We start from the raw sequence: 113,481 nt of genomic DNA, 5'->3' as shown, positions 1-113,481 counted from the left end.
CGGGACCAGGAGGGCGAACCAGCCCGCTATCACCACTCCGACCAGCGTCAGCGCCACCGTGCCGAGCCACAGGCCGGGCAAGGGTGGGGGTGGTTGCACCTCGTCGGAACTCGGTTCGTGTCGGCGCCAGATCACCAGGGCCAGGAGGGCGGCCAGGGCGACTCCGCTGCCTATGAGGCCGGCCTCGTAGGCTGTCGCCGGTTCGTAGGTGAGCTTGATCGTGCCGCCCGCTCCTGCCGGGACGCGCCAGCCCTGTTGCCAGCCGTCCAGGCGGAGTGGGGTCAACTCCTTGCCGTTCAGGGTGGCTTTCCAACCCGTGTTGTAGTTCTCGTACGTGCTGAGGTACGAGGCCGTGCCCGAGCCGACCGTCACCTCTCGGCGGTCGCCCAGCCAGTCCTTGATCGTCAACTCGCGTGTCTGGGCGGTGGGTTCGGTGACCGTTCCCCGGGTCAGCGTCACGTCCGTGAGGGTCAGCGGGCCTGCGTCGCCTGCCTCCACCCGGTGTGTGCCCGACGTCAGCTCCAACCCGGCGTCAGTCCGCCCCTGCTGACAGAGCGTCACCTCCACCTCTCGCCGTGCCGTCAGGTCGCCTACCGTTCCCTTCACGCTGGTCGGGTACAGCTCGCCGTCCACCGCCACCACCGGGCCCTTTCCACAGGGCAGGGTGAAGGGGAGGGACGGGTCCGGCTGGGGGGTGCGGTACTGGTCAAGGGCCGGGATGTAGGCCTCGGTCAGGCCCACCGGTAGTTGGAGGTTGTCGTCGGCTATCGGGTTGTGGAGGGTCAGAGGGGCCGTTTTCGTGATCGTGATGGTCAGGCTGTCCGTGGTGATCGGGTCGAAGCGGGTTACGCCGTTCTCGTCCACGCCCGCGATCGTCGAACCGTCCGGTGACGTGATGTCCACCTCGGTCGGGCGCGTCGACAGGCCGCCCGCGGGGGCCAACACCACTTCGCCGACTGCCTGTTTGCCGGTCCAGCTGAGGTGGATCGTCGGGCGGTCGCCCGCTATCCAGCCCGTCGTCAGGTCGCCGTCCGTGAGGTTGCGGGCGGAGAGGCCCGTGCCAAGTGCGGCTGTGGAGTCCGCTGTTGCCGTGATGCGGTGCTGTTGGGCGGGGGCCACTTCGTAGAGGAGCTTGTCCAACTCCTCGCCGGGCGTTGCCACCGCGGTCGCCTTCATCTCGTACGTTCCCGCCGTGGACGTCGAGAACGTGCGGTGCAGGCCCGCCTCCGTGCCTGTCGGGGAGAGGCCCGTCGGGTCGGCCGTGCGGTGCAGGGAGACGATCTCGGCGGAGGCGTCGGTCGTGTTCGCGTCGGTGGGGAGCTTGAGGAGCCGGGTGACCTGGACGTGAGGCAGGGCGATCTCGGAGAAGCCCGCGCCGGTCAGGCCGGTGTGGCGGGCGACCGAGTCGACGATCGTCAGCTTCATCCAACTCGTCGTGCCTGCGGGTGCCTTGATGGTCTGCGTCATGCCGTTCGGCTGGAGGTAGCTGGTCGCCGAACCCTGCGCCGTCTCCACCCTCACCTCCGTCGCCGCCGCCCGCACGCTCTCCTGCGGGAGCGGGGTGACCTTGAACGAACCCGGCATGTCGTACGACCCGCCCGCGAAGCCGATGCGCAGCCACTGCCCGTTCGCCGAGCCCGCAGAGCCCTCCGCCCACGCGGTGTCCGGGTTGCCGTCGAAGGCGTTCACCGGGTCGAACTGGGGCAGGGAGAACAGCCAGTTGCCGCTGGAGGACGCCGTCACCGAGCGGGCGCCGCGCAGCTGCGCCACCGTCTGGTGGGCGATTCCCTTCGTCGGCAGGATCTGTTTCGGTTTCTTGCCGGCGTCCTGGACCGCGTCGGGCGCGTTGCGTTCGTCGGGGGTGTATGTGTACGACGTGTTGGCGTCGACCAGGCCGAACCGGGTGTCGGCGCGGCGCAGTCCGTCGCCCACCACCTGGAGCGTGGGTGAGCCAAGGCCCGGGTGGTTGTCGCCCGTCAACACCGTTGCCCTGCCCCGGAGTTCGGTGGCGAGGGGGAGGAGGGACTCCGGGCCGCCGGAGACCACCGCCGTGTCGGACACCGGCGTCAGGCCTGCCTGGCCGGGGCGGATCACGTCCTTGCTCGTCGGTTCGTAGATCTCCACCGCCCGTTGGCGCGGGTAGAGGCCCTCGACTTGGAGCGGGGTGTCATTGGCGATGCGGCCGCCGGTCATGACCGGGCCGAGGCCCGTCACCCGTTGGTAGCCGGACTGCTCAAGGGTGCGTTTGACCGTGGTGGTCGGGACGTAGCCGATCTGGTCGGGGTCCAGGTCGTTGCGTACGACGACGTAGTAGATGCCCGCTCGGCTCAAGTAGTCGGCCAGGCCCGGGACTTCGCCGCCGCTGGCCAGCGCCTGTTCCACCGCGTCCATCGCCCGGCGGTTGCCGGGGGTGCCCATCGGGACGTAATCGCGTTCCGCCCAGCGGGAGTCGGCGAGGACGTCCAGGGGCTCGTCGATGGGGGAGCCCCAGGTGTAGATGCCGTGCGCGGTCGCCGGGACGACCAGGGCGCGGGAGTCGGGGGAGTACTTGTGCAGCCAGTCCGCCGTGGACTGCCAGTACTTGGGGAGCTGCTGGAACGAACCCGGGTTCAGGATCGACCCGTTGAGATACGGCCACGCCAGCCCGGGGAGCACGAGGATCGCCGCGATCAGCGGAGCGAGTCGGCGGCCCGGCACCGGGCGGGCCCCGCGTGTCTCGGCGGCCACGCCCACCAGGTGGGCCAGGCCCAGGACGAGCGCGAGGGCCAGGCCCGCCTGGAACTTGTAGATGTTGCGGAAGGGGACGAGCGGGCCGTTCAGCCAGTCCTGCACCAGCCCGTGGAACGGCGCGCCGAACGAGCCGCCGTACCCGGCGAACAGGATCAGCGCGACCGACACCGCGATCAGCACCAGCCAGCGCCGCTCCGGCATGTCCCGTCTGGCCAGCCCGGCGAGACCCAGCCCTGCCGCGAGGGCCGAACAGACGATGACGATCACCGAGGACGCGACCGTCCAGCCGGCCGGTATCCAGGCCTCCCCGAGGTGCAGATAGGCGACCCAGTCACCGGCTCCGCGCAGGCCCTCCGTCGCCGACATGGTGTCGGTCGTGGTCTGCGAAGTCTCCACGTAGGGAAGGAAGTTCTCCCCGTAGACCCCGAGCATGAGCAGCGGAATCCACCACCACGCCGTCGCCAGGATCACCCCCGGCACCCACCAGGCGAGCAGCTTGCGCTGCCGTGGTCCGGGTGGCCGGGAGAGCAGATACAGGCCGACGGGGAGGAGCGAGGCGAGCGTCGCGGCCGCGTTGACGCCGCCCATGAACGGGACGATCAACGCCGAGCGCAGGGCCGCGATGCGGGCCGTGTAGCGCTCGTTGGTCAGCGGCAGCAGGACCCAGGGGAGAAAGGCCCCGGGGAGGGCGGCGGCCGAGGTGGACCCCACGACGATCGTGAACACCGGCCACAGCGCGTACGTCACGGCGGCGAGCAGCCGGGACGCGGGACTGCCCACGCGCAGCCGTTCGGCCAGGCGCAGCGCGCCCCAGAAGGCGACCGACACGACGAGCGACAGCCACAGCCGTTCCGCGAGCCACACCGGCAACCGCACGGCGTGGGCGAGCCAGTAGAACGGGAGCATCGGCCAGAGATAGCCCGCGTACTGGTCCTGGATACCGCCGAACGAACCCCGGTCGTGCCACAACTGCCCCAGGTCGGACAGGAATTGACCCGGGTCCACGGTGACGCCGAGCTTGGTGTCGAAGGTCTGCCGCCCCGGATGCACGGCGAGGAACAGCACGAACACCACGGCCCAGAACCCCAGCAGCCAGCGCCATGACCTCGGCCCCTCCGGGGGACCCGCGACGGTCGTGATGGTGGGGTCGGCCGCCGGGGGCGGAGCCTGGACCGTGGTCGCCGTCATGGTGGACACCGCCGGAGGATGAGGAGGAGGTTCCAGGTGGCCAACTCCCTTATCCCGGGCGCTTTTACGATGGCTCGGTCGAGGAAGGGCCAGTAGCGGGAACGCGCCGCGACGACCATGACGTCGTCACGCGCACGGACCTGCCGCAGGGTGGCGCCGATGTGCACGGCGAACAGGTTCTCGCCGAGAGTGTGCTTGGCCGGCTTTCCGGTACGGCGCCGGTAGCGGGCGCGGGCTCGTTCGGCACCGAGGTAGTGCCAGGGCGCCCACTCGTGACCGCCCCACGGGGACAGCCAGTTGGTGAACGACACATAGATCAGCCCACCGGGCCGGGTCACCCGAGCCAACTCACTGAGAAACGTCTCCGGATCGGCCACGTGCTCAAGGACGTTGGAGGAGAAGGTGACATCTGCGATCCCGCCGGACAGGGGCAGCAGATACCCGTCCGCGATGACTGTCCCGTCGGGCGGCTTCTGTCCCAACTCCCGTACGTCAGGCTCGAAAAGGTAGGCGTGAGCCCCGCGCCGCCGAAACTCCTCGGTGAAATACCCGCTGCCCCCGCCGACATCCACGACGGTACGACCGACGACGGGCCCGTAGTAGGCCTCGACTTGATCGGCAGCATCACGGGCAAGGAGGGAGTAGCAGAATTCCGGGTCGTCTTGTTCATGCAGAAAGGCGCGAAACAGGGCAAGGGAGCGCTGGAGAGAGGGATCTTTCCAATCCCGGCGAGTTTTGAAGGGGCGCGGGGCTGTATCGATATGCGGCTCCGCCGCGGGGCGCGACCAGCCCCCACGCACCCGCAGCCAACTCACGACCCCCAGCCCTTCACCGCCTCAGCGGCCACCAAACGAAACTGTCTGACCGTCCGATCCCAGCGATAACGCCCCGCCAGATCACGCGCAGCCCGGCCCATCACCTCACGCCGCTCCCCGGACAAGGCCAACGCACACCACGCCGCCGCGAACGAGGACTCCCCGCGAGCCAGCACACCCGTCTCCCCGTCCACGACCGAGTCCCGCAGCCCAGGCACGTCGAACGCGATCGCCGGAGTCTCCCGAGCCGCAGCCTCAGTCACCACCAAGCCCCACCCCTCCAGTGCGGAAGGGTGCAGCAACAGCCAGGCCGCACACAGCAGTTCGTGTTTCCGGGCCTCGGAGACATGCCCGGTGAACTCCACCCCAGGCCCGGCGAGTTGCTCAAGCCGCTCCCGCTCAGGCCCGTCCCCGACGATCAGAAGCCGCCCGCCGACAACGGGACGTACCCGCTCCCACAACCGCAGCAACAGATCGATCCGCTTGTACTCGACCAACCGCCCCACAGCCACGAAAAGCGGCTCGACGGAACGCTCGGCCCGGGGCCCCGGTTCCTCGACTCCGTTATGGACAACCCGGATCCGCTCCCGCGCGACCCCGATCCCGCGCAGCGCGTCCGCGGTCGAGGGAGACACCGCGACCAGCAGCCCACGATGCTGCGCCCCGGTCAGCGCCCAGTGCTCAAGTCTTCGCCCGATCCGTGCGGCCGGCGCCATCGGCCCGCCGAACCGCATCTTCCACAGATCCGTGTGGACATGGTTGACCAGGCACAGGGTCGGTCCGCGATGCCACACGGGCGCGAAGTACGGCATCCCGTTGCACACCTCGACCAACAGGTCGCAGTCACCGATCTGCTGGGTGAAAGCGCTGCGGGCGCGCAGGAAGTGGCCGTAGGCGCCACCCGCCGAGACGACCCGGTAGTCGCGGTAGGCAGCAGGCCCACCGCACAACAGGGTGACCTGGTGGCCGAGTCGGGTCAGGCCGTCGGCGAGTCTGTCCACGAGGAGTTCGGAGCCGCCGGCCTGGACATTGCCGAGGTCCCGGTGGGCGAGGAAGACGATCCGGCGCGGTTGCGGCACCGGCGCCTGGGCGTGCTGCACGCCCGGGGAAAACGGGGCGCGGTGGGGGTCCCCCCGCCCGAGCACATCCGAGGGCGGGGGAGTGTAGGGCACGTGCTGGGGCATGGGTGCTCCAACTCGTCTCAGGGTGCGGAACGTTGGTGGATCAGGGTGTGGAAATCGGGCAGATCGGGCGCGGAACTCTGGTGGAACTCCCCGGGGTCGGTGCGGGTCGGGGCGGGGCGCGGTGCGGAGTTCTGTGGGTGGGCTGTGCCGGGGTGGGGTGGACAGTTTTCGCCCCGGCGTTCCTGACGGCTACTCACCCGCATGACAATTTCCGGGGTTATTAGAACTGACGTCACGTCACATCGTGGGTGGATACTCGGGTGAAGCGGGGGATTCCGGGCGCCTGCGGCCGCGTAGCACCAAAACGCCGCCCGCCATGGCGAGGACGAATCCGGCCACAGCGGCACCGATCGGCAACGACTGCCCCACCAGGCGCAGTTGGCCGCTCTCCCGCTTCGCCAGTTTCACCTGTTCCTTCTGGGTGGCCGTGGTGAACGCGAGCTTGTCGGCGTCCAGGAGGAGGACCGCGTCGTAGGCGTGACCGGGAGCGCGCAGGGTGCGGCGGGGGCCGGTCCGGGCGTAGATCACCCGGCCGGTGCGCTGGTCGACGATCAGCTCGATGCCGTGGTTGGAGTACCACTCCTCGGCCAGGATCTGGGGGGAGGCGGGCTGGTCGACGAGGCTGCCGGGGACCAGCCGGGTGCCGATCTTCGTGGGCGGGACCGTGCCCTTGAAGACGTAACCCGAGTAGCCCTGCACCTTCTTGGTCCCCGCGTAACGCAGAGTCACCGTCGCGCCGAGGGAGTTGTCCCACCACTGGTACGGCTGTTTCCGCACGTCGAAGGGGAACTTCAGGTAGGCGTCGCCCTCGAAGTACGGGTTCTCGTGGCAGCAGTGCACGGGCTTGTTGGTCTTACGGTCCGTGACCCAGCGGTTGGGGAAGAACTCCAGGGCGTCGTGCGGATCGGCGGCCGGCAGGGACTTGTCGGTGTCGACGGTCGTGGTGACGTCCCAGACCGCGTCCCCGCTCTTCTCGCTGTCCGCGACATCGCCGCGCACCTGCTGGGTGACGGTGATCCGCTGGTCGTCCACGGTCCGCAGCTCGCCGGTGTCGAAGTAGCTTCCGGTGCCCCGGTAGACGGCGGTCGTGTCGATGTCGATCGGGGTCACGGCGGCCCGCGGTTCGACGTACCACGCCAGCAGCGGCGCCAGGACCAGCAGAAACGTGCCAAGTCCCAGCAGGATCAAGGAAAATGGAGAGGTCGTACGGCGCATCCGGACACTCCAGTGAAAGTTGGTGACGGAGTTCGGGCCGCTCTTGGGCCGGGAACCGTAGAGGGCCCTTGACGGAGTGTCAATGTCTGCCGACACTGGGCCGACGGGCAGGGGCAGGGCGCACGGACCTCAGGACAGAGAGGCTGATCCCGCGATGCCCAGACTGCTCGCCGCCGCACTCACCATGGTCCTGGCCGCCGCCCTCGCCGTGGGCGCCGCGCTCGGTGTCGTCGCGCTGCTGGACGCGAGACCGGCTCAGCCGAACACGCCCTTGGTCACGTACGAGCAAGCGGGCCAGGGGAGTTGACCCCGTGTCGGCACGTCCGGCGACCGTGACGGCGCGTTCGGCGTGGCACGACGTACCGCGGCTCCAGGTACGGGAGTTCGCGGCGATCGCCATGGCCGAGGCGCCCGCGCTCGCCGAGGAGATCCTGCGGGAGATCCGCCGCGAGCATCCCCAACTTCCCCTGGTTCTAGACGACTCGGGTGAGCCGATGGCTCTGGTCGGCATCCGTCGCGCCATCGAGGTGTTCGTCCAGCACCTGGAGACCGCCGAGGGCCGCCCGACCGTACCGCCGGGCGTCTTCCAGGAGTTCGGGCGCGGCGAGGGCCTGCACGGCCGCAGTCTCGACTCGCTCCAGGCGATCTACCGGATGGGCGTGCGGCTCGCCTGGCGGCGGCTGGCCGAGATCGGGCAGCGGGTCGAGATTCCGCCGCCCGCGATGTACGCGCTCGTCGACGCGGGCTACGAGTATCTGGACGGGCTGGTCGACCAGTCCGTGCGCGGGTATGCCGAGGCCGCCGCGCGGCAGGCGGGGGAGCGGCTGCGGCTCCAGCGGCGGCTCATGGAACTCCTCCTCGCCGAGCATCACCGGGGCGACCCGACCGAGGCCCTCGCCGAACGCGCCGCCCGCATCGGCTGGCCGCTCCCCGACAAGGTCGCCGTGGGCGTCCTGCTGCGCCCGGCCCGCGAGGCCGTCGCCCCCGCCGTAGGGCAGGAGGTCCTGCTCGACATGGAGTACGACCAGCCGCGCATGGTCGTGCCCGAGCCGGATGCCGCCGGGCGGCCCGAACTGCTGCACCGGGCGCTGACCGGCTGGGCCGGGGCGATCGGGCCGCCGGTGCCGCTGGCCGACGCGGTGAAGTCGGCGCGCTGGGCCCAGGCGGCCGTAGGGCTGATGGAGCGGGGGCTGTTGCCGGGCGGGGGTGTTCTGTACTGCACCGAGCACACCGAGGCGTTGGTGCTGCTGCAGCCGGAGGAGCTGATCGACGATCTCGCGCTGCGGTGTCTCGCGCCGCTCGCGCACTCCGGGCCGACGCATCGGCGGCGGCTCGCCGAGACCCTGCTGGCGTGGCTGGAGACGCGGGGCGGGGCGCCGGAGGTGGCCGCGCGGCTCGGCGTGCATCCGCAGACCGTGCGGTACCGCCTGCGGCAGATCCGCGAACTGTGGGGTGACGAGATCGACCACCCGGACCGCCGGTTCGAGCTCGAACTCGTGCTGCGCGCCCAGCGGTTGCGTGGTGAACTGGGCGATCCCAGGGCCGCTCGGTAGTCACATGGTCACGCGACCATTGCCCGTGCAACCCTCTATGGCTAGCCTGTGTTCGTCATGCCGATCGTCAGTTGAAATTTCGAACACGACGGTCGGTGCGACACCCCATACAGCCACTCGCAGACACCTAGAAGGGGGCCGGTTGTGGGACGACTCGTACCTGCCGTGACCCGGGCTCTCGATATTCTTGAGCTCTTCCTCGACGGGGACGGGACGCTCTCCGCCCCCGACATCGTGCGCAAGCTGCAACTGCCGCGCACGACCGTGCACGAACTGGTCACCACCCTCGCGGCCCGGTCGTACATCGTGCCCGTGCCCGGACAGCCGGGACGTTACCGGCTGGGAGTCCGTCCGTACCAGCTCGGGAGCCGATACGCCGAGCAGCTCGACCTCGCCGCCGAGGGGCAGCAGGTCGCCCGGTCCGTCGCCGAGACCTGCGACGAGACCGTGCACGTCGCGATCCTCGAAGGCACCGACGTCATCTACATCGCCAAGGTCGACTCCACGCACGCGGTGCGGATGGTGTCGGCGGCGGGGCGTCGGCTGCCCGCGCACTGCACGTCCGTGGGCAAGATGCTGCTCGCCTCGCTGCCCGAGCCGGAGCTGACCGCGCGCATCCCCGGGGATGTGTCGTTGGTCGCGATGACGCCGAACAGCATTGTCGAGCCGGCCGCTCTGCGGGAGGCTCTCGCCGAGATCCGGTCGCGCGGGGTCGCTGTCGAGAGCCGTGAGTCGAATCCGGATGTGTCGTGTGTCGCGGCGCCGGTCCGGGACCGTACGGGGCAGGTCGTCGCCGCTCTTTCCATTTCCGTTCCCATGATCCGGTGGAGCGACGAGCGGCGGGTCGAGTTGGAGCAGCTTGCCGCGAAGGGTGCGGCTGAACTGTCGGAGCGGCTCGGGCATCGGAGCGTGGGATGACGTACGAGGTGGCTGTACGGGCCGAGGCGACGCTGGGGGAAGGGCCTACGTGGGATGCGGAGGCCGGGCGGTTGATCTGGATCGACATCCTTGGGTCCCGGGTGCATACGTACGACCCTGTGTCCGGCGTGCGTACGGTTCGGGTGACCGAGCAGCATGTGGGGGCCGCGAAGCCCCGTGTCGGTGGGGGGCTCGTTCTCAATCTGCGGGACGGGGTCGGGCTTGTCGATCCCGACGGGGAGTTCCGGTGGTTGCATCGGGAGCCCGTTGCCGGGCGGCGGGCCAATGACGCGGCCGTGGCGCCTGACGGGGCGTTGTGGGTGGGCACGATGCGGTACGACGAGGCGGCTTGTGGGGGCACGTTGTCGCGGGTTGCCGGGGACGGTTCTGTGCGGCTGATCCTCGATGACGTGGCCGTGAGCAACGGGACGGGGTGGAGTCCTGATGGACGGTTGATGTACTACATCGACTCGCCTACTCGTCGGATCGACGTGTTCGAGTACGCGGACGGGCGGGTGTCGAAGCGGCGGCGGTTCGCGGAAGTTGAGGTCGGCGCGGGGTTTCCTGATGGGCTCACCGTTGATGCGGACGGGTGTGTGTGGGTGGCGTTGTGGGGTGGGGGTGCGGTGCGGAGGTATACGCCGGACGGGGAGTTGGAGCGGGTTGTTTCTTTGCCGGCCTCGCTGGTCACTGCGTGTGCGTTCGGGGGTGCGGATTTGAGTGACTTGTACGTTACGACCGCTCGGGTGGGGCTTGCGTCGCCGCATCCGGTGGCTGGGTCGCTGTTGGTTGTGCCGGGGGCCGGGAAGGGAGTGGCGCAGCCTGCTTTTGCCGGGTGATGAGGGTTCTATTTTGGCTGCGGGGCGGTGGGGGCTGGTCGCGCAGTTCCCCGCGCCCCTAAAAGCAAAAGAACCTTCAGTCCCCTGAACTTTCCAAGGCCTCCAGCGTTTTGCTTTCCGCCGGTGTTGCCGTCAGGCGGGAGCGGGCGAGTGCCCTTGCCAGTTCTACCAAGCCGCCCGTGTCGGAGACTTCCGTGGCGTAAAGGCGGTACGTGCTCGGGGTGTTGAAGGGTTGTTCTTGGGCGGCGGCTCGGCGGGCGGCGTCGGCGACCATGGCCGCTTCGGCGGTCACTCGGGCCTCGTGGGCGGAGTGGCCGTCGTGGAGGGCGGCGTGGCGGGTGCGTTCGCGGAGGTGGTCGTCGAAGTAGGGGGTGAGGGCCAACAGGCCGTCGTGGATGGAGACTTCGCGCCAGTGGAGGCGCATGCGGGGGAGCTGGCGCAGGGCGCTGGGGGGCTTCGGGGCGATGGACGCGAAGCGGACCTCCGACCACAACGGGCCCAGTCCGCGCAGGTCGTTGAGGTCGCGCCAGTGGGCTCGGGCCATGGGCAGGAGCCGCGGAAGGGCGAAGCCGGCCGAACAGGTCAGGGCGGCCAAGGAAGCCATCGGCGGGGCGACGCCGGTGGAGAGGAAGTCGAGGTCGTGGCCGGTCCAACGGGCCACCAGCGCCGTGTACTTGACGAGCTGGAAGCCGACCACGTCCAGCAGGGTGCCGAGGAGGATCAGCTGCAGGCCGGTCCTGAGCAGGCCGGTCACCTCGCGGGCCCAGGTGACGCACACGGTGCACAGCGCGAGGGTGGCCGCGCTGTGTCCGAGCAGGTAGAGCACGATCATCTCGCGCATGTACGGCGTGTCGGCGTAGTACGTGTCGAGGTCGGTGAGCCGCTCGGCGCTCGGGTCGGCCAGCGTGAACAGCACGGCGATGGTCACGATCAGCGCGCCGTAGGCGGCCATGCTGCGCAGGACCATGCGGCGGATCCGGGCGGGGGAACCGCCCCGCCAGTGGATCAGCAGGACGAGCAGGGAGCAGCTGTACGCGGAGAGCATGCCGTAGGTCAGCGGGGCGCCGAAGTTGGGGACGCCGGTGAGGCGGTTGACCGCGCGCAGGGTCAGCGGTGCCGAGCAGACCAGGGCCAGCGAGCCGAGGACGATCGCCGCGCAGGTGGACACGGTCAGCGGGTCGCGCGGGATCCGCCAGGGGCGGCGCAGCAGCACGGTGCAGGACAGCCCGAAGACGGCGGCGGCGAGGTACACCATGAGGCTCATGCCCGGGTGCTCCCTTCCGTCGTGCCGGTGCGGACCCGGGCGACGAGCGGGGAGCGGGTCAGCGCGTCCGCGATGGGCACGAGGAGGGCGGTGCCGGGGGCGCGGTCGGGGAGCCGGCCCGGTTCGTCGGCGGCCGTGACGTGCGGGCTGTCGTCGTGTTCCTCGACGTCGTGCCTCCGCTCCTCGGCCACGGCCGCCGCCACGACCGCCGCCCACGCCGTCGCCTCGGCCTGCTCCGGGTCGCCGGTGGTGCGTGCCGCTGCCTCCAACGTCCTTTCGTACAGGGCCCGGTCGAAGAACGCGTCCAGGTGGCCGAGCGCGTTGTGGATGCTCGTCTGCCGCCACACCAGCCGGGTCGCGGGGGAGGACCAGCGCGGCCGGGGCAGCCGTAGCGCGCGGCGGGTGAGGAGTTCGGCCAGCTCGTGCTCCAGCGGTTCGAGACCGGCGTACGTCCGCCGGGCCTGCCGCCACTGGGTCAGCCGGGGGCCGGTCAGCGGGATCAGGACGCCTACGACGGTCAGCACCGCGCCCAGTCCGGCGGCGACCGGCGAGACCGTCGTGCCGAGCCGCGTCCAGTCCCGGCCGCACCAACGGGCGATGACCGCCGCGAACTTGGTCAGGCTGTACCCGGCGCCGCACAGCGAGCCGACGCCCAGCGTGATCAGGCCCGCGCGGAGCCAGCCGTGCACCTGGCGCGCCCAGCGCAGCGCCGACACCGCGGTGACACTGACGGCGGCGAGGTGCCCTGCCAGGTACAGCACGATCATCTCGGCGATGAACGGCGTGGTCGCGTAGTAGGTGTCCAGGTCGGTGCGGCGCTCCACGGGGGTGCGGCCCAGCGCGAACGTCACGGCGATGCCGATGAGGATGAAGGCGTACGCCACGATCCAGCGGCGGGCGGTGCGGTGGACGTGCGGTCCGCCCCGCCAGTAGACGATCAGGACCTGCGAGGAGGCGCCGTACGCGGTGACCGACGCGTAGGTCAGCGGCGCGGCGAGGTTCGGGATGCCGCTGAGGTGGTTGACCGCGCCGACGGTGGGCGGCGCGCCGAGGAGGAAGCAGGCCCCGGCCAGGCCGAGGAACACGCAGATGACCCGGAGGTAGGGGTCGTGCCAGTGGCGTATCAGGTCCGGGGTCTTCACCAGCACGCCCAGCCACAGCAGGCCGCAGCTGAGGTAGTCGATCAGGCTGCTCATTTTCTGGTCCCGCGGTAGTTGAGGGCGGCGCCGATCCGCCCGGCGACACCCTGCTGTGAGCTGTCGTCCGCCACGGCGGGGTCGTGCGCGGGGTTCGCCGTGGCCGCCGCCTCCAGCCAGGGCCGCAGCCTGCCGCTCATCAACATGCCGAACCTGTCCGCCTCTTGCTCGTCGGCGAGGCTGAAGTCGGTTCGGGCGGCGACGGGCCGGGGGCTGCCGTCTGCGGTCGGCGCGGGGGCGGGCCGCTCGGTCCGCTGGTGCATGTGCCACACCTCGTGGCAGAAGATCACGATCTGGTGCCAGGCGGCGGCCCGCTTGTCGATGACGATGACGTCGTAGGTGTCGCCCTCCAGCCACAGTCCGCTGGCGGTGTGCGGCGGGAACACCTCGCGGCGGACGACGACCTCACGTCCCCGCCAGCGCGTGACGGAGTCGACCAGCGCGTCGAACAGGGCCTCGGGGTCGGCCGGGACCGGGACGCGCATGGGGTCGATGAGGGCACCGGCGAACCGGCGCATCTCCTTCTTCGTGCGCACCGCTGCAATATGCCAGGACATACGCCGACTCAGCCACCTCACCGTCGCCGCGGCAGCAGGAAGCGGGGCGCCTCCGCGGGATGGACGGGGGGAGTACGGCGGCCGGGGTCCGTCGAACTCGCCGGTTCCGTCCCGGAGTTGGCCCGAGCCGCGGAATTGGCCTGAACGGCACCAGCCGGCTCTGGCGCGCCGCCCCCGGTTTTTCCGCCGCGCACCGCCGCCCGCACCGCGTCGATCGCGTCGCGGTGGCGCAGGGCGCGGGAGACGGGCCCGATCTCCTGGAGGAGGTCGGCGGTGTCGGGATGGCCGCTGGGGTTGTCGTGGCCGGAGTCGACGGCGTCCAGGATCGCCACCGCCGCCGCGAGGGCCTTCGCGCGGGCCGGGGTGCAGCCGAGGCGGAGGGCGGCGCGGTGGGCGCGGGTGCGGAGGTCCTCGTCGAGGTGGCGGGCGAGGGTCAGGAGGACGTCGCGGATGTACGTCTCCCGCCGGATCAGGCGCAGTTCGGGCGCCGCGCACAGCAGGAAGGGGACGCCGTCGCCGTCGACGGAGCGCATCAGGACGTAGAGCGGCCGGAGTTGGTGGTGGGCGAGGCGTACGCGCAGGCGGCCGTGCAGGAATTGGCCGGTGTGCGGCAGGATGAAACCGACGGCGATCAGGACGGCGGCGAGGCAGGCCGCGCACGGAGCGACGTCGGTGCTGAGCGCGTCGAGGTCGTGTCCCGTCCAACGGGCCGTCACCGCCGTGAGTTTGGCGAGATCGAAGACGAGGCTCAGCGCGTAACCGGCGCCCAGGAACGTCAGTCCCCAGCGCAGCCAGCCGTGCAGGGCGTCCGCGCGGACCCAGTTCCAGATGAGCCGCACGGTGATCAGCGCGGCCACGGTGTGCGCGAGCAGGTAGAGCAGGATCTCCTCGCGCATGAAGGGCGTGCCGGCGTAGTACGTGTCCAGGTCCCGGACCCGCTCCACGGGCACGTCGGCGAGGGCGAACAGCATCCACAGCGCCACGATCACGCCCGAGTAGACGGAGATGATCCACCGTCTGGCACGCCGGGTCGCGTTCGAGCGGTCGGACAGCCCGTTGCGCCAGGCCACGATGAGCAGTAAGCCGGCTCCGCTGAACGCGGTGAGCAGCGAATACACCCACGGCGCCGCGACGTTGGGCACTCCGGTGACCCGGTTGGTCCAGCCGATGACCGACGGCGTCACGGACACGAACAGCGCGCAGGCGAATAGCAGCAGCCCGCCGACCGCCCGCAGCAGCGGGTCCCGCCACATCCGGATGATCGCCGGCAGCTTCAGCGCGAGGGCGGCGCCGAGGACCACCGTGGGGACCCACACGAAGGACGTGTACAGCTCGCCGAGGAAGGTCGTCGCCACGTCGTACGCTCCCCCTTCCCGCCGTCCGCTGCACAAGCCGGTCCGAGGTTACGCGCCCACAACTGCCAACGTCATGTCATCCGGTGGCCGTTGTGGGACCGGGAACGACCGCTGTGTCCGGAAATCGCCCCCGCGAATGAACTGTGCACTGTGTCCAACCCATTGACGCGCAAGCGCTTCGATTTTACGGTCCCGTTCGAAGTTGCGAGCAGCATTCGATATTTCGGACACGATAGGACCTCTACAGCAAGGGCAGGCAATGGGACGACCTGACCTGAATCGCAGGCACCTACTGGCCACGGCGGGCGGCCTCGCGGTCGCGGGCAGCCTCGCCTTCGCCGCTCTCGGCACCGGCGCCGACGCGCTCGCCTCCGGCGCGGACACCCGGGTGCGCTACTGGAACCTCTTCAGCGGCGGCGACGGCGCCAACATGATCGCGATGCTGGACGCGTTCCGGAAGGAACACCCCGGCATCGACGTGAAGGACTCCACCCTCCAGTGGGGCAACCCCTTCTACACCAAGCTCGCCATGGCCGCGGCTGGCCATCACGCACCGGAACTCGGCGTCATGCACATGGGCCGCGTCGCGGGCTTCTCACCGGGCCGGCTCCTCGACCCGTGGGACGAGGACCTCCTCGCCAAGTACGGCGTACGGAAGGCCGATTACAACCCGGCGCTGTGGAACCGCGGTGTCATCGACGGCAAGTTGTACGCCCTGCCGCTCGACATCCACGTGCAGCTCTGCTTCTACCGCAAGGACGTCCTGAAGAAGGCGGACCTCCTCGGCGACGATGGCCGGATGGTCCACGTCACCTCCACCGACGAGTGGTTCGACGTCCTGAAGAAGGCCAAGCAGGTCCAGAAGAAGGGCCTGCAGACCATCGGCCTGTGGACCAACGACCAGAATTTCCAGTGGTGGTTCTTCGTCGCCTTCTACACCCAGCTCGGCGGCACATGGTTCGACGACGGCGACACCCAGGTCCTCTTCGACGTCGACAAGGCCACCCAGGTTCTGGAGTTCTTCCGCCGGCACGTCACCGACGGGTACGTCATCCCGGGCGCGCCGACCGGCGAACAGTTCATCAACGGCGCCCCCTTCACCTGGGAGGGCAACTGGTCGGTGCCGGTCTTCTCCGGCGCGAAGCTGGACTACGGCGCGACCCCGCTGCCGCCCGTCTTCGGCAGGCAGGCAACCCACGCCGAGTCGCACTCCTTCGTCCTGCCCCACCAGGCGGGCCGCGGCGGCGCCACCAACGAGGCCGCGCACGAACTGGCCGCGTACGTCGTCACCCACGCCCTGCAGTGGGCGGCCGGCGGCCACATCCCCGCGTACACGCCGACGCTCTCCACGGCCGCGTACAGGAAGCTCACCCCGCAGAACGAGTACGTCTCCGCGATGAACCACCAGGCCACCGAGCCGAAGGTGTGGTTCGCGGGCTCCACCGGCGTCCTCGCCCAGGACCTCGGCCCCCTGGTCGTCTCCTCGACGATGGGCTCCGCAAAGCCGGCCGCCGTAGCCCGGACCATGAAGAACCACCTCACCAAGCTCCTCGCCTCGAAGAACCCGATGGACGGCAGGACCGCCGCACAGGGAGGTGCAGCCGTATGACCACCAGTGCCGGGACCGTCATCGCACCGGCGCGGACGAGGACCGCCACCGCCACCGCGACCGTCCGCCGCAACCAGGGCTTCCAGCACGGGGGTTGGTTCGTCGCCCCGTTCCTGGCACTCTTCGCCCTGTTCGTCGTCTGGCCGCTGCTGCGCGGCGTCTACCTCAGCCTCACGGACGCCAACATCTCCGGCGACGGCGCGAACTTCATCGGCCTAGACAACTACCGCGAGGCCCTGCACGACCGCGCGATGTGGGACGCGCTCGGCCACAGCGCGTACTTCACCCTGCTCGTCGTGCCGTGCATCACCGTCCTCGCCTTCCTTCTCGCGATGCTCGCGCACCACATCGAGCGCGGGAAGTGGCTGTGGCGGCTGTGCTTCTTCGCGCCGTTCCTGCTGCCGTCGACGGTCGCGGGCAACATGTGGCAGTGGCTGTTCACCCAGGGGATCGGCCTGTTCAACGAGACCTTCGGGCTCACCACACCCTGGCTCACCGACAAGTCCTACGCGATGCTCGCCATCGTCATCGAGACCCTCTGGTGGACGGTCGGCTTCAGCTTCCTCCTCTACCTCGCCGCGCTCCAGGGCATCCCCGACCACCTCTACGAGGCCGCCAAGCTCGACGGCGCGAACGCCTGGCACCGCACGATCCACATCACCCTGCCGATGCTGCGCCACATCACCGGCCTGGTGATCGCGCTCCAGGCCCTCGCCTCGCTCCAGCTCTTCGACCAGGCCGTCGTGATGATGGACTTCGGTCCCGGACCCGAGCTGAGCACCCGCTCCTTCGTCCAGTACACCCTCGAACAGGGCTTCACCAGCTACCGCGTGGGCTACGCCTCCGCGATGTCCGTCATCTTCTTCGTGATCATCGCGGCCGTGGCCCTCGCCCGGATGGCACTGCTCCGCAACCGTGAGGAGGGCACCCGATGACCGCGGCCACAACCACCCCCGTACGCAAGCCCCGCAAGCCCCGCAAGCCCTCGACACCCAGCCAGATCGTCCTCACCCTCCTCGGCGCCGCCGTCTCCGCGCTCTTCGTTGCACCGATCGCCGCCGCCCTCTTCACCTCGCTCAAGTCGGAGACCGAGGCCGCCGAGATCCCGCCGCACTGGCTGCCCAAGGTCTGGACGACCCAGGCCTGGAAGGCCCTCTGGAAGACCGGCAACATCACGAACTGGTTCGTCAACTCCCTCGTCGTGTCGATCCTCGTGACGGCCATCGTGGTCACCGTCGCCGCACTCGCCGGATACGGCTTCGCCCGCACCGAGTTCAAGGGCAAGTCCGTCCTGATGGGCGTGGTGATGGCGGGCCTGATGATCTCCCCGGCCGTCCTCGGCGTCCCCCTCTTCACCACCGTCCAGCAGATGGGGATGGTCGACACCTACTGGGGCATGATCCTGCCCCAGTGCGCGCCCGCCGCGATGGTCTACATCCTCTACAAGTTCTTCCAGGGCATCCCCCGCGAACTGGAGGAGGCCGCCTTCATCGACGGCGCGGGCCGCTGGCGGATCTTCTTCACCATCGTCGTCCCGCTCTCCCGCCCCTCCCTCGCGGCGGTCGGCATCTTCACCTTCATCGCCTCGTGGAACAACTTCCTGTGGCCGTACATGGTGACCAACAACCCCGACCTGATGACCATGCCGAACGGCATCGCGACCGTCATGAACTCCTACGGCATCCAGTGGGCCCAGCTCATGGCCGGCGGCCTCATGGCAGGCCTGCCGCTGATCATCGTCTTCGTCTTCTTCCAGCGCCAGATCGTCGCGGGCGTGGCCCACACCGGATTGGCGGGACAGTGACCATACGAAGAGGTCTTGCCGCAGCGGTGCTGGCGGCCGCTCTGGCCCTGCTGCCCAACACGGCCCAGGCAGCGCAGAGTTACCCCGACCCACAGCCCATCACCGGCCAGCAGATCATCCACGACCCCACGGTCATCCGCCTCAAGTCCGGCTCCTACGTCGCCTATTCGACCGGCGGCGTCATCGGCGCCCGCACCTCCAAGGACCGCGTCCAGTGGGACGACGCGGGCAACGCCTTCGCCACGCCCCCGAGTTGGTGGTACGACTACAACTCCACCGGCGACCCCTGGGCCCCCGACCTCTCCTACCGCGACGGCCGCTACTGGCTCTACTACGCCGTCTCCTCCTGGGGCACCAACCACTCCGCGATCGGCGTGGCCACCTCCCCGACCGGCCTCCCCGGCACCTGGACCGACCAGGGCAAGGCCTTCACCTCGGAGACGACGGACGCCTGGAACGCCATAGACCCCGCGCTCATCCAGGCCGACGGCAAACTCTGGATGGCGTTCGGCTCGTACTGGACGGGCATCCGCCTGGTCGAAGTCAACCCCGCCACAGGCAAGGCGATCCCAGGCGCAACGGTCGCCCAACTGGCGACCCGCCCGGACGCGCCGTACGCGGTGGAGGGCGCGTACATCGTCCACCACGGCAGCTACTACTACCTCTTCGCTTCTTACGACGCGTGCTGCGCAGGTGTGAACTCCACCTACAAGATCCGGGTGGGTCGGGCGACTTCAATCACGGGCCCGTACGCGGACAGCACAGGCAAGCCAATGCTGGCGGGCGGCGGAGACCTACTACTGGCCGGCCACGGCCGCTACATAGGCCCAGGCGGACAATCCATCTTCCAAGACAAAGGTAAGGATGTCTTGGCATACCACTATTACGACGGAGACGATAACGGCACACCGAAGCTGGGGCTGAACACCCTGAGCTGGACAACAACCGGCTGGCCAGTCGCCCTCTAGGGGCGCGGGGAACTGCGCGACCAGCCCCCACAAAGCCGCAGACAAAACTCAACCCAGAAAGGCCCGCATGCGTACCGCCCGCTTCACCCTCGACCCCGCCTTCACCATCGGCGAAGTCAACCCCCGCCTCTTCGGCTCCTTCGTGGAACACCTCGGCCGCTGCGTCTACACCGGCATCTTCGAACCAGACCACCCCACCGCAGACGAGCAGGGCATCCGCCAGGACGTCCTAGATCTGGTGCGAGAACTGGGCGTCACCACCATCCGCTACCCCGGCGGCAACTTCGTCTCCGGCTACAAGTGGGAAGACTCGGTAGGCCCCGCAGGGAACCGCCCCCGCCGCCTCGACCTGGCCTGGCGCTCGACGGAGTCCAACCGCTTCGGACTCTCCGAATACATCGCGTTCCTGAAGAAGCTCGGCCCCCAAGCAGAACCGATGATGGCGATCAACTTGGGCACCCGGGGCGTAGCGGAGGCCCTGGAACTCCAGGAGTACGCCAACCACCCCTCCGGCACGACCCTCTCCGACCAGCGCATCACCCACGGCGACAAAAACCCCTACGGCATCCAACTCTGGTGCCTCGGCAACGAGATGGACGGCCCCTGGCAGACGGGCCACAAGACCGCCGAGGAGTACGGCAGGATCGCCGCCGAGACGGCCCGCGCGATGCGCCAGATCGACGCCGGTGTCGAACTCGTCGCCTGCGGCTCCTCCTCCCAGGCCATGCCGACCTTCGCCGAGTGGGAGTCGACGGTCCTCCAGGAGACGTACGACCTGGTCGACTACATCTCGCTGCACGCCTACTACCAGCCGACCGACGGCGACCTCGACTCCTTCATCGCCTCGGCCGTCGACATGGAGTCCTTCATCGAGAACGTGGTCGCGACCGCCGACCACGTGGGCGCCCGCCTCAAGTCGAAGAAGAAGATCAACCTCTCCTTCGACGAGTGGAACGTCTGGTACACGTCGGACTGGGAGGAGCAGGCGAAGAACGCCGATCCCGCCGACTGGCCGGAAGCGCCGCGCCTGCTGGAGGACAACTACAGCGTCATGGACGCGGTGGTCTTCGGCTCGCTCATGATCGCCCTGCTCCGGCACGCCGACCGCGTCACCGTCGCGTGCCTCGCCCAGCTCGTCAACGTCATCGCGCCGATCATGACCGAACCGGGCGGCCCGGCCTGGCGGCAGACGACGTTCTTCCCCTTCGCGCAGGCCTCGAAGTACGGCCGAGGCCAGGTCCTCGACGTCCGCGTCGACTCCCCGAGGCACGAGACGCAGAAGTACGGCGAGGCCGACCTGCTGCACGCCACCGCCGTGCGCGGCGAGGACGGCTCGGTCACGGTGTTCGCCGTCAACCGCAGCCGCACCGAGTCGCTCCCGCTCGAAGTCGGCCTGAACGGCCTCGACTTGACGTCGGTCGTCGAGCACAGCGCCCTCGCCGACGCCGACCCGGACGCCCGCAACACCCTGGCCGACCCGGAGCGCGTGGCCCCGCACGAGGTCGAGGGCACCACCCTCCAGGACGGCATCCTGACCGCCGTACTGGAGCCGCTGTCCTGGAACATGATCAGGATCAGCTGAACCCCATGGGTGTCACCGGCCGGGGGAGGCCACCGGCGAAACCGGTACTCCTCCGGCCGCACTCCCCAGCAGCGTCAGCCGTACGTCCTTCGGGCCCGCCGGTGTGGTGCCGTCGGACAGGACGGCCAGGGCGAGTGTGTTGGTGCCCCGTGTGCGGAGGATCCCGTTCGGCAGGGCGAAGGTGTGCTGCGGGCCCACGTCGTTGATGTACTGGCCCATGTTCCAGCCGTTGAGGAAGATCTGGACGCGGTAGGCGCGCGTCGGGTCGTCGTCGAGGGCGAGGCCGATCGAGGCGTCGATGCCGCTGTCCACGGCGAGCTCGAAGCTGGTCCGGTACCAGGCCACGCCCTGCCGCTTGTCGGCGCGGGGAAGGGTGACGGCCTCCCAGCCGGCGTCCGCGTACCCCGGCAGGTGCCAGCCCTCCCGCTCGCCGTACAGCCCGCCGTTGTTCTGCGGCCCGCGTACGGGATCGGGTGTCGTCTCGCCCTGGAGCCGCCAACTCACCTTCGGGGAGGCGCCCTTGAAGGTCGCCGCGGTCAGCCCGCGCGCGACCTTGTGGGTGTCGAGGGCCTTGCCGTCCTGGTCGTGCTGCATCCGCCGCACCAGCACGGACAGGACATGGGAACCGGCCGCACGCTGCTTCTCGGGGACCGCGAAGGTCGCCTTCGCGGCCCAACTGCCCTGCCGCACACTGCTGGTGGTCGGCACCGGCATCCGGTGGGTGCCGAGCGGCTCGCCGTCGAGCCAGGCCATCAGCAGGCCCTGGGTGCCGGTGCTGTAGGCGAGGGTCACCGACTCCAGGGCGTCGGTCGCGGCCGTGGTGAAGCGGCCGCGGTACCAGACGTCCCCGTAGTGGAAGCCGTAGTCGTCCGCGAAGAGCAGCGGCTGCCCGGAGGGAATGGCCGTCGTGCTGAACGTCGAAGTCCTGTCCGCCGCGGTCCACTTGGAGTCGTCGAAGGCGACCGCGGCCTCCGGGTTCTCCACCTTCCGCCGCCAGCCGTCGAGCGCGGGGAGCGGCACCGCGGGCACCCCCGGCAGCAGCGCGTCCGGGTTCGAGCGCAGGCTGCCCGCGGTGGTGACGGTCGAGGGCACGGCCCGCCCGTTCCAGGTGACGTCGGTGATGCCGCGCGGGCCCCACACCTCCAGGCCGGTGTCGCCGATGGTGTCGCCGGTGAGGTGGGCGGTCGTCCCGCTGACCGTGGCCTCGCGGAGCAGCTCCGGGCCGTAGACCAGGGCGGTGCCCGAACCGGTCTCGTACGGCCACAGGCGTACCGAGCCGGCCTCGTCGGCGAAGACCAGCAGGAGGGAGTTGTCGACGCCGCCGCCCTGGACGAGGACCCGGGTCAGGCCGCCGATGCCGAGCGGGACGGTGACATGCAGGAGACCGCGGTCCCAGACCCAGGCGGCCTGCGCGTCGAGCCGGGTCACCACCGGCTCCTCCGGGCACTCGACGACGACGTGGGCCATCTCGCCGCGCGTCCCGGCGAACACGGCGATGTCCTGCCGGCCGGCGGTGAGGGACATCATCGGCGTGATCGTCGAGTATCTCAACTTGCGCCCGCCGAGGGCGAGTTGGGTGACGAGGAGACGGGCGTCCTGGGCCGGGACGGTGACCTCGATGTCGTCGGTCGAGGTCGGCAGGGTCGAAGTGACGTCCTTCGTACCGTCGTTGCGCAGGACGTAGACGTGCGCGCCGGTGTCGGCGTTGGTGAGGTGGTAGACCTTCAGGCCGTCCGCCTTGACGTCCGCCGCGCGGTCCAGCTTGGCGAAGTCGGGCACGGTCCGCAGCAGATGGCCGAGCTGGTGCATCGGCACGAGCTTCGCGGTCGCGTTGCGGCCCTCGTCGAAGGCGGCGCCGTAGTCGTACGACGTGTAGACGACCGGCGCGGGCAGCCAGCCCCACGAGGTGCCGCCGAAGGTCATGTAGACGCTGTGCAGGGTGAGTCCGTTGGCGAGGTTGGTGAGGTAGAAGCGCCGCTCGTACGCCGCGTCACGCGTCCGGCGCGACTCCGCGTACCCCTTCCCGTCGAACCAGGACCCGCCCCACGGATCGAACCAGCCGCCGCCGAACTCCGGCACGAAACCAGGGGTCTTGGGGCTGGCAGTGGCCCCGCCCTTCGCCCCGCCGATCCCGAAGTGCCCCCAGTCCGCCGGCAGTTGGGAGGGCGATGGATACCCGTCGAAGCCGTACAGCCAACCGCCCTTGTCGCCACCGGTGTCGAAGGACCCGGGGGTCCAATAGCCGTTGCGGCCCTTGTCGTTGTGGAACAGGGGGACGTCGATGCCGTCGGCGCGCACCTTCTTGTACAGGTGGGACATGTACTCGCCCCCGGACGCGTGGGTGAGCTGGCCGTCGTACTCGTTCTCGATCTGGTAGAGCAGGACCGTGCCCGTGCCCTGGGTGAACAGGTGCTTGGAGACGATGGAGTTGACCTGGGTGAGCCACTCGTCGACGTGCGAGAGGTACGTCGGGTCGGCGGTGCGGGCCGTGCCCTTCGTGGCGATGAGCCAGCCGGGGAAGCCGCCCGCGTCGATCTCCGCGTTGATGTACGGGCCCGGGCGCAGGATGACGTACAGGCCGGTCTCGGCGGCCATGCGCAGGAACAGGTCGAGGTCCCGGACGCCCGTGAAGTCGTAGCTGCCCTGGGCGGGGGAGTGGTAGTTCCACGAGACGTAGATGCTGACGGCGTTGTAGCCGAAGGCGCGCATCTTCTGCAGGACGTCACGCCACAGGGACGGGCTCGGCAGCCGGAAGGGGTGCATCTCGCCCGACCACAGGACCAGGCGCTTCCCGTCGACGATCAGGGAGTAGCGGTCGTACCCGATCGTGTGGGACTGCCCGTCCGCGGCCGGTGGTGCGGGCGCCGGGCCGGTCGGCACGACATGCGCGGCGTACGCGTCACCGCTGCCGCCGCTGCCACCCCCCAGCGCGAATCCGAGCGCGGCCGTGCCCGCGAGGGTGCTGAAGGTACGCCTGCTCAGCTCCACTGGAAGCTCCTCCCGGGTCCGGTCCGTCGGCGGCACGTGCGAAGCCATTTTCCGTGGTCGTCCCAGGAGGCCGTCGTGCGGGGCCATTCTCTACGCCAGAACGGACCACAATGGACGCATGAGGATCTCGGCACGGGCGGATTACGCGGTACGGGCGGTACTGGAGCTCGCCGTACGGGGTGACGACGGCCCTGTGCCGGACGGTCCGGTGAAGGCCGAGACCATCGCCACCGCGCAGGACATCCCGCACAAATTCCTGGAGGGAATTCTCGGCGACCTCCGGCGTGCCGGAATCGTCGACAGCCGGCGCGGCGGGGGCGGCGGCTACCGGCTGGCCCGCGCGGCCGGCGCGATCACCGTCGCCGACGTCATACGCGCGGTGGACGGCCCGATCGTCTCGGTCCGCGGTGAACGCCCCACCGGCCTCGCCTACACCGGCACCGCCCAACCCCTCCTCCCCCTGTGGATCGCCCTGCGCGCCAACGTCCGCAAGATCCTGGAGGGCGTCACCCTCGCGGACATCGCGGCGGACGCCCTGCCGGAACCGGTACGGACGCTGGCGGCGGAGCCGGCGGCCTGGGAGAACCCGTAGGACCGGTTGCCGGGCAGGCACAGCACCGGTGGCTGTGAGTGTCCTCAGTCGCGTCTCAGGCTCTCTTCAGATTGGCCGCCTAGCGTCGCCTCCCATGCGCACGCTGATACTGCTCGCCCTCGCGGGCCTCGGGGCCCAGCTCGTGGACGGCAGCCTCGGCATGGCCTACGGGGTCACGTCCACGACGCTGCTGCTGGCCATGGGGACGAACCCGGCCGCCGCGTCCGCCACCGTCCATCTGTCCGAGATCGGTACGACGCTGATGTCCGGCGCCTCGCACTGGCGGTTCGGGAACGTGGACTGGAGGGTTGTCGTGCGGATCGGCGTCCCGGGCGCGATCGGGTCGTTCCTCGGCGCCACCGTCCTGTCGAAGCTCTCCACCGAGGTCGCCGAACCGGTGATGTCGCTGATCCTCTTCGGGCTCGGCGTGTACGTCATGTCCCGGTTCACCTTCAAGGGGCTGCCGAAGGGGCAGCTCGGCAAGCCGTTGCGGAAACGGTTCCTGGCGCCGCTCGGGCTGGTCGCCGGGTTCCTGGACGCGACCGGCGGGGGCGGCTGGGGGCCCGTCGGTACGCCCGCGCTGCTGGCGAGCGGGCGGATGGAGCCGCGCAAGGTCATCGGGTCGATCGACACCAGCGAGTTCCTGGTGGCGCTGGCCGCGAGCCTGGGTTTCCTCGTCTCGCTCGGGTCCCAGGGGCTCAAGTGGACCTGGGTCGTTGCCTTTCTGCTCGGGGGAGTCGTCGCCGCGCCGGTCGCCGCCTGGCTGGTGCGGCTGGTTCCGCCGCGGGTGCTGGGCTCCGCCGTCGGCGGGATCATCGTCGTGACCAACGTCCGTACGCTGCTGAGGAGCGACTGGATCGGTGCGTCGGGTGCGCTGAGCACTCCGGTGTACGTCGTGCTGTACGGGATGTGGGCTGCCGCCCTGGCGTACTCGGTCCGTGCCCATCGCCGGGAGAGGGCGCTGGAGACGCGGACCGAGTCCGAGTCCGCCGAAGGACGGCAGCCGCTGGGGGTGTGATCGGCGATCCCCGATCAGTGCTTCCTGGCCATCCGCCTCCTGGTCAACTCGTGCTCACGCCCACGGTCAGGGTCGCCGTGTAGCCGTCGGACACGTCGGAGCCGAGCGCGGTCAGCGTGAGCAGACCGGACGCGGCGCCTCCGTCGTCGTAGACCGTGTCGTCGCCGAGGGATGTCTCGGCGGTGGTGTTGTCCGAGTACGGGGAGGTGGCCTGCACTTCCTCGTTGAGGTCGGCGTCGAAGAAGAGCTGGCCGGTGTGGACGAGCGTGCCGCCGGTGTACGTGCCGTCGGCGATCGTCACGTCCGTGTGCACCCGCATATGGACGTGGACGGCGCGGGAGACGTAGTGCCCCGGCCAGATGGATATGAGCTTCGCCTCGCCGTCGGAGTCGGTGAGGACACCGCCGCGCAGGAACGTGCCGTCGTCGTCCTCGGTGTGGCCGTTCTTGCCGACGAACCCGGAGTACTCGCCGAGCGCGTCGCAGTGCCAGAGCTCCACGAGGGCGTCGGCGAGCGGCGCGCAGTCGTTGTCCTGGTCGACGACGGTGAAGGTGTACTGGACCTCGACGCCCTCCTTCTCCTCTCTGATGTCCTCGCGGATCAGGGCGCCGTCGAGCGAGTACGGACCCTCGGTGACCTCGGCGGTGAGGGTGCAGACACTGCTCGTGGCTGACGCGGACGCGTCGGTGGTCACGGTGGTCGTGGAGGTGTCGGCCGAGGCGAATCCGGCGGCCGCGAGACCGCCCGCCAGGGCCACGGTGCCGCCGCCGATCAGCACCCGGCGACGCTGGACGCCCTTGTCCCGGCGGTGCCGGGCGGGCTGTTGGTCGAGTTGCCGGTCGTTCTCGTTGTTTCCCGTCATGGCAAGGAAGCTAGGGCGTTACCTGAAGGATTCCTTAATGTGCGGCTGTGAAGGACCTGGGGACGGAACGGTCAACGGCCGCTTATTTCAACAGAGTTCACACACTATGGAGAAGATGTGAAAGACGCGTCTGTGAATGGCCTGAGTTCGCCCTGACCGCTTCCTGTGCGGCTCCCTACGATGCGAGCGCGCCGTCTGTCTTCACAGGAACTTCATTGTTTCTTCAAAGACTTGGGGCGCAGCCACCCCCCGACCCCAAGGAGAAACCATGCCTGGTGGGCTCCTCCTGAGCGGCGCCGTCGCCGCTCTTCTCACCACCGTGCTGCCCGCGCAGCACTCGTCCTCGCCGGTGTTCGACGACCCGCCCCCGGACAAGATCGTCATCAACGTCGCCACGGTGAACGGCTCGGGCTGCCCGCAGGGCACGACGGCGGTCGCCGTCTCCGAGGACAACACCGCCTTCACGGTGACCTACAGCGCCTACCTCGCCCAGGTCGGCGGCAACTCCGACCCCACGGCGTTCCGCAAGAACTGCCAGCTCAACCTGGTCGTCCACGTCCCGCAGGGCTTCACGTACGCCATCGCGAGCGCCGACTACCGGGGCTTCGCCTCCCTCCAGCGCGGCGCGAGCGGTGCGCAGAAGGCCTCGTACTACTTCCAGGGCTCGTCGAACACCACGAGCAAGAACCACCCGTTCAACGGCCCCTACGACGACAACTGGCAGGCGAACGACAGCACGGACGTGGCCCAACTGGTCTGGGCACCCTGCGGAGTTCAGCGCAACTTCAACATCAACACGGAGCTGCGGGTGAGTGCCGGCACCTCGGCGCCCGGCGCGGTCAGCTTCATGACGATGGACTCGACGGACGGCGACATCAGCACCATCTACCACATGGCGTGGGAGCACTGCCCGAGCTCCTGACGTGCGGTGCTGTGAGATGACATGAGGAAGGGGTGGCCCGTGTCGCACCGCGGGCCACCCCTTTTTCGTGGGGGGAGTTCAGGGCCGCGTCAGCTCCGGCTGACGCCCAGCGTCAAGGTGCCCGTGTAGCCGGACGACGTCGAACTGCCCAGCGCGGTAAGGGTCATGAGGCCCGACGCGGCGCCTCCGTCGTCGTAGATCGAGTCCTGGGCGAGGGTCGTGCGGGTGACCGTGTTGGTCGAGTACGGGGAGATCTTGGCGACGGCCGTGGTGATGGTCTCGTCGATGAAGAGCTGGCCCGTGTGGAGTTCGCTGCCGCCGGTGAACGAGCCGTCCGAGGTGAGCGTGACGCCGGTGTGCACCTTCACATGGATGTGCACGCAGCGCCCGCGGTACCAACCCGGGTAGATCGTGGTGATGTTGGCGAGTCCGGCGGAGTTCGTCAGGACACCGCCGCGCAGGAAGGTGCCGTCGTCCGGTTCGCTGTGGCCGTTGTTGCCGACGTAGCCGGAGTACTCGCCGAGCGCGTCGCAGTGCCAGATCTCGACGAGCGCGCTGGGGATGACGGCGCAGGTGCTGTCGTCCACGACCGTGAGGGCGAGTTTGAGCGGAATGCCGGCCTTGCCTTCGGTGACGTCGGCGCGGACCAGGGCGCCGTCGAGGTAGTAGGGGCCTTCGGTCATCTCCTTGGTGAGAGTGCAGACCGCCGCCGCGGCTACGGGAGTCGAGTCGGCGGTGGCTGTGGTGGGGGTGTGGGGAGCGGCGGCGCCCACGGCCAGTACGGCGGCCGTGGTGCCGGTGGCGATCAGGACGGTACGGCGTCCGACCGGGGTGGGGGTGGCTCCGTTGTTGTCTGTCATGGACACGGCACTGTAGGAGCGGAAGCTGTAGCCCGGCTGTGCGAACGGCAAAGTGACGATCCGTCAAGTTTATTGCGGGACATGTGTGTTACGGCGGATGGTCGGTGGGCTACGGGGGCTGGAGCTGGTGGGGATACGAGGGTTGGAGCCGGTGGGGTTATGGGGGCTGGAGCCGGTCGGGATGCGAGGGCGGGGGTCGGTGGGGATACGAGGGCGGGGGTCGGTGGGGTAATGGGGGGGCTGGAGTCGGTGGGGGTACGAGGGTTGGAGTCGGTGGGTTGCCGGGGCTGGAGCCGGTTGGACTACGGCGACTGCCGGCGGCGACCGCCCTCCGTGAGTTCGGCGAGTTCGGCCAGGGTCGCCGCGATGGCCGGCAGGAGGTCGGCCGGGATGTGGTCGAGGACCCGGCGCCGGGCGCTGGCGAGGTGGCCGGGCTGCGCCGCGTGCATGGCGCGCAGCCCGGCGTCGGTGAGGACGGCCTCGCCGTGCACGGCGCGGAGGTGGACGGCATGATGCAACTCGCCGCCTACCAGGTCGAGTTGGTCACCAGCGCCAAGGTCCACTGCCTGCTGGGCTGGACCCCGCGCCACACCTCGTTCGCGGAGGCGCCCACCCGGCACTACCTCGCCTGGAAGGCGGCTCGGGCCGCCAGCGCTCGGTAATTCGGACTGCGGTTTCCGGCCGGTGAGGGAAGATCGGCCGATGAAGCCCTTCGACCCCCAACCCGCGGAACCCGGCCGGTACCCGCGACTTGAGGCCGCTCTCGTCACCGTCAACCGTGACCTCGCGGCAAGCCTGTCCGACCAGCCGCCCCTCGCGCTGATGGTCTGGGAGGAACAGGTCTACGTCGCCGTGTCCGACGGCACCTGGCACCACAACGGTCTCCAGGAACCGGACGGCGACGCCCTCGACGCCCTCGGCCCCGTCGTGGACGCGGCGCAGGAGACGGTGGCCGACCGGCTCTGGCTGGTGTGGCCGGTCTGTCCAGTCCACAGGCTCGGTATGCATCCTCGCCCCGAGGGGACGCCGGCCGACTGGGACTGGGACGACGAGGGCTGGAGCGGGCGTCTGGTGTGGTGGTGCCGGGGTGGTCCCGCGGGCGACTGCCACGACCTCGCGCCCGTGGGGGAACTCGCCGGAGCGCTGCCGGGGAAGTGAGGACGCTCGGCGGGAGGGAGGTGGGGCGCGGAAGTGTGACAGTTTTCGCTGAAGTGTCCAACTTTGCGGGGAGGGCCCTTCGGGGCACGGGGAAAGGGGCGTACCGCTCAAGGCCGAGTCAGGTAACGAGCCGGCGTTCCGCCGAGACGGAGTACGCGTGGCGGCGGAACGCCAGCATCCTGTCGTCGGAGGCTTCGACGCCGGCGGCAAGGCGGGTGGGGTCGAAGACCTGTTGCTGCCAGTGGTCCTCGCGGGGCGAGCGGGCCGTCACGTGCAGGTGGCCGGCCGGGATCAGCGGGCGGTGTTCCGGCCACGCCTGGGAGGGGTCATGGGTCGGGTCGTTCGGCTCGGCGAGCTGGTACACCACGGTGAAGGTGACGGGCCCGGTTTCGAGGCGGGAGTCGAGGTCGCCGATGAGGAAGTCGGGGGCGAGTGTCCCGGCGTACGCGGGATCGATCTCGACCTCGCCCAGTTGGGGCACGAGACGGTAGCGGAAGGGCCGGCGCACGCCCGACTCGTCGACCAGGACGAAGGCGTGCAGCCCGTCGTAGCGGGTGGTGGCGAAACTGGCGGGCGCCTGTTGTCCGGCGAACGACTTCAACGCGCCCCGGCTTTCCGGGTGTTGAGCGAGTACGGTCGCGAACTTCCCGGCCGCGGCGAGCTTCCCCTTGGCCCGGTCGGCGAACCCGCCCTCCGTGCCCGCCATGCCCAGCGCCTCGACGAGGTCGATGAACCCCTCGGGATTGTGACTGGGGAAGACCCGGAAGTTCGCGGCGACGAGATCCATGACGGCCTTGGCGTTGTCGCTGCTGCCGTCGCCGTCAAGGAACTTGACCGCCATCCCGCGTACGCCCCGTGCCCGGTCGTCGGCGGCGAAGTTGCCGGAGCCGTTCGAGAACCGGATGACCGCGTCGGACTCGGCGGTGAGGCAGGGGGCGGTCGTCCACTTCGCGATCCGCCCGGTGGGCACGAACCGCGCGTCGTACACGGCCCCGCGGGCGTGCAGTCGGCGATCGTGCGGACGCGGATGCGCGGCGGCCTCGATCCGGTCGACGGCCTGGACCGCGGTCATTCCGCCCTCGGTGACCGAGGAGTCCTGGGGGTCCTGGGGGTCCTGGGGGTCCTGCGGTGACTGTGCCATGGCGGCATCATCGCATCGGCGGGTGCCGGGTTCGCGGTGGAGTTCCCGGCGGCGGGCGGCCTTCGACCCCAAGGTCGAGACGGTGACCGACCCCGAGTCGCCCTGGACCAAGACGGTCACCCTGCGCGGCGTCATGTCCGCCTGCCCGAGGCGGTCGGCACTGGTCAGGCGGCTGGGCGGAGCTTCAGGTTCGGCTCAGGTCGGTGCGGGAGGTTGGCCCGTATGCACGGACACCGCCCCCGCACCCCCGAAGCCGACCGCAGCCGCCGCTGGTTCATGAACAAGGCGCTGCTCGCCGGCGGAGTCGCCGCCGTCGCGACCATGACCGGCTGCTCGTCGGACGCCTCCGACACCGCCGCCGCGTCCTCGTCCTCCGGCGCCCCGAACGGCGCGCCTTCGGGCGGCCCCGGCGGTGGCATGCCCACCGGCGCGATGCCTTCCGGCGGGCCCGGGGGAGGGGGCAGCGGGATGGGGCCCGGGCAGAGCGAGGTCAAGTACGCCGATTTCAAAGGCGTTTCGACCGACGGCAAGATCACCGACGGGCTCTACTCGATCCACTCCACCGACGTCTCGACGGACGGGATCGTCAAGGCCGCGCAGGCCTTCCTCGACGGGCTCAGCGCCAAGGAACGCAAGTCCTGCACGTTCGACGTCGACAACGACGAGTGGCTGGCCTGGAGCAACGTCGACGGGTACCAGCGCAAGGGCGTCCGCATGGGCGACATCACCGCCACGAAGCGCGACCTCGGTTACGCGCTGCTCGGCGCCGCCCTCTCCGCCGACGGGCTCACCCAGACCCGCAACATCATGAAGCTCAACGCCTTCCTCGGCGACTACAGCGGCGGCAACCGGGAGACCCTCACCGAGGGCGCGTACTTCTTCACCTTCATGGGCACGCCGTCCACCACCAAGCCGTGGGGCTTCCAGTACGAGGGCCACCACGTGGCCATCAACTACTTCGTGCTCGGCGACCAGGTCGTCATGACCCCGACCTTCATGGGGTCCGAGCCGACCTCCGCCACCTACAAGGGCGAGAAGATCACCCTGTTCAAGACGGAGACCAAGGCGGGCCTCACCCTCCTGCGCTCGCTCACCGCCGCGCAGCGCGCCAAGGTGATCTCCAGCACCAAGAAGTCCGGCGACGACATGAAGGCCGGGGCCGGGCAGGACAACGCGAAGCTCGCCTACCAGGGCCTGGTCGCCAAGGACTTCACCAGCGCCCAGCGCCGGCACCTCCTCGACCTCGTGCGCGTCTACGTCGGCAACATGAACGACGGTCACGCCGAGGTGAAGATGTCGGAGGTCGAGGACCACCTCGACTCGACCTACTTCTACTGGATGGGCGAGACCAAGGACTCCTCCGCCTTCTACTACCGCGTGCACAGCCCGGTCGTCCTCATCGAGTACGACGCCCAGTCCCCGCTGGCGTACGGAACCAAGGGAGGGATGGGCGGGCCCAACGGCACCCCCACCCAGCAGCACATCCACACCATCATCCGCACCCCCAACGGCGGCGACTACGGCGTGGACCTGCTGAAGCTGCACCTGGAGAACGACCACTGACGCCTGAGTCAACGGCCAGTGACATATGCCCAGTTGGCCCTTATGGGCTAAGAAGCCGCTTTCGATTCCTCATCACCATGATCTGGCTGATATGAAACCCCTTGGCCGAAAAAGCAAGATCAGGGGTGGACGTGGGGAAACGATTCGACTCCGGGGCACGGACCGGGGTGGTGATCGTCGGGGCGGGCCCGGCGGGGCTCGTCCTGGGGAACCTGCTGCTGGACCGCGGCATCGACTGCGTGATCCTGGAACGGCGCGGACGCGAGGCGGTGGAGGGGCGGGCCAGAGCGGGTTTCCTGGCCGCCCACTCCGTCCGCCTCCTCACCCAACACGGGCTGGCAGACGGGCTGTTGGCCAAGGGTCACACCCACCGCACCTGCCTCTTCCGCAGCGAGCAGGGTGAATTCACCCTCGACTACGGCGAGTTGGGGCGCGGCGAGGTCCACATGGTCTATCCCCAGCAGGAGTTGGTACGGGACCTCCTCGCCGAGTACCTCCGACGCGACGGCGAGATCCGCTTCGACACGGAGGTCGAGGAGATCTCCGAGGGCGGCCGGGTACGGATGTCCGACGGCACGGACGTCACCGGGCGCTACGTCGCCGGGTGCGACGGACACCGGGGAGTCGCCCGCGCGACCATGACCGCCCACGGGACACGCACCGCCCGCTGGGACCACGGCGTGAGCTGGCTCGCGGTCCTCGTCGAGGCCCCGCCGAGCATGGAAGCCGTCGGATACGCCCTGCACGAACGGGGATTCGCCGGTCACATGGCCCGTACGGCGACCGTCACGCGCTACTACCTCCAGTGCCCGCGCGGAACCGACCCCGCCGACTGGAACGAGGACCGCGTCTGGACCGAGCTGGCAACTCGGCTCCGTGTCGACGAGTTCGGCCGGCTCAAGGACGGCCCGGTCCTGGAGAAGGCGGTCGTCGACCTGCGCTCCGACGTCCTCGACACCCTCGGCGAGGGCCGCCTCTGGCTGGCGGGCGACGCCGCCGGCCTCATCAGCCCCTCCGCCGCCAAGGGCGCCAACCTCGCCGTACTCCAGGCCGAACGCCTCGCCCAGGCACTGGCGTCGGCGCTCAAGCACACCGACGAGAGCGGCCTCGCCCGCTACACGGCCGACTGCCTGCCCCGCGTCTGGCGGGCCCACGAGTTCTCGCACTGGATGAGCGGCCTGCTGCACGGCCCGTCCGCCGAGGACACCGTCGACGCCCACGCCCGCTACGGCCGCGCGCTCCAGTACGCCCGCCTGGACAGCCTGCGCACGTCCCGCGCGCACCAGGACTTCTTCGCGGAGAACTACACGGGCATCTGATCCCGTCTCCCGCTCGCTCGTCTCCCGCTCGCTCGTCTCCCGTCCCCACGATCCACCGGGAACCCCTTCATGAACCTCCCCGTCGTACAGGCACGCCTCGCCGCAGCCGACGCAGCACGCATCCAGCGCGCGGCGGCCTACGTCGAGACCCACGACACGGACCAGGTCCTCGCCGAACTCCTCCCGGCCCTCACGCCGGCCGAACGGGCTGACGTAGCACGCCACTTGGTCTTCGACCACACAGCCGTCCTGGTCTTCCCGGACTCCTTGGACGGCCTCTGCGAGGAACTCCGCCGCCTGGGCCACGAACCGGGCCCGGTCACCCCGAGCGTCGTGGTCCGCGACCGCCTGACCCGCCGCTACGGCCCGGAACTCGCCGACATCCCGGTGAGCATCGTGCACGTGACGGCCGGCACCCGCAGCGTGGAGATCTTCGCGCTCCCCGTACCCCCCGACTCGGTACTGGAGGCGGTGGCGGCCGACGAACGCGAGGCGGAACACGAGTCCCACCACGCCTTCGCGGTCACGACCCCCGGCCCGGTGGTCCCCGCGGGCCTGCGACTCCTCCTCCAGGAGCGGGGCGGCGCGGTTCCCGACGGCGGCGGCTACAACGGCCACGAGAACGTCACCGTCCTCTACCACCGCACCACCACCCACCGCCGCTTCGAACTCCGCCTCCCCGGCCGCCACGACCCACTCCCCGACCCGACAACAACCCTGCTCACCGTGATGACCGGAGCCTGGGCCACCCAAGCGGTCGCAACGATGGCCGAGTTGAACATCGCGGACCACTTGGCGGACCACCCCGGCATGCCGGCAGAACGCCTGGCAACCCTCACCTCGACGCACCCGGACGCGCTGCGCCGCCTGCTCCGCTACCTGACGACGCTGGGCCTGCTGACGGCATCGAACGACACCTATCACCTCACGGCGGCAGGCCAACCCCTGCGCACGGCAACGGAGTTCTCCCTGAACCCCCTGGCCCGGCTCTACGCGGGCCCGTTCTACGACTCCTTCGCGGGCCTGACCCACTCCGTACGCACCGGCGAGGAAGCCTTCGCCCACCGCAACGGCCAACACCACTTCCCGTACTTCGCCCAACACCCCCAACTGGGAAGCCTGTTCCACCGTGCGATGGCGGCCAGCGCGGAAATGTTCACCCCGGTTCCCACGCTGATCGACTTCTCGAAGGCACGGCGAGTGGTGGACGTGGGCGGCGGGAACGGCGCGCTGCTGGGCCGGTTGCTCCGGGCCCACCCCCACCTGGAGGGCGTCCTGTACGAACGCCCCGGCGCCCTGGTAGCCGCCCGCACCCAACTCACCGAACGCTGTTCCTTCGTAGCCGGCGACTTCACCCGCTCCGTACCGGAGGGCGCAGACGTCTACCTCCTCTCCCGAGTCCTCCACGACTGGGACGACGAGCGCTGCCTCACGATCCTCGGCCGCTGCGCGGAGGCAATGCGCCCGGGTACTCAACTCCTGGTGGTGGAACGCCTGTTGCCCACCCCGACGGCGGTCGCATGGGACGTCCACATGCTGTGCAACGTAGGCGGCCAAGAACGCGACGAGGACCATTACCGACGCCTACTGGAGAAGGCAGGCTTCGAGGTACAGGCGAGTCACCTTCTACCGCTGGGCGCGTCACTCATCAGCGCTGTGAGGGCAACTCCCTAAACACGCGTTCCGTCTGCTTCGCGGACGCGGAACGGCAACCAACCGGAGGGCTGAAGGAGATGAGCCGGTATCAGTTCGAAGAGGTCGACGACCTCGGACGGATCCTGTGCGGCATGAGGCGCCTACCGCCCGAGGTCTTCAGTGAACTGCCCTGGATCCCCGGATGGGAGCTGCACGAGATACCCGATGAACAGCCAAAACTGGCGCAGTGCTACGGAGACACCTACTCCCGGCTGGAACTGCGGACGCCCGACGGTGAGATCTACTCCCGGACCTGGGTCCCGCACGACCCCGAGTGGGAGGCCGCCGCCCTGCGTCACGGCTACGTCGTGTGCGATGACCGACGCCCAGCACACCCCGGGCATGCGCTACGAGGCCTTCCGCCGCGGATGCGCGCTGGGCCTGACCGTCGGCGGACTCGTCGCCTACGTCGACCACCGCTGACTCGAAACACCGAGCAGGCACCCGGCGATGAACCCCTAACCCGCCTGCCCCATCCCCGCGGCATTGGGCCAGCTCTGCGCATTGGGCCACCCGGTAGCAGGCGCCGGCGCGAGGTTCTGCATCCCGTTGGGACTGGTAGCGCCCCGAACCTGCGCCGCGGTGAGCCCATTACGCGCGGGCACACCGGTCGGGGTCGGCCCCTGCGGCATCGGTGCCGGCGCGGGGGCGGGCGCGGGTACGCCGTAGGGCTGTTGGGGCATTTGCTGGGGTGCCTGTTGTGGCATCTGCATCGGCATGCCAACCCCGTTCGACTGCTGGTCCGCCATAGCGGTCATCGGCATCTGCTGAACCTGCGCCGCGGCCACCATCGGCTGGAACTGCGGCTGGGGCTGCGGCTGTTGGGGCTGAGGAACAGGCTGCGGCTGAGGCACCTGCATGGGCACCGGCTGCGGCTGCATCTGCGCCACCGCCGGCATCGGCATCCGCATGCCCGACGTACCCGTACCGAGGGCCTGCGCGGCGAGATTCTGCATCCCGGCCCCGTTCGTCGCGCCGACCAGGCGGTCCACGGCCGCCGTACCCGAGCTGTAGTTGGTCCCTGTACCCAGCTCGGGTACGGCGGCTCCCCTCCTGGTCCCGTAGAGCACCTGTTCCATGCCGGACACCAGGCGACGCACGTCCGTCTGGGGGCGCACCACGAGCCGCAGGAAGCGGCTGGACGAACCGATCTTGTTGCCGCACTCACGGACCAGGATGCGGTGCTCGGTGAGCATCCGGTCCCGGACCACCGTGCCTTCGGCGCCGACGGGGAGGCGTACGAAGAGGAAGTTTCCCTGCGACGGGTACACCGTCAGGCCGGGCAGTGCGGAGAGATGGCTCGCCATGTCGAGCCGGTCGCGGCGCACCTGCTGGAGGCTCTGCGCGTACTCCGCGCCGTGCTCCTTGAGGATGAACACCACATGCTCGGCAAAGGCGTTGAGGTTCCACTTGGGGAGCATCGAGCGTATGCGGCCGGCCAGGGCGGGGTTCGCGACGAGGTAGCCGAACCGTATGCCGTGCAGGCCGAAGTTCTTGCCGAGGCTGCGCAGGACGACCACGTTGGGGCGGAGCATGGCCTCTTGTACGACGCTCGGTTCGACCTCGGCGTCCGCGAACTCCAGGAAGGACTCGTCGATGATGATGAGGTCGAGGTCGGCCATCGCGTCCATGAACTGGACGAGGGCCTGCTTGTGGATGAAGCCGCCGTCGGGGTTGTTCGGGTTGCAGATGACCGCGACCTTGGTGTTGCGCTTGCGGATGAACTCGGCGTACTGCGTGAGGTCGAGGGCGAAGCCGCTGGACTCCTGGAGCGGGAACATGTCGACCCGCTTGCCGGTCTCCATGGGCTGGTCGGTCCAGCGGCCGAACGTGGGGACGGGGATGGCGAGGGACTCGCGGACCATCAAGTGGTCGATCCAGGTGATCAGTTCGGTGGAACCGTTGCCCATCGCCACGCAGCTCGGCGGGAGTTGGAGCAGGGTGCAGAGCTCGGCCGTGATCGTGTCGGCGCTGCTCGGGTAGTACGTGATGATCTCGCGCAACCGGGCCGCCATCTCGTCGAACATGGCGGGGGTGGGGAAGTACGGGTTGCACGGAATACAGAAGTCCACGGGGCCGGTGCCGTCGCTCTCACGCGCCAGCGCTGCCATCGACGGGCTGTGCGCCGCCGTACTGCGGAACAGCGAGGTGACGTTGGAGTCGGCCAATGGAACCTCCGTATGAAGGCGGGCCCGGCGGGGACGACCGGGCCCGTCGTCTTGGGTGGCCCGCGCGGGGGAGCACGGGCCACCCATGAATACGGAGACGGGTGTGGCGCTGTTCAACGGATGTGAAAATGGTGTGTGTTCGGGAACCCCGGGTCCGAACTACGCGTCAGCTGTGAGCCTTCAGGAGCTGAACGTGTGGATCGTCGACGTCCTGTACGTCTGACCAGGCCGCAGCACCGTCGACGGGAAGCTCGCGTGGTTCGGCGAGTCCGGGAAGTGCTGGGTCTCCAGGCACAGCGCGTCGCCCTGGCGGTAGGTGTGGCCGCCGGTGCCGGTCAGGGTGCCGTCGAGGAAGTTGCCGGTGTAGAACTGCAGCCCCGGCTGGTCGGTGGCGATCTTCAGGGTGCGGCCGGAGTGCGGGTCGTGCAGGGTCGCGACGTGCTCGGGCTTCGCGGTGATGCCCTTGTCGAGGACCCAGTTGTGGTCGAAGCCCTTGGCCTGCACCTGCTGGACGTGGCCGGCCCGGATGTCGCGGCCGATCGGCTTGGCCTTGCGGAAGTCGAAGGGGGTGCCGGAGACCTTGGCCAGTTCGCCCGTGGGGATCAGCCCCGAGTCGGTCGGCGTGTAGCGGGAGGCGGGGATCGTGAGCTCGTGGTGCTCGATCGTGCCACTGCCCTCGCCGGCGAGGTTCCAGTACGTGTGGTTCGTCAGGTTGACCACGGTCGGCTTGTCGGTGGTGGCCTCGTAGTCGATGCGCCAGTCGCCGTGCTTGTTGAGCGTGTACGTCACCTTCACCTTGAGGGTGCCGGGGTAGCCCATCTCGCCGTCGACGCTGGTGTAGTAGAGGTGCAGGCCGACGTCGGAGCCGGAGGTGAAGCCCTCGACGTCCCAGATGTGCTTGTCGAAGCCCTGGGTGCCGCCGTGCAGGCTGTTGACCCCGTCGTTGACGGAGAGCTGGTAGCTCTTGCCGTCCAGGGTGAACTGGCCCTTGGCGATGCGGTTGCCGTAGCGGCCGATGAGCGCGCCGAAGTACGGGGTCTTCGCCACGTAGTCGGCGATGTTGTCGAAGCCCAGGGACACGTTGGCGTACTTGCCGTGCCGGTCCGGGAGTTCCAGGGACTGGACGACTCCGCCCCACGACAGGACCTTGAGCCGGGTGCCGCCGTTCTCCAGCGACCAGCGGTAGACCTTGCTCCCGTCGGCGAGGGTGCCGAAGAGTTCCTTCACGGGCTTTCTGCCTCCCGAGGCCGCCTGCGCCGTACCTGTGCCGAGTGTGCTCGCGGCGATGCCTGCGGCTGCCGCGCCTGCAATGACCGTGCGTCTGTTCAGTTCCATTGAGCGGCTCCCTTGTGCGTTGAAGGGGGCTCCACTGGTCCCCGCGCCCAAGGGGCGCGGGGAACTGCGCGACCAGCCACAACGGACCCGCAGCCAATCCCGATCGACCAGCGGAGCTACCCTTACGAACCGGACTTGCGCTTGTTCCACACATCGAAGCCGACCGCGGTCAGCAGGGCGAGGCCCTTGATGACCTGTTGCCAGTCGGTGCCGACGCTGAGGAGGTTCATGCCGTTGTTCAGCACGCCGAGGACGAGACCGCCGATGATGGCGCCGAGGATGGTGCCGACACCGCCGCTCATGGACGCGCCACCGATGAACGAGGAGGCGATGGCCTCCAGTTCGAAGCCGTCGCCCGCCTTCGGCGAGGCCGCGTTGAGGCGGGAGGTGACCACCAGACCCGCCAGGGCCGCGAGCACGCCCATGTTCAGGAACACCTGGAAGGTGACGCGCTTGTCCTTGACGCCGGACAGCTTCGCGGCCGGCAGATTGCCGCCGATCGCGTAGATGTGGCGGCCGAAGACGGTGTTGCGCATCACGTAGCCGTAACCGGCCACCAGGACACCGAGGATGATCAGGATGATCGGCGCACCGTCGTAGCTGGCGAGCAGCAGGGTGAGCCAGAGGATCGCGGCGACGATCGCGACGAGCTTGAGCAGGAACAGCTTCGTGGGCGGCACGTCGAGCGAGAACTCCTGCTGCCGGCGCCGGTCGCGCACCTCCTGCCACACCACCGCGGCGATCATCACGAAGCCCAACAGCAGGGTGATGTTGTGGTAGTTGGTGTTCGGGCCGACCGCGGGCAGGAAGCCGTTGCCGATCTTCTGCAGGCCGTTGGGGAAGGGGCCGAGGGTCTGGCCCTGGAGGAGGATCTCGGTGAGGCCGCGGAAGAGCAGCATCCCGGCGAGGGTGACGATGAAGGACGGTATGCCCGCGTAGGCGATCAACAGCCCTTGTACGGACCCCGCGACCGCGCCCATCAGCAGGCACAGCACCAACGCGACGGGCCACGGCACCTGGTGATTGACCATCAGGACGGCCGCGAAGGCGCCCACGAACGCCGTCAGTGAACCGACCGACAGGTCGATGTGCCCGGCGATGATGACCATCATCATGCCGATCGCGAGGATCAGGATGTAGCTGTTCTGCAGCACCAGGTTGGAGACGTTGCGCGGCAGCAGCAGGTCCCCGCCGGTCCAGACCTCGAAGAGGATCACGATCAGACCGAGGGCGATCAGCATGCCGTACTGCCGCATGTTGCGGCGCAGGCCGCCGAGTATCAGCTGCAACAGGCCGCCGCCCGCGGCCGATCCGCTTCCGCCCGGCGGCGCGGGGGCCGGGCTCTTGGCGGTCACGTCCGTGCTCATCGCGTTACCTCTTTGTCCTTCGTCATCTGGCGCATCAGCACTTCCTGCGTGGCCTCGGCCCGGGGCACCTCTCCGGTCAGCCGGCCCGCCGCCATCGTGTAGATGCGGTCGCACATGCCGAGCAGCTCCGGCAGTTCGGAGGAGATGAAGACCACCGCCTTGCCCTCGGCGGCGAGTTGGTCGATGACCGTGTAGATCTCGTACTTGGCGCCCACGTCGATGCCTCGCGTGGGCTCGTCAAGGATCAGCACCTCGGGACCCGCGAAGATCCACTTGCTGAGGACGACCTTCTGCTGGTTGCCGCCGGACAGCTTGCCGACCGGCTCGAAGACCGTCGGGGCCTTGATGTTCATCGACTTGCGGAACCGCTCGGCGACCTGCCGCTCCTCCTGCTCGTCGACGACTCCGCGCTGGGAGACCTTGTTCAGGGCGGCCAGCGAGATGTTCCGGTTGATCGTGTCGATGAGGTTGAGGCCGTAGTGCTTGCGGTCCTCGGTGACATAGGCGATGCCGTGTCCGACCGCCTCCGCGACGGACTTGGTGCGGATCTCCTGGCCGTCCTTGAGGATTGTGCCGCCGGCGTAGCGGCCGTAGGAGCGCCCGAAGACGCTCATCGCGAGTTCGGTGCGGCCGGCGCCCATGAGTCCGGCGATGCCGACGATCTCGCCCCTGCGCACATTTATTGACACATCGTCAACTACCTTGCGCTGCTGGTCGATCGGGTGGAACACCGTCCAGCCGCGGATCTCCAGAGCGGGCGCCGCCTCCGCCTTCCCCTCGTGCGGGGTGCGTTCGGGGAAGCGGTGGTCGAGGTCGCGGCCGACCATGCCGGAGATGATCCGCTCCTCGGTCGTCTCCGGCGCCTTCACGTCGAGGGTCTCGATGGAGCGGCCGTCGCGCAGGATCGTCACCGAGTCGGCGACCTTGCGGATCTCGTTCAGCTTGTGCGAAATGATGATGCAGGTGATGCCCTGCTTCTTCAACTCCAGGATGAGATCGAGGAGTTTGCCGCTGTCCTCGTCGTTCAGGGCCGCCGTCGGCTCATCCAGGATGAGCAGTTTCACCTTCTTCGACAGCGCCTTCGCGATCTCCACGAGCTGCTGCTTTCCCACGCCGATGTCGGCGACGCGGGTCTCCGGGTGGTCGCTGAGACCCACCCGGCGCAGCAGTTCGGTGCCGTGCCGCAGTGTCTCGTTCCAGTTGATGAGCCCGCGCGAGGCGTGCTCGTTGCCGAGGAAGATGTTCTCCGCGATGGACAGGAACGGCACCAGCGCCAGCTCCTGGTGGATGATCACGATGCCGCGCTGCTCGCTCGCCCGGATGTCGCGGAAGCGGCACTCCTCTCCTTCGAAGAGGATGTCGCCCTCGTAACTGCCGTGCGGATGGACGCCGGAGAGCACCTTCATCAAGGTGGACTTCCCGGCGCCGTTCTCACCGCAGATGGCGTGGACCTCGCCCTGACGGACCGTCAGCGTGACGTCCGACAGCGCTTTGACACCGGGAAAGGTCTTGACGATCGAGCGCATTTCCAGGACGGGTCCCGCCATGGTCGTGCCTACCAATCAAGTGTGGGGTCGGGTAACTGGCAGCGGACTTACTTGAGTTGAGCGTCCGTGTAGTACCCGCCCTTGACCAGCACGTCCTCGTAGTTCGTCTTGTCGACGCTCACCGGCTGCAGCAGGTAGGCGGGGACGACCTTGGTGCCGTTGTCGTAGGTCTTGGTGTCGTTGGTCTGCGGCGTCTTCTTGTTGAGGACGTCGTCGATCATGGTGTCCGCGACCTTCGCGAGCTCACGGGTGTCCTTGTAGACGGTCTGCGTCTGCTCGCCGGCGATGATCGACTTCACCGAGGCCAGCTCGGCGTCCTGGCCGGTGATGACCGGGAGCGGCTTGCTGGACGAGCCGTAGCCGTCCGACTTCAGCGCGGACAGGATGCCGATGGAGATGCCGTCGTAGGGCGACAGCACCGCGTCGACCCGGCCGCTCTTGTAGGAGCCGGTGAGGATGTCCTCCATGCGGTTCTGCGCCTTGGTGCCGTCCCAGCGCAGGGTCGTGACCTTGTTCAGCGCGGTCTGCCCGGACTTGACGACCAGTACCTTCTGGTCGATGTACGGCTGGAGCACGCTCATCGCGCCGTTGAAGAAGTACTTGGTGTTGTTGTCGTCGTTCGAGCCGGCGAACAGCTCGATGTTGAACGGGCCCTTCTTGCCGGCGTCCAGACCGAGCTTCTTGACGATGTAAGTGGCCTGGAGGACACCGACCTTGGTGTTGTCGAACGAGGCGTAGTAGTCGACGTTCTTGGTGCCGAGGATGAGGCGGTCGTAGGCGATGACCGGGATCTTCGCGGCCGCGGCTTCCTGGAGCACGTTGTTCAGGGACTTGTTGTCGATGGCCGCGATGATCAGGCCCTTGACGCCCTGGGTGATCATGTTCTCGATCTGCGAGACCTGGGTGTCCGGGTCGTCCTCGCCGTAGACCAGCTTGGTCTTGTAGCCCTTGGTCTTGAGGTCCTTGACCATGTTGTTGCCGTCGGAGATCCAGCGCGCGGAGGACTTCGTCGGCATCGCGATGCCGATCGTGCCGCCCTTGGCGCTGCTCTCCTTCTCCTTGCTGCCGCCCGAACCGCTCTGCCCGCATGCGGACAGGGTCAGCGCGAGGGTGGCGGCGCCGGCTATCAGGGGGAGGGCGCGGCTTCTGCGGATGCGCATGTGAACTGGCCTCATTCTTCTCGTCGTTGAGAGTGCAGCGAGTGCGTGGGGTGATTCGGGATGTGGGATGGTGCGGTTGTGTTGTGTGGTGCGGGCCCGGTGGGGGGGGGGGGGGGGGGGGGGGGGGGGGGGGGGGGGGGGGGGGGGGGGGGGGGGGGGGGGGGGGGGGGCGGGGCGGGGGGGGGGGGGGGGGCGGCCCCCCCCCCCCCCCCCCGCCACAGCGGCCTGCAGCCCCCGTCGGTCAGTCAGTGGCACTCTCGGTCGGGAAACGGTTGAGGGAACCCGGCAACCTGGAGCCCAGCGGAGCCATGTCCCCGTCCGCGTCGTGCCTCGCGAGGAGGTCGAGGGCGAGGCGGCCCCGACGGACCCGCTCGCGCGCGGTGTCGAGGGTGACGTCGCGCAGGTGGGTGCCCCACGGGTAGATGCCGGGGGCCTTGGAGAGGCCGAACTTGAGGTAGAGCGGAGCGCCCCGGCGGATCAGTTCGGCGACCTCGTACATCCGGATGTAGCCACCGAGGTCGTCCGGCGCCTCGATGTACATGTCCATCGGAGCCGCCGACACCCGCCGGATCTCGGTCAGGTGATCCAGCGTCAGATCGCTGGGCACGTTGAGCGAGTCCGCGCCCAGGCGTTCGTACACCGCGTACGCCGCCGGGTTGACCGGACCGATCAGCGCCGAGACCTTGAGCGTCGTGTCGGCCGGGATGATCCCGGCCACCCGCGCCCGGTGCAACGTCCACAGCACACCCTCGTCGGCGACGAGCAGGCACTTGACGCCCAACTCCGTCGCGCGGACGGCGTCTTCGATGCACCCGGCGACCGCGTCGTGGCCCCGGGCACGCAGACCCCCGCCGCGCGAGTCGGAACGGACCGAGCCGCCGATGTCCCACGTCCCGCGCGGGCCGGTGAACAGGCAGAGCTCGATGTCGCGTTCGGCGGTGGCCTCGACCATCTCGGTGATCTCGGAGTCGGTCAGCATCCAGACACCGCTGCCCTGGCTGATCCGGTGGATCGGCACGTCCAGGCGCGAGGACTCCTTGAGGACGACCGCCAGTGCCTCGGGCCCCTCGCACGAGGGGATCTCGGTGCGCCAGCGACCGCCGTCCGGGAAGGTGTGGATGGAAGCGTCGGCGGGGTCCAGGGCGGGCGCGCCCAGGCCGAGCGCGGAGAGGGCCTGCTCCCCGGGCCTGCGGGCTGCCGTGGCGGTGTCGGTCACTTGCTGTCCTTCGCGTTCGGTATTTCGGACGAGGTTCGCGGCTCGGGGTACGGAAAGGCTCTGGTGGTACGCCGGCACGGGGTGGTCAGGTCACCCCGTGCCGACGTACGGCTGGGGTTCCCTACGGCCGCAGCAGCACCTTGCCGACCTTGGGATCACCGGACCCCACCAGCTCGATGGCCTGCGGGAACTCGGCGAGCGGCAGCTCATGGGTGACCAGGGGGAGTGGATCGAGCAAGCCCGCCCCGAAGACCCGGACCGTGTGCGCCCAGGCGTCCGGCGGTGCCCCGAAGACGGTGTGCACCTCCAGCTGCCGTACGACGAGATCGGTCGGGTCGAGACCCTCGGCGCCCGGCGCGGGGATACCGGTGAGGACCAGGCGTCCGCCGCGCCGGAGCAGGGAGGCGGCGGTGCGGGCCGCGTCCGCGGAGCCGGCGGTCTCGATCACCACGTCGAAGTCGTCCGGGAGGGGCTCGTTCTTCGTACGGAAGTCCGTGGCGCCGAACTGCTCGGAGAGGGCCGCCCGGTCCGGGCGTGAACCCACCACGAGCAACTCGGTCGGCGAGCCCGCCTTCAGGAACTGCACCGCGAACATCCCGAGCGTGCCGGTGCCGACCACCGCGACCCGCTCACCCGGCCGCGCGTTGGCCTTGAGCGCGGCGGCCGCGATGCAGGCCGCCGGTTCCAGCAGCGCCGCCGCCGTCAAGTCGGCCTCGTCCGGGAGGACATGGAGGAGCCGGGCGGGCAGCGTGAGGGTGGTGGCCATCGCGCCGGGCTGGGTGAAGCCGGTCTCCTCGTAGCCCGCCGTGCACAGGGTCGTCTCGCCCGCGTGACAGCGGTCGCAGACCTGGCAGTTGCGGAAGCCCTCGCCAACCACCTTGCGGCCCACGAGAGTCGCGGGCACACCCGCGCCGACCGCCTCCACCGTGCCGGACCACTCGTGGCCCGGGGTGAGGGGGTAACGGACGTATCCCTCGGGCCTGTTGCCCTGGTACACCTCGCGGTCGCTGCCGCAGATGCCGACCGCGTGGACGCGCACCAGCGCCTCGCCCGCGTCCGGCTGCCGCGGCTCGTGCGAGGCCAGCCGGTGCTCGCCCGGTGCCTCGATGACGACCGCGGTGCTCACTTCGAACCCTTCGGCTTGCGCTGCTCCCAGCCGTCCGCCCACAGGTCGAACCGCGCCTGCTGCTGCGGGAATTCGGCCGCCGCGTCGGTGTCCAGCTCGACGCCGAGACCGGGCGCGTCCGAGAGGTGGAAGTAGCCGTCGATGACCTGCGGGGCGCCCTTGACGACCTTCTTGATGTCGGCGTCCGCGAAGTCGTTGAAGTGCTCCAGGATCTTGAAGTTCGGCGAGGAGAAGCCGACTTGGAGCGAGGCGGCGGTCAGGACCGGGCCGCCCACGTTGTGCGGGGCGACGAGGACGTAGTGCGCCTCGGCGGTCGCGGCGAGCTTGCGCGTCTCCCAGATGCCGCCGATGTGACCGACGTCGGGCTGGATGATGTCGACGGCCTGGCTCTCGAACAGCTCGCGGAACTCGATCCGGTCGTGGATGCGCTCACCCGTCGCGATCGGCATGTCCACCTTCGCGGCGACCTTCTCCAGCGCCTTCAGGTTCTCCGGCGGGACCGGCTCCTCCAGCCACGCGGGCTTGAACGGCGCGAGTTCGTGCGCGAGCCGTACGGCGGTGGAGGGCGAGAACCGGCCGTGCATCTCCAGCATCAGCTCGGCGTCCGGACCGATCGCGTCCCGCACGGCCTCGATGAGGGAGACCGCGTACAGGGTCTGCTCGTGGTCGAGTTCGAAGTGCCCGGTGCCGAAGGGGTCGATCTTCAGGGCCTTGTAGCCGCGCTCCATGACCCCCTGGGCGGCCTTGTGATAGGCCTCCGGGGTCCGCTCGGTGGTGTACCAGCCGTTCGCGTACGCCTTCACCTTGTCGGTGACCTTGCCGCCGAGCAGCTGCCACACAGGCACGCCGAGGGCCTTGCCCTTGATGTCCCAGCACGCCATCTCGATCACGGCGATGCCGGACATGACGATTTCACCCGCGCGCCCGTAGTCGCCGTACTTCATCCGGCGTACGAGGTCTTCCACGGCGAAGGGGTCGGAACCGAGAATGTGGTTTGCCTCGGCCTCGCGCAGGTAACCGATCAGCGCGTCGGTGTGGCCCAGCATCCGGGTCTCGCCGACGCCGGTGACGCCCTCGTCGGTGTGCACTTGGACGTACGTCAGATTGCGCCATGGCGTCCCGACCACGTGCGTACTGATTCCCGTGATGCGCACGGCAGATGCCCCCTGTGCTCTTCAGTGCTGTTCGAAATTTCGACTCACGTTCGAAATGCTGGGCAGACAGTAAGGACGGCGGGGCGGGGGTGTCAATGGGTCGAACACGTAACGGTTTCGGCAAGGGACGCGATCGGCGTACCGATCGGCGGCGCCGGTTCGTGTCGGTTCTTGGCGTTTCCCGCCGCGTCCCCACACAACTTTCACAGGCGCGCCTAGGAACGTTACCTGTGAGGAACTTAGTCTTCCCGCGTCATGGACTACTGCCACCCCTGCGGCCGGCACCTGAACGGCGCCCTCGCGTGCCCGGGGTGCGGCGCACCAGTCGAAGCCCCGGTCGAGTCAACTCGCTCCCACGCGCGCGCAGTTGACATGCGTTCACAAACGGACGGCGCCCCGCGCGAGGACACGGGCGTACCCGGCGACGGGCATGCGGAAGACGACCAGGAGGGCGAGCCCCAGGGCCGCGCCGCGCGGCGGAAGAGCCGCGGGCGGATCGGCGGCGACAGCGGCGACTTCGACGGCGACGCCGAGAGCCCGTACGACGAGGGCGCCGAGCCCCAAGGGCGCGCCGCGCGGCGGAAGAGTCGCGGGCGGGGCCGGGGCGAGAGCGCCCTCGCCATGGTCGGGGACGACGACGGCGAACCCGAGAGCCCGGATACGGCGGGTGCGAGCCGTCGCGATCGCAAGGCCGCGGCACACCGCCGGCGGCGGCGCCGGGTGCTCCTCGTAACGGCCGGTTTCGTACTGGCGGCGGGCGGCCTGAGTCTGGCGGAGCTGGGCACGGACGCGCCGTTCTCGACCCAGAAGTCCGCGGCGCCGGACGCGTCCGCGGAGGGCGGGGCGGACGCGGAGGCCAGCCAGACGGCCGAGCCCCTGGACGTCACGAAGACCGTCGGAACCAGCGCGGGTACGGCCTCCCCGGACGCGTCGGCATCACCGTCCGCGTCGCCTTCGAAGTCCGCGAAGGAGACGAAGGACCCCAAGGCGTCGCTGACCCCCACGACGGACACCGGCGGCGGCGCCACGTCCCCCGCGTCGACCTCCTCGACGGACCCGAGCACCACCCCGTCCTCGGAACCGTCGTCCTCGGACCCGAGCCCGACACCGTCGCCCTCGGAGACCTGCAAGCAGATCCTGTGGTGGTGTTCCTGAGGTCTGAGCGGTGCTGCTGAGCCGCCCGGCTCAGATCAACGGCATCCGGCCGTAGCGCTCAGACCCCCAGCATCCGCCGCAGCAACCCCCGCAACGCCAGCCGCTCCTCGTCCGACAGCCCGGCCAGCGGCTCACGGGCGAACCGTAGGGACTCGCGCAGGCTACGGGCCACCCGGCGCCCCTCCTCCGTGGCCGCCGCCAGCTTCACTCGGCGGTCGGCGGGGTCGGGGCGGCGCTCCACCAGGCCGCGCGTCTCCAGCCGGTCCACGATCCCCGTGACGTTCGACGGCTCGCACTTCAGCTTGCGCGCCAGCTTGCGCATCGGCAGCGGCTCCAGGGACAGCAGGCTGAGCAGCCTGGCCTGCGCCCCGGTCAGCTTGTGGTCGCCCGCGGCCTCCTCGTAGTCCTGGTAGAACCGCGCCACGACATCGCCGATCAGCTCGACGACCTCCATGGTCACGGGGTCGGAGCGACGCGTCTTTTCGGGTGTGGCCATGGACTCAAGCGTACCCGGTTACTTGACATCATGAAATATTCAGGGGCATTGTTGTTTCAGGTACTGAAGTATTTGGCAGTATGCGAGTCACCCTGCACTACGAAAGGCGCTTGTGATGATCAACCGCGAATGGCACCTGCTCAGCCGTCCGGTCGGCTGGCCGAAGCCCGAGGACTTCGCCCTGGTGGAGACCGAGACCCGGGCCCCGGCCGAGGGCCAGGTGCTGGTGCGGAACAAGTACCTGTCGGTCGACCCGTACATGCGCGGCCGGATGAGCGCCGCCAAGTCGTACACGGCCCCCTTCGAGCTGGGCAAGGTCATGCAGGGCGGCGCGGTCGGCGAGATCGTCGAGTCGAACGCCGAGGGCTTCGCGGCCGGCGACCACGTCCTGCACTTCGGCGGCTGGCGCGAGTACGCGACCATCGACGCCAAGGGTGCCGTCAAGGTCGACCCCGACCTCGCCCCGCTCTCCACCTACCTCGGCGTCCTCGGCATGACCGGCCTCACCGCCTACGCCGGTCTGCTGCGCACCGCGTCCTTCAAGGAGGGCGACTCGGTCTTCGTCTCCGGCGCCGCGGGTGCCGTCGGCAGCCAGGTCGGCCAGATCGCCAAGCTCAAGGGCGCCTCCCGGGTCATCGGCTCCGCCGGTTCCGACGAGAAGGTCAAGCTCCTCGTCGAGGAGTACGGCTTCGACGCGGCCTTCAACTACAAGAACGGCCCGGTCGCCAAGCAGCTCCGCGAGGCCGCCCCGGACGGCGTCGACGTCTACTTCGACAACGTCGGCGGCGACCACCTCGAAGCGGCGATCGGCGCCCTGAACGAGCGCGGCCGCATCGCGATCTGCGGCATGATCTCGGTCTACAACAACACCGAGCCCACCCCCGGCCCGAAGAACCTCGGCCGCCTCATCCAGACCCGCGGCCGCATCGAGGGCTTCCTCGTCGGCGACCACTACGACCTGCAGCCGCAGTTCGTCCAGGAGGTCGGCGCGTGGGTGGCCTCCGGAGAGCTCAAGTACCGCGAGACGGTCGTCGAGGGCATCGAGAACAACCTGGAGGCGTTCCTCGGCCAGCTGCGCGGGGAGAACACCGGCAAGATGATCGTCAAGCTCTGACGCACGACGTCTCCACGACGAGGCCGCGCCCCTGGACGTGGGGCGCGGCCTCCGTCCGTCAATGGGCCAGCGCCGCGCTGTGCACCGCCCGCACCAGCCCCACGTTCTCCGGTGCCGCCCCGCCCGGGAACCCGAACCGGCGCCTGGTGTAGCCGTAGGCCAGGCCGCTGCGCGGGTCCGCGAAGGCCTGGCAGCCCGCCGCACCGCTGTGGCCGATCGTGCCGGCGCCCAGGAACGGGTACCAGGCGTCCGCGGTCGCCTGGAAACCGAGGCCGTACGCCCGGTGCGTGCCGGTCACCACGTCGTACCCGACGGAGTGCAGCTGCCCGAACTCCGCCACCGTGTCCGGCTTCAACAGCGCGGCCCGGTCGTCGACTTCGCTGATCGCCGCCGCGTACAGCCCGGCGAGACCGCGCGCCGACGCCACCCCGCCGACCGACGCGGGACCCTTCGCCCGGATCACCCGCTCGTTCGGCAGTGACTCCAGGACGGTCGGCTGCGCCGCGTGCTCGTTGAACGCGATCGCGGCGAGACTGTGCGGCCCGTCCGGCTCCGCCGCACGCGCGGCCTCCTGCTCCGGGGTGAGCAACTGGGGCTGGGTGGTGCGGAACCGGGGCTCGTGCGCGGCCGGCAGCCCGAGGAAGAAGTCCAGCCCGTACGGCGCCCGCACTCTCTCCTCGTGCACGTCCTTGAGCGAACGGCCCGTGGCCCGCCGTACGATCTCGCCGGTCAACGCGCCGATCACCAGGGCGTGATAGCCGAAGGCCGTGCCCGGGCGCCAGAACGGCCGCTGGTCGGCGAGGCGTTCGGCGACCGCCCGGTCGTCGGCCAGCTCGTCGAGCGTGAACCCCGTGTCCGTGCCGACCAGACCCGCCCGGTGCGCGAGCAGCTCGCGCAGCGTCAGCGCGCCCTTCCCCTCGGACGCGAATTCCGGCCAGTAGTACGTCACTTTGCGGTCCAGCTCCAGCGTGCCGTCCTGCACGAGGAGCGCCACCACGAGGTGCGCGGCGCCCTTCGTGGACGAGAACACGCCATAGAGCGAGTCACCGGCGGTACCAGGCGGCCCCGCCCACAGGTCGACGACCCGCCGGCCGTGTACGTATGCACACAACTGGCCCTCATAATCGGCACGTTCGCCCGCCACCACCGCGGCGAACTCCTCCCGTACCGCCTCGAAGCCTTCGGCTACGGTGCCGTGGATCTCCTGGGTCATCTGCTCTCCTCGACTGATCCGCTGCTCGCGTGTGCCATCGCTCGTGTGCCGTCGCTCGTGTGTGCCATGGTGAACAACGCCCGCCCGACCTGCGGGAGTTCCCCCTTGGGATGATCCCGGAAGAGGGGCTCCGTGCCGAACAGCACGGCGTGTCGGCCACTGACGACCGAGGGCCGCCCCGCCGCGTCCGCGGGACCGCCGGAGCCGTCGGCCCGCGTCCGCCAGTGCCCGGCGAGGAGAGGATTTCCGGTCGCGTACGACTGCTCGACGCGGACTGCGGGGCCGAGTCCGGTGAACCACACCGGCGCGTAGACGAAGCCGTAGTGCGGGGCGTCCGTGGTGACCGGGCCCGAATTCACCACCCGTACAAGGCCGTTGGCCTCCTCGGTGCCCTCGACAGCCGTTGCCGTCAGCAGTCCGGTCGCGGAGGTGAACGCGGCGCCGGTGACGCCCCGGCCGACGAGTCCGTGCCCGGACGAGAGGAAGGTGCCCAGGGCGGCGCGGGCGGTCGGGGTCAGGCCGCCGTACTCCAACTCCGTCGACACGAACAGCACATCGACCCTCGACCAGTCGAACCCGGCGTTCAGGACGTCCGTCGACACGGGCGTGACGTCGAAGTCCATCTCCCGCAGCGCGAACAGCTCACCTGGGGTGACGGCCGCGGCGACGCGGACGGGGCGGAGTGCCGTGACACCGGGGAGAGTTGTGGCCTCGAATGCCACGTCGTACGTCTGAGCCGCCGTCGTCGCCCTCGCCCGTGCCGAGGGAGTGTCCGGCACGATCGCGCTGCCGTCCGCTGCCCGGCGTACCGGAATCCCCTGTCGGAGAAGCGAGTTGAGGGCCGCGAACTCGGCCGGGTCGGTGAGGCGGAGGCGGAGGTCGCCGTGCGGGGCGACGCGGGCGACGGGGGAGGGGGAGGCGATGGTGGTGAGAGGGGTGGTGGGGAGGCTGGGTACGGGCTCGACCGTGGCGCCCCACAGCCGGCCCAGGCTCCAGGCCGAGATGTCGTACATCGCCGTCACCTTGCCGCTGATGTCACGGCCGTCGGCCAACAGGGCGTTGGCCAGGCCCCGTTTGGGCTGGTGCATGTCGACGACGTACGGGCCGGTCGCCGCGCGTAGCACGCGGACGTCGTTGGCGATGAGGTGCGCGACGAGACGGGCGCCCGCGGTGTCGGCCGCAATGGTGTAGCCGCGGGGGAATTCGGTCGTGCAGACGTCCTCGGGGCCGATGCCCGGGACTCCCGGGACGGTCAGCGCCGACACGGGTACCTGCCCGGCGCCCGCCGCGCCCCGGCGGAACATCTCGATCTGGTCGGCGATGAGTGAACCGCGGTGGGAGCGGGCGAAGTCGAGGGTGGCGCGCATGGCCGCGCCCGCTACGGCCACGTTGATCGCGGCGCGGCGGTGCAACTCGGCGGTGGGGAGGGTGTCGTAGGCCGAGTTGTCGACCTGGAGCGGGATCTCGACCGTGTGGGCGGCCACCGCGCCCTGGAACGCCGCGTACTGCGGGGTGAAGACCGGGGGCCAGTCGTCCCAGCCCTCCGCCTGGTCCCGGAAGGGGATCTGGACGGGCTCGACGCCGTCCTTGCCCGGTGTGTAGCCGAGGCCGTTGACGGCGGTCTCCATGCCCAGGGCGTTGGCGTAGGTGTTCTTGAGGAAGAGGTCGTACTCGTAGTTCTCGCCGTGCGGGGGAGTGGTCGGCTCGATGAGGGTGCCGTTGACGTACCCGTGCAGGTCGAGCAGGACGGCGGGCTGTTTGTCGATCGTGAGCTGGCGGATCGTGCGGGCCTCGGGCTGCGAGGCGGTGATCAAGTCCCGGTTGAGATCAAAGCCGTTGGCGTTGGTGCGGGTGTCTGCGATGCGGCCGTCGGGGTTCGCCGTGATGTTGAAGTAGAGGCGGCTGTGCGCCAACAGGTCTCTGGTTTTCGTGTCGTTGGCGGTGGCGAGCTGCGCGATGAGGTCGAGGGAGGCGTCGGTGCCCTCGCGTTCGTCGCCGTGGATGTTGTTGTCGAAGAGGACCGGGGTCTTGTAACCGGCCTTGATCTCCGGGGACTTGGCGGCGGTGGCGGGCGCGTTCTCGATGAGCTCGCGCATCCGTTCCTGGGCGGTGGCCTGGCCGGCGGTCTCCGGGGCGGTGACCGTGACGAGGTAGAGCCGGTGCCCGCCGGCCGAGACGCCCGCGACCTCGACACTCACCCGATCACCCAGCCGCTGGAGGGAGTTCAGGCGCGGGGCGAGGGCGTGGTACGGGGTCAGGCCGAGCTTCAGTGACGTGTCGGCGGGGTTCACCGGGTCGGGGGAGAGGCCCTGGCGGCGGGGGTAGCCGAGGCGGGGGTCGGTGCGCGGGACGGTGGCGGTGAGGGCGCGGCGGGCGGCGCCGGCGGGCGCGCGGCCGGCGTGGCGGTCGGGGCCGGAGCCCTCACGGACGGTCGGGTCGGGCGCGGAACCCCGGCGGGGGACGGGCCGGGGCGTGGCGTCCGCGGTGCGGGGCTGGAGCAGGAGCGAACCGGCGGCGGTGGTCAGGGCGACGGCGGTGATCAGAACGGGTCTCGGGGGGACGGCTCTGGCAATGGTGCGCACGCGTACCTCCTCTTTGGTTCCAGAGATCGGTACGGCGAGCCGCACCTGTTCGACTCAACGGTGAACAGGAAGTTGTCGGTGTCGTCGATGCCCCGGATGGCGCATTCGCGGGGCCGGGAACGGGGCATGCTGAGCAGAGGTCCGGTACCGGGCAGCGGGTGCGGCCGGTTGTGCATGACTGTGTACGGCGAGGAGGTCCCAGGTCCCATGGCAACGATTCCTTCGATCCCCAGCAGGGACGAGGTGCTGCGGATGGCACGCAGCACCACCGACATCACCGGCCAACTCCTGGACACGGCCGGGAACATCACCAGGATCGCGATCAACACCCTTGATCCACGGGACGGTTCGGGCGCGGAGGCGCTACGGGTCCTGCGCGAGACCACCGCCGGACTGGCCGAGGCGAGCGCGTCGCCGCAGGCCCAGGAGGCGTTCTACCGCATCGTCGACACCCTGACCCGGCTCGGTACGACCGGTGCTCCGCTGGCCGTGCACCCGGTGAGCGCACCGGCGCAGGCGCTGCTGACCGTGCTCGGCGACAGCCTGCTGCCCGTCCTGGACGCGGTGGAACCGGCGGTCGAGGAGTTCGCCACGGCACTCGGCGACCTGGTCGAGGCGGCGTCCCCGCTGTTGCCCGCGGCGGCGGGTGTGGCCGCGGGCGTCCTGCTGGCCCTCACCCCGCTGATCCGCGCGCTGGCCGACACCCTGGCCGACGCGTCCCCCGAACTCCGGCGCGTGGCCGAGGCGTTGACGGCGGCGCTGGCTCCGCTGCTGCCGTTCCAGGTCGCCCTCGCGCAACGAGCGGCCACCGCGGGCGTGAACGTGATCCGGGCCGCGCTCCCGCCCCTCGCCGACCTCACGGAGGCCGCGGCCGCGACCATGAAGGTGGCAGGACCGGTCCTGGTCGCCGGCGAGGAACTCCTGGTCTCCGCCCTGGAACACATCCAGCCGGCCCTCCTCGCGGCGACCTCCCGCGCGGGCCGGGTGGCCCGGGCGACAGCGGTACGGGTGACGGCGGCGGTGTCACCGACGGCGGACCAGGGGGTTGTGGTGGCGGTGTCGAACGCGAGTGCGTAGCGGTGTCGACCGAGCGTGAGGCGCACCGTAAAGTTCGCCCCATGCATGATCTTGGCGCGGGGTTCGGCTATCTCCTGAAGGGCCAGCGCTGGATGGCGCGGCACGGGAGGCACTACGGCTTCGGGCTGATCCCCGGCCTGATCACGCTGGTCCTGTACGTGGCGGCGCTGGTCGCACTGGCGCTCTGGGGCCAGGACTTCGTCACCTGGGCGACGCCCTTCGCGGACGACTGGTCGAGCCCGTGGCAGGGCCTGTTCCGCGGCTTCCTCACGGCGGTGCTGTTCGTACTGGCCCTGCTGCTCTCGGTGTTGACGTTCACGGCCGTCACGCTGCTCATAGGCCAACCGTTCTACGAGACCCTCTCCGAGAAGGTCGACCGGGACGTCTCCCCGGACGGCACGGCTCCCGAATCGGGCCTCCCCCTCTGGCGCGAACTGTGGATCTCGGCTCGCGACAGCCTCCGCATCCTGGTCCGCGCGGTGCTGTGGGGCGTCCTCCTCTTCGCCCTGGGCTTCGTCCCGTTCATCGGCCAGACGGTCATCCCCGTGATCGGGTTCTTCGTCACGGGCTTCTTCCTCACGGAGGAGCTGACGGCGGTCGCCCTCCAACGCCGGGGCATCGACCTCCGCGCCCGCCTCACCCTCCTCCGCTCCCGCAAGACCCTGATCTGGGGCTTCGGCACCCCCCTCGGCCTCTCCTTCCTGGTCCCGTTCGTCGCGGTGTTCCTGATGCCGGGGGCGGTGGCGGGGGCGACGATGATGGCGCGGGAGCTGCTGGGGGAGGAGACCGAGGAGGCCGAGGGGACTGTTCAGGAGGGCGGGGACGCCGGCCCACCCAGCCCGTCCGGCGTTTGAGGACGAGGCCGTTCAGGCCGAAGCGGGGGTGTGGGGGCGGCAGCCCCCGCTTCGGCCCGCACCGACACCGGGCGCCTACGAACCCGGTTAACCAGCCACTGCGTCCATCGCCACCGTCACCATCGCCCTGACCTGCGCGATGATGTCCACCCGGTTCCGCACGAACTCCGGATCGGTGATCGCCCCGGTCGCCGGGTCCGTGTTCCCCGCCCCGAACTGCAGTACCGGCGTGTGGATATGCCCGCCCGGCAGCGAATCGTGCAGCCCGAGCCGGTCCCGTAGCAGCGTCGCGCGGTAGGCGATCTCGTTGGAGAGATAGTTGCCACCGCCCCCGGAACGGGCCGTGGACCCCGCGGTGGGCCCGTCCGGCCGTACGACGGGATCGGTCGCGCCCGCCGGGATCTCGGTCACCTCAGTGTGGTCGTACACGGGGAACCGCCCGGTGTCGGCGGCCACAATCGCCTTGTACGGCAGGCTCGTCGACGTCCACTGCGGCTGCGAGGCCGGGTCGGCGACAGGCACGGTCCCGGTCTTCGACACGTTGTCGTTGTCCGGATACCCGCCCCGCCAGGCCCCGTTGGTCCGCTCGACGTCGAAACGGCCCACCCGTCCCTGACTCACGGTCGTGAACAGATCCACCTTCGGCAGATACGGCCGCAACGTCCGCTCCACGGTCCCGTCCGCGAAGTCGGCCCACCGCACGGGGAACATGGCCGTCTCGATCCGCGCCGGCCCGTCCGCGGTCTGGATCACCGTGCCGTCGAGCGCGAGCGCGGTGGCCCCGGACGGATTGGAGATCCGGATGTCCGCGTCGAGCGTGAACGGGTCGAACCCGGTCACGAGAATCCGCTTGATCCCCTTCTCCTGGGGATACCGGATACTGCTCTGCCCCCGCGAGGTCACTTCCAACTGCCCCAGCAGTGCGGCTCGTTGCCCATCCGACATCCCGAACTCGGGCTCCCACTCCCGCACTTCCCGAGTCATCCCCAACCGGGCCCAGTACAACGGCCGATCATCATCCCGACTCAGATCCCCACCGGCGGGCCCCCGCCCCTGAGCCCGGTCAACGGCCCGCCGCCACAGCGCGGTTCCCTCGCGTACGACGATGCGGCGGGCCTGCGCGTAGCTGTGCGCGCCTTCGAGCGCGAGGGTGAACTCCGGGGCCACGGTGTCGAATCCGGAGTGCTCAAGGATCTCCTGGGGGACTTCCTTGTCGAGCCGCTGCTCCTCGACGGTCGGGGACAGGGTGGTGTCGGCCGCCGCCCCGGTACTGGGGGCGGAGAAACCGGCCAGCAGGGCCAGTCCGAGGATGCTGGTCCGAACTCGTATGACGTTCAAGGTGGTTGAGGCCTTCCGTTCGCAGTGGGGTGCGGTGCGGTGCCGGACGGCCGCAGTATCGCGTGACGGGAGTGGTCTACGCCACGGGTGTGCCGGCCGCCCCGATCCGCCTCACCTCCGGCACCGGCACCAACGCCACTCGGCGACGACGTGGGCGATACTGCCGCCCATGACGACAGCGAAGACAGCGAAGACGGCGGACACGTTCAAGGCGGTGAACCTCGGTGTCCTCTTCGCGATCGAGGTCGGCGGCCTCGTCGCCGTCGGCTACTGGGGGTTCACGCGGGATCTCGCCACGCCGCTGACCTGGCTGCTCGGTGTCGGCGGTCCCGTCGTGCTCGCTGTGCTGTGGGGGTTGTGCGCGTCGCCGAAGGCCAAGTACAAGGTGCGGGGCGCCGGCCGGGTCGGGTTCGAGGTGGTGTGGTTCGGGGCCGGGGTCGCCGCGCTGGTTCTCGCCGGGGCCTATGACTGGGCCCTCGTCTTCGCCCTCGTGTGCGTGGTGAGCAAGACGCTGGCCGTCATCTGGCGGCAGTAGCGCGGGAGTTGACCGACCTGGAGCCGGCCGGCCCTCCTACGCCTCCTTGCCCTCCTGCGCCTCCTCGCCCTCCTGCGCCCCCTCGCCCAGCAGCGCCAGGAAGTCCCTGAACGCCCCCGGCATGTCCACCGACTCCGGGTCCAGCAGCCACTGGTACTGCAGCCCGTCCATCACCGCCACCAGCAGCGGAGCCGCCCGCTCGGGCGTCAGGCCGTTCGGCAGGCGGTCGCCGTACTCGGCGCGGAGCACCCCGGCCATGTTCGCCCGCACCCGGACGTACCGCTCGCTGAAGTAGTCTCGCGCCGGATGTCCGTCCGTGACGCTCTCGCCGAGGAGTGCGGAGAAGGTCTGGATGATGCCGGGCCGCATCGCGTTGTACTCGACCAGGGAGGCCAGCAGGTCGACGCGCCACCGGCTGTCGGGTACGGCGTCCCACTGGTCCCGTTCCTCCAGGACGGCGACGAGCAGCGCGTCCTTCGTGGGGAAGTAGTGCAGCAGCCCCTGCTGGGTCAGGCCGACGCGCTCCGCCACCGCAGCCAGGCTCGCGCCCCGGTAGCCGCGCTCGGCGATCACCTCCAGGGCCGCCCGCACGATCTCGCCGCGTCGTTCCTCGCGCCGGGTCCTGGAGTTCGTGGCGTTCATGGCGTCACCGTACGACACCCGGCGACCGTTCACATAACAGCAAGGTCACGAAACCTACCGCTCTACAGGCAATCGATGCACGATGGAGGCACGGCACCACACGGACTCAGCGAGGAGGCACCGGGATGGCGGGACCCCGTAAAGCGGACCAAGAGGGCCAAGCGGTCGGAGCAGTCGAGGCGGTCGTCGAGGCGGCCCTCGGCAAGCTCGACCTGGACGCCAAGGCGCGGCTGCTCGCCGGGCAGGACATGTGGTCGCTGCCCGCGCTCCCGGAGATCGGCCTGACGTCCCTCGTCATGTCCGACGGCCCGATCGGCGTCCGCGGTGTGCGCTGGACCGCCGACGACCCGTCCGTCGCGCTGCCGTCCCCCACCGCCCTCGCCGCCACCTGGGACCCCGAACTCGCCCACCGCGCGGGCGCGTTGCTCGCCCAGGAGGCCCGCCGCAAGGGTGTTCACGTCCTGCTCGCCCCGACCGTCAACCTCCACCGCTCCCCGCTCGGCGGACGGCACTTCGAGGCGTACAGCGAGGACCCGTACCTCACCGGACGGATCGGCGTCGGGTATGTCGAGGGCGTCCAGTCCGGCGGCGTCGGCACCACCGTCAAGCACTTCGTCGCCAACGACGCCGAGACCGACCGCTTCACCGTGAACAACCTGATCTCCCAACGCGCCCTGCGCGAGCTGTACTTGGCCCCCTTCGAGCTCATCGTCGAGAACGCCCACCCCTGGGGCATCATGACCGCGTACAACACGGTCAACGGCACGACGATGACCGAGCACCGCTACCTGGTGAACGAGATCCTGCGCGGCGAATGGGGCTTCGACGGCTTCAACGTCTCCGACTGGACCGCCGCCCGCTCCACCGTCGGCACCATCGAGGGCGGCCTCGACGCCGCGATGCCCGGCCCGAAGACCGTCTACGGCGAGGCCCTCGCCCGGGCCGTGCGCGACGGCGAGGTCGAGGAGGCCACCGTCGACACCGCCGTACGGAACGTGCTGCGGCTCGCCGCCCGCGTCGGTATCCTGGACGGCGCCCAACCCGTCGTCCCCGAAGCCCAACTCCCGTCCCCCGTGGACGGCGAGGCCCTCGCCCGCGAGATCGCCCGCCGCTCCTTCGTCCTCGTGCGGAACGAGAACGACGCCCTCCCGCTGAAGCCGAACGGCACCGTCGCGCTCCTGGGCGCCGCCGCCCGCGACGCCCGCGTCCTCGGCGGCGGCTCCGCCATCGTCTTCCCGCCCCACGTCGTCTCCCCGCTCGACGGCCTCACCGCCGCCCTCCCCGAAGGCACCCTCACCTACGCCGTCGGCGCCGACCCGAACACCGAACTCGCCGACGCCGACAAGGGGTTCGAGCTCCGAGCCATCTGCCGGGACGCGGCGGGCCAGGTCATCGGCACCGCCTCCGCGCCCAGCGGACAGCTCCGGTGGATGGGCGCCGACCTCCCCGAGGGCGTCACCCACGACACCCTCCACACCGTCGAACTCGCCGGCACCTTCACCCCGCGCGACACCGGCCAACACGCCTTCGGCATCAAGGGCCTCGGCGCCTTCACCCTCACCGTCGACGGCACGACGTACTACGACGACGTCCAACGCCCGCTCAAGGACGACCCGTTCAGCTCCTTCTTCGGCGCCCCCGAACCCCGCGCCCGCGTCGACCTCACCGCCGGCACCCCGGTCGAGGTGTCCCTCGCCTACGTCGTGAGCTTCTCCGAGAACCGCGACCTCAAGGTCATCGGCTTCTCACTCGTCCACCAGGAACCGCAGCGCGACCCGGACGAACTCATCGCCGAGGCAGTCGAGTCGGCCCGCGCCGCCGACACCGCCGTCGTCGTGGTCGCCACCACCGAGCGCGTCGAGTCGGAGGGCTACGACCGGACGGACCTCCAACTCCCCGGCCGTCAGGACGACTTGGTGCACGCCGTCGCCGCCGCCAACCCGAACACCGTCGTGATCGTCAACTCCGGCTCCCCGGTCGAACTGCCCTGGTGCGACGAGGTCGCCGCCGTCCTGCTCGGCTGGTTCCCCGGCCAGGAGGGCGGCGCGGCCCTCGCCGACGTCCTCACCGGGACCCACGAACCCGGCGGCCGGCTCCCCACCACCTGGGGCTCCCTCACTGACGCCCCGGTCACCCAGGTCGTCCCGGAGAACGGCGAACTCCCGTACACCGATGGCGTGTTCATCGGCTACCGCGCCTGGGAGAAGGAGGGCCGCACCCCGTCGTACCCCTTCGGGCACGGCCTCGGTTACACGGACTGGAGCTATGAATCGATCGAGGCGGAGATCGAGGCGGAGGGCACGAGGGTGACCGTCCGGATCACCAACTCCGGTACCCGGCACGGCCGTGAGGTCGTCCAGGTCTATCTGGCCCCCACCGAAACCAACACCGACACCGACACCGACACCGACACCGAGCGTCCCGCCCGCTGGCTGGCCGGATTCGCCGGGGTCGAGGCCGGGCCCGGCGAGAGTGCCGACGTCGTCGTCGAACTTCCGCGCCGATCTTTCGAGATCTGGGATGAGACGGCGAACGCGTGGGCATTTGTAAAGGGTTCGTACGAGATCCAGGCCGGGCGCTCGATCACCGACCGCAGGGTCGCGACGACGATTAACGTCTGACCCGGGACACCGTCCCCCTCAGACAGCCCCGGTCCGGGACCTGACCCCTGGACCGGGGCTCATTCTTGCCCGGGCGACCAACTCAGGCGCCCGACTCAGCGGGCCGAGAAGCCGTACACCGTCTCCGAGCGGTAGGTGTCGCCCGGGCGCAGTTCCGTGCTCGGGAACTCCGGGCGGTTCGGGGAGTCCGGGAAGTGCTGGGTCTCCAGGGCGATCCCGGCGCCCGGGGCGAACGGGTCGGCCAGGTGCTCACCGGTGTAGAGCTGGATGCCGGGCTCGGTCGTCGCCACCGTCAACACCCGCCCGGACGCCGGGTCGTGCAGCTCGGCGATCTCGACCGGCGCCGGGGTCAGGCCCTTGTCGAGCACGAAGTTGTGGTCGTAGCCGGAGCCCACCTTCCGCGCCTCACGGAAGTCGAAGCGCGTGCCCGCCACGTCGTCGAGCGCACCGGTCGGGATCAGGTCGCCGTCGACCGGCGTGAACCGCGAGGCGGCGAGCCGGAGTTCATGACCGCCCGCGCCGCCCGTGCTGCCTGCGCCGCTCAGGTCGAAGTAGCTGTGGTTCGTGAGGTTCACGACGGTCGGCGCGTCCGTCGTCGCCTCGTAGACGAAGTGCAGCGCGCCCGACGCGTCCAGCGTGTACGTCGCCGTGACGTCGAGGCGCCCCGGGAAGCCCTCCTCGCCGTGCGCGCTGACCCGGCTGAGCCGCAGCCCGTGCTCGATGGGCTCGACGTCCCACACCCGCTTGTCGAAGCCGCGCTCGCCGCCGTGCAGGGAGTTGGGCGCGTTGTTCTGCGCCAGCGAGTACGTGACACCCTCCAGCGGGAAACGGCCGCCCGCGATCCGGTTCGCGTACCGCCCCACCAGAGCGCCGAGATACGGCTCGGGATGAGCGAGATACCCGTCCAGATCAGCGAACCCGAGCACCACGTCCGCCGCGTGCCCCTCCCGGTCCGGCACCTCCACCGACTGCACGATCCCGCCGTACGACAGCACCCGCACCCGCACACCGGCCCGCTCCAGCGTCCAGCGGTGCACGGGCGTGCCGTCGGGAAGGGTGCCGAAAAGTTCGCTCATGAGGGAAACCCTAGGTCACGGGTGTACGCGCGGTGACGTGACGGTAGGCGATCTCGGCGAGCCGCGCCTGGCCGTCCGTGCTCGGGTGGAACCAGTCCCAGTGGCTCAACTGGTCCGTGCCGAACCGGTAGTCGTAGACCGCGCCCCCGTCGAAACGGCACCGCTCGTCCGTCGCGCACACCTGCTCAAGGACCTTGTTGTACGCCTCCACCCGGTCCAGCACCGTGTCGCGCCGCTCCGTCGCCGCCGAGTCCAGGGCGTCCGCGTCGGCCAGCATCGAGGGGCAGATGCCCAGCTTCCACACCTCCTTGCCCATCGGGTTCGTCCGCCCCTGCGACCAGAGCCGCTTGAGATTCGGCACGCTGGCGACGTAGACCTGCGTCTTCGGCAGCGCCCGGCGCAGCGTCCTCAGCGAGGTCTCGAAGTCGGCGCGGAAGTCCGCGACGGAGGTCATGGCCGAGGTGGAGGCCGCGCAGGCGTCATTGGCCCCCACCATCACGGTGACCAACTGTGGCTTGCGGGCCGCCGCCTGACCGATCTGCGCGGGCAGGTCGGCCATCCGCGCCCCGGTCTCCGCGTAGTTCCAGCTACGCGTGGCCGCGCCCGTCTTCCCCAGCAGCCGTACGGCGAGACTGTCGACCGAGGCCGAGCTGCCCGTCGCCCAGGACACCTCAGGACAGTCCGACAGGACCGAACAGGCGTCGAAACCGCGGGTGATGGAGTCACCGACCGCCGCGACCGAGGACGGGCTGCTGTCCCACAGCGGGGCGGGGGAGGGCTTCGCCTTGGCCGCCGTACCGCTCTTGCTGTGCGCGCCGGCGGAGCCACCTCCGCCGGAGTCGCAGCCGGCGGCTCCCAGGACGGTCGCCGCCATGACGGCGAGCACGGCCCGTGAACGGTGACGTCGGTTTCGCATGCCCTGGCCCAGCCCCTTGATGTCGTGTAGCGATCCCCTCCCATGACAACGCGCGAGAGTTCCCGAACGTGTGCGATGCAACGGCACACCCCCGTACAGGCGTCCCCATGGGTGAATGGCGGCGTTTCCTGGCACCGGGAGGGACGGTACGTCACACTCCGCGCGCCGCCGCACGGTAGCCTCGCCCTCAACGTGGCTGCCCTGCCGCCGCCGTTCGCCAGTCAGCAAGATGCCCCGCTCTGTCCGGAGGTCCCGGTGACGACACGTGGAGTTCTGTACGTGCACTCCGCGCCGCGCGCGCTGTGCCCGCACGTCGAGTGGGCCGTCGCCGGGGTGCTCGGCACACGCGTCAGCCTCGACTGGATCCGACAGCCCGCCGCCCCCGGAACCTGGCGCTCCGAATTCTCCTGGCAGGCAGAGGCGGGCACGGCCTCCAAGCTCGCCTCCGCCCTCCGCGGCTGGCACCTCCTCCGCTTCGAGGTAACCGCCGAGCCCAACCCCACCGCCGAGGGCGAGCGCTACAGCTGCACCCCCGAACTGGGCATCTTCCACGCGGTAACCGGCATCCACGGCGACATCCTGATCCCGGAGGACCGCCTACGAGCGGCTCTGACGAGGTCTCAACAGGGCGAGACCGACTTGGAAGCGGAGATCGCCAAGCTGCTCGGCAAGCCCTGGGACGACGAACTGGAGCCCTTCAGATACGCGGGCGAGGGCGCTCCGGTCCGCTGGCTACACCAGGTGGTGTGAGGCTTTTAGGGGCGCGGGGAACTGCGCGCCCAGCCCCCACCGGCCGTAAGCCGACAAACGACATGTGGCCCGCTCCCCAAAACCCAGGGGGCGGGCCACACACCGTTCAGCAAACGCCTCAGACCGTCCGGAACGCCAACACCACGTTGTGCCCACCAAACCCGAACGAGTCGTTCAGGGCAGCAATCCGCCCCTCAACAGGAAGCTTCCGAGCCTCCCCGCGAACAACATCCGCGTTGGCCTCAGCCTCAGGGTCGAGGTTCTCGACATTGATGGTCGGCGGAGCGATCCGGTTGTACAGCGCGAGCACGGTGGCGACCGACTCGACACCCCCCGCACCACCCAGCAGATGCCCGGTCATCGACTTCGTGGCCGAGACCGCCATGTGGTCGGCGTCGTCGCCGAACACCTTGCGCAACGCCTTGAGTTCGGCCACGTCACCCGCCGGCGTCGACGTCGCGTGCGCGTTCACGTGCACGATCTCCGCCGCGTCGAGGTCGGTGTTGTCCATCAGGTTCTGCAGGGCGTGGGAGATCCCACGCCCCTCCGGCTCCGGCTGCACGATGTCGTGGCCGTCGGCGGAGATGCCCTGCCCGACCGCCTCGGCGTACACCCGGGCACCGCGCTTCGCGGCGTGCTCGGCGGACTCCAGGACCAGAACGCCCGCGCCCTCGCCGAGGACGAAGCCGTCGCGGCCGGTGTCGTAGGGACGCGAGGCGCCCTGCGGGTCGTCGTTGTTCTTGGACATCGCCATCATGTTGCCGAATGCGGCGATGGGCAGCGGGTGGATCGCCGCCTCCGTGCCACCCGCGACGACGACGTCGGCGCGGCCGGTGCGGATCATCTCGATGGCGTAGCCGATGGCCTCGGCGCCGGAGGCGCACGCGGAGACCGGCGTGTGCACGCCCGCGCGGGCGCCCACGAGCAGACCCACGTTGGCGGACGGGCCGTTGGGCATCAGCATGGGGACGGTGTGCGGGGAGACGCGGCGGACGCCCTTCTCCTTCAGCACGTCGTACTGGTCGAGCAGGGTCGTCACACCGCCGATGCCGGAGGCGATGACGGTGCCCAGACGGTCGGGGTCGACCGCCGGGTCCTCGCCGGCCTTGTCGGTGAAACCGGCGTCGGCCCAGGCCTCCTTGGCCGCGATCAGCGCGAACTGCGCCGAGCGGTCCAGGCGGCGGGCCTGCGGGCGCGGGATGACCTCGGAGGGGTCGACAGCGGCCGGCGCGGCGATACGGACGGCCTGCTCGGCGGCCCACTCCTGCTCCAGGGGCTTCACGCCGGACTTGCCGGCGATCATGCCTTCCCAGGTCGAGGCTGCGTCGCCACCCAGCGGTGTGGTTGCGCCGATACCGGTGACGACCACGGTGCGATTGGTCGGGCTCACGGGAATTCTTTCTCCAACGGTACGAGGATTAAGCGGCGCCACCGCCGGGTGGCGGGGCCATGCAGCCGGGCCTAAGAGGTGGCTCAGGCCTGGTGCTTGAGGATGTAATCGGTCGCGTCGCCGACCGTCTTGAGGTTCTTGACGTCCTCGTCGGGGATCTTGACGTCGAAGCGCTCTTCGGCGGCGACGACGACCTCGACCATGGACAGCGAGTCGACGTCCAGGTCGTCGGTGAAGGACTTGTCCAGCTGGACGTCCTCAACCGGGATGCCGGCGATCTCGTTCACGATGTCGGCGAGACCGGCGACGATCTCTTCCTGAGTGGCGGCCATGTCAGGCGCTCCTTCTTTGTGATCCAGAGGGTGTGGCGGTGCCCGCCGCGGCAGCGGCAGGTGAGTACAGCCGTACCGGATCCGATGATGATCCGGCACGGAGTGCCTAGGGGAGGGTAACGACCGTCGCGGCGTACACGAGACCCGCCCCGAAGCCGATGACGAGCGCGGTGTCGCCGCTCTTGGCCTCGCCGGTCGCCAGAAGCCGCTCCATAGCGAGCGGGATCGAGGCGGCCGAGGTGTTGCCGGTGGTGCGTACGTCACGCGCGACCGTGACGTGCTCCGGCAGTTTCAGCGTCTTCACCATCGAGTCGATGATCCGCTCGTTGGCCTGGTGGGGAATGAAGACATCCAGCTCGTCCGGGGTGATCCCGGCCGCGTCCAGCGCCTGCTGGGCGACCTTCGCCATCTCGAACACGGCCCAGCGGAACACCGCCTGGCCCTCCTGCGTGATCGCAGGGAACTTGCCCGTGCTGTCGTACTCGGTCCACGGCACGGTCTGCTTGATGGTGTCGGACTTGTCGCCCTCCGAACCCCACACGGTCGGACCGATCATCGGCTCCTTGGCGGGGCCGACCACGACCGCGCCCGCGCCGTCACCGAACAGGAAGGCCGTCGCACGGTCCTCCAGGTCGGTCAGGTCGGACAGCCGCTCCACGCCGATGACGAGCACGTACTCCGCGCTGCCCTCGACGACCATGCCCTTCGCGAGGGTGAGGCCGTAGCCGAAGCCCGCGCAGCCCGCTGAGATGTCGAACGCGGCGGCCTTGTTCGTGCCCAGCTTGTCGGCGATCTCCGTCGCCACGGCCGGGGTCTGCTTGAAGTGCGAGACCGTGGACACGATCACGCCGCCGATCTGCTCGGCGGTGATCCCCGCGTCCGCGATCGCCTTGCCCGATGCCTCGATGGACATCGCGGCGACGGTCTCCTCGTCGTTCGCCCAGTGCCGCGTCTCGATGCCCGAACGGGAGCGGATCCACTCGTCGGACGAGTCGATCGTCTCCAGGATCACCTCGTTCGGGACGACACGGACCGGACGGTAACCCCCCACACCGAGGATGCGCGCGTACGGTGCGCCCTTGCTCGGCTTGATCTTCGACATGTTCGTACGGCTCCTTAGGCGTTCGCGTGCTCGGCGATGAGCCCGCGGGCCGCGTCGAGGTCGTCGGGTGTCTTCAGCGCCAGCGTCTTCACACCGGGCAGGGCGCGCTTGGCGAGGCCGGTCAGGGTGCCGCCGGGGCACACCTCAAGGAGCGCCGTGACGCCGAGCTCCTTGAAGGTCTCCATGCACAGGTCCCAGCGGACCGGGTTGGCGACCTGGCCGACCAGCCGCTCCAGCACCTCGGCACCGGTGGCGACGGCCTTGCCGTCCTTGTTCGAGACGTACGTGATCGTCGGGTCGCCCGGCGTCAGTTCCTGCGCGGCCTTGGCGAGCGTGTCGACCGCCGGGCCCATGTGCCGCGTGTGGAACGCGCCGGCCACCTTCAGGGCCACGACCCGTCGCACGCCCTCGGGCTTGTCGGCCTCCAGGGCGGCGAGCTGCTCCAGCGTGCCGGCGGCCACGATCTGGCCCGCGCCGTTCACGTTCGCCGGGGTCAGGCCCAGCTTCTCCAGGTGCGCGACCGTGGTGTCCGGGTCGCCGCCGAGCAGCGCGGACATCCCGGTCGGGGTGATCGCGGCGGCCTCGGCCATCGCCAGACCACGCTTGCGTACGAGGGTCAGGGCGGCCGTGTCGTCCAGGACGCCCGCGAGGACGGCGGCGGTGATCTCACCGACGCTGTGACCGGCGACGGCACCCGGCGACACGGCACCGAGGGCGGCCGCGGAGACCAGTCCGGCGGCGACGAGCAGCGGCTGGGCGACGGCGGTGTCACGGATCTCGTCCGCGTCGGCGTCCGTGCCGTAGTGCACCAGGTCGAGGTCGGCGGCGGCCGAGAGGGCACGCAGACGGTCCTCGACACCGGGGAGGTCGAGCCAGGGAGTCAGGAAGCCGGGCGTCTGGGCGCCCTGGCCGGGAGCGACGAGTACGAGCACTCTCACACTCTCTCTTGGGGACGGGCACGGCCGCCCGTGGGGACAGGGACGAAGAACGGGAAGGGGTTTTGTGGAGCCCCGACAAAAGGCTAGTTCTGGGGATCTCCATCGGCCAGACGTCCCAGGATCAGCGCGATCCGCAGCGTGAACGCCGACCGTACATCCGACGGCGACCAGCCGGTGACGTCAGTCACACGTCGAAGCCGGTAGCGCACGGTGTTGGGATGGACGAACAGCATCCGCGCGGCACCTTCGAGGCTACTCGCCTGCTCCAGATAGACACTGAGCGTCTCCAGGAGCGCGGACCCGGCCTCCTCCAGCGGTCTGTAGATCTCCTCCACCAACTGGTCCCGGGCGCCGGGGTCACCGGCCATCGCACGTTCCGGAAGCAGGTCGTCCGCCAGTACCGGGCGCGGGGCGTCCTGCCAGGCGGAGCACGCCTTGAGCCCGGCGGCGGCGGCCTGCGCGGACCGGGTGGCGGCGAGCAGATCGGGCACGATCGGCCCGGCCACGACGGGTCCGGCCGCATAAGGCCCGATCAGCGACTTGGCGACGGCGAGCGGACTGTCGCTCCCGCCGGCGATGACGACGAGCCGGTCCCCGAGCACCCCGGTGAGCACCTGGAGCTTGGCGTGCCGGGCGGCCCGCCGAATCGCCTCGACGGTCAGCTCACTGTCGCCGTCGGGCGCGGTCCCCAGGACGACACACACATGCTCGGGCGAGTTCCACCCCAGCGCGGCGGCCCTGCTGACCGCCCCCTCGTCGGCTTCCCCGCTCAGCACGGCGTTCACGACGAGGGACTCCAGCCGGGCGTCCCACGCACCGCGCGCCTCGGCGGCCTGCGCGTACACCTGGGCGGTGGCGAAGGCGATCTCGCGGGCGTACACGAGGAGCGCCTCGCGCAGGACGGACTCGTCGCCGGGTGCGGCCACTTCGTCGATCGCGGACTCCATGACCTCGATGGTCGTCCGTACCATCTCGACGGTCTGGCGGAGAGTAATGGCGCGGGTCAGCTCGCGGGGCGCGGTCCCGAACACGTCGGTGGAGATGGCCTGCGGCGCGTCCGGATGCCGGAACCACTCGGTGAACGCGGCGATACCGGCCTGCGCGACCAGCCCGATCCAGGAACGGTTCTCCGGTGGCATCGCCCGGTACCACGGCAGCGTCTCGTCCATGCGCGCGATGGCCTGGGCGGCGAGACTCCCGGACGACTGCTCCAGCCGCTTCAGAGTCGCCGGGTGCGAGTGGGCACGGGGCCGGGGGCCTGCGGGTCTGCTGGTTTCGGGTTCGGGCACGGGACAAGACTGCCTTATCCGGACGGCGGTATGCGGTGCCGGGTCTCGACCGAGGGCTACCGTGGTCCCCGTGATGGACGTACGGCGCTCCGCCGAGCGCTACCCAGGGGGTGACCCGCAGGCCGGGATCCAGTCATGGCACGCCTTCTCCTTCGGGCCGCACTACGACCCGGACAACCTCCGGTTCGGCGCGATCATCGCCTGCAACGAGGAACGGCTCGCGCCCGGCGCCGGGTTCGACGAACACCCGCACAGCCACACGGAGATCATCACCTGGGTCGTGGAGGGGGAGCTGAGCCACCGCGACTCCACGGGACAGCTGACCCATGTCCGCCCCGGCGACGTCCAGCGCCTCAGTTCGGCGGCCGGCGTCCGGCACGTCGAGCGCAACGACAGCGACTCGCCCCTGACCTTCGTGCAGATGTGGCTGGCCCCCATGGAACCCGGCGGCGAACCGTCGTACGGGATCGTCCACGGCATCGCCGACTCCACGCCCTACGCCGTGCCGGAGGCGGGCGCGATGCTGCACGTCCGCCGTCTCACGCCCGGTGAGCGCACGGCCGTACCGGACGCCGTGCGTGTGTACGTCCATGTGGTGCGCGGTGAAGTGAGCCTGGGCGGAGAGAAGTTGGGGCCGGGGGACGCTGCGCGGATCACGGACGCGCGGGATCTGGTGGTGGAGGCGGCCACCGGTGCCGAGCTGCTGATGTGGGAGATGACCTAGCGCCCGGAGCCCCAACGCCCGTCAGCGCTCGGAGAGTTCGGCCAGTACCGCGTCCGTGAACGGCGGCCACGCCTCAACCGCCCACGCCCCGAACGCCCGGTCCGCCAGCGCCACGCACCCCACGCCAGCCAACGGGTCGATCCACAGGAACGTACCGGACTGCCCGAAGTGGCCGAACGTGCGCGGGGATGATGAACTCCCCGTCCAGTGCGGGGACTTGGAGTCGCGGATCTCGAAGCCGAGGCCCCAGTCGTTGGGGTTCTGGTGGCCGTAGCCGGGGAGGACGCCCTTGGTTCCGGGGTACTGGACCGTCATCGCATCGGCGACCGTGCGCGGGTCGAGGAGCCGGGGGGACTGGACCTCGGCGGCGAACCGCAGGAGATCCTCGACCGTCGAAACACCGTCCTTCGCCGGGGAGTCGCCGCCTTCCAGCGTCGTCGACGTCATGCCCAGGGGGGCGAGGACCGCCTGGTGCAGATACTCCGCGAACGGGATCTCCGTCGCCTTCGCGAGGTGGTCGCCGAGCTGCTCGAAGCCCGCGTTCGAGTACAGGCGGCGCTGCCCGGGCGGGGCCGTCACGCGGTGCTCGTCGAAGGCCAGCCCCGAGGTGTGGGCGAGGAGATGGCGGACCGTGGAGCCGGGCGGGCCCGCCGGTTCGTCCAGCTCGATCGCGCCTTCCTCGTACGCGACGAGGGCGGCGTACGCCGCGAGCGGCTTGGTGACCGAGGCCAGCGGGAAGCGGTGGCCGGCCGGGCCGTGGGTCCCGAGGACGGTCCCGTCGGCTCGTACGACACCTGCCGCGGCGGTCGGTACCGGCCAGTTCTCGATCAGCGCGAGGCTCTGCAAGGACATGCCGTCGAGCCTAAGTGGTTCAGAGCATCAGCCCCATCATGGGGTCGGGCTTGCGGGTGAAGCCGAGGGAGGCGTACAGCGGCTCGGCGTCGGGGGAGGCGGTGAGGAGGACCTGGCCGGCGCCGCGCTCGCGGAACCACTGGAGCAGCTCCTCCATGCACGCGCGCGCGTACCCCCGGCGCCGCGCGTCCGGGTCGGTGGCCACACTGAAGACGAACCCGGCCTTCCCGTGCGGGTTCCCCGCCTTCCCGATCCGGTAGTCGACCGTCCCGACCACGAGTGCCGCCAGCGCCCCCGGCCGCTCCGGGTGGTCGACGACGAAGGCCCCGAAGTCCTCGTCCGAGGCGAGCCGCTCCCGCAGCGTCGGCAGGGACTCCGCGTGCCAGTCCGTACCGGGGTCCGAATCCGGCAGCGCGTCGATCATCACCTGGCGCAGTCGCAGCAGTTCGGCGGCATCGTCGGGGGCTGCCCGTCGTACGAGACTCATGTCCCGCACGCTATCCACCGCACCCTCGACCCGTCCTGCCGATTTCTTACCGGTTCCGCTTGCTTCGAGTGCACTCCAAGGCCATAGCGTGGTGGCCATGACGGTGATGGAGACCACGGGTACCAGTACCGACAGCTGCGCGGGCCCGCCGCAGGGCGAGCGGCGTCCGGACGGCGCGGACAACTACACGATCAGCGAGGTCGTCGCCTTCACCGGCCTGACGGCACACACCCTCCGCTGGTACGAGCGCATCGGGCTGATGCCGCACATCGACCGCTCGCACACCGGCCAGCGCCGCTACAGCAACCGCGACCTCGACTGGCTCGACCTCGTCGGCAAGCTCCGCCTGACCGGCATGCCGGTCGCCGACATGGTCCGCTACGCCGAGCTGGTGCGCGAGGGCGAGCACACCTACGGCGACCGCTTCGAACTCCTGGAGGCGACCCGACGGGACGTCCTGGCCAGGATCGCCGAGCTGCACGACACCCTCGCCGTACTCGACCGGAAGATCGCCTTCTACGGCGACGCCGGCCACGCATACGAGAAGGAGAAAGCCGGATGACCGACAGCACGATCCCGACCGCACGACTCGGCGCCCATGGCCCCGAGGTCGGCGTCCAGGGGCTCGGCTGCATGGGCATGAGCTCGTCCTACGGCCCCGCGGACGCGAAGCAGTCACGGGCCGCCCTGGATCGCGCGTTCGACCTGGGTGTGACCCTGTACGACACGGCGGACGCGTACGGCGTGGGGGAGAACGAGCGGTTCCTGTCGCCGTTCTTCAAGGCGCACCGCGACCAGGTCGTCATCGCCACCAAGTTCGCCCTGTCGATCCCGCCCGGCGAGCCCACCCGGCGCGTCATCCGCAACGACCGCCCGTACCTCCGCCAGGCGGTCGAGGCGAGCCTGAAGCGCCTCGACATCGACGTCATCGACCTCTACTACATGCACCGCCGCGACCCGGCCGTCCCCATCGAGGACACCGTCGGCGCGATGGCGGAACTGGTGGCCGAGGGCAAGGTGAAGCACCTCGGCCTGAGCGAGGTCACCGGCGCGGAACTGCGGGCCGCCCACGCCGTCCACCCCATCGCCGCCGTCCAGTCGGAGTGGTCGCTCTTCAGCCGCGACGTCGAGATCAGCCTGGTCGGCGCCGCCGCCGACCTGGGCGTGGCGGTCGTACCGTACTCACCGCTCGGCCGGGGCTTCCTCGCCGGCTCCTTCACCAACGCCGAACAGGACCTCACGGAGGGCGACTTCCGCCGGAACCAGCCCCGGTTCACCGGCGAGAACGCGGCCGCCAACGGCGCCCTCCTCGACCCGATCCGCACGGTCGCCAAGGCCCACGACGCCTCCCTCGGCCAGATCGCCCTCGCCTGGGTCCAACAGCGCGCCCAGGTCCACGGCCTCCCGGTCATCCCCATCCCGGGCACGACCAAGCCGAGCCGGGTGGAGGAGAACACAGCGGCGGCCCGGATCATCCTGACCGACGACGAGCTGTCCCAACTGGAGCCGATCGCGGGCAAGGTGACAGGAGACCGCTACGCGGACATGACCTTCGCATCATCAAGCAGGGAGTAGGGGGAAAGCGCCGCTAACCGGGGCGCCCCTTAAGGGGCGCGGGGAACTGCGCGACCAGCCCCCACCGGCCCGCACCCAAAAAACAACAAGCAGCCCCCGCTACAACTCCGCCAACAACTCAGCCTTCTTCACGGCGAACTCCTCATCCGTCACCAGCCCCGCCTGATGCAGCTCCGCCAGATGCCGAATCCGCTCGGCGACATCCGCAGGATCACGCCGAGCGGCCGGAATCACAGCAGCAGGACGCCCAGACCGCACCGCCGCAAGCACCGCCGCCGCGAACGGCAGAGACTCATGCACAGGCCCATACCCCAGCCCGAACACCACAGCCGCCGGATCCTGATCAACGGGCAGAAGCGATTCGGCCCCGCGCAACAGCCGTAGATGCCCCTCGAAAACCTCGGGCGACCGCCACTCGACACCGTTCAGGTCGGCGACCGCGAAACTCTGGTCGCCGGCCTTCCACTTCGCGGACGACGCCCCCGTCCAGAACCACCGGAACGACACCGTCTTCCCGTCGAAGGACGCCTTCCCGTCGTACGCCTTGAACCGCAACGGCACCTCGGGCGCGGCTACGAGAAACCGCTCGGCAGGCCCGTCGTCCGGCTTCAGCCGCGCACGCAACTCGTCGGCGTAGTACTCGGCGAGCGTCTCGCGCTCGGCGGGCAGCACCAGCCGATAGGGATCGCAGCTCTCCTTCAGCTGACCCGCGGCCGTCTCCATCAGCGGGTCGGCGCCGGGCCGGGGCTCCGCGCGGAGCACGACCGTGCCGCGCCGGCCGGGGGTGAGCGTCACCGCCTGGATCGCCTCGAAGGGGATCCGGCGTTCACCGAGTGCCTGAAATAGCTTGGGTGTTCGAATGCCACGTTCGTAACGGATGACCACGGAGTCGGACTCGAACTCCCAGGCGGCATGAAATCCGGCCAGTACGTCACCCATGCGGCTCATCGTAGGCGGCACACGCTCCTCCGTCCCATCCCCGCGCAGACCGCACTTCCTGCTGTTTCTACGCGCGTCCGGCGGCCGAGGTGCCGGACAAACCCTCTCGGCAGGTGTCACCTTCGTGCGCGCACGTCACCGAGCGGTACGCGCCAACCCCGATGTCGGCGAAGTTGGCGAGGCTGTCGGTGCCGGGCGCGAAGTACCCGGTGTGGCCCTCCGCGTCCTTCGCGGCCAGCACGCGCGCGCCGAAGGCGTTCGACACCGGGTCCTCGCCGTGCCCGAGGCCGCCGACCTCCATGTACGGCACGTCCTGGATCCAGTCGTCGGCGTCCCGCATCGCCCACACCCGTGCGAGCGTGTGCAGATGAGAGGCCTTCGAGGTCCGCATGCCGGGGCTGCCGGCCACCGCGATGTCGGTCACCCTGGCCGGCAGCTCGTGCGCGGCGACCCCGCACACCACCGAGCCGTAGCTGTGGCAGAACAGGGCGACCTGCGAGGTCCCGGGCAGCGCCCGCACCAGCGCGTTCAGCCGTACGGCGCCTGCCTCGGCGCGTCCCGCGGTGGCCGAGTCGATGCCGAGGCCGCCGGGGGAGGTGTAGTCGGCCCAGGCGATGACCGCCGTACGCGTGTCGGTCGCGGACTTCGCCGTGTTCTCGGCCGCGTACAGGTTCTGGGCCATGCCGACCGGCGCCGAGTAGTTCTTGCTCGTCTTCTGGAACGTGAGCAGGTCGGTGTCGACGCCGGGGACGATGACCGAGACGCGCTGCGCCGTGTCCAGGTCGCCGAAGACCTCGGCGATCCGGCCCGAACCCTCGGGGTCGAAGGCCAGGATGTGACGGCCCTCGGCCGTCAGCGCCTCGAAGCGGTGCATGAGGCGGCCCGCCTCCTGCTGCCCGAGGGGCGTGAGGCGGTTGTCGTGCATGCGCTTCTTCTCGACCTTGCGCTGCTGGTCGAGGGCGATGCGGTTGGCGCGGTAGCGCAGCGAGACCGGGGCGCCGTTCATGTTGCCGACCGCGAGCGGGTAGCGGTGCGCGAGACGCGTCCGCTGCTGCGCGGTGAGCGAGGCGAAGAACCGGGCCAGCCGGGTCGGGGAGGCGTCCGGGTCGGGCAGTTCGCGCCCGTTCATGTGGCCGTGCTCCCACGCGGAGAGGGAGGCCTGGAGCGCCGTTTTCCCGGGGTGGCTGCGGACCGCGGTCCAGCCGGTGGTCGCCAGCATCACGAACACCACGGCCAGCGCGGCCAGTGCGCGCCAGGCGTTCAGCGTGGGGGAGGAGTCGAAGGAAGTCACTGGGAGGACACACTAGGAGAACGAGAGGGTCTCGCGTTAACCGAGTGACGGGGATCACGTTTCAGCGGTACGTGACGAGAAACTCAGTACGACTCACCTCGTGAGGCTCGTGCGCCAGTTCCCGGCGAGGGCCGGTCCCACCCCGTCGAGGTAGTCGGCGGTCAGCTCGCGCATCGCCTCGATGCTGAGGTCGTCGCCCGCGATCCACATCCGCTCCACCACCCGCATCACCCCGCCGAACACGGCCACGACCAGCCGCGGCCGGGGGTCCGCGTCCACGTCGAGCCCCTCGCGCACGGCGATGATCTGCGCCAGCTCCCCCTCCAGCTCCTGCGAGCGCCGCAGATGCGCGGCGAGCAGCGCGGGCGTCGACTCGATCACGCGGTAGGTGCGCATGTGCAGGTCCAGCGGTACGACCTGCTGGATCGCCTCGTTGATGGTGTCCCAGCTCTCCAGCACGGCCCGGCGCAGCGCCTCCAGCGGGGCCTCGTGCGGCGGGCGGGCGCGGACGGCCGTCACGAAGTGCGTCTCAGTGAGCCGGGGCACGAAGAACGCGGCCTCCTCCTTGCTCGCGAAGTAGCGGAAGAAGGTGCGCTGCGAGACGTCGACGGCCTCGGTGATCTCGTCGACGGTGGTCTGTTCGTAGCCCTTGGTGGTGAACAGTGCGAGCGCGGCGTGCAGCAGCGCGTCCCGCGTACGGGCCTTCTTGCGCTCGCGCAACGTCTCCATGCTGTTCTCCTCGCGATCGTTGACAGTCGCCGACATCTGAACCTGTTTGTCAACTGTCAGCGGCTGACATTAGCCTCGCACGTATGACTAGTCAGACCACCATCAGCGCGACGGGGCCGGGGGACAAGGCACCAGCCGCCCCGTCCGACCCGACGCCGTCCAGGGGGCTGCGCGGCCACCCGTGGTTCACCCTCATAACCGTCGCCGTCGGCGTCATGATGGTGGCCCTCGACGGCACCATCGTCGCCATCGCCAACCCGGCCATCCAGAAGGACCTCGGCGCCAGCTTCGCCGACGTCCAGTGGATCACCAACGGCTACTTCCTCGCCCTCGCGGTCTCCCTCATCACCGCGGGCAAGCTCGGTGACCGCTTCGGCCACCGCCAGACCTTCCTGATCGGCGTGAGCGGCTTCGCCCTCGCGTCCGGCGCCATCGGCCTCTCGCACAGCATCGCGTTCGTCGTCACGTTCCGCGTGCTCCAGGGTCTGTTCGGCGCGCTGCTGATGCCGGCCGCGCTCGGCCTGCTGCGGGCCACCTTCCCGGCCGAGAAGCTCAACATGGCGATCGGCCTGTGGGGCATGGTCATCGGCGCCTCCACCGCGGGCGGCCCGATCCTCGGCGGCGTGCTCGTCGAGCACGTCAACTGGCAGTCGGTGTTCTTCATCAACGTGCCCGTCGGTGCCATCGCGCTGATCCTCGGCCTGCTGATCCTCCGCGACCACCGCGCCGCCCTCGGGCGGAGCCCGGAAAATGGATACAGCGCGCCGCGCTCCTTCGACATCCTCGGCATCGCGCTGCTCTCCGGCGCGATGTTCTGCCTCGTCTGGGCCCTCATCAAGGCGCCGGCCTGGGGCTGGGATTCCGGCACGACCTGGACGTTCCTCGCCGTTTCGGTGCTGGGCTTCGCCCTGTTCGCCTTCTGGGAGCAGAAGGTCGCGGAACCCCTCATCCCTCTGGGCCTGTTCCGCTCGGTCCCGCTGTCCGCAGGCGTGGTCCTCATGGTCCTGATGGCGATCGCCTTCATGGGCGGCCTGTTCTTCGTGACGTTCTATCTGCAGAACGTGCACGGTATGAGCCCGATCGACGCCGGTCTCCACCTCCTCCCGCTCACCGGGATGATGATCGTCGGCTCCCCGCTCGCCGGCGCGGCGATCACCAAGCTCGGCCCGCGCATTCCGCTGGCCGGCGGCATGGCGGCCACCGCGATCGCCATGTTCGGCATGTCCACGCTGGACTCGAACACCGGCAGCGGCGTCATGTCGATCTGGTTCGCCCTGCTGGGCCTCGGCCTCGCCCCGGTGATGGTCGGCGCGACCGAGGTCATCGTGGGCAACGCGCCCATGGAGCTGTCCGGCGTCGCCGGCGGTCTCCAGCAGGCCGCGATGCAGATCGGCGGCAGCCTCGGTACGGCCGTCCTCGGCGCCGTGATGGCCTCCCGCGTCGACAACGACCTCGCCGGCAACTGGACGGACGCGGGCCTGCCCAAGCTCACCCGGCCCCAGCTCGACGCGGCCGCCGAGGCGGTCCAGGTCGGCGTGGCCCCGATCGCCCCGAACACTCCGGAGACGGTCGCCGCGAAGATCACGCAGGTCGCCCACGACACGTTCATCTCCGGCATGAGCCTCGCCTGCCTCGTCGCGGCCGGCGTAGCGGTGGTCGCGGTGTTCGTCGCGCTCCTGACCAAGCGCGGCGAGAACGCTGAGGCGGGCGCGGGCGCGGCGCACATCTAACCCTGGTCCAGGCCGATTTCGCCTATCAGGGTGACTCCCCTAAAGATCCCTGGCGTCAGGTACGCGCCGCAGGTCACAGTAAGTCAAGTCCTCCGCAGGGCAGGGAGGACGGGTTGGTCTGCGGCGCGCTGCCGGAGGGGGGCAGCGCGCAAGCAGGCTTTTTTTGTGTGTACGGGGGTATCCGATCGTCGTAGCCGAAATCGGCTGCACCAGCTGATCCGGCCGAACCGGCCTGGACGCCCAGGGAGTTGACGATGACGGGCTTCGGCAACGGAACGCGCAGGAACCCCCGCTCGCGTGGCCGCATGGGGTCAGGGAGCGGGCCGGACCGCGCGACGCTCGGCATCATCGGCCTGGTCTGCGCGATAGCGGGCTTCTTCACCCTGGGAATCGTCCTCGGCCCGATCGCGGTGATCTGCGGGTGGCTGGCCATGGGCCGCAGGTGGACGGGCTCCCGCCGGGTGATGGCCGTGGTGGCCCTGGTGCTGGGGGCGATCGACACGGTGGCGGCGGTGCTGTGGACGTTCTTCTGAGCCGGGGCCGGAGCCGGAACTGCGGCTAACGGGACGCCTCGTCCCCGACCGGCAGCAGCGGAACACCCGCCGCCTCCGCCCCCGGCAGGGCTCCCGCCGGCGCCCCGGACAGGGCCGCCACCTCCGCCCGCAGCGCCCGCACCTCCGCGGTCAGCGCCTCGATCGCCAGCGTCTGGCGCCGCTCCTCCACGTCGTCCTTCTCGAACCGGGCGATGAACCACGTGGCGATGTTCGCGGTGACGACACCGAGCAGCGCGATGCCGGACAGCATCAGCCCGACGGCGATCATCCGCCCAAGTCCGGTGGTCGGCGCGTGATCCCCGTACCCCACGGTCGTCATGGTGGTGAAGGACCACCACACGGCGTCACCCAGCGTCCGGATGTTCCCGTTGGGCGAGTCGCGTTCGACGGAGAGGACCGCCAGGGAACCGAACATCAGCAGCCCGATGACCGCGCCGGCGACATACGTCGTGAGCTGGATCTGCGAGGCCATCCGCGCCCGGCGCCCGACGAGTATCAGCGTCGACACCATGCGCAGCAGCCGCAACGGCTGAAGTATCGGCAGCACCACCGCGCACAGATCCATCCAGTGCGTCCGTACGAACCGCCGACGGTCCCGGGACATCGCCAGCCGCATCAGATAGTCGACGGCGAACGCCCCCCACACCACCCACTCGACCCCCGTACACACCGCCGTCAGCCGATGCCCGGCGGTCGTGTCCACGATCGGCACGGCATACGCCACGGCAAACCCCACCGCGAGCGCCAGCAGGGGCCGTTGAGTGAGCTGCTCCCAACGGGCTTGTGCCGATGGTTCGTTCATGACGGCATGTTAGGGCGAGGGGACGCCCCTTAAAGGCGCCCCGAAGGGGCTGCCTTTAAGGGGCGCGGGGAACTGCGCGACCAGCCCCCACACCCCCGCAGACAAAAAACTACGCATCTCCTCCAGCCGCACCAGGATCAGCCGAAGCAACATCCAGCAACTGATACCGATCGATCGCCTGCTTCAACACAGACCGATCAACCTTCCCCTCCCGGGCCAACTCCGTCAGCACAGCCACCACGATCGACTGCGCGTCGATGTGGAAGAACCGCCGAGCCGCCCCGCGCGTATCCGCGAACCCGAACCCGTCGGCACCCAGCGACTGATACGTCCCCGGCACCCACCGAGAAATCTGGTCAGGAACAGACCGCATCCAGTCGGAAACGGCCACGAACGGCCCCTCCGCCCCGCTCAACTTCCGCGTGACATAAGGAACCCGCTGCTCCTCCTCGGGATGCAGCAGATTGTGCCGCTCGACCTCGACCGCCTCGCGCCGCAGCTCGTTCCAGGAGGTCGCGGACCACACATCGGCCCGAACGTTCCACTCCTCGGCGAGGATCCGCTGCGCCTCGATCGCCCACGGCACCGCGACCCCGGACGCCATGATCTGCGCCGGAACCGTGCCCGAGGCACCCTGGCTGATCCGGTGAACGCCCTTGAGAATGCCCTCCACGTCAACGTCGGAAGGCTCCGCCGGGTGCTGGATCGGCTCGTTGTAGACGGTGAGGTAGTAGAAGACGTCCTCGCCGTGCGGGTGTTCCGCGTCCGAGCCGTACATCCGCCGCAGCCCGTCCTGCACGATGTACGCGATCTCGTACGAGTACGCCGGGTCGTAGGCGACACACCCAGGGTTGGTCGACGCCAGCAACTGCGAGTGGCCGTCCGCGTGTTGCAGACCCTCACCGGTCAGAGTCGTACGCCCAGCGGTCGCGCCCAGCACGAAACCGCGCGCCAACTGGTCGGCCATCTGCCAGAACTGGTCACCGGTGCGCTGGAAACCGAACATCGAGTAGAAGACGTAGACCGGGATGAGCGGCTCGCCGTGTGTCGCGTACGCCGAACCCGCCGCGATCAGCGAGGCAGTGCAGCCCGCCTCCGAGATGCCGTCGTGCAGCATCTGCCCGGTCGGCGACTCCTTGTAGGCGAGCAGGAGTTCACGGTCCACCGACTCGTACTGCTGGCCCAGCGGGTTGTAGATCTTCGCGCTCGGGAAGAACGAGTCCATGCCGAACGTGCGGTACTCGTCCGGCGCGATCAGCACGAACCGCCGGCCGATCTCCTTGTCCCGCATAAGGTCCTTGAGCAGCCGTACGAACGCCATGGTGGTGGCGATCGACTGCTGGCCCGAACCCTTCTTCACACTCGCGTACGTCTTGTCCTCGGGCAGCACCAGCGGCTTCGAGCGGACGACGCGTGTCGGGACGTAGCCGCCCAGCGCGTTGCGCCGGTCGTGCATGTACTGGATCTCCTCCGAGTTCCGGCCCGGGTGGAAGTACGGCGGCGCGCCGGACTCCAGCTCCTGGTCGGTGATCGGCAGGTGCAGCCGGTCGCGGAAGCCCTTGAGGTCGGCGACCGTCAGCTTCTTCATCTGGTGCGTGGCGTTGCGGCCCTCGAAGTTGGGGCCCAGCGTCCAGCCCTTGACCGTCTGGGCGAGGACGACGGTCGGCTGGCCCTGGTGCTGCTTGGCCGCCGCGAAGGCCGCGTACACCTTCTGGTGGTCGTGCCCGCCGCGCCCCAGGTGCAGGATCTGGTCGTCGGTCATGTTCTCGACCATCGCGCGCAGCCGGTGGTCGTGCCCGAAGAAGTGCTCGCGGATGTACGCGCCGGTCTCGGTGGCGTACGTCTGGAACTGGCCGTCCGGCGTGGTGTTCAGCTGGTTGACCAGCACACCGTCGCGGTCCTGGGCGAGCAGCGGGTCCCAGGTGCGGTCCCAGACCAGCTTGATGACGTTCCAGCCGGCGCCCCGGAACTGCGACTCCAGCTCCTGGATGATCTTGCCGTTGCCGCGCACCGGCCCGTCGAGCCGCTGCAGGTTGCAGTTGACGACGAAGGTCAGGTTGTCCAGGCCCTCGCGCGCCGCGATCGACAGCTGGCCGAGCGACTCCGGCTCGTCCATCTCGCCGTCGCCGAGGAACGCCCACACGTGCGACCGCGACGTGTCCGCGATCCCGCGCGCCTCCATGTAGCGGTTCATCCGCGCCTGGAAGATCGCGCCGAGCGGGCCCAGGCCCATCGACACGGTCGGGAACTCCCAGAAGTCCGGCATCGACCGCGGGTGCGGGTACGAGGACAGCCCGTACGGCGCCTTCGACTTCTCCTGGCGGAACGCGTCCAGCTGCTGCTCGCTGAGCCGGTCCAGGAGGAACGCGCGGGCGTAGATGCCCGGCGAGGCGTGCCCCTGGAAGAAGATCTGGTCGCCGCCGTCGCCCTGGTCCTTGCCCCGGAAGAAGTGGTTGAAGCCCACGTCGTAGAGCGAGGCGGAGGAGGCGAACGTGGCGATGTGACCGCCGACGCCGATACCCGGCCGCTGGGCCCGGGACACCATCACCGCGGCGTTCCAGCGGGTCGCGTTCAGGATCTTGCGCTCGATCTCCTCGTTGCCGGGGAAGAACGGCTCGTCCTTGGTGGCGATCGTGTTGACGTAGTCCGTGCTGCGCATCTCGGGCACGGCCACGCGCTTCTCGCGGGCCCGCTCGATCAGCCGGAGCATCAGATAGCGGGCCCGCTCGCGGCCACGCTGGTCCACGGCGGCGTCGAGCGAGTCGAGCCACTCCTGGGTCTCTTCGGGATCGAAGTCAGGAACCTGACTCGGAAGGCCGCCAATGATGATCGGATTGCGATCGGATCCGGAAGCCACGCTGTTCCTTACCTGTCAGAGGGAGCTGTGTGAGGGGGCTGTCTGAGGCCGATGGAGAGCTGATGGGGGCTTAATGAGGCTTATCGGCGCTGGATTTCCATGGTTCTGCACCGTTCCCCATGGTCTACCGCAGGACGGCAATCGTCATCTCTACCGTGAGGTAACCGTGACTCGTTTAGCAAAGTCATTCGAGTCGCGTACCCTCGGAGGGTTCTCAAACGTGCAAACCGGGCAGAACGCTGTGGTGTACGTCACCGGCGGCCGCGATAGCGTGCCTGGAGTTGCGGCGACACGGCCAGGATCGTCACCGTTTCGGCGTTCCGAATCGCCGGGTACTTGCGCGATCCGGCCCGTCCGTGTGGACTACGGCCAATGCTTCGCGCACGCGCGTGGCTGGACATTCATCAAGACATGATCAGGAGGCAACCCGTGAGCGCGACCGCGGACCACGCGGAGGAGCGGACGAACCCTGCCGTCAGGCTGGGGTTCCAGCCCGAGCAGGTGGTCCAGGAGATCGGCTACGACGACGACGTAGACCAGGAACTCCGCGAGGCCATTGAAGAAGTCATCGGCAGCGACCTGGTGGACGAGGACTACGACGACGTCGCCGATGCCGTGGTGCTGTGGTTCCGCGACGAGGACGGCGACCTGACCGACGTGCTGGTGGACGCCATCTCGTACGTCGAGGAGGGCGGCTCGATCCTGCTGCTGACGCCGAAGACCGGCCGTGACGGCTACGTCGAGCCCAGCGACATCTCGGAAGCCGCCACGACCGCGGGCCTTTCCGCGGCCAAGAGCGTCAGCGTGGGCAAGGACTGGAGTGGCAGCCGGCTGGTGACGCCCAAGGCGGCCAAGTCCAAGAGGTAGTCCCCGGAGGTACCTCGATCGTTGAATCCCGGACGGGCTGGCCACGCCAGCCCGTCCGTCCGCATGCGGTGATCGCTGCGTAGGGTGGTGGGCCGAGGGTGGTCTCACCCGAACAGCCCCACCGAAGGGATGCAGGACGAGATGGCGATCCAGGTCGGCGAAAAGGCCCCCGATTTCGAGCTCAAGGACAACCACGGCGCCACCGTGAAGCTCTCCGACTTCCGCGGCGACAAGAACGTGGTGCTGCTCTTCTACCCCTTCGCCTTCACCGGCGTCTGCACCGGCGAACTCTGCTCCCTGCGCGACAACCTGCCGCAGTTCACCGACCGCGACACCCAGCTCCTCGCGGTCTCGAACGACTCCATCCACACCCTGCGCGTCTTCGCCGAGCAGGAGGGCCTGGAGTACCCGCTGCTCTCCGACTTCTGGCCGCACGGCAACACTTCGCGCGCGTACGGCGTCTTCGACGAGGACAAGGGCTGCGCCGTGCGCGGGACCTTCGTCATCGACAAGGAGGGCGTCGTGCGCTGGACGGTCGTCAACGGCCTGCCGGACGCGCGCGACCTCAACGAGTACGTGAAGGCGCTCGACAGCCTGTGATTGTTAGGTTCCAGAGCCTGCGAGGGTCGGGAACCCGTCACTAGGATCGAGACGTTGATCCGATACCGACGCACTACGGGGCATCCCCGCCCCTGGACACCAATGGAGGACTCGTGGGAGTCAGCCTCAGCAAGGGCGGCAACGTATCACTGACCAAGGAGGCCCCGGGCCTGACCGCGGTCATCGTCGGTCTGGGGTGGGACGTCCGCACCACCACCGGCACCGACTTCGACCTCGACGCCAGCGCACTGCTGCTGAACAGCGCGGGCAAGGTCGCCAGTGACGCGAACTTCGTCTTCTTCAACAACCTCAAGAGCCCCGACGGCTCCGTCGAGCACACCGGTGACAACACCACCGGTGAGGGCGAGGGCGACGACGAGGCGATCAAGGTGAACCTGGCGGCGGTCCCGGCCGACGTCGACAAGATCACCTTCCCGGTCTCGATCTACGACGCCGAGAACCGCCAGCAGTCCTTCGGCCAGGTCCGCAACGCGTTCATCCGCGTGGTGAACCAGGCCGGCGGCGCCGAGATCGCCCGCTACGACCTCTCCGAGGACGCCTCGACCGAGACCGCGATGGTCTTCGGCGAGCTCTACCGCAACGGCGCGGAGTGGAAGTTCCGCGCCATCGGCCAGGGCTACGCCTCGGGCCTGCGCGGCATCGCCCAGGACTTCGGCGTCAACGTCTGACATCCGGGCGTCTGCCATACGAGCGTCCGACGTACGGGCGCCTGGCGTACGGAGACTTCACCGCCCGGGCGCCGCACGGTTCGCGTGCGGCGCCCGGGGGTCCCCCTCTGGGGGAGCGCAGGACAACCAAAGAAGCATCGCCTCGGGGAGGACCAGCACTATGGGCGTCACGCTCGCCAAGGGGGGCAATGTCTCCCTGTCCAAGGCCGCACCGAACCTCACGAACGTCCTGATCGGCCTCGGCTGGGACGCACGCTCCACCACAGGAGCCGACTTCGACCTCGACGCCAGCGCGCTGCTGCTGAACAGCGGCGGGCGGGTGCTCGGGGACGAGTATTTCGTCTTCTACAACCAGCTCAAGAGCCCGGAAGGCTCAGTGGAGCACACCGGAGACAACCTCACGGGTGAGGGCGAGGGCGACGACGAGTCGATCCTGGTCGACCTCCTGAAGGTGCCGGCCAACTGCGACAAGATCACCTTCCCGGTCTCCATCCACGACGCCGACAACCGGGGCCAGACCTTCGGCCAGGTCAGCAACGCCTTCATCCGCGTCGTCAACCAGGCCGACGGCCAGGAGCTGGCCCGCTACGACCTCTCCGAGGACGCCTCCACCGAAACGGCCATGATCTTCGGCGAGCTCTACCGCTACCAGGGCGAGTGGAAGTTCAGGGCGGTCGGCCAGGGGTACGCGTCGGGACTGCGGGGCATCGCCATGGACTTCGGGGTCAACGTCTCGTAAAGGGCGTTATCCACACCGGCTGTCCCGGACGGCGGAGTCTCCCTCTAGACTCAGTGCTCGACGTCAAATTTTAAGTAAAGCCGAGTGCGGCGCGGGGGGAGACCCTCCCCCAGACTCCGTCTGGGGGAACCCCCAACACACGATTGGGTAGCCAGTGCTTCTGAAAACCTTCGGCTGGTCGTTCGCGGTCACCGCGCTCGGCCTTGTCGCAGCGGCGTTCTACGGGGGGTGGGAAGCCTTCGGCATCGTGGCGATCCTGGCCGTCCTGGAGATCTCGCTGTCCTTCGACAACGCGGTGGTCAACGCCGGGATCCTGAAGAAGATGTCCGCCTTCTGGCAGAAGATCTTCCTCACGGTCGGCGTCCTGATCGCCGTCTTCGGCATGCGGCTGGTGTTCCCCGTCGTTATCGTCGCCGTCACCGCCAAGATCGGCCCGATCGACGCGGTCGACCTCGCACTCAACAACAAGGACCACTACCAGCAGCTGGTCACCGACGCCCACCCGGCGATCGCGGCCTTCGGTGGCATGTTCCTGCTGATGATCTTCCTCGACTTCATCTTCGAGGACCGGGACATCCAGTGGCTGCGCTGGATCGAGCGCCCGCTCGCCAAGCTCGGCAAGGTCGACATGCTGTCGGTCTGCATCGCGCTGATCGTCCTGCTGATCACCTCGTTCACCTTCGCGGCCCACGCCCACCAGCACGGCGGCGCGCACGCGGACAAGGCGCAGACGGTGCTGATCGCCGGTATTTCCGGTCTGATCACGTACATGATCGTCGGCGGACTCTCCGGCTACTTCGAGGACAAGCTCGAAGAAGAGGAGGAGCGGGAGCACGAGGAGGAGGAAGAGGCCGCGCGCACCGGCAAGCAGCGCTCGGCGGTAGTCCTCGCCGGCCAGGCGGCCTTCTTCATGTTCCTGTACCTGGAAGTCCTGGACGCCTCGTTCTCCTTCGACGGCGTGATCGGCGCGTTCGCCATCACCAACGACATCGTGCTCATGGCCCTCGGCCTGGGCATCGGTGCGATGTACGTCCGTTCCCTGACGGTCTACCTGGTCCGCCAGGGCACGCTCGACGACTACGTCTACCTGGAGCACGGCGCGCACTACGCGATCGGCGCCCTGGCCGTGATCCTCATGGTCACCATCCAGTACCAGATCAACGAGGTCATCACCGGCCTGGTCGGCGTCATCCTGATCGGCTGGTCCTTCTGGTCCTCGGTCCGCAGGAACAGGGCCCTCGCGGAAGCCGAGGGAAAAGCAGGCTCGGACGAGAAGACTGAGGTCCCGTCCGGGGTGTGACAAGCTCCCTGGTGAGGGAACGCTTCTGTTCGGGGCGGCCGTCGAGGACATGTCCTCTGTCCGGCCGCCCCGACGGCTTTGTCATACGCAGTGTGGATGCGAACGTGGGGGCGGGAATGGGCTTCTTCGACGGAATCTGGCGGCGCGAGGCCGACTTCGACTCGGGCAGCGCGGCCAGCAACGCGATCGAACTGACCAAACGGCACCACCAGGTCTCGCTCACCAAGCAGGGCGCGGCCACCGGCAACCTCCGCGTCAACCTCACCTGGCGGATGCGGACCTCCGACATAGGCGGCCTCCAGCGCGACAGCCTGCTCAGGCACCCCTTCAAGGCGTTGAAGCCCCCGGAGGTCATGGGCCACAGCCAGAGCATGGTCAACGTCGACCTGGACCTGGGCTGCCTCTACGAGCTGATGGACGGCACCAAGGGCGTAGTGCAGCCCCTGGGCGGCCTCCTGGGAGACGTCAACTCACCCCCGTACGTGAAGCTCAGCGGCGACGACCGCTTCGGCTCCGCGTCCGGCGAGACGATGTACGTCAACCTCGACCACCGCGACCAGATCAAGCGCCTCCTGGTCTTCGTCTACATCTACGACCAGACCCCGGCCTTCGACCGCACCCACGCCATCGTCACCCTCTATCCCAGCAACGGCCCCCGCATCGAGATAGGCCTCGACGAACGCCACCCCCAGGCCCGCTCCTGCGCGGTGGTGATGATCGAGAACGTCAAGGGCGAACTGGTCGTCCGCCGGGAAGTGAAGTTCGTCTACGGCTTCCAGGCGGAGCTGGACCGGTTGTATGGGTGGGGCCTGCAATGGGGCCGAGGCTACAAAACGAAGGTCGAGCGATAGGTTTTTAGGGGCGCGGGGAACTGGGCGACAAGCCCTCACCGGCGCGCACCAAACGAACTACCGCCCCCACGTCAGATGAACTGCGGCCCCTGCGGCGGCAACCGAAAGTCAGGATCCGGCGCGGTAGCAACAGGCACCGGCTGCGGATACCCATACGTCCCCGCAGGCGCCGGCGCCGTCTGCGGATACCCATACGCAGGCTGAGTCACCGGCTCCTCGGACTGGGGGTACCCATACGCCGGCTGCACAGGAACCGCCGGAGGCAACGGCTGCGAAACCTCGGGAACCGCGGCCGCGCCCCCCTCCGACTCGTCCACCGTGATCCCGAAGTCCATCGCCAGCCCACGCAGCCCGTTCGCGTACCCCTCACCCAGCGCCCGGAACTTCCACCCGTCACCCCGCCGGTACAGCTCCCCGCAGATCAGCGCGGTCTCCTCACCGGTCTCCGGCTTGATGTCGAAATACAGCAGCGGCTCACCCTCGGCGACGGCGGCGTCGTACAGCAGGATGCGCAGCCCCTGTACGCGGTCGAACGTGTTGTCCTCCGCCGAAGCGACCACCAGAATCCGGCTGACTTCGGGCTCGACACCGGCGAGATCTGTCTGGATCGTGTCGGTGGGACCCTCCGCGACACGCTTCTTGCCGAGCCACCAGACCTTCCCGGAGGGGTGCCGGGGCTGGTTGTAGAAGACGAAGTCCTCGTCGGAACGCACCTGACCGGCGGGGCCGAGGAGCAGCGCCGAGGCATCCACGTCCGGGACCCCCTGCCCGGGAGTCCAGCGCAGCACGGCACGTACCGTGGTGGCTTCCAGCGGGACGTTCGACCCCTTCAGCATCGCGTGCGTCATGCGGTCATCCTGCCCTCTCGGTCCTGGTCACGACAACGTGGGGGTTCGGACACCGACACGGCCGAGTTACCTGAAGTTCATGCCCGGCGGGAACCCCTGACATGGGTTTGTACGTACTATTACCGGCCACCTATCGAAAACAATCACGAACCACAACGGCACCACGGGGGAGCTTTATGCGTCATTTCGGGCACATTGCCCCTGAGGTGCGGCAGCGTCTCTTCTTCCAGGAGCCGTGCGAGTTCGACGCGGACTCCCCGGCCCGGCTGCTCGCCGCGGCCCTGGGCGCCACGCTCTACAGCCCGGCCACCCGCCCCCGCCTCGCCGACGACATCGTCAAGCTGGCGGGACGCGGCGTCGTGTCGATGGTGCTGTGCCTGGAGGACTCGATCGGCGACGAGGACGTACCGGCCGCCGAGGAGAACCTGGTCCAGCAGTTCACCGAGCTGGCCGCCCGCCCCGACATCGAGCTTCCGCTGCTGTTCGTCCGGGTCCGCGTGCCCGAGCAGATCCCCGATCTCGTATGCCGCATGGGCCCGGCCGTAGAACTGCTCTCCGGCTTCGTGATGCCGAAGTTCACCGAGGAGAGCGGCACGCCCTTCCTGGAGGCGCTGGCCGCCGCGGAGGCGGCGAGCGGCCACCGGCTGTTCGGCATGCCGGTCCTGGAGTCGCCCGAGCTGCTGTACCGCGAGTCGCGCGTCGAGACGCTGGAGGGCATCTCCCGCGCGGTCGACAAGTACCGCGACCGGGTCCTCGCCCTGCGCCTCGGCGTGACGGACTTCTGCTCCTCCTACGGCCTGCGCCGCGCCTCCGACATGACGGCCTACGACGTCCAGATCGTCGCCAACGTGATCGGTGACGTGGTGAACATGCTGGGCCGCGCCGACGGCACCGGATTCACGGTGACCGGCCCGGTGTGGGAGTACTTCCGGGTGCAGGAGCGCATGTTCAAGCCGCAGCTGCGCCGCAGCCCCTTCCTGGAGGGCCAGGCCGAGGAGCTGCGCGAGGCGCTGATCGAGCACGCCATGGACGGCCTGCTGCGCGAGATCGCCCTCGACCAGGCCAACGGGCTGCTGGGCAAGACCTGCATCCACCCCACCCACGTGCTGCCCGTGCACGCGCTGTCCGTGGTCAGCCACGAGGAGTTCTGCGACGCGCAGGACATCCTGCGGCCGGAGCGGGGCGGCGGGGGCGTGCTGCGCTCGGCGTACACGAACAAGATGAACGAGGTGAAGCCGCACCGCGCCTGGGCCGAGCGGACGATGCTGCGCGCCGAGATCTTCGGGGTCGCACGCGAGGACGTCGGCTTCGTGGAGCTGCTCGCCGCCGGAATCCCCGGCTGAATCGCAAGGGACGCATGAACAAGGCAGTGAACGACGGGGTCTGGTCGGGCAGTTGGGTCGCGGAGCGGCTCGGTGTCGAACTGCTCGGCGACCCCGAGCTGACCGACCTCCTGGGCCTGGCCCTCCGCCGCAACCCCAAGCGGGCCCACCTGCTCGTGTCGAACGTACTCGGCAAGCACGTCCCCCAGTCCCCGTCGATCGTCTACGGCTACGGCTTCACCCTGGGCCGCAGAGTCCGCGACCTCCTCGGCCCCGACGAGTCCGCCCGAGCGGTGGTCCTCGGCTACGCGGAGACGGCGACGGGCCTCGGCCACGCGGTGGCGGACGGCATCGCCCTCGCCCCCTACCTCCACTCGACCCGCCGCCCTGTCCCCGGCGTGGCCACGGCAGGCGGCTTCGAGGAGTCCCACTCCCACGCGACCTCCCACCTCCTCCTCCCCGAGAACCCCGAACTCCTCTCGGGCGAGGGCCCGTTGGTCCTGGTCGACGACGAGTTCTCCACCGGCAACACGGTCCTGAACACGATCCGCGACCTGCACGAGCGCTATCCGCGGGACCGGTACGTGGTGGTCGCCCTGGTGGACATGCGCTCGGCGGCGGACGCGGGCCGTCTGGACGAGTTCGCGGCGGAGATCGGCGCGAGGGTGGACCTGGTGGCTGCGGCATCGGGGACGGTGCGCTTGCCCGCGGGGGTGCTGGAGAAGGGGCAGGAGTTGGTGGCGCGGTACGAGACAGGGGGTGCCGGGACAGGTGGTCGGTCGTCTGCGGCGCCGCCTGGGCTGGTCGCGCAGTTCCCCGCGCCCCTAAAAGAGGGGGGTGCGGGGGCAGATGGTCGGTCGTCTGCTGCGCCGTCTCGGTTGGTCGCGCAGTTCCCCGCGCCCCTAAAAGCGAACCTGGACGCCGACTCCCCAGGGGCGCGGGGAACTGCGCGACCGGCCCCCACCGGCCCGCACCCGACCGACAACCGCATCACCCGAGTCGAACTCCGGTGGCCCCACAACCTCCCCGACGGCGGAAGACACGGCTTCACCCCCCAACACCGAATACGCCTCGAACACGCCCTTCCCGCAATGGCCGCCCGCCTCGCCGAAGCCCTCCCGGAGGGCGCGCGCCGTGTGCACATCCTTGGCTTCGAAGAGCTGATGTACGCCCCGTTGAGACTGGCCCGCGAGCTGGAACAGGTCGTGGACGCCGGAGTCACCTACTCCACGACCACCCGCTCACCGGTCCTCGCGGTGGACGACCCGGGCTACGCGATCCGCACCCGCCTCACCTTCCCGGCCCACGACACCCCCGCGGACGGCCCGGGCGACCGCTACGCCTACAACATCGCCGGCGCCGGTTTCGACGCCGTCGTCGCCGTGATCGACGACACCGCCGACACCCCCGAACTCCACGCCCCGGACGGCCTGTTGGCGAGGCTCGCCGAACACACCCCGCACGTCGTCCTCGCCGTAGTGCCCTCGTACGTCCCCGAAAGGCCCTCCATGCTCCCCGACCCCCTCCGCGGCCCCGCCTTCTCCTCGTACGCGCCGGAAGAGGTCGGCTGGCTGCTCCAGGACCTCTCGGACGTGACGCTGGAGGCGCCGACCGAGGAGCGCGAGGAGGCCATCCAGAGCGGTGGCGCGCACTACGCGGAGTCGCTGCCGGTGGAGTACCAGCCGAGCGAGCAGTACCAGGAGCTGTTCCACACCGCGCTGGACGAGGCCGCAGGACGACTCGCGCTGGCCGTAGGGGCAGTCACCGAACTCGTCCTCGCCGAGCGCTCCCCGCACCCCGTGCTCGTCTCGCTCGCCCGCGCCGGCACCCCCGTCGGCGTCCTGATGCGCCGCTGGGCCCAGCACCGCCACGGTCTCGACCTCCCGCACTACGCCGTGTCGATCGTGCGCGGCCGCGGCATCGACGCCAACGCGCTCCGCTGGCTCGCCGCCCACCACGACCCCGCCGACGTCGTGTTCGTCGACGGCTGGACCGGCAAGGGCGCGATCACCCGCGAACTCGCCGACGCGGTCAGGGAGTTCGAGGAGTCCGACGGCATCACCGGCTTCGACCCGGAGATCGCGGTGCTCGCCGACCCCGGTTCCTGCGTGAAGACGTACGGCACCCGAGAGGACTTCCTCATCCCTTCCGCCTGCCTCAACTCGACCGTGTCGGGGCTGATTTCGCGTACGGTGCTGCGCTCCGACCTGGTCGGGCCGAACGACTTCCACGGCGCCAAGTTCTACCGCGAACTCGCCGGCGTCGACGTCTCGGTGGACTTCCTGGACGCCGTCGCCGCGCGCTTCCCGGAGGTCTCGGACGCGGTGACCGTCCTCGCCAAGGAACTGCTGGCCGCCGACCGCACCCCAACCTGGGAGGGCTGGGCGGCAGTTGAGCGGATCAGCGAGGAGTACGGCATCCACGACGTGAACCTCGTCAAGCCCGGTGTCGGCGAGACCACCCGGGTGCTGCTGCGCCGGGTGCCCTGGAAGATCCTCGCGCGGGCCGGCGCGGGTGCCGACCTCGACCACGTCAGACTGCTCGCCGAGCAGCGGGGCGTGCCCGTCGAGGAGGTCGCCGAACTGCCGTACACCTGCGTGGGGTTGATCCACCCCAAGTACACGCGGGGTGCGACCGGCGCCGACGGCAAGGCGGTGGCGGTCTGATGCCGGTACTCGTCGCGAGCGACCTCGACCGTACGCTCATCTACTCCTCGGCCGCCCTCGCCCTGACCATGCCGGACGCGCGGGCGCCCCGGCTGCTCTGCGTGGAGGTGCACGAGAGCAAGCCGCTGTCCTTCATGACGGAGACGGCGGCCGGACTCCTCACCGAACTCAGCGAACTGGGTGACGCGGCCGTCTTCGTGCCGACCACCACCCGCACCCGCAAGCAGTACCAGCGCATCAGCCTGCCCGGCCCGGAACCGAAGTTCGCGATCTGCGCCAACGGCGGCCACCTCCTCGTCGACGGCGTGACCGACGAGGACTGGCACGCCGGGGTACAGGCGAAGCTGGCCGCCGAGTGCGCGCCGCTGGAGGAGGTCCGGGAACATCTCGCCACCTCCGCCGACCCGGCCTGGGTCCGCAAGCACCGCATCGCCGAGGACCTCTTCGCCTACCTCGTCGTCGAGCGCGAACTGCTCCCCGAGGAGTGGGTCAAGGAACTCGCGGTCTGGGCGGAGAACCGCGGCTGGACGGTGTCGTTGCAGGGCCGCAAGATCTACGCCGTCCCGAAGCCCCTCACCAAGAGCGCAGCCATGCGAGAGGTGGCCCACCGCACAGGCGCCACCCTCACCCTCGCAGCCGGCGACTCCTTGCTGGACGCCGACCTCCTGCTGGCAGCGGACAGGGCTTGGCGCCCGGGCCACGGAGAACTGGCAGACGAGTCCTGGACGGCCCCCAACATCACGGCCCTACCGGAGCGCGGCGTGCTGGCGGGCGAACGGATCCTCCAAGAGTTCCTGAGAGCGGCCCGCCCAACAACGCCCTAGGGGGCACCCCCCCAGGGGCGCGGGGAACTGCGCGACCAGCCCCCACGCACCCGCACCCGACAACGCACAGGTCCTGCCTAGCCGCAGCACCCGCCCCCGCAACAACCGCCGCCCCCGCCGCCCCCTCCGGCTGCGGGGGCAGAGGACGTCCCGCCCACAGCCACGGCCGACAGCAGCTTCACCGTGTCGTCATGCCCCGAGGGGCACGCCGCCGGCGCGGAAGACTCCGCCATGGGCCGGCTCAGTTCGAACGTCGATCCGCACGTGCGGCAGCGGTACTCGTAGCGAGGCATGACAGCAGGCTAGCCCCACTCCCATGTGAGTACGGCACCTTGTTTTTTCATGAAGGTTTCGGCTGTGTCCTGTTCTGTCGTTTTCTTATATGGAGAACTTGCGAAGACCACTGGTAATTTGAGGGCGCCGCGTGATCTGTGAGGCCGGGGGGAACCGGGATTTGCAGTCGTGTTCACGGCAACCATTTCAGACCCTCGTACGTCAATGCGTCTGCCTGTGCGAGCAATACGGAGTGCGGAGGGGAGTCGCGTCGTGACCCACGAGGGGGACGGGGAGGAGCGCCAGGCACCGGACGAGACCATGCAGTTGAAGCTCCCCGCCGGGTTCAGGCCGGACGAGACCATGCAGCTGCGGTTGTCCGACCTGGAGATACCGGAGGCGCCGGAGATACCCGAGGGGGAGACGAAACCGGTGCGGCACCGGGGCCGCAAGGCCTACCGTGCGTCCCTCCACAGCCGTCTCTCCCGTCTCGCCGCGGTCCTCCGCACCCGCTTCGCCCCCGTCGCCGCCCGCCTCGCCCCGGCCGTGATCTTCCTCACTCCGTACGTCCGCAAGCTGCGCCCGGTGTACCCGCGCCCCGGCCGTACGGACTGGCGCCGCTGGATACCCTCCTGGCGGCAGTGGCTCGGGGGCGCGCTCGCCGCCGTAGGTCTCAGCGGACTGTTCCTGGTCGTCGCCTACGCGACCACCGACATCCCCTCGAACCTCAACACGTACGCCACCCAGCAGGACAACGTGTACTTCTGGTCCGACGGGACGCCCATGGCGCGGACCGGCTGGGTGCAGCGGCAGGCGATGCCGCTGAAGGACATCCCGACCGACGTCCGCTGGGCGGTGCTCGCCGCGGAGAACGAGAGCTTCTACAGCGACCCCGGCATCTCCATGAAGGGCATCGCCCGCGCCCTGTACCGCACGGTCGGCGAGGGGGACACCGAGGGCGGCTCGACGATCACCCAGCAGTACGTGAAGAACGTCTATCTGACCCAGAACCAGACGGTGAGCCGCAAGTTCACCGAGGCGATGATCTCCCTCAAGCTCGACAACAAGATGAGCAAGGACAAGATCCTTGAGGGGTATCTCAACACCAGCTGGTTCGGCCGCGGCACCTATGGCCTGCAGCGCGCCTCGCAGGCGTACTACGGCAAGGACGTCAGCCAGCTCAACGCGAGCCAAGGCGCCTTCCTGGCCTCGCTGTTGAAGGGTGCGGGCCTCTACGACCCGACGCTCAGCAAGGCCAACCACGCCCGGGCGGTGGCCCGTTGGTCGTGGATCCTCGACCGCATGGTGAAGATCGGCAAGCTGTCGCCGGCCGAGCGCGCGAAGTACAAGACCTTCCCCGAGCCGCTCAAGCAGTCGAAGACCTACGACACCGGCAAGCAGAGCGACTACCTGGTCGAACTGGCCACGCAGTACGTGAAGAAGACCGCGCACATCTCGGACAAGGACTTCGACCTCGGCGGCTACCAGATCTACACGACCTTCGACCGCAAGCGGGAGACCGAGCTGACCGACGCCGTGAACAAGGCCCGCAAGGACGCGCGGAAGAAGGACGCCGGCACGGCGAAGACCGCGCACTACGGCGCCTCCTCGGTGGCCTCCGACGGCCGGATCCTCGCTGTCTACGGCGGCCCCGACCACCGTACGCAGGGCTACAACGACTCCAACGCCACGACTGTGCCCGCCGGTTCGGCCTTCGAGCCGTTCGTGTACGCGGCCGCTCTGGAGCACGGGGTCACCAAGACCCGTGGCAGACCGCCGACTTCGGTCACCCCGGACACGCTGTACGACGGGGACGACGCCGTGCCGGTCACCACACCGGAGGGGCCGTACTGGGACCGCAGCGGCAAGAAGGTCGCCGCGCACAACGACGGCAACAAGTCCTACGGGCAGATCAGTCTGCGCCAGGCCCTCGCCCAGTCCGTGAACACCCCGTTCATGCAGCTGGGCATGGACACCGGCCTGACGACCGTACGGAAGACGGCCGAGGACGCCGGCCTGCTCTCCTCCAGTTTCGGGGCCCAGGTACCCGCGCTGTCGCTGGGCAATGCCACGCCCAGCGCCTTGCGCATGGCGAGCGCGTACGGCACGTTCGACGCCGGGGGCGTCCACACCGAGCCGTACTCGGTCCGCCGTATCACCCGTAACGGCGCGACGGTCGCCCTGGAGCGGCCGGAGCCGGTCCGGGCGATGAGCAAGACCACCGCGAGTGAGGTGACGGAGGCGCTCACGGACTCCTTCGGCCTCGCGCATCCCACCGCCGCCAAGACCGCGGGGACCGAGGTGGCGGGCAAGACCGGCACCACGCAGGACGACACCGCGGCCTGGTACGTCGGGACGGCCGAGTCCGTGTCGACCGCCGTCGTCGTCTACCGCATCGACCTGAGCAAGAGCCTCGAACCTCTGCCGCTGAAGGGAGTTTCCGGCACGCCAGCAACCGACGTCCCCTACGGCATCTGGTCGAGAGCCATGACCCCGCTCGGCTGACCACCGCAGCGCAACCGCCACCTCCTCGCAGAATGAGCCGCCCATGAAGCCTCGGACGAAGGCACCGTCCGGCCGCCGCCGCAGAGCCCCTGAACCGCGCCGTCGTACCCCGAAGCCGGGGTTCCTCACGCTGGCCGTGTTCCTGGTCGTCGCCTCACTGGTGACGGGGTATCTGGCGTTGAACCGGGACAACACGGCGCCCACCGCGTCGGCCGGCAAGAACGCCGAGCCCAAGTCGACCAAGGAGCCTGCCTGGGACGGCAAGACGCAGGTGCTGGGGGACGGCTCGACCTCGTACACGGGGCCGCAGAAGGACCAGTTGAAGGCCGTGCCGCTCAAGCCCGGTGAGAAACCACCCCAGTTCGTGGTCTTCTCCTGGGACGGGGCGCTGCAGGGGGACGACAAACTCTTCTCGCACTACCGGGAGATGGCGAAGGAGTACAACGCCCACATGACCTTCTTCCTCACGGGCATCTATCTGCTGCCCAAGAGCAAGAGGGACCTGTACCACCCGCCGATGCACTCCGTGGGCTCGGCCGCGATCGACTTCCCCACCGACCAGCACATCCGGGACACGCTGGAGCAACTCCGCCTGGCCTACGAGCAGGGCAACGACATCGGCACCCACTTCAACGGCCACTTCTGCGAGGCCAAGGGCGGCGGTGACTGGAGCGTCGCGCAGTGGAAGAGCGAGATCGACCAGTTCTTCTCCTTCGTCGAGAACTGGAAGACCAACACCGGCTACACCGACATCCCGGCCCTGCCCTTCGACTTCAAGAAGGAGGTCGTCGGAGGCCGCGCCCCCTGCCTGGAGGGCCAGCCCAACCTCCTGAAGGCGCTGAAGGGTTACGGCTGGAAGTACGACGCCAGCTCCCCGGGCGACTTCCAGATATGGCCCACCAAGAAGGACGGCCTCTGGGACTTCCCGCTCGAACTGCTCCCCTACGGGGACAACATCCAGGCCCTGTCGATGGACTTCAACTTCCTCTACAACCAGTCGGGCGGCGCCACCCAGGGCGACCCCGCGAAGTTCGCCGACTGGGAGAAGAAGACCGTCGACTCGTACATGGCCGGCTTCAACCGGGTCTACTACGGCAGCCGGGCGCCCCTGTTCATCGGCAACCACTTCGAGAACTGGAACGGCAGCATCTACATGAAGGCCATCGACCAGATCATCCCGAAGATCTGCACGAAGAAGGGCGTCAAGTGCGTGTCCTTCAGGGAGCTTTCGGACTGGATGGACGTTCAGTCGCCGCAGACTTTGCAGCAGTTGCGCAGCCTGGACCCGGCCCAGTCGCCGGACTGGTCCACGGTGGTCAAGTGACCTCTGGGGACTGGTGAACTGACCTAGTGCAACCCCCTTCACAGGAGCCACACATGGCGTGCGAAGATGCCCTCGCCCGGTAGGCGTACCGGCGTAGAGGGGAACACCATTGAAATCCAGAAAACTGAGCCGTAAGCGGAGCCGTACGGCCATAATCTCGGCGGCCGCCGCCTCGGTCGTCGCCGGCGTCGCCCTCGTGCCCAACTGGAGCGCGGGCGCTGCCGTCGTCGACGACCCGACCGTGAACGCCGCCACCAAGGCGACCTTCCAGAAGCTCGCCGACGCGGTCTTCACCGACCGCACCCAGGCGCTCGTCCACGGGGCCGGTACGAAGCAGAGCACCTCGCGCTTCTCCGGCGACGTCCGCCTCTCCAGCACCCAGTCGCGGGACGAGAAGTCGGCGCTGAGCCAGCTGCGCGGCCGCCAGAGCAGCATCGCGAAGCTCGGCGAGACCTACAGCACGGGAAGCACCAAGGTCACGCTGGACGCGACCCGGGTCACCGGCCGCACCGCCAAGGCCGACGTCACCGAGACGACCACGCTGACGTACGCGAAGGCCACGGGGAACGAGCCGAGGACCACCGGCTTCCAGGCCCACCACGAACTGACCTTCAAGGCCGACCAGCAGGGCACCTGGCAGCTGTCGAACATCCAGGACACGGACACCGGCGGCCTCGCCGTCAACACGGTGGCCAAGCCCGCGGTCAAGGCGTCGCCCGCCCCGGCCGACGACGGCAACACCACGCCGGACGCGCCGCGCGCGGCCACCACCCGCAACCCGGTGGCGGTCCCGAAGACGAGCACGACGTACGACTACAAGGCGATGGCGGCGTACGCCGAGAAGTACTGGAACGTCTACAACACCGCCTACCCGGACTTCAACGGCCACGCGGACGGCGGCGACTGCACCAACTTCGTCAGCCAGTCCCTGAAGGCCGGCGGCTGGAAGCACGTCCCGGGCTATGTCTACGACTACACGAAGTGGTTCGGCACCGCGGACATCCAGTCGGACTCCTTCGTCGGCGTCAACGAGTGGTCCTGGTTCGCGCAGAACTCCAAGCGCACCACCCCGCTCGCCAACGTCTACCAGTTGGAGGTCGGCGACGTCCTCCAGATGGACTTCGACCGCGACGGCGCCAAGGACCACACGATGATCGTGACGGCCAAGAGCAACGGCGTCCCGTACGTCACGTACCACTCGAACAACACCCTGCGCAGGTCGGTGGCGAGCCTCATCGCGTCGTACCCGAACGCGTACTACTACGCCTACCGCACCTGAGATCCACAGCTCGGCGTAGTCCCACCGGCCCCCGGTCGCATGCTTCGGCACGCGGCCGGGGGCCGTCTCGCGCTCAGTGTCCGGGGGTTCCGCGTTCCTCGCGGATCTGACTGACGACCCTTGCCACGGACTGGCGTACGGCTTCCGTCTCCGTCAGGAAGTGCCAGTAGTCGGGGTGGCGGCCCTCCAGCGTGGTGATCGCGCGGTCGAGGCGGGCCACGGCGTCGTCGAGCGGGCGGGCGTGGCGGGGTTCGGGTGTAGTGCGGCCGGACATCGCGAGGCGCTGGGCGTCGCGGATCGCGAAGCGGGTGCGGTCGATCTCCTGCTGGGGGTCCTTCTGTACGGCGTTCAGCCGGCGCAGCCGGTCACCGGCGGCCGACACGGCCTCGTCGGTGGTGTTCAGCAGCGCCCGCACGGTCGACAGGAGGGACGTGGCGTCCGGCCAGCGCTGCGCGTCCCGGGCGGCCTGCGCTTCCTTCAGCTTCAGCTCGGCCTGCCGTACGTTCTCGCCGGCCTGCTGCGGCACCTGCTGGAGGTCCTGCCAGCAGGCGGCGGAGAAGCGCCGCCGCAGCTCGCTGAGTACGGGGTCGACCTGCCCGGCGCGGGTGGTGAGCGCCTGGGCGCGGGTGCGGAGGGAGACGAGCCGGTGGTCGATCTCGGCGGCCCGCTCGGGCAGCCCGTCGGCCTCGGCCCGGATGGCCTCGGCCTCCCGGGCGACCTGCGTCGCCCGTTCCAGCGTCTGCGGTACGCCGTGCTGCCCGGCGCCCTGGTTCAGCTTGGTCAGCTCCGGCCCGAGCGCGGCGAGCCGGGCGGCGAGATCGTCGGCGCGCAGCCCGGACGCGCGTACGGCGTCCAGGGCGTTGGAGGCGGCGAGCAGTGCCTGCCGGCCGCGCTCTACGGCGGGCGCCAGCCGGGCGAGCTGGGTCTCGGCCTTGCCGAGCAACGGCCCGAGCCCGCTCTCGAACCGGTCCAGCTCCTGCTTGACCTGGCCCAACTGGTCCTTGGCGGCGGTCAGTTCGGTGCGGGCGCGGTTCGCTGCGGCGGCCTCCAGGTCATCGCGGTCGAGGTCGTGCGCGTCGACGGCGTTGATGTACCGGCCGCTGGCCTCGTCGATGCGTCGGCCGAGCGCCTCGAAGTCGGTGACCGCGCGGCGGGCGGCCGGCGTGTCGTCGACCGCGGTGATGGTGTCTATCGAGATCCGCAGATCCCGCTGGGCGGTGTCCAGCTCGTAGAACGCGGCCGCCGCGGCGTCCTTCGCCGCCTGCGCCTCGGCCCGCTGACTCTCGGCCCGCCCGCCGAACCAGCGCCGGGTGCCGCCGCCGGCGAACGTGGCGGGGAGCGCGAGCACACTGACCAGCAGCGGGAGGCTCATCACCGCGAGGGTGTCGAGGGCGGCACGGGCGGTGGCGGAACCGCGCCGGGTCCGTGTGAGCGGCGAATACGGCTGCGCTGGTGTCGCCGTCACATCCCTCTCCCGTGTCTTCGATCCTGACCGTTGTCATTCTCCCACCGGTAGAGGACGAACACACGGGCCGGTCAGTTCGCGTTCCGCACCGTGACTTTCCCGTCGCCGGTGTGGGCGGTCACCACATGAGAACTCGACGAGTCCCGGGGCACGGACACATCCACCGATCCGTCGCCGGTCTTGGTGGTCACGCGGTACTCGGCGGCGCCCGTGGGCAACGCGATCGTCACGGACCCGTCGCCGCTGTCGGCCTCCACCAGGTCGGGTACGGCGCGGAGTTCGAGGTGCACCGATCCGTCACCGGTGGTCGTCCGCACCTGCCGGGAGGACACCTCGGCGTGCACGGAATCGTCCCCGCTGTGCAGCACCAGCGGACCGGTGGAGTCGGTCACGTGGACGGACCCGTCGTGCGTACGGATGCTGAGCGCGTCCGCGAACCCCCGGGCCCGCACACTCCCGTCCCCGTCCTCCACCTTCACGGCGACCCCGCGCGGCACCTCGATCCGGTGCTTGACCGAACAGTCGGCGATCACTCCGGAACACTTCGTCCGCAGCTTCAGCCGGTCGCCGTCCATAGCCCAGGTCACCTTGGGATCCGAACCGATCGCGACGCTGCCCTGCCACCACCGGGTGACCTCGATCTTCCCGGCCGGGTTCGAGTCCGCGGCAACGATCTCCAGCGCGGAGTCGTCGGAGTCGATGGTGAGCGTACGACCGGCCAGGGCGAAGGTGCGGTGATCGGGGTGCTTGTCGTCCCCGGCGGACGCGGTGCCGCAGGCGGTGGCGGCGAGGAGGAACAGGGCGAGGGTGCCGGTGGCGGCGAGGGCGCGGGTGGTGCGGGTGCGAGTGCGGCTACGGGTGTGGGTCACGGTGATTTCCCCCTGGGACGGACGCGGAGTCCTGGTGACTCCTACGGCGCCCTTCGACCGTAGAGAGCGGCGCGCCGCGGGGGCATCCGGTGCGCTCCCGGACCCGGGGTGGGGTAAACCCCCGAGAGCGCCCTGACCTCCCCCCGGACCTCCTTCCATCGCGATACGGGTTTGCAGGACAGGCCCCCCGGCCATGTAGGCTGTCGACTCGTCCTGGGCGCGTAGCTCAGGGGTAGAGCGTCGCCCTTACAAGGCGAATGTCGGCGGTTCGAAACCGTCCGCGCCCACCAGGATAAGCAGCAGGTCAGAGGCCTTCCGGAGAGATCTCCGGGAGGCCTCTTTCCGTGGCCGGAGTCCCCATGGAGTCCACATCGCCATCGCCGCCGAGGATGCGCCGCACAGCAGCTCGCAACCCACTCTCTTCCGGGCTGACGAGGACCCCGGGGATTCCGAGGGCCTGGGCACCGGCGACATCGGCCACCGGGTTGTCACCGACCATCCAGACCCGCTCGGGAGACCCGGCCAGCTCCAACGCCACCTCGAAGATCCGACGGTGCGGCTTCTCCCACCCGACGAGCGAGGAGTTGACGACGGCTGAGAAGTGCCGATCAAGCCCGAGATCCCGAAGCAGTCCATCCAACTCCGGCACATGATTACTGACGACGACGTGAAGCCAACCGGCGGCGGCGAGTTCCTCCAGTGCGGCGAGGCTGTCGGGGAAGACGCCCCAACGACTCGCGTCGATGTAGTGGGCCCGCACCCTGCTCGCGGCAAGGGCAGCCAGCCGGGCCTCGACACCCGCCCCGACATACGCCTTCACAAAGAGCGGCTGAAGAGCGCCCCACCACGCGTCAGGTGTGCTCAGCTCGGGATGCCCGCTCTCGGACCGATGCCAGGGAAATCCGTCCCGCAGCCCCGGCGCCACATCGGCCGCGACCACACCATGCCCGGGCGCGACCTCCCCCAACGCCTCCACCAGGCATCCGCGCCACCTGCCGTCCCGGAACGCCAAGGTCCCGTCGAAGTCCCACAGCACAACGCTTCCGGTCACATGCGGCATCCTACGGAGCGCGCCGCCCACGGGCCCGCGGATGGCTAGCCCGTCCTGCCGTTGAGGAGGTCGGCGTAACTGCGGGCCTGGTCCGCGGCGTTGTGGTGCCAGGTGGACTGGGTGTGGTGTTCGTCCGCCAACGAGGGTTCCGCGGTGGCGAGTTCGTCGTAGGTGGTGGATATCTCGTCGTGGACCGCGGCGATGGCGAGCCGGTTGGCGCGTACCGCGTCCGCGTGGCCGCGGTGGGTCTCGATCAGCAGCGGGTCGTCTCCGATGGGGGCGGAGGTGGGGCCGTGGGCGTGCAAGTCGCTGTATTCGTCGTTGAGTTGGGTGGCCCGGGCGTCCAGGTCCGTACGGCGGATGTGGAGGGCGGAGCCGCGGGCGCGCAGGCTGGCCTCGTAGGCGTGGGAGCCGGGGTAGCGGATCGCGTCCAGGCCCGAGGTGACCGCGTGCGGCCGGTCGGGGCGCAGCCTGGCGTAGCGGGCGTCCGCCTCGGCCGCCACCTCCAGCGTCTTCAGTTCCGGCGGCAGGGCGCTGCGCCCGATGGCCGCCCAGCCGTGCACGTCGCTGTACCACTTCTCGTGGGCGGACTGCCGGGTGATGCCTGCGGCGTCACCGATCTGGTTCCACGTGGTGCCGCGTTCACGCTCGGCGACCACCGCCTCCCGTACGACGTCGTCCATACGACGCTGGAGCTTCAGGGCGGTCCGCAGCAGGTCGCCCGGCGCGGGGTCCGGCTCGACCGGTACGGCATCCAGTACCGCGTCGGCCAGTTGACGGAGCGTCAGGGCCAGGGCCACGCGTGACTCGTCGCGCGGCGACAGCCTGTGCAGCTCGGGTGAGGCCGGTACGGAGGACGCGTCTTCGGCATCGGTCATGCCGTCAGGCTATCCCTGACATTCCCTTGCCGGGGTGGGGAGTTGAGGGCGTGGCGGCTGACCGCGTCGGCCGTTCGGTTCGGTGGTGTCGCGGTTTCCGGGGGTGATGGGCAGGATGGGTGCATGAGCGAACCTGGCACGACCGCCTCGGGCTCCGTGTTGTCCCTCTGGTCGAAGGACTCCGTGTTGTCGATCGGCTCGGTGGGGTCGGTGCTGTCCATCGGGTCCGTCGGGTCGAGCCTGTCCGTGGGGTCGATCGGGAGCGCGCTGTCGGTCGGTTCGATCGGCTCGGCCCTGTCGCTGGTCTCGGCCGGGTCGTGGCTGAGCACGGGGTCCGTGTTGTCCGCGCAGTCGCGGTGGTCGGTGCTGTCGTGGCGGTCCACGCGCGGGTTCCGGGGTGTCGGTGTCGGTGCCGTGGGGGTCGTGGGGGCCGTGACGGTCCTGTTGGTGGCCCAACGGGCGCTGCGGAAGCCGTAGTCGAGGGCGGCGGAGCTGCCCGCACCTGCGATCCCCGCCTCGCGGTTGCTTCGGCGATCCAAGGCTTAGGCGTCGACTCGTGTTGCTTGGGTCACCCAAGTGACCCAAGTGACCCAAGTCGTCCCAGTCCCGTCAGTCGCCCTTGTCGTCCGCCGGAGGCGCCTCGTGGGCGTGCTTCAGCTTCATCCGTGTCTCCACGCGCTCCGTCGCCGCCACCTCCGTCCAGAAGCGGTGGCCGCTGACGAAGACCGCGAGTTCGTGCTCGCGCTGCCGGAGCTTCTCCACCTCGGCCTGTTCGTCGGGCGTCCAGCCGGGGGACGCGGGGCGTTCCACCTTGCGCCAGCCGCCCAAGTCGCTGAACCCGTCCAGGGGCTCGACCGACCAGGGCAGCCGCTTCAGCAGGGCCGACAGCTCGGCCCGGACCTGATGCAGCTCCTCCTGACCGGCGAGGAGGTCACTCGGGAAGTCATAGGTCGTAGCCACGCGCTAATGCTACGCCTGTTCGAATTTGAGTCGCGAGTTCCTTCAGAGACTTCACACGATCGGGTTTGGGCCCGCTGGGCGGAGCGACTAGCGGAACTGGTCCCACGTCGGGCTGAGCGCGATCTCCCGCAGCTGCTCCAATGTCAGAACCGGGGCCGACAGGCGTGGCGTGCCGCGGTGGCCGGGGTTGTAGACGCTGATCACGACACGGAGGCCGTCGGTCCGCATCGTGTCGACGGTCCGCATCACGCTGGCCGCGACACCCTTGTCGCCGGGCCCCACGCGGGTGGCGACCCTGGTGCCGTCGGGCAGGGTCTCGGCATCGGTGCCGTACAGCTCGTCGGCGGCGGCCGGAGCGGTGTGCCGGATGTCGACCCGTACCGTGCTGTCGATCTCGGCCATGCTGGTGGTCCTGCCGGCGTGAACGAAGACGCACGGGTAGTCCCGGTCGTCGTACATCACCTGGACGTTCCTGGGGAGGAGCGGGACGAGGGTGCCCAGGACGGCGGCCCCGGTCAGCCCACCGTCCCCGCTCGGCGTGGGCGTCTCCGCCCACTCCTGCCTCTTGCCCTCGACATAGGGGTCGACGGCCCGCCGCCACACCTCGGACGTGACCAGCTTCTTCAACTGGGCAGCGGACAGCGGCGGTTCGGTCCGAGTGATCGGAGCGCCCGATCCGGCGGTGGAGTTCCACTCGGTGACGGAGATGTACTGTCCGCTCGGCGTGAGCAGGGCGGCCGACCACACCTTGGTGTCCACGCGCCGGTCGTCGGGGAAGGCGTACGTCTTGAGCAACATCATCCGCGTCTTGTCGGGCAGTTGGCTGTTGACGCAACTCTCGAACTCGGACTGCGGCGTGTCCGGGCAGCCGATGCTCATCTCGGCCTGGGTGCCCGGTTCGAGGCTGGTGAGGCCGATGCCGATGGCCGCCGGGCCCCTCCCGTCGTCGTAGACGACCTCCGCGTCCGGACCGGTTTCCGTGCCCATTTCCTCCCGCTCGGTGACCCTGCCCTCGGGCAGCAGGGCCTTGAGCGTGGCGACCAGGTCGGCCCGGGAGGTGGGGACGGACGGCGGTGTCGCGGGGGAGTCCCGCGTGCCGGGTGTGCCGTCGCCCCGGGGTCCGGGCAGCGCCCCGGCCACCGCGACGAGCGCGATGCCGACCGCACCGGCCACCACGGCGGTCCGCCGCCGCAGCCGTCGTCCCCGGTCGCCGGGCCGTGCTGCGGACTGGTCCTCGTCGTGCTGTTCGGACATGGAGGAACCACCGTTTCTCGAAGCGACGTGAGTGCCGTCGACCGGCCACCACACCAGTCCGACCCGCGGCACGTGGCGCGGGTTGCGTGCTCCGGACGGCGAGAACCGAACTGGTCGAGGTCTGCGCGGAACAGGCGTGCGGCGGTCATCCGCCATACCTCCGGGGACCGTCCCGCGTTCATCTCGGGGCGCGGGCCGGCCGTGCGCGGTGTGAGTCGAGTGTCAGTGGGGCCGCCTAGTGTGCTCGGCATGGACGTGGAACTCGTACAGCTTCAGCCCTGGGGTGAGGGTGACTTCTGGTTGCTGGAGCGGAACAACAGCCTTGAGATGACAGCGCACTTGGGGGGTCCCGAGAGCGCGGCGCAGCTCGATGCCCGGCATCGGCGGTATGTCGGGCTGGAGCGGGGGTGCATGTACCGGGTCGAGTTGGCGGGGAGCGGGGAGACCGTCGGCTCGATCGGGTTCTGGGAGCGGGAGTGGCGGGGCGAGTCGGTGTGGGAGACCGGGTGGGGGGTCCTGCCCGAGTTCCAGGGGCGCGGGCCGATGGGCGGCACCGGTATCTGCATGCCTTTCCGGGCGTCGGCCATCCCGCGTCGAACTCGGTGTGCCGGAAAGCCGGGTTCACCCTGCTCGGTGAGGTGGAGTTCGAGTACCCCAAGGGGTGCTGGATGACCTCCAACGACTGGCGGGTCGACCTCCAAGGGTGAGCCCGCCGGCCGTTGGAGGGGGAGCTGTCGGTCAGTTGGTGGTCTGGGTCTCCAACTGCCTTACCAGGCTTGCCGTTACCGGCACCGTGATGCCCTGCCGTTCCGCCGCCCGCAGCAACGCGCCGCCGATCGCGTCCAGTTCGAGCGGGCGGCCCGCCTCCGCGTCGCGCTGCATCGACGACTTGGTCTGCGGAGGGAACGTGTCGTAGCGGGCCAGCGCTCCCGCCGAGTCCGACGGGCCGCCGTACGAGCGGCTCACCGCCGCCGTTTCCTCCAGTAGGGCCGTCAACTCCTCGCGGTGGCGCGTGCGTACGTCGCCCAGGGGGAGGGCGTAGCGGGTGGTGAGGAGGGCGAGGGGGGCCAGGAAGGTCATCTTGGCCCAGAGTGCGGCCGTTTCGTCGGGCAGGACCTGGGTCTTGGGGCCGGCCGCGCGCAGGGCTGCCGCCAGGGTGTCCAGGCGGTCGCGGGGGACCGTGTCGCCCGTCAGGTCGATCTCCGCGAACGGGCTGCCGTGCTCAATCACCCCTGGGGCGGTGCGAGTTGACTCGACCCGGATGATCGCGGGGGCGACCTGGGCGGGGGTGTAGCGGGCGCGTAGGTGCGTTGGGTGTTCTACGCCGTTCAGGAACGGGACGAGGAGGCCGTCGCCCAGGGTCTTCGCCGGGACTCGGGTGAGGGCCGCGTCCAGAGTTGTTGCCTTGACCGTGATCAGGCAGGCGGCTACCGGTTCGCGTAGTTCCGTGTCCGCCTCCACCGGGGCCGTGAAGTCGCCGAAGTGGGCGCTGTGGACCTGGATTCCGTTCGTACGGAGGGTGTCGACGGTTTCTTCTCCGGCCAGGCAGATCACGCGGTGGCCGGCGCGGGACAGTAGCGCCGCGAGCAGGCCACCTACGCCGCCGGGGCCCAGTACCGCCACGGTGAGTTCGTTGTTCGCCATGTTGTCGTGTCCTCTCGTCGGTCGGCCCCGTGAACGGTGGCCGCCTCGGAGGGATCATCGCGGGTGTGTTCGGGAGAGGGGCGGCGGTATCGCTTCCGACGCGCGAGACTGGAGGTATGTGCCGCAGTATCAAGACGCTTCGACCGCCTGCCCTGCCCGACGAGGCCACGGAGGAGGAGGTTCGTGCCGCCGCGTTGCAGTTCGTGCGCAAGGTCTCCGGGTTCCGGGCGCCTGCCGCGCACAACCGCGAGGTCTTCGACCACGCGGTGGATGTGATCGCCGAGGCCACGGCCGAGTTGCTTGCGGGGCTTGAGGTGAGGGGGGCGGGCGCTTCGCGGGGAGCGTAGTGATCAAGGCGCGGGCCCGGTGGGGGCTGGTCGCGCAGTTCCCCGCGCCCCTAAAAAACCATTGCGCGCCCCCGATCCAAACGGGCGCGCGCCTCTGGTCCGTAGCGAATCTGCGGCCCGGTGGGGGCTGGTCGCGCCCACGCGGCGGCAGCCGCACATCGATACAGCCCCGCGCCCCTGAAGGATGGGCGCGCGCCCCTGACCCGAAGCGAAGCCGTGTTCCTGAGAAACGACCTCGCGCCTCCGGTCCGTAGAGAATCCGCGGGCCGGTGGGGGCTGGTCGTGCCCACGCGGCGGTAGCCGCACATCGATACAGTCCCGCGCCTCTGAAAAGACGGACGCGCGCCCCCGAGCCGTAGCGAACCCGTGCCCCCGAGCCGTAGCGAACCCGCCCCCTAAGGGGCGCTGACCTCCGCCGGCGCCCCGGGCTGTCTCCGCATCACGTAGGCCGCCCCCGCACCCGCCCCGAACAGGGCCACCAGCGAGACCCCCGTGGCCAGCCAGGTCGCGCCCAGCCACTGGGCGCCGTAGTAGCCCAGGGCCACGCTGTATGCCGCCCAGGACAGGCCTGCCAGGGCTGACCAGGGGAGGAAGTCTCGGGCTCGGCGGTGGGCGGCGCCTGCGCCGAGGGAGACGACCGAGCGGCCGGCGGGGGCGAAGCGGGCCAGGATGACCAGGGCTCCGCCGCCGCGGGCCAGGGCCACGCCGAGACGTTCCTGCGCGGTGGTGAGGCGGCGGGAGCGGGAGATCGCGCGGTCCAGGCGGGCGCCGCCGCGCCAGGCCAGCCGGTACGCGACGAGGTCGCCCAGGACGGACGCGGTGGCGGCGCACGCGATCAGCGCCAGGATGCTGGGGACCTCGTGCGCGACGGGAACGGCGTCCGCCGCCGCGCCGGTGCCCGCTGCCGCCGCCGTCGCGGCCGCGATGACCAGGACACCGCTCGGCAGAACCGGCAGGAACACATCAAGGAGGACGGACAGGGCGACCATGGCGTAGATCCATGGGCTGCCGGTCAGCGACCCCACACTCTCGAACAACGCGTCTCCCCGTGAACTCCCCCGTGGGCCGCGGTGAAGACGGCCAGTGACAGCCATACAGCGTACGCCTGGGTGGGGACAGGAGATTCACGGGGGGCTCGTGTGATCCGCACAGCGTGTTCACCCGGCTGCCCCGTCCCAGGGGGCGGGGCGGGCCTTCGTCCCGTAGCAACGTAAAGGGGATCTAAACGCACCTGAACGTAAGGAACGGTACACATCATGGTGGCAGGGATATGTGCGGGCGCCGTCGTCGCGGCCCTTCTGGCGAGCGGCGGAGGAGGAGGCAGTGGCGCTCCTGACGGGTACTGGATGCGGACGGACGCGCGGTTCGCTCCGGTCGGCGCCCTCGTGCCGTCGGCGGCGGTGACCTACGACAGCAAATTGGTTCCGGCTGCTGCCTGGATTCAGGTCAGTCAGCACATCGCGGTCAGTGGTGCTACGACCGTGAAGCTGCGGGTCGACGGGATGGTGCCTGGGCACGCGTACGGCATCCATGTGCACCAGAAGCCGTGCGGCGCCGACCCGGCCGCCGCGGGCGGGCACTTCCAGCACAAGCCGTCCACGGACCCGGCCGCCACCAACGCCGACAACGAGGTCTGGCTCGACTTCACGGCCGACGAGCACGGCGCCGCCGAGGCGAGCGCCCGGCACGACTGGGGCTTCCGGCAGGGCGAGGCGTCCTCCGTGGTCATCCACGACATGCCCGGCAGCCACACCCGCGCCGCCTGCTTCACGGTGCCGTTCGGCTGGGCTCCCTGACGCGACCGACCGGTGCCCCCTCCCAGGGGCACCGGTCAGTCGTTCAGCAGGTCAGGCGGCTACCGGCGTCTGGTCCGCCGACGTCCGCTCACCGGTCGCCGTAGCGGAACGCTTCGCGAACAGCCGGTCCACGCCCAGCGCGCCGGAACCCGTGAACACCAGCAGCAGGAACGCCCAGCAGAACATCGCAGAGGCCTCGCCGCCGTTCTGGATCGGCCACAGGGCCGCCTGCTGGTGGACGTCGAAGTACGCGTACGCCATCGAGCCCGAGGTGATCAGCGCGGCCACGCGGGTGCCGAGGCCGAGCAGGACGAACGTGCCGCCGACGAGCTGGATCACGGCCGCGTACCAGCCGGGCCAGGTGCCCGCCGCGAGGGTGCCGCCGGTGCCGGCGGCACCGCCGAGGACGCCGAAGAGCGAGGCCGCTCCGTGGCAGGCGAAGAGCAGGCCGACGACGATCCGGAACAGGCCGACGGCGTACGGCTGGGCCTTGTCGAGGCGTCCGTTGATGTGAGGGGTCACGTGGGGGGTGCTCCTTCGGTCGGGCCGGTCCGGGTCGCGGACCGGTCTGGGGACGAGCCGAGTGAGCGATCAACGTTAGGTGAACCTAATCAATGCTTGCAAGTTCAACATTTGGCCACTGTTCAGCTTCCGTTTGCGGTTCCGGTTCGGTCGTCGCCGCACGTAGAGCCGCTCTCGCCACCGCGTCGGCATCCGAAAGCGTGACCGAATCCACCCCTGGACGGGCGCCCGCCGCGGTCACCCAGTGCACGCCTTCCGTGGGCACCCCGAGCGCGAACCGCCTTGCGTGGACGCCTCCTTGACGGTCGATCAGACGGTACGGACGTGCTGTTACGTCGAGTCCTCCCGTTTCGTAGCCATCCACCGTGTGCGGCCGGCACCGGCCCGTCCTCAGCAGCCGGCCGAGCAGTTCGTCGGCGGTACGGCGCAGATCCGGTTCGGGGAGCCGCGCCTCTATGAGGGTTGTCACACGCACAGCCGAGCCCGGTACCGCCGGGGAGCGTGCCACCCAGGCGCCGTCCGCCTCCCGCACCTCCAGCCGCGGCCCGAGCACCTCCACCACGCCCGCCTCCACCAACGCGGCCAGCTCCTCGATACGGCGCCGGGGCGGGCCGATGGACAGGAACGCGTTGAGCGGCGTGTACCAGCGGTCCAGGTGGTCACGGCGGGAGGCGCCGGCCAGACCGCCGTGGTCGACGACCAGCCGGAGTTCGTTGCGCAGATCGCGCAGCACGTCCAGCGCCGCCTTGAGCGGGCCGTCCACATTGCCGAGCGCCGCGTGCTCGGCGTCCTCGCGCAGGTACGACAGCAGCCAGTTCCGCCAGGCGGTGGGATGCGCGAGATCGGCTTCCGTATACGGCCGGGACAGCCGGTCCCAGCACCAGCGGTCGGCGGCTACGACCCCGAACTCGTCGAGGATCAGGGCCTCTTGGGGGTCGCGGTGCGGGACGGCGAGGAAGCGCTCGGTGAAGTCCGTCAGCTCCGGACGCCGGGAGGGCCGTAGCAGCGCCGTGTAGTAGACCGTCTCGACCTCCTTCGCCACCAACGGCCATATCTCCGTGAGGAATTCGGGCGGCTCGGCGGAGTCGGCGCGTTTACGGAAGGCGGATATCGCCTCGGGGGTGAGGACGAGGGGGGTGTGGCGGCCGTAGGGGCCCTTCGCGTTGTCGCCGCGGGCCTGGTACGGGATGCCCCGGCGTGAACCGGCGTACAGGCGGGGCTCGTTGCCGGAGGGGACGTAGCGCAGACCGCCGGTCTCCGTGCGGACGAAACGGCCGCCTCTGCCCGTCGTCAACAGGGCTGTGTGGTCGAAGAAGTTGAGGCCGAGGCCGCGCAACAGGACTGGTTCGCCGGGCCGTACGACGGACAGGTTCACGTCGGCCGGGTTGGCGGGCGGGATGTGGCACAGGCCGTGGCGCACGGCGTAGGAGGAGAGGCGGCGGTGGGTGGTGTCCGGGGTCGTCGGGAGGTGGCCCTGGGCCAGGACCACGGCCGAAAGGGCGGACAGGGTACGGCCGTTGTCCAGGGTGAGGGCCTGGTGGCCGTCCGTCGTGTCGTCGAGGCGTACCGCGCGTGCCCTGTGTGTCGCGACCTGGACGGACTCGGGGGCCTCGCGGACGGTGTGGGCGAACACCCACTCCAGATAGCGGCCGTAGTGGGCGCGGGTGGGGTAGTCGTCCGGGCCCAGTTCGGCGGGTGCCCATTCGTGCAGGCTCGGGCCGGGGCGGATCGGGCCCGAGCAGTCGACGCTGGCGTCGGTGAAGAGGGTCACCTGGGAGGCCACGGTGTTCATCAGCAGCTCGGGGGACTGCGTGGAGCGCCACACGCGGCCGGGGCCCGGGGGCGCCGGGTCGACGACGTGGACGGTGAGCCGGGTGCCGGGCGGGAGGAGGTCCGGCGCGGAGGCGCAGAGGCGTTCCAGGACGCTGGTGCCGCGCGGACCGGCGCCGACCACGGCGACCGAGACGGAGGCCGGGGCCGGTTCGCCGTCGGACGCGTTCACTGCAGACAAAGGGGTGACTCCCGGGCGTGTGGGGGCGCAATGGAGCAGACCGCCCACGGGGAAAGCGGACGGCCCGCTTCATCATGCCCCGACCGAGGTCACGAGGGTGTCAGCGGGGACTCCTCCACGGTCTTCAGCGCCCCGTCCGCCCGCGCCTGCTCCAGCCGCAGCCGGGCCGAACGGCCGTGCAGGGTCAGGGTCATGAGCTGGTTGCCGAACCAAGGGCCGCCCGTCTTGCGCCACTTGACCGACTGGTGCGCGCAACGGCCGTGCCGGGCGAGGCGGCGGCCCAGGCCGCGCGCGACCGCGCTCCAGCCGAAGCGGAAGCCGACGCGTATGTAGGGAGGGATGGAGTTGTGGACGGGGGAGCAGGTGAGCTGGAGGACGCGGGAACTCGGGCTGTCTGTCCCCCACTTGGGCTCCGCGACGTACGCGTGGTGTACGTCTCCCGACAGTACGAGCACCGACGCCGGCGCCTCGTCTCCCGAGCCCACCTCGGCGATCAGGCCGGCCAGTTGCTCGAAGGACTCCGGGAACGCCGCCCAGTGTTCCAGGTCGGCCGCGCGGCGCAGTTTCTCGCCGAAGTCGGCCCAGCGGGCGCCCCGTTCGCCCCGGCACAGGGCCGCGTCCCAGGACTCGGCGTCGTGGATGAGGTGGGGCAGCAGCCAGGGCAGCGAGGTGCCGATGAGGAGGTGGTCGTAGGAACCGGGGTCCTTCAGCGCCTCGGTGCGCAGCCAGTCGGCCTCGCCGGGGTCGAGCATCGCGCGGTTCTGCTCGTCGAGGACGCGGGCCGCCCTGCTGTCGACCATCAGCAGCCGGACGCGGCCGAAGTCGCGCCGGTAGCTCCAGCGGACGGTGGCCGGGTCGGCGTCGGCGCGGCAGGCGAAGGCGCGGAGTTCGTCGGTGCCGTCGGGGGTGTCCCGGACCGCCAAGTAGAGGGGATCTGCGGCGAGTTCGGCAGGGGAGAGGTTCCCCAGGTGCTGATGGACCCAGTACGACATCAGCCCGCTCAGCAGTCGCTCGCGCCACCACGGGGTGGCCCGCATGTCCGCCAGCCAGGCGGCGCTGGTGTTCCAGTCGTCGATGACGTCGTGGTCGTCGAAGATCATGCAAGTCGGCACGGTGGAGAGCAGCCAGCGGATCTCCGGGTCGAGCCAGGACTCGTAGTAGAGGCGCGTGTACTCCTCGTAGTCCGCGACCTCGCTGCCCGGCGGCTCGCTCAGGTCGCGGCGCGCGGAGAGCCAGCGGCGGGTCGCGTCGGAGACCTCGTCGGCGTAGACCTGGTCGCCCAACAGGAGGAGTACGTCCGGGCGTTCGGTCTTCGGGTCGCCGGCGATGCGCGAGGCCAGGGTGTCCAGGGCGTCCGGGCCCACCGGGTCGTGGGTGTCGGCGGCCGGTGCGGCCCAGCGACAGGAGCCGAACGCGACGCGGACCGTACCGTCGGCGTCCGGGGTGTGGATCACGGACGGCGGGAAGGGCGAGTCGGGCAGCGGCCACACGCGCGTGCCGTCCAGGAACACGCCGTACGGCGTCGAAGTCCCCGGCGTGAGGCCCTCCACCGGCACCAACGCGTAGTGGTGGCCCGCCACTTGGAAGGTCCGGGCGGTGCCCCGGGCGCCGTCCGCGCAGCGCACCTCGGCGGTGCACGGACGGCTCGCCTCGACCCAGATGGTCGCGGACGAGCCGTCGGCGTAGCGAAGCAGTGGTCCAAGGCGCAGTCCGGCCACGGTAGATCACCCGCCCCTTGTCTGGTCGGGCTCGCCTCCGGGGCGCGCCCTCCTCCGTCGCCCCGTACGGTACGGAACGACGGAGGTCAGCGACTAGGTTCCGCGGATCACCACTTGGTTGCGGGGCTCAGCAGCCGCTGAGGACCGAGGTGAGCTTGGCCTTCTCGGCGGTGTCGACCGAGAGGTCGTAGTAGTACTTCACCTGGACCCAGGCACGCACGTAGGTGCAGGCGTACGAGGTGAGCGAGGGCATCCACTCGGCCGGGTCCTTGTCGCCCTTGGACTGGTTGACGTTGTCGGTGACCGCGAGGAGCTGCGGGCGGGTCACGTCGTTGGCGAAGGACTCGCGCTGGGCGGTGGTCCAGTTGCGGGCACCGGAGTCCCAGGCCTCGGCCAGCGGGACGAGGTGGTCGATGTCGACGTCGGAGGCGGCGGTCCAGGTGGCACCGTCGTAGGGGGAGTACCAGCTGCCGCTGGTGGCGACGCAGGCGGAGGTGGTGACGACGTTCGTACCGTCGCGCTTGAGGATCCACTCACGGGTGTTGCAGGTACCGCTGATGGTGTCCCAGGTCGGGAACAGGTCACGCGCGTAGCCGGTCCTGACCTCGGTCGCCACGGTGAGCGAGGCGAGGTAGGTGCGGGCGGTGGCGGCGCTGACCGGGGTGGGGAGGGCGGCGGAGGCGGTTGGGCCGTTGAAAAGTCCGGCGAAGGCTATGAGTCCGGTAAGTGCCGCGAGTATGCTGAGCCGTCGTCGACGCGCGTAGAACTTCGGCATGCGAACTCCCTTGTGGTGTGGGGGTGTTGGAGTGCGAGCGGGGAAATGCTCGCGGTGCCGTGTTGCGGGGAGGTGTGCGTCCGGTAAGAAGCTAGTGACGTGTTCATGACACAACAAGGGGCGCGACGAGACTTTCCTCACGGCTGGGCAGAGCCGGTCCTCGCGTACAGTGGACGGCGCAGAAGGGGAGTAGCTCTTCGCCGGACCGTCGACATACTGCTCAGCTCGTCTGAGCCGGCGCCCGGAGGCAGGTTCATCTCGCAGGTGGGATGGGTCGGCCAGCGAGACCTTCGGTAAAGCAGTGCACTAGTCGTTTTTCGTGTGCGCTGCCGTGCCGAGGTGTCCGCGGACAGCAATCACACTCTCGGTGGGGCAGCCCCGACCGATTGAGGAATCTTGATCAGCATCAGTGTGACGGCGCTCGTCTTCGGCGTCGTCTTTCTCGCCGAACTCCCCGACAAGACCGCGCTCGCCGGACTCGTCCTCGGCACCCGTTACCGCGCCTCGTACGTCTTCGCCGGCGTGGCCGCGGCGTTCCTGCTCCATGTCGTGCTCGCGGTGGCGGCGGGCAGCGTACTGACGCTGCTGCCGCAGCAGTTGGTGGCCGCGGTGACCGGTGTGCTCTTCCTGGGTGGGGCCGCGGTGCTCCTCTTCAAGAAGGGCGACGACGAGGAGGAGGTCCGCGCGCCGAAGGACCAGTCCTTCTGGAAGGTGTCCGGTGCCGGTTTCATGCTCATCCTGGTCGCCGAGTTCGGTGACCTGACCCAGATCATGACGGCCAACCTCGCGGCCCGTTACGACGATCCGTTCTCCGTCGGGCTCGGTGCGGTGCTGGCGTTGTGGGCGGTGGCCGGGCTGGGCATCGTGGGCGGGAAGGCGCTGATGAAGCGGGTGCCGCTGAAGTTGATCACGCAGATCGCGGCGGTGCTGATGCTGGCGCTGGGGGCGTGGAGTCTGTGGGAGGCCGTCGCCGGGTGACGGGGGCTTTGGCTCGGGTGAGGGGGGCTTTGGTCCGGCGTGGTGAGCTGAACGGTGGGTGAACTGTTCCGGGGGGTGGTGGCGCGATGCCGGTCTTGTTTTGTACCGTAGAGAAACAAAGTGGTTCCCGTCCGTTTTCCCTGACCGGCGGACGGGGCCACCTTGTCCCTCCGGGGGTTGACCCGCGTATTTCTCTCCCGTTCCTTGGAGCCTGCCGATGACGGCCACCACCGTGTTCACCGCCCGCGCCCTTCTGCTGGACATGGACGGCACCCTCGTCGACTCGCACGCCGTCGTCGAGCGGATCTGGCGGCGCTGGTCCGACCGGCACGGGCTGAACGCCGACGAGGTCATGAAGGTCGTGCACGGGCGGCAGGGGTACGCGTCGATGGCGCTGCTGCTGCCCGGCCGGCCCATGGAGCAGAACTACGCCGAGAACGCCCGCATGCTGGCCGAGGAGACCGCCGACGTCGAGGGCGTCGTGCCGATTCCGGGTGCGCGGGAGTTTCTGGCGTCCTTGCGGGGGCTTCCGCACGCGCTCGTCACGTCGGCGGACGTTGCGTTGTCCACGGCGCGGATGGGTGCGGCGGGGCTGGAGTTGCCGGAGGTTCGGATCACCGCGGAGTCCGTCGGGGCGAGCAAGCCCGATCCGGAGGGCTTTCTGAAGGGTGCGGCCGAGCTGGGCGTCGCGCCTGCGGACTGCATCGTCTTCGAGGACTCCGGGGCTGGTATCGCCGCGGGGCGCTCCGCGGGGATGCGGGTGGTGGGGGTTGGGCCGCAGGCCGGGTTCCATCGGGCGGATGTGGTGGTGCGGGATTTGCGTGAGGTGCGGGTTGAGGATGCGGGGGGCGGGGAGATTCGGCTGCACGTGGGGTAGGGGGTGCGGTGCGGGTTGGGGGTGAGACCAGTGGGGCGGGGTTGGTGTCTGCGGCGGGCTGAGTAGCGCGTCGGTTGTGCCTCCTTGGGTTGTTTTGCGGGTGCTGCGCCGTGGGGGCTGGTCGCGCCCACGCGGCGGAGCCGCAAATCGAAACAGCCCCGCGCCCCTTTGGGGTGCTGCCCCTCGGGGTGTTGGACTGCGGGCGTGGGCTGTTGCGGTGGCGGCCAGCCGGTGCCTAGCTAGGGCCTGTCCGGCGGATCCTGTCGCAGACGCGGGGCCTGGCACGCCCTCCCCCACTGCCTTAAAGGCGTGGTGGGACCC

The 113,481-nt window shown here is 69.6% G+C and carries 100 protein-coding genes, 1 tRNA gene and 1 pseudogene (1 of these 102 only partly in view); 48 read left to right on the top strand and 54 right to left on the bottom strand.

Annotation, left to right across the window (positions count from 1 at the left end):
• The 4 genes from ACGFY9_RS24200 to ACGFY9_RS24185 all read right to left on the bottom strand — a co-directional run.
• On the bottom strand, positions 1-3,918 hold the 5' portion of the coding sequence (locus ACGFY9_RS24200) for an alpha-(1->3)-arabinofuranosyltransferase family protein (protein WP_393757427.1). It extends 411 nt beyond the left edge of the window; only the first 3,918 of its 4,329 coding nucleotides appear in the window; the start codon lies at positions 3,916-3,918; its stop codon lies off the left edge, out of view.
• A complete protein-coding gene (locus ACGFY9_RS24195; RefSeq protein ID WP_393757425.1) occupies positions 3,915-4,679 on the bottom strand; it encodes a class I SAM-dependent methyltransferase in 765 nt (254 codons plus the stop codon). Before ACGFY9_RS24195 ends, ACGFY9_RS24200 begins: the two co-directional genes overlap by 4 nt.
• 50 nt (positions 4,680-4,729) lie before the next feature.
• The gene (locus ACGFY9_RS24190; RefSeq protein ID WP_393757248.1) at positions 4,730-5,917 is read right to left on the bottom strand and encodes a glycosyltransferase family 4 protein; all 1,188 of its coding nucleotides are present in this window, start codon (positions 5,915-5,917) and stop codon (positions 4,730-4,732) included.
• Positions 5,918-6,154: 237 nt separating this feature from the next.
• The gene (locus ACGFY9_RS24185; RefSeq protein ID WP_393757246.1) at positions 6,155-7,132 is read right to left on the bottom strand and encodes a DUF3068 domain-containing protein; all 978 of its coding nucleotides are present in this window, start codon (positions 7,130-7,132) and stop codon (positions 6,155-6,157) included.
• A 154-nt stretch (positions 7,133-7,286) separates the two neighbouring features.
• Between ACGFY9_RS24185 and ACGFY9_RS24180 the strand changes: the two genes are divergently transcribed.
• The 4 genes from ACGFY9_RS24180 to ACGFY9_RS24165 all read left to right on the top strand — a co-directional run bounded on the left by ACGFY9_RS24180 (position 7,287) and on the right by ACGFY9_RS24165 (position 10,442).
• The gene (locus ACGFY9_RS24180; protein ID WP_327404313.1) at positions 7,287-7,439 is read left to right on the top strand and encodes a hypothetical protein; all 153 of its coding nucleotides are present in this window, start codon (positions 7,287-7,289) and stop codon (positions 7,437-7,439) included.
• Between the two features lie 4 nt (positions 7,440-7,443).
• A complete protein-coding gene (locus ACGFY9_RS24175) occupies positions 7,444-8,685 on the top strand; it encodes a PucR family transcriptional regulator (RefSeq protein WP_393757244.1) in 1,242 nt (413 codons plus the stop codon).
• A gap of 144 nt (positions 8,686-8,829) precedes the next feature.
• The gene (locus tag ACGFY9_RS24170; RefSeq protein ID WP_393757242.1) at positions 8,830-9,603 is read left to right on the top strand and encodes an IclR family transcriptional regulator; all 774 of its coding nucleotides are present in this window, start codon (positions 8,830-8,832) and stop codon (positions 9,601-9,603) included.
• Entirely contained in the window at positions 9,600-10,442 is an 843-nt protein-coding gene (locus ACGFY9_RS24165) for an SMP-30/gluconolactonase/LRE family protein (RefSeq protein ID WP_393757240.1), read from the top strand. Before ACGFY9_RS24170 ends, ACGFY9_RS24165 begins: the two co-directional genes overlap by 4 nt.
• Before the next feature lie 76 nt (positions 10,443-10,518).
• Here ACGFY9_RS24165 and ACGFY9_RS24160 read toward each other — a convergent pair whose 3' ends face one another.
• From ACGFY9_RS24160 to ACGFY9_RS24145, 4 genes are read right to left on the bottom strand one after another with little or no spacing between them, the layout of a single operon-like run.
• Positions 10,519-11,706 carry an MAB_1171c family putative transporter gene (locus ACGFY9_RS24160; RefSeq protein ID WP_393757238.1) on the bottom strand — a complete coding sequence of 396 codons (1,188 nt, stop codon included), beginning with the start codon at positions 11,704-11,706 and terminating at the stop codon, positions 10,519-10,521.
• Entirely contained in the window at positions 11,703-12,902 is a 1,200-nt protein-coding gene (locus tag ACGFY9_RS24155; protein ID WP_393757236.1) for an MAB_1171c family putative transporter, read from the bottom strand. The genes ACGFY9_RS24160 and ACGFY9_RS24155 overlap by 4 nt, the downstream gene beginning before the upstream one ends.
• Complete coding sequence (locus ACGFY9_RS24150; protein WP_393757234.1) at positions 12,899-13,438, bottom strand: toxin; 540 nt, start codon at positions 13,436-13,438, stop codon at positions 12,899-12,901. Before ACGFY9_RS24150 ends, ACGFY9_RS24155 begins: the two co-directional genes overlap by 4 nt.
• A 38-nt stretch (positions 13,439-13,476) precedes the next feature.
• Positions 13,477-14,814 (bottom strand): DUF6545 domain-containing protein, encoded by a 1,338-nt coding sequence (locus ACGFY9_RS24145; RefSeq protein ID WP_393757232.1) that lies wholly within the window; start codon positions 14,812-14,814, stop codon positions 13,477-13,479.
• A gap of 259 nt (positions 14,815-15,073) precedes the next feature.
• On the opposite strand from ACGFY9_RS24145, the gene ACGFY9_RS24140 reads away from it, so the two are divergent.
• From ACGFY9_RS24140 to ACGFY9_RS24120, 5 genes are all read left to right on the top strand, one after another.
• Positions 15,074-16,423: an extracellular solute-binding protein gene (locus tag ACGFY9_RS24140; RefSeq protein WP_393757230.1), complete on the top strand. Its 1,350-nt coding sequence runs from the start codon at positions 15,074-15,076 to the stop codon at positions 16,421-16,423.
• Positions 16,420-17,358 carry a carbohydrate ABC transporter permease gene (locus tag ACGFY9_RS24135; protein WP_393757228.1) on the top strand — a complete coding sequence of 313 codons (939 nt, stop codon included), beginning with the start codon at positions 16,420-16,422 and terminating at the stop codon, positions 17,356-17,358. Before ACGFY9_RS24140 ends, ACGFY9_RS24135 begins: the two co-directional genes overlap by 4 nt.
• Positions 17,355-18,227, top strand: a complete 873-nt coding sequence (locus tag ACGFY9_RS24130) for a carbohydrate ABC transporter permease (protein ID WP_393757226.1) — start codon at positions 17,355-17,357, stop codon at positions 18,225-18,227. Before ACGFY9_RS24135 ends, ACGFY9_RS24130 begins: the two co-directional genes overlap by 4 nt.
• Entirely contained in the window at positions 18,224-19,195 is a 972-nt protein-coding gene (locus tag ACGFY9_RS24125) for an arabinan endo-1,5-alpha-L-arabinosidase (RefSeq protein WP_393757224.1), read from the top strand. Before ACGFY9_RS24130 ends, ACGFY9_RS24125 begins: the two co-directional genes overlap by 4 nt.
• Positions 19,196-19,262: 67 nt before the next feature.
• On the top strand, positions 19,263-20,777 hold the full coding sequence (locus ACGFY9_RS24120) for an alpha-N-arabinofuranosidase (RefSeq protein WP_393757222.1): 1,515 nt from the start codon (positions 19,263-19,265) through the stop codon (positions 20,775-20,777).
• Between the two features lie 12 nt (positions 20,778-20,789).
• Here the strand turns inward: ACGFY9_RS24120 and ACGFY9_RS24115 are convergent, their stop codons facing one another.
• Positions 20,790-23,765, bottom strand: a complete 2,976-nt coding sequence (locus ACGFY9_RS24115; RefSeq protein ID WP_393757220.1) for a beta-galactosidase — start codon at positions 23,763-23,765, stop codon at positions 20,790-20,792.
• Positions 23,766-23,883: 118 nt separating this feature from the next.
• Between ACGFY9_RS24115 and ACGFY9_RS24110 the strand changes: the two genes are divergently transcribed.
• Both ACGFY9_RS24110 and ACGFY9_RS24105 read left to right on the top strand, forming a co-directional pair.
• Entirely contained in the window at positions 23,884-24,357 is a 474-nt protein-coding gene (locus tag ACGFY9_RS24110) for an RrF2 family transcriptional regulator (RefSeq protein ID WP_393757218.1), read from the top strand.
• 94 nt (positions 24,358-24,451) lie between these two features.
• Positions 24,452-25,375 carry a sulfite exporter TauE/SafE family protein gene (locus tag ACGFY9_RS24105; protein WP_393757217.1) on the top strand — a complete coding sequence of 308 codons (924 nt, stop codon included), beginning with the start codon at positions 24,452-24,454 and terminating at the stop codon, positions 25,373-25,375.
• A gap of 43 nt (positions 25,376-25,418) precedes the next feature.
• Here the strand turns inward: ACGFY9_RS24105 and ACGFY9_RS24100 are convergent, their stop codons facing one another.
• Positions 25,419-26,237, bottom strand: coding sequence for an intradiol ring-cleavage dioxygenase (locus ACGFY9_RS24100; RefSeq protein WP_393757215.1), 819 nt, complete (start codon positions 26,235-26,237; stop codon positions 25,419-25,421).
• Positions 26,238-26,505: 268 nt separating this feature from the next.
• Here ACGFY9_RS24100 and ACGFY9_RS24095 point away from each other — a divergent pair, with 268 nt between their 5' ends.
• Positions 26,506-27,159, top strand: coding sequence for a DUF4360 domain-containing protein (locus tag ACGFY9_RS24095; protein ID WP_393757213.1), 654 nt, complete (start codon positions 26,506-26,508; stop codon positions 27,157-27,159).
• A gap of 89 nt (positions 27,160-27,248) precedes the next feature.
• Here ACGFY9_RS24095 and ACGFY9_RS24090 read toward each other — a convergent pair whose 3' ends face one another.
• Positions 27,249-28,019: an intradiol ring-cleavage dioxygenase gene (locus ACGFY9_RS24090; RefSeq protein WP_393757211.1), complete on the bottom strand. Its 771-nt coding sequence runs from the start codon at positions 28,017-28,019 to the stop codon at positions 27,249-27,251.
• 302 nt (positions 28,020-28,321) lie between these two features.
• On the bottom strand, positions 28,322-28,537 hold the full coding sequence (locus tag ACGFY9_RS24085; protein WP_393757209.1) for a hypothetical protein: 216 nt from the start codon (positions 28,535-28,537) through the stop codon (positions 28,322-28,324).
• On the opposite strand from ACGFY9_RS24085, the gene ACGFY9_RS24080 reads away from it, so the two are divergent.
• Both ACGFY9_RS24080 and ACGFY9_RS24075 read left to right on the top strand, forming a co-directional pair.
• Positions 28,529-28,681, top strand: coding sequence for a hypothetical protein (locus tag ACGFY9_RS24080; protein WP_393757207.1), 153 nt, complete (start codon positions 28,529-28,531; stop codon positions 28,679-28,681). The two genes, ACGFY9_RS24085 and ACGFY9_RS24080, sit on opposite strands and share 9 nt — an antisense overlap.
• 40 nt (positions 28,682-28,721) lie before the next feature.
• Positions 28,722-29,177 (top strand): hypothetical protein, encoded by a 456-nt coding sequence (locus ACGFY9_RS24075; protein WP_393757206.1) that lies wholly within the window; start codon positions 28,722-28,724, stop codon positions 29,175-29,177.
• A 118-nt stretch (positions 29,178-29,295) separates the two neighbouring features.
• On the opposite strand, the gene ACGFY9_RS24070 is transcribed toward ACGFY9_RS24075, so the two are convergent.
• Positions 29,296-30,318 carry a catalase gene (locus ACGFY9_RS24070; RefSeq protein WP_393757204.1) on the bottom strand — a complete coding sequence of 341 codons (1,023 nt, stop codon included), beginning with the start codon at positions 30,316-30,318 and terminating at the stop codon, positions 29,296-29,298.
• Between the two features lie 222 nt (positions 30,319-30,540).
• On the opposite strand from ACGFY9_RS24070, the gene ACGFY9_RS24065 reads away from it, so the two are divergent.
• The 3 genes from ACGFY9_RS24065 (at position 30,541) to ACGFY9_RS24055 (ending at position 34,874) form a co-directional block, all read left to right on the top strand.
• Complete coding sequence (locus tag ACGFY9_RS24065; RefSeq protein WP_393757202.1) at positions 30,541-31,881, top strand: DUF3500 domain-containing protein; 1,341 nt, start codon at positions 30,541-30,543, stop codon at positions 31,879-31,881.
• Between the two features lie 131 nt (positions 31,882-32,012).
• Positions 32,013-33,200: a 4-hydroxybenzoate 3-monooxygenase gene (locus ACGFY9_RS24060; protein ID WP_393757201.1), complete on the top strand. Its 1,188-nt coding sequence runs from the start codon at positions 32,013-32,015 to the stop codon at positions 33,198-33,200.
• Positions 33,201-33,269: 69 nt separating this feature from the next.
• A complete protein-coding gene (locus tag ACGFY9_RS24055) occupies positions 33,270-34,874 on the top strand; it encodes a methyltransferase (RefSeq protein ID WP_393757199.1) in 1,605 nt (534 codons plus the stop codon).
• Positions 34,875-35,353: 479 nt separating this feature from the next.
• On the opposite strand, the gene ACGFY9_RS24050 is transcribed toward ACGFY9_RS24055, so the two are convergent.
• The 8 genes from ACGFY9_RS24050 to ACGFY9_RS24015 form a co-directional block, all read right to left on the bottom strand.
• On the bottom strand, positions 35,354-37,063 hold the full coding sequence (locus ACGFY9_RS24050) for a pyridoxal phosphate-dependent aminotransferase (RefSeq protein ID WP_393757197.1): 1,710 nt from the start codon (positions 37,061-37,063) through the stop codon (positions 35,354-35,356).
• A gap of 180 nt (positions 37,064-37,243) precedes the next feature.
• On the bottom strand, positions 37,244-38,398 hold the full coding sequence (locus tag ACGFY9_RS24045) for an aldose epimerase family protein (RefSeq protein ID WP_393757195.1): 1,155 nt from the start codon (positions 38,396-38,398) through the stop codon (positions 37,244-37,246).
• A gap of 122 nt (positions 38,399-38,520) precedes the next feature.
• Positions 38,521-39,765 (bottom strand): multiple monosaccharide ABC transporter permease, encoded by a 1,245-nt coding sequence (mmsB, locus tag ACGFY9_RS24040; protein WP_393757193.1) that lies wholly within the window; start codon positions 39,763-39,765, stop codon positions 38,521-38,523.
• Positions 39,762-41,312 carry a multiple monosaccharide ABC transporter ATP-binding protein gene (mmsA, locus tag ACGFY9_RS24035; RefSeq protein WP_393757191.1) on the bottom strand — a complete coding sequence of 517 codons (1,551 nt, stop codon included), beginning with the start codon at positions 41,310-41,312 and terminating at the stop codon, positions 39,762-39,764. The genes mmsB and mmsA overlap by 4 nt, the downstream gene beginning before the upstream one ends.
• A 47-nt stretch (positions 41,313-41,359) precedes the next feature.
• Positions 41,360-42,472, bottom strand: a complete 1,113-nt coding sequence (gene chvE, locus ACGFY9_RS24030; RefSeq protein ID WP_393757189.1) for a multiple monosaccharide ABC transporter substrate-binding protein — start codon at positions 42,470-42,472, stop codon at positions 41,360-41,362.
• Positions 42,473-42,713: 241 nt separating this feature from the next.
• Positions 42,714-43,688, bottom strand: a complete 975-nt coding sequence (locus tag ACGFY9_RS24025; RefSeq protein WP_393757187.1) for a hypothetical protein — start codon at positions 43,686-43,688, stop codon at positions 42,714-42,716.
• Positions 43,689-43,809: 121 nt separating this feature from the next.
• A complete protein-coding gene (locus tag ACGFY9_RS24020; protein ID WP_393757185.1) occupies positions 43,810-44,814 on the bottom strand; it encodes a zinc-binding dehydrogenase in 1,005 nt (334 codons plus the stop codon).
• Entirely contained in the window at positions 44,811-45,968 is a 1,158-nt protein-coding gene (locus ACGFY9_RS24015) for a mandelate racemase/muconate lactonizing enzyme family protein (protein ID WP_390159239.1), read from the bottom strand. The genes ACGFY9_RS24020 and ACGFY9_RS24015 overlap by 4 nt, the downstream gene beginning before the upstream one ends.
• A 372-nt stretch (positions 45,969-46,340) precedes the next feature.
• On the opposite strand from ACGFY9_RS24015, the gene ACGFY9_RS24010 reads away from it, so the two are divergent.
• Positions 46,341-47,123: a hypothetical protein gene (locus ACGFY9_RS24010; RefSeq protein WP_393757183.1), complete on the top strand. Its 783-nt coding sequence runs from the start codon at positions 46,341-46,343 to the stop codon at positions 47,121-47,123.
• Positions 47,124-47,181: 58 nt separating this feature from the next.
• On the opposite strand, the gene ACGFY9_RS24005 is transcribed toward ACGFY9_RS24010, so the two are convergent.
• Positions 47,182-47,619, bottom strand: a complete 438-nt coding sequence (locus ACGFY9_RS24005; protein ID WP_393757181.1) for a MarR family winged helix-turn-helix transcriptional regulator — start codon at positions 47,617-47,619, stop codon at positions 47,182-47,184.
• Positions 47,620-47,734: 115 nt separating this feature from the next.
• On the opposite strand from ACGFY9_RS24005, the gene ACGFY9_RS24000 reads away from it, so the two are divergent.
• Entirely contained in the window at positions 47,735-48,733 is a 999-nt protein-coding gene (locus ACGFY9_RS24000; RefSeq protein WP_393757179.1) for an NADP-dependent oxidoreductase, read from the top strand.
• Positions 48,734-48,791: 58 nt separating this feature from the next.
• On the opposite strand, the gene ACGFY9_RS23995 is transcribed toward ACGFY9_RS24000, so the two are convergent.
• Both ACGFY9_RS23995 and ACGFY9_RS23990 read right to left on the bottom strand, forming a co-directional pair.
• Positions 48,792-49,946: a serine hydrolase domain-containing protein gene (locus ACGFY9_RS23995; RefSeq protein ID WP_393757177.1), complete on the bottom strand. Its 1,155-nt coding sequence runs from the start codon at positions 49,944-49,946 to the stop codon at positions 48,792-48,794.
• Positions 49,943-52,528 (bottom strand): M14 family zinc carboxypeptidase, encoded by a 2,586-nt coding sequence (locus tag ACGFY9_RS23990; RefSeq protein WP_393757175.1) that lies wholly within the window; start codon positions 52,526-52,528, stop codon positions 49,943-49,945. The genes ACGFY9_RS23995 and ACGFY9_RS23990 overlap by 4 nt, the downstream gene beginning before the upstream one ends.
• 207 nt (positions 52,529-52,735) lie before the next feature.
• Between ACGFY9_RS23990 and ACGFY9_RS23985 the strand changes: the two genes are divergently transcribed.
• Positions 52,736-53,605 carry a hypothetical protein gene (locus tag ACGFY9_RS23985; protein WP_393757173.1) on the top strand — a complete coding sequence of 290 codons (870 nt, stop codon included), beginning with the start codon at positions 52,736-52,738 and terminating at the stop codon, positions 53,603-53,605.
• Positions 53,606-53,646: 41 nt separating this feature from the next.
• A complete protein-coding gene (locus ACGFY9_RS23980) occupies positions 53,647-54,459 on the top strand; it encodes an EI24 domain-containing protein (RefSeq protein ID WP_393757171.1) in 813 nt (270 codons plus the stop codon).
• 87 nt (positions 54,460-54,546) lie between these two features.
• On the opposite strand, the gene ACGFY9_RS23975 is transcribed toward ACGFY9_RS23980, so the two are convergent.
• Positions 54,547-55,797 (bottom strand): pyroglutamyl peptidase, encoded by a 1,251-nt coding sequence (locus tag ACGFY9_RS23975; RefSeq protein ID WP_393757169.1) that lies wholly within the window; start codon positions 55,795-55,797, stop codon positions 54,547-54,549.
• Between the two features lie 169 nt (positions 55,798-55,966).
• On the opposite strand from ACGFY9_RS23975, the gene ACGFY9_RS23970 reads away from it, so the two are divergent.
• Entirely contained in the window at positions 55,967-56,332 is a 366-nt protein-coding gene (locus tag ACGFY9_RS23970; RefSeq protein WP_393757167.1) for a YrdB family protein, read from the top strand.
• 36 nt (positions 56,333-56,368) lie between these two features.
• Here ACGFY9_RS23970 and ACGFY9_RS23965 read toward each other — a convergent pair whose 3' ends face one another.
• Positions 56,369-56,992 (bottom strand): TetR/AcrR family transcriptional regulator, encoded by a 624-nt coding sequence (locus ACGFY9_RS23965; protein ID WP_393757165.1) that lies wholly within the window; start codon positions 56,990-56,992, stop codon positions 56,369-56,371.
• A gap of 107 nt (positions 56,993-57,099) precedes the next feature.
• On the opposite strand from ACGFY9_RS23965, the gene ACGFY9_RS23960 reads away from it, so the two are divergent.
• The gene (locus ACGFY9_RS23960; protein WP_393757163.1) at positions 57,100-59,595 is read left to right on the top strand and encodes a beta-glucosidase; all 2,496 of its coding nucleotides are present in this window, start codon (positions 57,100-57,102) and stop codon (positions 59,593-59,595) included.
• 95 nt (positions 59,596-59,690) lie between these two features.
• Here ACGFY9_RS23960 and ACGFY9_RS23955 read toward each other — a convergent pair whose 3' ends face one another.
• Both ACGFY9_RS23955 and ACGFY9_RS23950 read right to left on the bottom strand, forming a co-directional pair.
• Entirely contained in the window at positions 59,691-60,671 is a 981-nt protein-coding gene (locus ACGFY9_RS23955; RefSeq protein ID WP_393757161.1) for an aldose epimerase family protein, read from the bottom strand.
• Positions 60,672-60,681: 10 nt separating this feature from the next.
• Positions 60,682-61,587, bottom strand: coding sequence for an SGNH/GDSL hydrolase family protein (locus ACGFY9_RS23950; protein WP_393757159.1), 906 nt, complete (start codon positions 61,585-61,587; stop codon positions 60,682-60,684).
• Positions 61,588-61,842: 255 nt separating this feature from the next.
• On the opposite strand from ACGFY9_RS23950, the gene ACGFY9_RS23945 reads away from it, so the two are divergent.
• Positions 61,843-62,337 (top strand): DUF3145 domain-containing protein, encoded by a 495-nt coding sequence (locus tag ACGFY9_RS23945; protein WP_393757157.1) that lies wholly within the window; start codon positions 61,843-61,845, stop codon positions 62,335-62,337.
• Between the two features lie 118 nt (positions 62,338-62,455).
• Here ACGFY9_RS23945 and ACGFY9_RS23940 read toward each other — a convergent pair whose 3' ends face one another.
• From ACGFY9_RS23940 to fasR, 5 genes are all read right to left on the bottom strand, one after another.
• Positions 62,456-63,727: a beta-ketoacyl-[acyl-carrier-protein] synthase family protein gene (locus tag ACGFY9_RS23940; RefSeq protein WP_393757155.1), complete on the bottom strand. Its 1,272-nt coding sequence runs from the start codon at positions 63,725-63,727 to the stop codon at positions 62,456-62,458.
• An 83-nt stretch (positions 63,728-63,810) separates the two neighbouring features.
• The gene (locus ACGFY9_RS23935) at positions 63,811-64,059 is read right to left on the bottom strand and encodes an acyl carrier protein (protein WP_015660680.1); all 249 of its coding nucleotides are present in this window, start codon (positions 64,057-64,059) and stop codon (positions 63,811-63,813) included.
• A gap of 106 nt (positions 64,060-64,165) precedes the next feature.
• On the bottom strand, positions 64,166-65,161 hold the full coding sequence (locus tag ACGFY9_RS23930; protein ID WP_328683582.1) for a ketoacyl-ACP synthase III: 996 nt from the start codon (positions 65,159-65,161) through the stop codon (positions 64,166-64,168).
• A gap of 14 nt (positions 65,162-65,175) precedes the next feature.
• Entirely contained in the window at positions 65,176-66,093 is a 918-nt protein-coding gene (locus tag ACGFY9_RS23925) for an ACP S-malonyltransferase (RefSeq protein ID WP_393757153.1), read from the bottom strand.
• A gap of 89 nt (positions 66,094-66,182) precedes the next feature.
• The gene (gene fasR, locus ACGFY9_RS23920) at positions 66,183-67,388 is read right to left on the bottom strand and encodes a fatty acid biosynthesis transcriptional regulator FasR (RefSeq protein ID WP_393757151.1); all 1,206 of its coding nucleotides are present in this window, start codon (positions 67,386-67,388) and stop codon (positions 66,183-66,185) included.
• A gap of 73 nt (positions 67,389-67,461) precedes the next feature.
• Here fasR and ACGFY9_RS23915 point away from each other — a divergent pair, with 73 nt between their 5' ends.
• Positions 67,462-68,112, top strand: coding sequence for a pirin family protein (locus tag ACGFY9_RS23915; RefSeq protein ID WP_393757423.1), 651 nt, complete (start codon positions 67,462-67,464; stop codon positions 68,110-68,112).
• 21 nt (positions 68,113-68,133) lie between these two features.
• On the opposite strand, the gene ACGFY9_RS23910 is transcribed toward ACGFY9_RS23915, so the two are convergent.
• Positions 68,134-68,964, bottom strand: coding sequence for a serine hydrolase domain-containing protein (locus tag ACGFY9_RS23910; RefSeq protein WP_393757149.1), 831 nt, complete (start codon positions 68,962-68,964; stop codon positions 68,134-68,136).
• 19 nt (positions 68,965-68,983) lie between these two features.
• Positions 68,984-69,451: a GNAT family N-acetyltransferase gene (locus tag ACGFY9_RS23905; RefSeq protein WP_393757148.1), complete on the bottom strand. Its 468-nt coding sequence runs from the start codon at positions 69,449-69,451 to the stop codon at positions 68,984-68,986.
• Between the two features lie 97 nt (positions 69,452-69,548).
• Here ACGFY9_RS23905 and ACGFY9_RS23900 point away from each other — a divergent pair, with 97 nt between their 5' ends.
• Together ACGFY9_RS23900 and ACGFY9_RS23895 are read left to right on the top strand one after the other, a co-directional pair.
• Positions 69,549-70,013, top strand: coding sequence for a MerR family transcriptional regulator (locus ACGFY9_RS23900; protein ID WP_393757147.1), 465 nt, complete (start codon positions 69,549-69,551; stop codon positions 70,011-70,013).
• Positions 70,010-71,026: an aldo/keto reductase gene (locus tag ACGFY9_RS23895; RefSeq protein ID WP_393757146.1), complete on the top strand. Its 1,017-nt coding sequence runs from the start codon at positions 70,010-70,012 to the stop codon at positions 71,024-71,026. Before ACGFY9_RS23900 ends, ACGFY9_RS23895 begins: the two co-directional genes overlap by 4 nt.
• 99 nt (positions 71,027-71,125) lie before the next feature.
• On the opposite strand, the gene ACGFY9_RS23890 is transcribed toward ACGFY9_RS23895, so the two are convergent.
• The 3 genes from ACGFY9_RS23890 to ACGFY9_RS23880 form a co-directional block, all read right to left on the bottom strand.
• Positions 71,126-71,974 (bottom strand): DUF4429 domain-containing protein, encoded by an 849-nt coding sequence (locus ACGFY9_RS23890; RefSeq protein ID WP_393757421.1) that lies wholly within the window; start codon positions 71,972-71,974, stop codon positions 71,126-71,128.
• A gap of 58 nt (positions 71,975-72,032) precedes the next feature.
• The gene (locus ACGFY9_RS23885) at positions 72,033-73,256 is read right to left on the bottom strand and encodes an alpha/beta hydrolase (RefSeq protein ID WP_393757145.1); all 1,224 of its coding nucleotides are present in this window, start codon (positions 73,254-73,256) and stop codon (positions 72,033-72,035) included.
• Between the two features lie 93 nt (positions 73,257-73,349).
• Positions 73,350-73,985, bottom strand: coding sequence for a TetR family transcriptional regulator (locus tag ACGFY9_RS23880; protein WP_393757143.1), 636 nt, complete (start codon positions 73,983-73,985; stop codon positions 73,350-73,352).
• Between the two features lie 83 nt (positions 73,986-74,068).
• Here ACGFY9_RS23880 and ACGFY9_RS23875 point away from each other — a divergent pair, with 83 nt between their 5' ends.
• Positions 74,069-75,715, top strand: coding sequence for an MFS transporter (locus tag ACGFY9_RS23875; protein WP_393757141.1), 1,647 nt, complete (start codon positions 74,069-74,071; stop codon positions 75,713-75,715).
• 254 nt (positions 75,716-75,969) lie between these two features.
• The gene (locus ACGFY9_RS23870) at positions 75,970-76,248 is read left to right on the top strand and encodes a hypothetical protein (protein WP_393757139.1); all 279 of its coding nucleotides are present in this window, start codon (positions 75,970-75,972) and stop codon (positions 76,246-76,248) included.
• Positions 76,249-76,273: 25 nt separating this feature from the next.
• Here the strand turns inward: ACGFY9_RS23870 and ACGFY9_RS23865 are convergent, their stop codons facing one another.
• Positions 76,274-77,071, bottom strand: coding sequence for a potassium channel family protein (locus ACGFY9_RS23865; RefSeq protein WP_393757137.1), 798 nt, complete (start codon positions 77,069-77,071; stop codon positions 76,274-76,276).
• A 109-nt stretch (positions 77,072-77,180) separates the two neighbouring features.
• The gene (gene aceE / locus ACGFY9_RS23860; protein ID WP_393757135.1) at positions 77,181-79,928 is read right to left on the bottom strand and encodes a pyruvate dehydrogenase (acetyl-transferring), homodimeric type; all 2,748 of its coding nucleotides are present in this window, start codon (positions 79,926-79,928) and stop codon (positions 77,181-77,183) included.
• Positions 79,929-80,357: 429 nt separating this feature from the next.
• Between aceE and ACGFY9_RS23855 the strand changes: the two genes are divergently transcribed.
• The 6 genes from ACGFY9_RS23855 (at position 80,358) to ACGFY9_RS23830 (ending at position 84,974) form a co-directional block, all read left to right on the top strand.
• On the top strand, positions 80,358-80,795 hold the full coding sequence (locus ACGFY9_RS23855; RefSeq protein WP_019060358.1) for a DUF3052 domain-containing protein: 438 nt from the start codon (positions 80,358-80,360) through the stop codon (positions 80,793-80,795).
• Between the two features lie 141 nt (positions 80,796-80,936).
• On the top strand, positions 80,937-81,395 hold the full coding sequence (locus tag ACGFY9_RS23850) for a peroxiredoxin (RefSeq protein ID WP_393757133.1): 459 nt from the start codon (positions 80,937-80,939) through the stop codon (positions 81,393-81,395).
• Between the two features lie 113 nt (positions 81,396-81,508).
• Positions 81,509-82,084, top strand: a complete 576-nt coding sequence (locus ACGFY9_RS23845; RefSeq protein WP_019060360.1) for a TerD family protein — start codon at positions 81,509-81,511, stop codon at positions 82,082-82,084.
• A 160-nt stretch (positions 82,085-82,244) separates the two neighbouring features.
• A complete protein-coding gene (locus ACGFY9_RS23840; RefSeq protein ID WP_393757131.1) occupies positions 82,245-82,823 on the top strand; it encodes a TerD family protein in 579 nt (192 codons plus the stop codon).
• A gap of 154 nt (positions 82,824-82,977) precedes the next feature.
• Positions 82,978-84,123 (top strand): DUF475 domain-containing protein, encoded by a 1,146-nt coding sequence (locus ACGFY9_RS23835; RefSeq protein ID WP_393757129.1) that lies wholly within the window; start codon positions 82,978-82,980, stop codon positions 84,121-84,123.
• Positions 84,124-84,239: 116 nt separating this feature from the next.
• The gene (locus ACGFY9_RS23830) at positions 84,240-84,974 is read left to right on the top strand and encodes a Tellurium resistance (protein WP_033286889.1); all 735 of its coding nucleotides are present in this window, start codon (positions 84,240-84,242) and stop codon (positions 84,972-84,974) included.
• Between the two features lie 71 nt (positions 84,975-85,045).
• Here ACGFY9_RS23830 and ACGFY9_RS23825 read toward each other — a convergent pair whose 3' ends face one another.
• Positions 85,046-85,822, bottom strand: coding sequence for a TerD family protein (locus ACGFY9_RS23825; protein ID WP_393757127.1), 777 nt, complete (start codon positions 85,820-85,822; stop codon positions 85,046-85,048).
• Between the two features lie 176 nt (positions 85,823-85,998).
• Between ACGFY9_RS23825 and ACGFY9_RS23820 the strand changes: the two genes are divergently transcribed.
• Genes ACGFY9_RS23820 through ACGFY9_RS23810 form a run of 3 tightly spaced genes read left to right on the top strand, consistent with a single transcriptional unit; the run spans position 85,999 to position 90,634 of the window.
• Positions 85,999-87,165 carry an HpcH/HpaI aldolase/citrate lyase family protein gene (locus ACGFY9_RS23820; protein ID WP_393757125.1) on the top strand — a complete coding sequence of 389 codons (1,167 nt, stop codon included), beginning with the start codon at positions 85,999-86,001 and terminating at the stop codon, positions 87,163-87,165.
• A 14-nt stretch (positions 87,166-87,179) separates the two neighbouring features.
• A complete protein-coding gene (locus ACGFY9_RS23815; protein WP_393757123.1) occupies positions 87,180-89,810 on the top strand; it encodes a phosphoribosyltransferase domain-containing protein in 2,631 nt (876 codons plus the stop codon).
• Positions 89,810-90,634 (top strand): HAD family hydrolase, encoded by an 825-nt coding sequence (locus ACGFY9_RS23810; RefSeq protein ID WP_393757121.1) that lies wholly within the window; start codon positions 89,810-89,812, stop codon positions 90,632-90,634. The genes ACGFY9_RS23815 and ACGFY9_RS23810 overlap by 1 nt, the downstream gene beginning before the upstream one ends.
• Positions 90,635-90,711: 77 nt before the next feature.
• On the opposite strand, the gene ACGFY9_RS23805 is transcribed toward ACGFY9_RS23810, so the two are convergent.
• Positions 90,712-90,927, bottom strand: a complete 216-nt coding sequence (locus ACGFY9_RS23805) for a zinc ribbon domain-containing protein (protein ID WP_393757119.1) — start codon at positions 90,925-90,927, stop codon at positions 90,712-90,714.
• Positions 90,928-91,228: 301 nt separating this feature from the next.
• Between ACGFY9_RS23805 and ACGFY9_RS23800 the strand changes: the two genes are divergently transcribed.
• From ACGFY9_RS23800 to ACGFY9_RS23790, 3 genes are all read left to right on the top strand, one after another.
• Positions 91,229-93,412: a transglycosylase domain-containing protein gene (locus ACGFY9_RS23800; RefSeq protein WP_393757419.1), complete on the top strand. Its 2,184-nt coding sequence runs from the start codon at positions 91,229-91,231 to the stop codon at positions 93,410-93,412.
• 43 nt (positions 93,413-93,455) lie between these two features.
• A complete protein-coding gene (locus ACGFY9_RS23795) occupies positions 93,456-94,736 on the top strand; it encodes a hypothetical protein (RefSeq protein WP_393757117.1) in 1,281 nt (426 codons plus the stop codon).
• Positions 94,737-94,845: 109 nt separating this feature from the next.
• On the top strand, positions 94,846-96,015 hold the full coding sequence (locus ACGFY9_RS23790) for an amidase domain-containing protein (RefSeq protein WP_393757115.1): 1,170 nt from the start codon (positions 94,846-94,848) through the stop codon (positions 96,013-96,015).
• 73 nt (positions 96,016-96,088) lie between these two features.
• Here the strand turns inward: ACGFY9_RS23790 and ACGFY9_RS23785 are convergent, their stop codons facing one another.
• Entirely contained in the window at positions 96,089-97,480 is a 1,392-nt protein-coding gene (locus ACGFY9_RS23785; protein ID WP_393757113.1) for a hypothetical protein, read from the bottom strand.
• 71 nt (positions 97,481-97,551) lie between these two features.
• Positions 97,552-98,349, bottom strand: a complete 798-nt coding sequence (locus tag ACGFY9_RS23780; protein ID WP_393757111.1) for a DUF4097 family beta strand repeat-containing protein — start codon at positions 98,347-98,349, stop codon at positions 97,552-97,554.
• Between the two features lie 215 nt (positions 98,350-98,564).
• Between ACGFY9_RS23780 and ACGFY9_RS23775 the strand changes: the two genes are divergently transcribed.
• A tRNA-Val gene (locus tag ACGFY9_RS23775) sits at positions 98,565-98,639 on the top strand.
• 14 nt (positions 98,640-98,653) lie between these two features.
• Here ACGFY9_RS23775 and ACGFY9_RS23770 read toward each other — a convergent pair.
• Both ACGFY9_RS23770 and ACGFY9_RS23765 read right to left on the bottom strand, forming a co-directional pair.
• Positions 98,654-99,400, bottom strand: coding sequence for an HAD family hydrolase (locus ACGFY9_RS23770; protein WP_393757109.1), 747 nt, complete (start codon positions 99,398-99,400; stop codon positions 98,654-98,656).
• Between the two features lie 44 nt (positions 99,401-99,444).
• A complete protein-coding gene (locus ACGFY9_RS23765; protein WP_393757107.1) occupies positions 99,445-100,278 on the bottom strand; it encodes a hypothetical protein in 834 nt (277 codons plus the stop codon).
• A 123-nt stretch (positions 100,279-100,401) separates the two neighbouring features.
• On the opposite strand from ACGFY9_RS23765, the gene ACGFY9_RS23760 reads away from it, so the two are divergent.
• Positions 100,402-100,755 carry a hypothetical protein gene (locus ACGFY9_RS23760; protein ID WP_393757105.1) on the top strand — a complete coding sequence of 118 codons (354 nt, stop codon included), beginning with the start codon at positions 100,402-100,404 and terminating at the stop codon, positions 100,753-100,755.
• A gap of 132 nt (positions 100,756-100,887) precedes the next feature.
• On the opposite strand, the gene ACGFY9_RS23755 is transcribed toward ACGFY9_RS23760, so the two are convergent.
• Complete coding sequence (locus tag ACGFY9_RS23755; RefSeq protein WP_393757103.1) at positions 100,888-101,238, bottom strand: hypothetical protein; 351 nt, start codon at positions 101,236-101,238, stop codon at positions 100,888-100,890.
• A gap of 87 nt (positions 101,239-101,325) precedes the next feature.
• Positions 101,326-102,492 carry a hypothetical protein gene (locus ACGFY9_RS23750; protein ID WP_393757101.1) on the bottom strand — a complete coding sequence of 389 codons (1,167 nt, stop codon included), beginning with the start codon at positions 102,490-102,492 and terminating at the stop codon, positions 101,326-101,328.
• A gap of 249 nt (positions 102,493-102,741) precedes the next feature.
• On the opposite strand from ACGFY9_RS23750, the pseudogene ACGFY9_RS23745 reads away from it, so the two are divergent.
• Positions 102,742-103,199: pseudogene (locus tag ACGFY9_RS23745) on the top strand (GNAT family N-acetyltransferase).
• A 31-nt stretch (positions 103,200-103,230) separates the two neighbouring features.
• Here the strand turns inward: ACGFY9_RS23745 and ACGFY9_RS23740 are convergent.
• The gene (locus tag ACGFY9_RS23740) at positions 103,231-104,136 is read right to left on the bottom strand and encodes a ketopantoate reductase family protein (protein ID WP_393757099.1); all 906 of its coding nucleotides are present in this window, start codon (positions 104,134-104,136) and stop codon (positions 103,231-103,233) included.
• A 116-nt stretch (positions 104,137-104,252) separates the two neighbouring features.
• Here ACGFY9_RS23740 and ACGFY9_RS23735 point away from each other — a divergent pair, with 116 nt between their 5' ends.
• Positions 104,253-104,483 carry a DUF2277 domain-containing protein gene (locus ACGFY9_RS23735; protein WP_393757097.1) on the top strand — a complete coding sequence of 77 codons (231 nt, stop codon included), beginning with the start codon at positions 104,253-104,255 and terminating at the stop codon, positions 104,481-104,483.
• Positions 104,484-104,878: 395 nt separating this feature from the next.
• On the opposite strand, the gene ACGFY9_RS23730 is transcribed toward ACGFY9_RS23735, so the two are convergent.
• The gene (locus ACGFY9_RS23730) at positions 104,879-105,520 is read right to left on the bottom strand and encodes a DedA family protein (RefSeq protein ID WP_393757095.1); all 642 of its coding nucleotides are present in this window, start codon (positions 105,518-105,520) and stop codon (positions 104,879-104,881) included.
• A 219-nt stretch (positions 105,521-105,739) separates the two neighbouring features.
• On the opposite strand from ACGFY9_RS23730, the gene ACGFY9_RS23725 reads away from it, so the two are divergent.
• Positions 105,740-106,279, top strand: a complete 540-nt coding sequence (locus ACGFY9_RS23725) for a superoxide dismutase family protein (protein WP_393757093.1) — start codon at positions 105,740-105,742, stop codon at positions 106,277-106,279.
• Positions 106,280-106,330: 51 nt separating this feature from the next.
• On the opposite strand, the gene ACGFY9_RS23720 is transcribed toward ACGFY9_RS23725, so the two are convergent.
• From ACGFY9_RS23720 to ACGFY9_RS23705, 4 genes are all read right to left on the bottom strand, one after another.
• Entirely contained in the window at positions 106,331-106,789 is a 459-nt protein-coding gene (locus ACGFY9_RS23720) for a DoxX family protein (RefSeq protein ID WP_393757417.1), read from the bottom strand.
• 97 nt (positions 106,790-106,886) lie between these two features.
• Positions 106,887-108,812: an FAD/NAD(P)-binding protein gene (locus tag ACGFY9_RS23715; protein WP_393757091.1), complete on the bottom strand. Its 1,926-nt coding sequence runs from the start codon at positions 108,810-108,812 to the stop codon at positions 106,887-106,889.
• A gap of 89 nt (positions 108,813-108,901) precedes the next feature.
• Entirely contained in the window at positions 108,902-110,530 is a 1,629-nt protein-coding gene (locus ACGFY9_RS23710) for an alkaline phosphatase D family protein (protein ID WP_393757089.1), read from the bottom strand.
• A 127-nt stretch (positions 110,531-110,657) separates the two neighbouring features.
• Positions 110,658-111,305, bottom strand: a complete 648-nt coding sequence (locus ACGFY9_RS23705) for an HNH endonuclease family protein (protein WP_393757087.1) — start codon at positions 111,303-111,305, stop codon at positions 110,658-110,660.
• A gap of 396 nt (positions 111,306-111,701) precedes the next feature.
• On the opposite strand from ACGFY9_RS23705, the gene ACGFY9_RS23700 reads away from it, so the two are divergent.
• Together ACGFY9_RS23700 and ACGFY9_RS23695 are read left to right on the top strand one after the other, a co-directional pair.
• Positions 111,702-112,283, top strand: a complete 582-nt coding sequence (locus tag ACGFY9_RS23700; RefSeq protein WP_393757085.1) for a TMEM165/GDT1 family protein — start codon at positions 111,702-111,704, stop codon at positions 112,281-112,283.
• Positions 112,284-112,500: 217 nt separating this feature from the next.
• The gene (locus ACGFY9_RS23695; protein ID WP_393757083.1) at positions 112,501-113,160 is read left to right on the top strand and encodes an HAD family hydrolase; all 660 of its coding nucleotides are present in this window, start codon (positions 112,501-112,503) and stop codon (positions 113,158-113,160) included.
• The last annotated feature ends 321 nt before the right edge of the window (positions 113,161-113,481 follow it).

It is taken from the genome of Streptomyces sp. NPDC048504 (assembly GCF_043200035.1).
Lineage (GTDB): Bacteria > Actinomycetota > Actinomycetes > Streptomycetales > Streptomycetaceae > Streptomyces.
This window is presented reverse-complemented; position numbering and strand designations above follow the sequence as displayed.

What these genes read in the sequence shown, in the direction of transcription:
- ACGFY9_RS24190 (WP_393757248.1), bottom strand. Translation starts at nt 5,917, where the DNA reads ATGCCCCAGCACGTGCCCTACACTCCCCCGCCCTCGGATGTGCTCGGG.
- ACGFY9_RS24185 (WP_393757246.1), bottom strand. Translation starts at nt 7,132, where the DNA reads ATGCGCCGTACGACCTCTCCATTTTCCTTGATCCTGCTGGGACTTGGC.
- ACGFY9_RS24180 (WP_327404313.1), top strand. Translation starts at nt 7,287, where the DNA reads ATGCCCAGACTGCTCGCCGCCGCACTCACCATGGTCCTGGCCGCCGCC.
- ACGFY9_RS24165 (WP_393757240.1), top strand. Translation starts at nt 9,600, where the DNA reads ATGACGTACGAGGTGGCTGTACGGGCCGAGGCGACGCTGGGGGAAGGG.
- ACGFY9_RS24160 (WP_393757238.1), bottom strand. Translation starts at nt 11,706, where the DNA reads ATGAGCCTCATGGTGTACCTCGCCGCCGCCGTCTTCGGGCTGTCCTGC.
- ACGFY9_RS24155 (WP_393757236.1), bottom strand. Translation starts at nt 12,902, where the DNA reads ATGAGCAGCCTGATCGACTACCTCAGCTGCGGCCTGCTGTGGCTGGGC.
- ACGFY9_RS24140 (WP_393757230.1), top strand. Translation starts at nt 15,074, where the DNA reads ATGGGACGACCTGACCTGAATCGCAGGCACCTACTGGCCACGGCGGGC.
- ACGFY9_RS24135 (WP_393757228.1), top strand. Translation starts at nt 16,420, where the DNA reads ATGACCACCAGTGCCGGGACCGTCATCGCACCGGCGCGGACGAGGACC.
- ACGFY9_RS24130 (WP_393757226.1), top strand. Translation starts at nt 17,355, where the DNA reads ATGACCGCGGCCACAACCACCCCCGTACGCAAGCCCCGCAAGCCCCGC.
- ACGFY9_RS24120 (WP_393757222.1), top strand. Translation starts at nt 19,263, where the DNA reads ATGCGTACCGCCCGCTTCACCCTCGACCCCGCCTTCACCATCGGCGAA.
- ACGFY9_RS24110 (WP_393757218.1), top strand. Translation starts at nt 23,884, where the DNA reads ATGAGGATCTCGGCACGGGCGGATTACGCGGTACGGGCGGTACTGGAG.
- ACGFY9_RS24105 (WP_393757217.1), top strand. Translation starts at nt 24,452, where the DNA reads ATGCGCACGCTGATACTGCTCGCCCTCGCGGGCCTCGGGGCCCAGCTC.
- ACGFY9_RS24100 (WP_393757215.1), bottom strand. Translation starts at nt 26,237, where the DNA reads ATGACGGGAAACAACGAGAACGACCGGCAACTCGACCAACAGCCCGCC.
- ACGFY9_RS24095 (WP_393757213.1), top strand. Translation starts at nt 26,506, where the DNA reads ATGCCTGGTGGGCTCCTCCTGAGCGGCGCCGTCGCCGCTCTTCTCACC.
- ACGFY9_RS24090 (WP_393757211.1), bottom strand. Translation starts at nt 28,019, where the DNA reads ATGACAGACAACAACGGAGCCACCCCCACCCCGGTCGGACGCCGTACC.
- ACGFY9_RS24080 (WP_393757207.1), top strand. Translation starts at nt 28,529, where the DNA reads ATGATGCAACTCGCCGCCTACCAGGTCGAGTTGGTCACCAGCGCCAAG.
- ACGFY9_RS24075 (WP_393757206.1), top strand. Translation starts at nt 28,722, where the DNA reads ATGAAGCCCTTCGACCCCCAACCCGCGGAACCCGGCCGGTACCCGCGA.
- ACGFY9_RS24070 (WP_393757204.1), bottom strand. Translation starts at nt 30,318, where the DNA reads ATGGCACAGTCACCGCAGGACCCCCAGGACCCCCAGGACCCCCAGGAC.
- ACGFY9_RS24065 (WP_393757202.1), top strand. Translation starts at nt 30,541, where the DNA reads ATGCACGGACACCGCCCCCGCACCCCCGAAGCCGACCGCAGCCGCCGC.
- ACGFY9_RS24055 (WP_393757199.1), top strand. Translation starts at nt 33,270, where the DNA reads ATGAACCTCCCCGTCGTACAGGCACGCCTCGCCGCAGCCGACGCAGCA.
- ACGFY9_RS24045 (WP_393757195.1), bottom strand. Translation starts at nt 38,398, where the DNA reads ATGGAACTGAACAGACGCACGGTCATTGCAGGCGCGGCAGCCGCAGGC.
- mmsB (WP_393757193.1), bottom strand. Translation starts at nt 39,765, where the DNA reads ATGAGCACGGACGTGACCGCCAAGAGCCCGGCCCCCGCGCCGCCGGGC.
- mmsA (WP_393757191.1), bottom strand. Translation starts at nt 41,312, where the DNA reads ATGGCGGGACCCGTCCTGGAAATGCGCTCGATCGTCAAGACCTTTCCC.
- chvE (WP_393757189.1), bottom strand. Translation starts at nt 42,472, where the DNA reads ATGCGCATCCGCAGAAGCCGCGCCCTCCCCCTGATAGCCGGCGCCGCC.
- ACGFY9_RS24010 (WP_393757183.1), top strand. Translation starts at nt 46,341, where the DNA reads ATGCGTTCACAAACGGACGGCGCCCCGCGCGAGGACACGGGCGTACCC.
- ACGFY9_RS24005 (WP_393757181.1), bottom strand. Translation starts at nt 47,619, where the DNA reads ATGGCCACACCCGAAAAGACGCGTCGCTCCGACCCCGTGACCATGGAG.
- ACGFY9_RS24000 (WP_393757179.1), top strand. Translation starts at nt 47,735, where the DNA reads ATGATCAACCGCGAATGGCACCTGCTCAGCCGTCCGGTCGGCTGGCCG.
- ACGFY9_RS23995 (WP_393757177.1), bottom strand. Translation starts at nt 49,946, where the DNA reads ATGACCCAGGAGATCCACGGCACCGTAGCCGAAGGCTTCGAGGCGGTA.
- ACGFY9_RS23985 (WP_393757173.1), top strand. Translation starts at nt 52,736, where the DNA reads ATGGCAACGATTCCTTCGATCCCCAGCAGGGACGAGGTGCTGCGGATG.
- ACGFY9_RS23980 (WP_393757171.1), top strand. Translation starts at nt 53,647, where the DNA reads ATGCATGATCTTGGCGCGGGGTTCGGCTATCTCCTGAAGGGCCAGCGC.
- ACGFY9_RS23970 (WP_393757167.1), top strand. Translation starts at nt 55,967, where the DNA reads ATGACGACAGCGAAGACAGCGAAGACGGCGGACACGTTCAAGGCGGTG.
- ACGFY9_RS23960 (WP_393757163.1), top strand. Translation starts at nt 57,100, where the DNA reads ATGGCGGGACCCCGTAAAGCGGACCAAGAGGGCCAAGCGGTCGGAGCA.
- ACGFY9_RS23955 (WP_393757161.1), bottom strand. Translation starts at nt 60,671, where the DNA reads ATGAGCGAACTTTTCGGCACCCTTCCCGACGGCACGCCCGTGCACCGC.
- ACGFY9_RS23950 (WP_393757159.1), bottom strand. Translation starts at nt 61,587, where the DNA reads ATGCGAAACCGACGTCACCGTTCACGGGCCGTGCTCGCCGTCATGGCG.
- ACGFY9_RS23935 (WP_015660680.1), bottom strand. Translation starts at nt 64,059, where the DNA reads ATGGCCGCCACTCAGGAAGAGATCGTCGCCGGTCTCGCCGACATCGTG.
- ACGFY9_RS23930 (WP_328683582.1), bottom strand. Translation starts at nt 65,161, where the DNA reads ATGTCGAAGATCAAGCCGAGCAAGGGCGCACCGTACGCGCGCATCCTC.
- ACGFY9_RS23915 (WP_393757423.1), top strand. Translation starts at nt 67,462, where the DNA reads ATGGACGTACGGCGCTCCGCCGAGCGCTACCCAGGGGGTGACCCGCAG.
- ACGFY9_RS23910 (WP_393757149.1), bottom strand. Translation starts at nt 68,964, where the DNA reads ATGTCCTTGCAGAGCCTCGCGCTGATCGAGAACTGGCCGGTACCGACC.
- ACGFY9_RS23905 (WP_393757148.1), bottom strand. Translation starts at nt 69,451, where the DNA reads ATGAGTCTCGTACGACGGGCAGCCCCCGACGATGCCGCCGAACTGCTG.
- ACGFY9_RS23900 (WP_393757147.1), top strand. Translation starts at nt 69,549, where the DNA reads ATGACGGTGATGGAGACCACGGGTACCAGTACCGACAGCTGCGCGGGC.
- ACGFY9_RS23895 (WP_393757146.1), top strand. Translation starts at nt 70,010, where the DNA reads ATGACCGACAGCACGATCCCGACCGCACGACTCGGCGCCCATGGCCCC.
- ACGFY9_RS23890 (WP_393757421.1), bottom strand. Translation starts at nt 71,974, where the DNA reads ATGAGCCGCATGGGTGACGTACTGGCCGGATTTCATGCCGCCTGGGAG.
- ACGFY9_RS23880 (WP_393757143.1), bottom strand. Translation starts at nt 73,985, where the DNA reads ATGGAGACGTTGCGCGAGCGCAAGAAGGCCCGTACGCGGGACGCGCTG.
- ACGFY9_RS23875 (WP_393757141.1), top strand. Translation starts at nt 74,069, where the DNA reads ATGACTAGTCAGACCACCATCAGCGCGACGGGGCCGGGGGACAAGGCA.
- ACGFY9_RS23870 (WP_393757139.1), top strand. Translation starts at nt 75,970, where the DNA reads ATGACGGGCTTCGGCAACGGAACGCGCAGGAACCCCCGCTCGCGTGGC.
- ACGFY9_RS23865 (WP_393757137.1), bottom strand. Translation starts at nt 77,071, where the DNA reads ATGAACGAACCATCGGCACAAGCCCGTTGGGAGCAGCTCACTCAACGG.
- ACGFY9_RS23850 (WP_393757133.1), top strand. Translation starts at nt 80,937, where the DNA reads ATGGCGATCCAGGTCGGCGAAAAGGCCCCCGATTTCGAGCTCAAGGAC.
- ACGFY9_RS23840 (WP_393757131.1), top strand. Translation starts at nt 82,245, where the DNA reads ATGGGCGTCACGCTCGCCAAGGGGGGCAATGTCTCCCTGTCCAAGGCC.
- ACGFY9_RS23830 (WP_033286889.1), top strand. Translation starts at nt 84,240, where the DNA reads ATGGGCTTCTTCGACGGAATCTGGCGGCGCGAGGCCGACTTCGACTCG.
- ACGFY9_RS23825 (WP_393757127.1), bottom strand. Translation starts at nt 85,822, where the DNA reads ATGACGCACGCGATGCTGAAGGGGTCGAACGTCCCGCTGGAAGCCACC.
- ACGFY9_RS23820 (WP_393757125.1), top strand. Translation starts at nt 85,999, where the DNA reads ATGCGTCATTTCGGGCACATTGCCCCTGAGGTGCGGCAGCGTCTCTTC.
- ACGFY9_RS23815 (WP_393757123.1), top strand. Translation starts at nt 87,180, where the DNA reads ATGAACAAGGCAGTGAACGACGGGGTCTGGTCGGGCAGTTGGGTCGCG.
- ACGFY9_RS23810 (WP_393757121.1), top strand. Translation starts at nt 89,810, where the DNA reads ATGCCGGTACTCGTCGCGAGCGACCTCGACCGTACGCTCATCTACTCC.
- ACGFY9_RS23805 (WP_393757119.1), bottom strand. Translation starts at nt 90,927, where the DNA reads ATGCCTCGCTACGAGTACCGCTGCCGCACGTGCGGATCGACGTTCGAA.
- ACGFY9_RS23800 (WP_393757419.1), top strand. Translation starts at nt 91,229, where the DNA reads ATGCAGTTGAAGCTCCCCGCCGGGTTCAGGCCGGACGAGACCATGCAG.
- ACGFY9_RS23795 (WP_393757117.1), top strand. Translation starts at nt 93,456, where the DNA reads ATGAAGCCTCGGACGAAGGCACCGTCCGGCCGCCGCCGCAGAGCCCCT.
- ACGFY9_RS23765 (WP_393757107.1), bottom strand. Translation starts at nt 100,278, where the DNA reads ATGACCGATGCCGAAGACGCGTCCTCCGTACCGGCCTCACCCGAGCTG.
- ACGFY9_RS23760 (WP_393757105.1), top strand. Translation starts at nt 100,402, where the DNA reads ATGAGCGAACCTGGCACGACCGCCTCGGGCTCCGTGTTGTCCCTCTGG.
- ACGFY9_RS23750 (WP_393757101.1), bottom strand. Translation starts at nt 102,492, where the DNA reads ATGTCCGAACAGCACGACGAGGACCAGTCCGCAGCACGGCCCGGCGAC.
- ACGFY9_RS23740 (WP_393757099.1), bottom strand. Translation starts at nt 104,136, where the DNA reads ATGGCGAACAACGAACTCACCGTGGCGGTACTGGGCCCCGGCGGCGTA.
- ACGFY9_RS23735 (WP_393757097.1), top strand. Translation starts at nt 104,253, where the DNA reads ATGTGCCGCAGTATCAAGACGCTTCGACCGCCTGCCCTGCCCGACGAG.
- ACGFY9_RS23725 (WP_393757093.1), top strand. Translation starts at nt 105,740, where the DNA reads ATGGTGGCAGGGATATGTGCGGGCGCCGTCGTCGCGGCCCTTCTGGCG.
- ACGFY9_RS23705 (WP_393757087.1), bottom strand. Translation starts at nt 111,305, where the DNA reads ATGCCGAAGTTCTACGCGCGTCGACGACGGCTCAGCATACTCGCGGCA.
- ACGFY9_RS23695 (WP_393757083.1), top strand. Translation starts at nt 112,501, where the DNA reads ATGACGGCCACCACCGTGTTCACCGCCCGCGCCCTTCTGCTGGACATG.